This window comes from Burkholderia puraquae, assembly GCF_002099195.1.
Taxonomy (GTDB): Bacteria; Pseudomonadota; Gammaproteobacteria; order Burkholderiales; family Burkholderiaceae; genus Burkholderia; species Burkholderia puraquae.
Genome location: NZ_NBYX01000020.1, coordinates 55,641 through 142,761, shown reverse-complemented (window position 1 = coordinate 142,761; position 87,121 = coordinate 55,641). Strand labels below are relative to the sequence as shown.

76 protein-coding genes, 1 tRNA gene and 1 rRNA gene (1 of these 78 running past the window's edge) are annotated in these 87,121 nt (G+C 65.2%); 53 read left to right on the top strand and 25 right to left on the bottom strand.

Going from position 1 to position 87,121, the window contains the following annotated elements:
• The first annotated feature begins 107 nt into the window (after positions 1-107).
• The 3 genes from rrf (at position 108) to B7G54_RS29920 (ending at position 4,661) form a co-directional block, all read left to right on the top strand.
• Positions 108-220: ribosomal RNA gene (gene rrf / locus B7G54_RS29930) — 5S ribosomal RNA — on the top strand.
• A 555-nt stretch (positions 221-775) separates the two neighbouring features.
• Positions 776-2,851 carry a molybdopterin-containing oxidoreductase family protein gene (locus B7G54_RS29925; RefSeq protein WP_085042303.1) on the top strand — a complete coding sequence of 692 codons (2,076 nt, stop codon included), beginning with the start codon at positions 776-778 and terminating at the stop codon, positions 2,849-2,851.
• A gap of 136 nt (positions 2,852-2,987) precedes the next feature.
• A complete protein-coding gene (locus B7G54_RS29920; RefSeq protein ID WP_085042302.1) occupies positions 2,988-4,661 on the top strand; it encodes a long-chain fatty acid--CoA ligase in 1,674 nt (557 codons plus the stop codon).
• 270 nt (positions 4,662-4,931) lie between these two features.
• On the opposite strand, the gene B7G54_RS29915 is transcribed toward B7G54_RS29920, so the two are convergent.
• Complete coding sequence (locus B7G54_RS29915; protein ID WP_085042301.1) at positions 4,932-6,089, bottom strand: porin; 1,158 nt, start codon at positions 6,087-6,089, stop codon at positions 4,932-4,934.
• 276 nt (positions 6,090-6,365) lie between these two features.
• On the opposite strand from B7G54_RS29915, the gene coq7 reads away from it, so the two are divergent.
• From coq7 to lpxC, 18 genes are all read left to right on the top strand, one after another.
• Positions 6,366-6,992 (top strand): 2-polyprenyl-3-methyl-6-methoxy-1,4-benzoquinone monooxygenase, encoded by a 627-nt coding sequence (gene coq7 / locus B7G54_RS29910; protein WP_085042300.1) that lies wholly within the window; start codon positions 6,366-6,368, stop codon positions 6,990-6,992.
• A gap of 386 nt (positions 6,993-7,378) precedes the next feature.
• Positions 7,379-7,807 (top strand): division/cell wall cluster transcriptional repressor MraZ, encoded by a 429-nt coding sequence (gene mraZ / locus B7G54_RS29905; protein WP_006487094.1) that lies wholly within the window; start codon positions 7,379-7,381, stop codon positions 7,805-7,807.
• A 23-nt stretch (positions 7,808-7,830) separates the two neighbouring features.
• The gene (gene rsmH / locus B7G54_RS29900; protein WP_085042312.1) at positions 7,831-8,772 is read left to right on the top strand and encodes a 16S rRNA (cytosine(1402)-N(4))-methyltransferase RsmH; all 942 of its coding nucleotides are present in this window, start codon (positions 7,831-7,833) and stop codon (positions 8,770-8,772) included.
• Positions 8,769-9,110: a cell division protein FtsL gene (gene ftsL, locus B7G54_RS29895; protein ID WP_085042299.1), complete on the top strand. Its 342-nt coding sequence runs from the start codon at positions 8,769-8,771 to the stop codon at positions 9,108-9,110. The genes rsmH and ftsL overlap by 4 nt, the downstream gene beginning before the upstream one ends.
• On the top strand, positions 9,107-10,954 hold the full coding sequence (locus tag B7G54_RS29890; protein WP_085042298.1) for a peptidoglycan D,D-transpeptidase FtsI family protein: 1,848 nt from the start codon (positions 9,107-9,109) through the stop codon (positions 10,952-10,954). The genes ftsL and B7G54_RS29890 overlap by 4 nt, the downstream gene beginning before the upstream one ends.
• On the top strand, positions 10,951-12,489 hold the full coding sequence (locus tag B7G54_RS29885; RefSeq protein ID WP_085042297.1) for a UDP-N-acetylmuramoyl-L-alanyl-D-glutamate--2,6-diaminopimelate ligase: 1,539 nt from the start codon (positions 10,951-10,953) through the stop codon (positions 12,487-12,489). The genes B7G54_RS29890 and B7G54_RS29885 overlap by 4 nt, the downstream gene beginning before the upstream one ends.
• Positions 12,486-13,892 (top strand): UDP-N-acetylmuramoyl-tripeptide--D-alanyl-D-alanine ligase, encoded by a 1,407-nt coding sequence (locus tag B7G54_RS29880; RefSeq protein ID WP_085042296.1) that lies wholly within the window; start codon positions 12,486-12,488, stop codon positions 13,890-13,892. The genes B7G54_RS29885 and B7G54_RS29880 overlap by 4 nt, the downstream gene beginning before the upstream one ends.
• A gap of 16 nt (positions 13,893-13,908) precedes the next feature.
• Positions 13,909-15,078 (top strand): phospho-N-acetylmuramoyl-pentapeptide-transferase, encoded by a 1,170-nt coding sequence (gene mraY / locus B7G54_RS29875; RefSeq protein ID WP_006477019.1) that lies wholly within the window; start codon positions 13,909-13,911, stop codon positions 15,076-15,078.
• Between the two features lie 28 nt (positions 15,079-15,106).
• The gene (gene murD / locus B7G54_RS29870; RefSeq protein WP_085042295.1) at positions 15,107-16,621 is read left to right on the top strand and encodes a UDP-N-acetylmuramoyl-L-alanine--D-glutamate ligase; all 1,515 of its coding nucleotides are present in this window, start codon (positions 15,107-15,109) and stop codon (positions 16,619-16,621) included.
• On the top strand, positions 16,618-17,901 hold the full coding sequence (gene ftsW / locus B7G54_RS29865; protein WP_085042294.1) for a putative lipid II flippase FtsW: 1,284 nt from the start codon (positions 16,618-16,620) through the stop codon (positions 17,899-17,901). The genes murD and ftsW overlap by 4 nt, the downstream gene beginning before the upstream one ends.
• Complete coding sequence (gene murG / locus B7G54_RS29860) at positions 17,898-19,001, top strand: undecaprenyldiphospho-muramoylpentapeptide beta-N-acetylglucosaminyltransferase (RefSeq protein ID WP_085042293.1); 1,104 nt, start codon at positions 17,898-17,900, stop codon at positions 18,999-19,001. The genes ftsW and murG overlap by 4 nt, the downstream gene beginning before the upstream one ends.
• The gene (murC, locus tag B7G54_RS29855) at positions 18,998-20,395 is read left to right on the top strand and encodes a UDP-N-acetylmuramate--L-alanine ligase (RefSeq protein ID WP_085042292.1); all 1,398 of its coding nucleotides are present in this window, start codon (positions 18,998-19,000) and stop codon (positions 20,393-20,395) included. The genes murG and murC overlap by 4 nt, the downstream gene beginning before the upstream one ends.
• A gap of 1 nt (position 20,396) precedes the next feature.
• Positions 20,397-21,338: a D-alanine--D-alanine ligase gene (locus B7G54_RS29850; RefSeq protein ID WP_085042291.1), complete on the top strand. Its 942-nt coding sequence runs from the start codon at positions 20,397-20,399 to the stop codon at positions 21,336-21,338.
• Between the two features lie 19 nt (positions 21,339-21,357).
• Positions 21,358-22,110 carry a cell division protein FtsQ/DivIB gene (locus B7G54_RS29845; protein WP_021159912.1) on the top strand — a complete coding sequence of 251 codons (753 nt, stop codon included), beginning with the start codon at positions 21,358-21,360 and terminating at the stop codon, positions 22,108-22,110.
• Between the two features lie 26 nt (positions 22,111-22,136).
• Complete coding sequence (ftsA, locus tag B7G54_RS29840) at positions 22,137-23,369, top strand: cell division protein FtsA (protein WP_006487138.1); 1,233 nt, start codon at positions 22,137-22,139, stop codon at positions 23,367-23,369.
• 117 nt (positions 23,370-23,486) lie between these two features.
• Positions 23,487-24,683, top strand: coding sequence for a cell division protein FtsZ (gene ftsZ, locus B7G54_RS29835; RefSeq protein ID WP_021159911.1), 1,197 nt, complete (start codon positions 23,487-23,489; stop codon positions 24,681-24,683).
• A gap of 187 nt (positions 24,684-24,870) precedes the next feature.
• The gene (locus B7G54_RS29830) at positions 24,871-25,377 is read left to right on the top strand and encodes a peroxiredoxin (protein WP_085042290.1); all 507 of its coding nucleotides are present in this window, start codon (positions 24,871-24,873) and stop codon (positions 25,375-25,377) included.
• 240 nt (positions 25,378-25,617) lie between these two features.
• Entirely contained in the window at positions 25,618-26,535 is a 918-nt protein-coding gene (gene lpxC / locus B7G54_RS29825; protein ID WP_011350845.1) for a UDP-3-O-acyl-N-acetylglucosamine deacetylase, read from the top strand.
• An 87-nt stretch (positions 26,536-26,622) separates the two neighbouring features.
• Here lpxC and B7G54_RS29820 read toward each other — a convergent pair whose 3' ends face one another.
• Positions 26,623-27,099, bottom strand: coding sequence for a DciA family protein (locus B7G54_RS29820; RefSeq protein WP_085042289.1), 477 nt, complete (start codon positions 27,097-27,099; stop codon positions 26,623-26,625).
• A 256-nt stretch (positions 27,100-27,355) separates the two neighbouring features.
• Here B7G54_RS29820 and secA point away from each other — a divergent pair, with 256 nt between their 5' ends.
• The 4 genes from secA to B7G54_RS29795 all read left to right on the top strand — a co-directional run bounded on the left by secA (position 27,356) and on the right by B7G54_RS29795 (position 32,869).
• Entirely contained in the window at positions 27,356-30,154 is a 2,799-nt protein-coding gene (gene secA, locus B7G54_RS29815; RefSeq protein WP_085042288.1) for a preprotein translocase subunit SecA, read from the top strand.
• A 144-nt stretch (positions 30,155-30,298) separates the two neighbouring features.
• Entirely contained in the window at positions 30,299-31,540 is a 1,242-nt protein-coding gene (gene argJ / locus B7G54_RS29805) for a bifunctional glutamate N-acetyltransferase/amino-acid acetyltransferase ArgJ (protein WP_085042286.1), read from the top strand.
• A 19-nt stretch (positions 31,541-31,559) separates the two neighbouring features.
• The gene (locus tag B7G54_RS29800) at positions 31,560-32,429 is read left to right on the top strand and encodes an ATP-binding protein (RefSeq protein ID WP_085042285.1); all 870 of its coding nucleotides are present in this window, start codon (positions 31,560-31,562) and stop codon (positions 32,427-32,429) included.
• Entirely contained in the window at positions 32,426-32,869 is a 444-nt protein-coding gene (locus B7G54_RS29795; RefSeq protein ID WP_085042284.1) for an NUDIX domain-containing protein, read from the top strand. Before B7G54_RS29800 ends, B7G54_RS29795 begins: the two co-directional genes overlap by 4 nt.
• Positions 32,870-32,935: 66 nt before the next feature.
• On the opposite strand, the gene B7G54_RS29790 is transcribed toward B7G54_RS29795, so the two are convergent.
• From B7G54_RS29790 to B7G54_RS29760, 7 genes are all read right to left on the bottom strand, one after another.
• Complete coding sequence (locus B7G54_RS29790) at positions 32,936-33,136, bottom strand: DNA gyrase inhibitor YacG (protein ID WP_085042283.1); 201 nt, start codon at positions 33,134-33,136, stop codon at positions 32,936-32,938.
• 25 nt (positions 33,137-33,161) lie between these two features.
• Entirely contained in the window at positions 33,162-33,917 is a 756-nt protein-coding gene (gene zapD, locus B7G54_RS29785; protein WP_085042282.1) for a cell division protein ZapD, read from the bottom strand.
• Between the two features lie 109 nt (positions 33,918-34,026).
• A complete protein-coding gene (coaE, locus tag B7G54_RS29780; protein WP_085042281.1) occupies positions 34,027-34,635 on the bottom strand; it encodes a dephospho-CoA kinase in 609 nt (202 codons plus the stop codon).
• A 1-nt stretch (position 34,636) separates the two neighbouring features.
• A complete protein-coding gene (locus tag B7G54_RS29775; RefSeq protein WP_085042280.1) occupies positions 34,637-35,548 on the bottom strand; it encodes a prepilin peptidase in 912 nt (303 codons plus the stop codon).
• A 45-nt stretch (positions 35,549-35,593) separates the two neighbouring features.
• On the bottom strand, positions 35,594-36,805 hold the full coding sequence (locus B7G54_RS29770) for a type II secretion system F family protein (RefSeq protein ID WP_085042279.1): 1,212 nt from the start codon (positions 36,803-36,805) through the stop codon (positions 35,594-35,596).
• Positions 36,802-38,079 (bottom strand): GspE/PulE family protein, encoded by a 1,278-nt coding sequence (locus tag B7G54_RS29765; RefSeq protein WP_085042278.1) that lies wholly within the window; start codon positions 38,077-38,079, stop codon positions 36,802-36,804. The genes B7G54_RS29770 and B7G54_RS29765 overlap by 4 nt, the downstream gene beginning before the upstream one ends.
• An 83-nt stretch (positions 38,080-38,162) precedes the next feature.
• Complete coding sequence (locus B7G54_RS29760; protein ID WP_175130519.1) at positions 38,163-39,455, bottom strand: HlyC/CorC family transporter; 1,293 nt, start codon at positions 39,453-39,455, stop codon at positions 38,163-38,165.
• A gap of 762 nt (positions 39,456-40,217) precedes the next feature.
• Here B7G54_RS29760 and B7G54_RS29755 point away from each other — a divergent pair.
• From B7G54_RS29755 to B7G54_RS29740, 4 genes are read left to right on the top strand one after another with little or no spacing between them, the layout of a single operon-like run.
• Complete coding sequence (locus B7G54_RS29755) at positions 40,218-42,353, top strand: type VI secretion system Vgr family protein (protein ID WP_085042276.1); 2,136 nt, start codon at positions 40,218-40,220, stop codon at positions 42,351-42,353.
• Between the two features lie 18 nt (positions 42,354-42,371).
• On the top strand, positions 42,372-42,794 hold the full coding sequence (locus B7G54_RS29750) for a DcrB-related protein (protein WP_085042275.1): 423 nt from the start codon (positions 42,372-42,374) through the stop codon (positions 42,792-42,794).
• A 12-nt stretch (positions 42,795-42,806) separates the two neighbouring features.
• Positions 42,807-47,510 carry an RHS repeat-associated core domain-containing protein gene (locus tag B7G54_RS29745; RefSeq protein ID WP_085042274.1) on the top strand — a complete coding sequence of 1,568 codons (4,704 nt, stop codon included), beginning with the start codon at positions 42,807-42,809 and terminating at the stop codon, positions 47,508-47,510.
• Positions 47,507-48,004, top strand: coding sequence for a hypothetical protein (locus B7G54_RS29740; RefSeq protein WP_133059233.1), 498 nt, complete (start codon positions 47,507-47,509; stop codon positions 48,002-48,004). Before B7G54_RS29745 ends, B7G54_RS29740 begins: the two co-directional genes overlap by 4 nt.
• A 465-nt stretch (positions 48,005-48,469) precedes the next feature.
• Here B7G54_RS29740 and B7G54_RS29735 read toward each other — a convergent pair.
• Positions 48,470-48,546 (bottom strand) — tRNA-Pro (locus B7G54_RS29735).
• A gap of 177 nt (positions 48,547-48,723) precedes the next feature.
• Positions 48,724-49,719, bottom strand: coding sequence for a polyprenyl synthetase family protein (locus B7G54_RS29730; RefSeq protein WP_085042272.1), 996 nt, complete (start codon positions 49,717-49,719; stop codon positions 48,724-48,726).
• A gap of 210 nt (positions 49,720-49,929) precedes the next feature.
• Between B7G54_RS29730 and rplU the strand changes: the two genes are divergently transcribed.
• The 4 genes from rplU (at position 49,930) to proB (ending at position 53,039) form a co-directional block, all read left to right on the top strand.
• On the top strand, positions 49,930-50,241 hold the full coding sequence (gene rplU, locus B7G54_RS29725) for a 50S ribosomal protein L21 (protein ID WP_006025184.1): 312 nt from the start codon (positions 49,930-49,932) through the stop codon (positions 50,239-50,241).
• A gap of 24 nt (positions 50,242-50,265) precedes the next feature.
• Positions 50,266-50,529, top strand: coding sequence for a 50S ribosomal protein L27 (rpmA, locus tag B7G54_RS29720; RefSeq protein ID WP_006476999.1), 264 nt, complete (start codon positions 50,266-50,268; stop codon positions 50,527-50,529).
• Between the two features lie 188 nt (positions 50,530-50,717).
• Positions 50,718-51,830 carry a GTPase ObgE gene (gene obgE, locus B7G54_RS29715; protein WP_085042271.1) on the top strand — a complete coding sequence of 371 codons (1,113 nt, stop codon included), beginning with the start codon at positions 50,718-50,720 and terminating at the stop codon, positions 51,828-51,830.
• A 90-nt stretch (positions 51,831-51,920) separates the two neighbouring features.
• Positions 51,921-53,039, top strand: a complete 1,119-nt coding sequence (proB, locus tag B7G54_RS29710; RefSeq protein ID WP_085042270.1) for a glutamate 5-kinase — start codon at positions 51,921-51,923, stop codon at positions 53,037-53,039.
• A 95-nt stretch (positions 53,040-53,134) separates the two neighbouring features.
• On the opposite strand, the gene B7G54_RS29705 is transcribed toward proB, so the two are convergent.
• Positions 53,135-53,743: a CNP1-like family protein gene (locus B7G54_RS29705; protein WP_085042269.1), complete on the bottom strand. Its 609-nt coding sequence runs from the start codon at positions 53,741-53,743 to the stop codon at positions 53,135-53,137.
• A gap of 13 nt (positions 53,744-53,756) precedes the next feature.
• The gene (locus B7G54_RS29700; protein ID WP_085042268.1) at positions 53,757-54,401 is read right to left on the bottom strand and encodes an RNA pyrophosphohydrolase; all 645 of its coding nucleotides are present in this window, start codon (positions 54,399-54,401) and stop codon (positions 53,757-53,759) included.
• A 218-nt stretch (positions 54,402-54,619) separates the two neighbouring features.
• Here B7G54_RS29700 and B7G54_RS29690 point away from each other — a divergent pair, with 218 nt between their 5' ends.
• Both B7G54_RS29690 and B7G54_RS29685 read left to right on the top strand, forming a co-directional pair.
• Positions 54,620-56,356 carry a proline--tRNA ligase gene (locus B7G54_RS29690; protein WP_085042267.1) on the top strand — a complete coding sequence of 579 codons (1,737 nt, stop codon included), beginning with the start codon at positions 54,620-54,622 and terminating at the stop codon, positions 56,354-56,356.
• A gap of 21 nt (positions 56,357-56,377) precedes the next feature.
• A complete protein-coding gene (locus tag B7G54_RS29685; protein ID WP_059697879.1) occupies positions 56,378-56,980 on the top strand; it encodes a MarC family protein in 603 nt (200 codons plus the stop codon).
• Between the two features lie 88 nt (positions 56,981-57,068).
• Here B7G54_RS29685 and B7G54_RS29680 read toward each other — a convergent pair whose 3' ends face one another.
• Both B7G54_RS29680 and ffh read right to left on the bottom strand, forming a co-directional pair.
• Complete coding sequence (locus B7G54_RS29680) at positions 57,069-57,620, bottom strand: hypoxanthine-guanine phosphoribosyltransferase (protein ID WP_021159891.1); 552 nt, start codon at positions 57,618-57,620, stop codon at positions 57,069-57,071.
• Positions 57,621-57,714: 94 nt separating this feature from the next.
• On the bottom strand, positions 57,715-59,082 hold the full coding sequence (ffh, locus tag B7G54_RS29675) for a signal recognition particle protein (RefSeq protein ID WP_085042266.1): 1,368 nt from the start codon (positions 59,080-59,082) through the stop codon (positions 57,715-57,717).
• Between the two features lie 89 nt (positions 59,083-59,171).
• Here ffh and B7G54_RS29670 point away from each other — a divergent pair, with 89 nt between their 5' ends.
• The 7 genes from B7G54_RS29670 to B7G54_RS29635 all read left to right on the top strand — a co-directional run bounded on the left by B7G54_RS29670 (position 59,172) and on the right by B7G54_RS29635 (position 67,136).
• Positions 59,172-60,065, top strand: coding sequence for a cytochrome C assembly family protein (locus B7G54_RS29670; RefSeq protein ID WP_085042265.1), 894 nt, complete (start codon positions 59,172-59,174; stop codon positions 60,063-60,065).
• Between the two features lie 13 nt (positions 60,066-60,078).
• Entirely contained in the window at positions 60,079-60,396 is a 318-nt protein-coding gene (locus tag B7G54_RS29665; protein WP_085042264.1) for a PP0621 family protein, read from the top strand.
• Positions 60,393-60,983: a 1,6-anhydro-N-acetylmuramyl-L-alanine amidase AmpD gene (ampD, locus tag B7G54_RS29660; RefSeq protein WP_085042263.1), complete on the top strand. Its 591-nt coding sequence runs from the start codon at positions 60,393-60,395 to the stop codon at positions 60,981-60,983. Before B7G54_RS29665 ends, ampD begins: the two co-directional genes overlap by 4 nt.
• A 464-nt stretch (positions 60,984-61,447) precedes the next feature.
• Entirely contained in the window at positions 61,448-64,441 is a 2,994-nt protein-coding gene (locus B7G54_RS29655; RefSeq protein ID WP_085042262.1) for a ribonucleoside-diphosphate reductase subunit alpha, read from the top strand.
• A gap of 365 nt (positions 64,442-64,806) precedes the next feature.
• Positions 64,807-66,018, top strand: coding sequence for a ribonucleotide-diphosphate reductase subunit beta (locus tag B7G54_RS29645; RefSeq protein WP_085042260.1), 1,212 nt, complete (start codon positions 64,807-64,809; stop codon positions 66,016-66,018).
• A gap of 82 nt (positions 66,019-66,100) precedes the next feature.
• Positions 66,101-66,427 carry a hypothetical protein gene (locus B7G54_RS29640; protein WP_080982133.1) on the top strand — a complete coding sequence of 109 codons (327 nt, stop codon included), beginning with the start codon at positions 66,101-66,103 and terminating at the stop codon, positions 66,425-66,427.
• A gap of 28 nt (positions 66,428-66,455) precedes the next feature.
• Positions 66,456-67,136 carry a histone H1-like DNA-binding protein gene (locus B7G54_RS29635; RefSeq protein ID WP_085042259.1) on the top strand — a complete coding sequence of 227 codons (681 nt, stop codon included), beginning with the start codon at positions 66,456-66,458 and terminating at the stop codon, positions 67,134-67,136.
• A 242-nt stretch (positions 67,137-67,378) separates the two neighbouring features.
• Here B7G54_RS29635 and B7G54_RS29630 read toward each other — a convergent pair whose 3' ends face one another.
• From B7G54_RS29630 to B7G54_RS29585, 10 genes are all read right to left on the bottom strand, one after another.
• Positions 67,379-67,852 carry an outer membrane lipoprotein gene (locus tag B7G54_RS29630; RefSeq protein ID WP_021161893.1) on the bottom strand — a complete coding sequence of 158 codons (474 nt, stop codon included), beginning with the start codon at positions 67,850-67,852 and terminating at the stop codon, positions 67,379-67,381.
• A gap of 19 nt (positions 67,853-67,871) precedes the next feature.
• Positions 67,872-68,810: a carbohydrate kinase family protein gene (locus B7G54_RS29625; protein ID WP_085042258.1), complete on the bottom strand. Its 939-nt coding sequence runs from the start codon at positions 68,808-68,810 to the stop codon at positions 67,872-67,874.
• An 85-nt stretch (positions 68,811-68,895) separates the two neighbouring features.
• Complete coding sequence (tpx, locus tag B7G54_RS29620) at positions 68,896-69,399, bottom strand: thiol peroxidase (RefSeq protein ID WP_085042257.1); 504 nt, start codon at positions 69,397-69,399, stop codon at positions 68,896-68,898.
• 73 nt (positions 69,400-69,472) lie between these two features.
• The gene (locus B7G54_RS29615) at positions 69,473-70,822 is read right to left on the bottom strand and encodes a zinc-ribbon and DUF3426 domain-containing protein (protein WP_085042256.1); all 1,350 of its coding nucleotides are present in this window, start codon (positions 70,820-70,822) and stop codon (positions 69,473-69,475) included.
• 45 nt (positions 70,823-70,867) lie between these two features.
• Complete coding sequence (gene prmA / locus B7G54_RS29610; RefSeq protein ID WP_085042255.1) at positions 70,868-71,770, bottom strand: 50S ribosomal protein L11 methyltransferase; 903 nt, start codon at positions 71,768-71,770, stop codon at positions 70,868-70,870.
• A gap of 2 nt (positions 71,771-71,772) precedes the next feature.
• Complete coding sequence (gene accC / locus B7G54_RS29605) at positions 71,773-73,140, bottom strand: acetyl-CoA carboxylase biotin carboxylase subunit (RefSeq protein WP_085042254.1); 1,368 nt, start codon at positions 73,138-73,140, stop codon at positions 71,773-71,775.
• 84 nt (positions 73,141-73,224) lie between these two features.
• Complete coding sequence (gene accB, locus B7G54_RS29600; RefSeq protein WP_085042253.1) at positions 73,225-73,698, bottom strand: acetyl-CoA carboxylase biotin carboxyl carrier protein; 474 nt, start codon at positions 73,696-73,698, stop codon at positions 73,225-73,227.
• Between the two features lie 66 nt (positions 73,699-73,764).
• Positions 73,765-74,217: a type II 3-dehydroquinate dehydratase gene (gene aroQ / locus B7G54_RS29595; RefSeq protein ID WP_072436363.1), complete on the bottom strand. Its 453-nt coding sequence runs from the start codon at positions 74,215-74,217 to the stop codon at positions 73,765-73,767.
• A 194-nt stretch (positions 74,218-74,411) separates the two neighbouring features.
• Positions 74,412-74,963 carry a TlpA family protein disulfide reductase gene (locus B7G54_RS29590; protein ID WP_085042252.1) on the bottom strand — a complete coding sequence of 184 codons (552 nt, stop codon included), beginning with the start codon at positions 74,961-74,963 and terminating at the stop codon, positions 74,412-74,414.
• 7 nt (positions 74,964-74,970) lie between these two features.
• On the bottom strand, positions 74,971-75,615 hold the full coding sequence (locus tag B7G54_RS29585) for a UDP-N-acetylmuramate--alanine ligase (RefSeq protein WP_085042251.1): 645 nt from the start codon (positions 75,613-75,615) through the stop codon (positions 74,971-74,973).
• 180 nt (positions 75,616-75,795) lie between these two features.
• Here B7G54_RS29585 and mpl point away from each other — a divergent pair, with 180 nt between their 5' ends.
• From mpl to B7G54_RS29525, 11 genes are all read left to right on the top strand, one after another.
• The gene (mpl, locus tag B7G54_RS29580; protein ID WP_244289445.1) at positions 75,796-77,247 is read left to right on the top strand and encodes a UDP-N-acetylmuramate:L-alanyl-gamma-D-glutamyl-meso-diaminopimelate ligase; all 1,452 of its coding nucleotides are present in this window, start codon (positions 75,796-75,798) and stop codon (positions 77,245-77,247) included.
• Complete coding sequence (locus B7G54_RS29575; RefSeq protein ID WP_085042249.1) at positions 77,244-77,813, top strand: YqiA/YcfP family alpha/beta fold hydrolase; 570 nt, start codon at positions 77,244-77,246, stop codon at positions 77,811-77,813. The genes mpl and B7G54_RS29575 overlap by 4 nt, the downstream gene beginning before the upstream one ends.
• 80 nt (positions 77,814-77,893) lie before the next feature.
• Positions 77,894-79,981: a ribonuclease catalytic domain-containing protein gene (locus tag B7G54_RS29570; RefSeq protein ID WP_085042248.1), complete on the top strand. Its 2,088-nt coding sequence runs from the start codon at positions 77,894-77,896 to the stop codon at positions 79,979-79,981.
• A complete protein-coding gene (gene aroE / locus B7G54_RS29565; RefSeq protein ID WP_085042247.1) occupies positions 79,978-80,844 on the top strand; it encodes a shikimate dehydrogenase in 867 nt (288 codons plus the stop codon). Before B7G54_RS29570 ends, aroE begins: the two co-directional genes overlap by 4 nt.
• A gap of 14 nt (positions 80,845-80,858) precedes the next feature.
• Positions 80,859-81,596: a monofunctional biosynthetic peptidoglycan transglycosylase gene (gene mtgA / locus B7G54_RS29560; protein ID WP_085042246.1), complete on the top strand. Its 738-nt coding sequence runs from the start codon at positions 80,859-80,861 to the stop codon at positions 81,594-81,596.
• 437 nt (positions 81,597-82,033) lie between these two features.
• A complete protein-coding gene (locus tag B7G54_RS29555; protein ID WP_085042245.1) occupies positions 82,034-83,644 on the top strand; it encodes a S10 family peptidase in 1,611 nt (536 codons plus the stop codon).
• Positions 83,645-83,724: 80 nt separating this feature from the next.
• Entirely contained in the window at positions 83,725-84,120 is a 396-nt protein-coding gene (locus B7G54_RS29550; protein WP_085042244.1) for an EF-hand domain-containing protein, read from the top strand.
• Positions 84,121-84,469: 349 nt separating this feature from the next.
• Positions 84,470-85,369 carry an IclR family transcriptional regulator gene (locus tag B7G54_RS29540; protein WP_085042243.1) on the top strand — a complete coding sequence of 300 codons (900 nt, stop codon included), beginning with the start codon at positions 84,470-84,472 and terminating at the stop codon, positions 85,367-85,369.
• Positions 85,366-86,391 (top strand): 2-dehydro-3-deoxygalactonokinase, encoded by a 1,026-nt coding sequence (locus B7G54_RS29535; RefSeq protein ID WP_085042242.1) that lies wholly within the window; start codon positions 85,366-85,368, stop codon positions 86,389-86,391. Before B7G54_RS29540 ends, B7G54_RS29535 begins: the two co-directional genes overlap by 4 nt.
• A 22-nt stretch (positions 86,392-86,413) precedes the next feature.
• Positions 86,414-87,091 (top strand): 2-dehydro-3-deoxy-6-phosphogalactonate aldolase, encoded by a 678-nt coding sequence (locus tag B7G54_RS29530; protein WP_085042311.1) that lies wholly within the window; start codon positions 86,414-86,416, stop codon positions 87,089-87,091.
• Positions 87,091-87,121, top strand: partial view of an SDR family oxidoreductase gene (locus tag B7G54_RS29525; RefSeq protein ID WP_085042310.1) — the beginning only. The gene runs 749 nt beyond the window's last position; only the first 31 of its 780 coding nucleotides appear in the window; its start codon is at positions 87,091-87,093; the stop codon falls past the right edge of the window. Before B7G54_RS29530 ends, B7G54_RS29525 begins: the two co-directional genes overlap by 1 nt.

Here is an 87,121-nt window from a genome sequence, read left to right as displayed (position 1 = left end):
CGTGTGAGCCAGGACTGGTTGGATTCTCGTGTGTGATACACACAACTCAAGATTACTGCTTCTTCCCAGATTGGTCGCGTTGCGAAGCAACGTGACAACCCTCTTTGCCTGATGACCATAGCGAGTCGGTCCCACCCCTTCCCATCCCGAACAGGACCGTGAAACGACTCTACGCCGATGATAGTGCGGATTCCCGTGTGAAAGTAGGTAATCGTCAGGCTCCCTAAGCCAGAAACCCCCGCCCGAAAGGCGGGGGTTTTTGCATTGGCGCGAAGGAAATGCACCGAGGGGCGGGGTGGGCGGCCTGGTCGCAGCTCGGGCCGGGCCGGAGTATCAATTCTCCCGGATTACCTCGATTGGATTGCCGCAAAAGGCGATCGAACCGAGCGCGCTGGCCTCGCACCGGTGACGGGGCGCTGGCTCAGCCCAACTATCCAATCTCCTCCAAAGTACAGCCAATCGCAGCCCCCGATTCCCTAATTGGTCGATATCATTCGCGATCCCTTGGTCTATTGATCGTATCTCCGGTCAAAGCTGCAATTCCTTTCTCCCGCGTGTATTGGCTGGTGCCGCCGTGCGCGATCTGTTTCAGTCGTCGACAACGAATATCGGATCGGCCATGCAAGCCCATCTGCAGAAGACGTACGGAATCACCGAAATTCCGCCGATTCCTTCATCGCCTTTCGGTCAGATGCCTCGAAATCCGCACGAAATGAACGCTTTATTCGGCGTGTCCACGTAAAATTTGCAAATCCCCATCTCAGCACTCAAAACGATGAACGCCGCCATTCAGGTAGCCCGGGCCGTTTGCCCGCATGATTGTCCGGACACGTGCGCAATGCGTGTGACTGTCGAAAACGGCAAGGCGATCAAGGTCACGGGCGATCCCGATCATCCGCCGACACAAGGCGTGTTGTGCACGAAAGTCAGTCGATACGCCGAGCGCGTTCATCACCCCGACCGCCTCACCGTCCCACTCAAGCGCATCGGCGCGAAAGGGGACGGGCATTTCGTGCCGATCAGCTGGGACGAGGCATTCGATGAGATCGGCCGCCGTCTCGGTGAAATCGCGGCGCGCGCACCGGAAGCGATCGTGCCGTACAGCTATGCGGGAACGATGGGGCTCGTGCAGGGGGAGGGCATCGCCCAGCGGTTCTTCCACAAGCTCGGCGTCTCGCGGCTCGAGCGCACGATCTGCGCAGCGGCCGGTGCAGCGGGGTTGCGTTACACCTATGGCGGCAGCCTCGGCATGCACCTCGAGCATTTCGAGGAAAGTGAGCTGATTCTGATTTGGGGGGCGAACCCGATCGCGTCGAGCCTGCACTTCTGGACGCGCGCGCAGGAAGCGAAGCGCCGAGGCGCACGCCTTGTCGCCATCGATCCGTATCGTTCGCTGACAGCAGAGAAGTGTCATCAGCATATCGCGTTGAAACCGGGCACCGACGGCGCGTTTGCACTCGGCATGATGCACGTGCTGATTACCGAAGACCTGCTCGATCACGACTACATCGCCAGCCATACGCTCGGTTTCGACGCGCTCAAGGAGCGGGCGATGTCCTATCCGCCGGAACGCGTCGCGCAGATCTGCGGTATCGACGCGTCGGAGCTGATCGACCTTGCGCGTCGTTACGGTGCTACCCGCAAGGCATCGATCCGCCTTAACTACGGCATGCAGCGCGTCCGCGGCGGTGGCAACGCCGTACGCGCGATCGCAAGTCTGCCGGCGCTGACGGGGGCTTGGCGGGATCGGGCCGGCGGGCTGTTGCTGTCATCGTCGGAATCCGCACCGGTCAACCAGGCGGCGCTGCTGCGCCCGGACTTGATGCCGGGCTGGCCGCACAAGCTGCCGCGCATCATCAACATGAACGCGATCGGCGACGCGCTGTTGCACCCGGGCGATGCAACCTTCGGGCCGAAGGTCGAAGCGGTGATCGTGTACAACTCGAATCCGGTGGCTGTCGCGCCCGACTCTTCGAAGGTCGCCGCAGGGTTCGCGCGTGACGATCTGTTCACGGTCGTTCTCGAGCATTTCAAGACAGATACTGTCGATTTCGCCGACATTGTTTTGCCGGCGACCACGCAGCTCGAGCATCTGGACATCCACAAATCGTACGGGCACACCTACGTGATGGCGAACCTGCCGTCGATACCCCCGGTGGGAGAAGCGCGGCCGAATACGGAGATCTTCCGTGGCATCGCGCGCAGCATGAGGCTCGACGAGCCCGCGCTCTATCACAGCGACGAGGAGGTCGCGCGCGCGGCGCTCCGCTGGGACGATCCTGCGCTCGACAGCGACTGGGACACGCTGAAGCGCGACGGCTGGCTGAAGCTCAAGCTGCCGGAGGCGCCGTTCGCGAATGGCGGTTTTCGTACGCCGTCCGGCAAGTGCGAGTTCTACAGCCCGCGGCTCGAGCAGATGGGCATGGAACCCGTGCCCGACTACCTGCCGCCGTTCGAATCGGCCGAGGCGGCGCCCGAGCTCGCCGCGCGCTATCCGCTCGCGATGATTTCGCCGCCGGCCCGCCACTTCCTGAACAGCACGTTCGTGAACGTCGACAGCCTGCGTCATACCGAAGGCGAGCCGCATCTCGACATCCACCCGTCCGACGCAGAGGCGCGAGGCATCGCGGAGGGCGACGTCGTTCGCATCTTCAACGACCGCGGATCAATGCAGGCGCTTGCGAGAATTACCGACCGCGCACGTGCAGGGCTCGTCGTCGGGCTGTCGATCTGGTGGAAGAAGCTGTCACCGGACGGCAGGAACGCAAACGAGGTGACGAGCCAGGCGCTCACCGATCTTGGCAATTCGGCGACGTTCTACGATTGCCTTGTGGAAGTTGAGCGCATTTGAGCGGATATCACCGTATGATCAGACGAATTTCCACGGAAGTTCGAAGTGGACATCTAACCCTGTTGTCTCGGGGCGGTCGAGCCGTTACGATGCGTTTCAGCACGACCATTCGAAAATCTGTGAGGAGACGCGCAGTATGGACAAAATTTGGCTGAAATCGTACCCCCCCGGCGTTCCAGCCGAAATTGACGCGTCTCCTTATCCCTCTGTCCCAGACCTGCTCGACGAAAGCTTCCGACAGTATCGCGACCGCACGGCGTTCGTCTGCATGGGCAAGGGCATCACGTACGGCGAACTCGACAAGCTGTCGCGCCAGTTCGGCGCCTGGCTGCAATCGCGTGGGCTTGCGCGCGGGGCGCGCGTCGCGATCATGATGCCGAACGTGCTGCAGTATCCCGTGGCGATCGCCGCGGTACTGCGCGCGGGCTACACCGTCGTCAACGTCAACCCGCTCTATACGCCGCGCGAGCTCGAACATCAGCTGAAGGACAGCGGCGCGGAGGCGATCGTCATCCTTGAGAATTTCGCGACGACGCTGCAGGCCGTCATCGCGAACACGGGCGTCAAGCACGTCGTCGTTGCATCGATGGGCGATCTGCTCGGCATCAAGGGATGGCTCGTCAACTACGTCGTGCGCAACGTGAAGAAGATGGTGCCCGCATGGCAACTGCCGTCGTTCACGCGCTTCAAGGCCGCGCTGTCGGAGGGCGCGCGGCAGGCATTCAAGGCGCAGAAGATCGGCCCAGACGACGTCGCGTTCCTGCAATACACGGGCGGTACGACCGGTGTGGCGAAGGGAGCGACGCTGCTGCATCGGAACATCGTGTCGAACGTGCTGCAGGCGGGCGCCTGGCACCATCCGGCTCATGAGAAGTTCCCGGAAGTGAAACAGTTCGTGACTGTTGTCGCGCTGCCGCTGTATCACGTGTTCGCACTGACCGTCTGCGGTTTCCTGACGCTGCGTACGGGCGGCATGGGCATCCTGATCCCGAACCCGCGCGACATCGCCGGCATGATCAAGGAACTGAAGGGCTACCAGATCTCGACGATCCCGGCGGTCAACACGCTGTACAACGCACTGCTGAACCACCCGGAATTCAATCAGCTCGACCTGTCGAAGCTCGTGATCGCGAACGGCGGCGGCATGGCGATCCAGGAGGGCGTCGCGAAACGCTGGTATGAAAAGACCCATACGGCGATCATCGAAGGATACGGGCTGTCCGAAACGTCGCCGGTGGCGACCTGCAACCCCGTGACGGCGACCGAATACAGCGGGACGATCGGCCTGCCGCTGCCGTCGACCGAAGTGGCGATTCGCGACGACGCGGGCAACGACGTCGCGCTCGGCGAACCCGGCGAGATCTGCATCCGCGGGCCGCAGGTGATGGCCGGCTACTGGAACCGGCCCGACGAGACCGCGAAGGTCATGTTCGCGGACGGCTTCTTCAAGACGGGCGACGTCGGCGTAATGGATGCACGAGGTTACGTGAAGATCGTCGACCGGAAGAAGGACATGATTCTCGTATCGGGCTTCAACGTGTATCCGAACGAAGTCGAGGACGTGGTGGCGTCGCATCCGGGCGTGTTCGAGGTGGCGGCAGTCGGCGTGCCCGACGAGCATTCCGGCGAAGCCGTGAAGCTGTTCATCGTGAAGAAGGATCCGGCGCTTACCGACAAGGACATCCTCGCCTACTGCAAGGAGCGGCTCACCGGCTACAAGCGGCCGAAGCTGGTCGAGTTCCGTACGGAGCTGCCGAAAACGAACGTCGGCAAGATCCTGCGGCGCGAACTGCGCGACGGACGCGCGTAACGGCGCGCTCGATCGAACGGAAAAGCCCGGCTTGTGCCGGGCTTTTTTGTTTGAGGCGAGGCCTCGAAGAGGCTGTTTCCGAACGAGGCTGCGTCAGGAATGGGCTTGCGGCGGCGGCCGTGTGTTTCGACGCAGCCAGACGGCACGGCACCCTCGCGACGAGCACGTCGCGGCCGGTGCAATTCGCCGCGCTCCAGCTTTTCGGATACCCGAAAAGAAAAAGGCGCCCGAAGGCGCCTTCAATGTCCAGCGGCTTGTCAAACAAGCTGATTAGAACTTGTGACGGATACCGACGCGTGCTGCGACCTGGTTGCTGGTGCTCGAACCGCTGAGACCGTTGATCGCTGCCGTCGCCTTGACGACGTTGCCTTCTGCGTCGAGCGCATTGCCCGATGCGTGCTGATACACGCCGATCACGTAGACGTCCGTGCGCTTCGACAGGAAGTAGTCGACGCCCACCGAGCCCTGGTGGTACTTGGCTGCGGAGGCGCCGTCGATCTTGCTGCCTTGCGTGTAGTCGTACGCTGCGCCGAGGATCAGCGCCGGGGTCAACTGATACTTGAAGTTGATTTCGCCGTTGTTGAACGTCGCGGTCTGGTTCACGTACGGACCAACCGAGAAGCCCTTGAACTTCGTGTTCGAGTACGTCGCGCCGATCGTCGCCGCGCCGAACGTGTACGCGCCGCCCGCGCCGATGACCTGGTACGTGTTCGCGTTGTTCGCGTACGCGCCATAGACCGGCGACGTGACCGGAGCAGCCGAAGCCGTCGAACCATTGTTGAACATGCCGCCGGCGTTGCCCGGCGTACGTGCGTTCAAGTAGCCGACGCCCAGGACCAGCGGGCCGTTGTTGTAGCCTGCGCCGAGCGACCAGACCTGGTTCTTCGCGAACTGGCCTGCGATGCCGCCGAGGCTGTACAAGCCGCCGAACGAGAAGCCGGCGTAGGTCGGGCTCGTGTACTTGATCGCGTTGTTCACGCGGTACGCGTTGTTGAAGTTGTCGAGGTCGCCCGGGTGAGCGGCGATGTAACCGCCCCACTGGTCGCCTGCCTCGAGCGGGCCGACGAAGTCGACGACGGAGTCGTATTGACGACCCAGCGTGACCGTACCGTACTGGCTCGACAGGCCGACGTAAGCCTGACGACCGAACATCAGGCCGCCCTGACCGAGCTTGCCGCTGTTCACGTCGAAACCGTTTTCGAGGGTGAAGATCGCCTTCAGGCCGCCACCGAGGTCTTCGGTGCCGCGCAGGCCGAAGCGGCTGCCTTGCATCACGCCACTGGCCATGCTGTACAGGTGCTTGCCGCCGGCGTTGTTGTTGAAGAGCAGGCCTTCATCGATGATGCCGTAAAGCGTCACGCTGCTTTGCGCATGGGCAGCGCCAGCGAACGCGCCCAGCGCGACGAGCGCGAGAAGCGACTTTTTCATTAACGGATCTCCAAAAATCACTGAATTTTTCTGGCGGGGCGGATAGTTATGTTCTGTTGACGGGCCCCATCAACTTCGCAAGAAGTCGCACGTAATGTAGCAAAACCGTTTTTTGCCACAAAGCGAAATGCCGCAGCTCAAGGTCGCCATGTTTCCTTTATGCAACAATGGTTAAAATCACGGGTTAACCGCAATTTCCGCTGAATAATCAAGTCGGTTACGCAGCGGACTCGTGCCCTTGCCGCTCGCGGCAGCACCTGCAGCCAGGAGAACAGGATGGTGTTTGATGAACTGATCAGCGAATTCGATCGCGGCCTGCGATCGCTGACCGGCATTAGCCGGATGAGCCGCCCGGTGCCCGTGCCGGCCGAGGCGCCGGCCGTCGAGCTGACGCCTGCGGAGCGCACGCATGCCGCCGGGCTGATGCGCGTGAACCATGTCGGCGAGGTCTGCGCGCAGGCGCTTTACCAGGCGCAGAAACTCACCGCGCGCACGGTGTCGGCAAAGGCGATGTTCGAAGAGGCCGCGCGCGAGGAGGAGGACCACCTCGCATGGACCGCGCACCGCCTGAAAGAGCTCGACTCGCGCCCGAGCCTGTTGAACCCCCTCTGGTATGCGGGTTCGCTCGCGATCGGCGTGGTGGCCGGTGCGCTTGGCGACAAGGTCAGTCTCGGCTTCATGGCAGAGACCGAACGGCAGGTCGAGAGTCATCTCGAAGGCCATATGTCCGAGTTGCCGGCGGCCGATACAACGTCGCGTGCGATCGTCGACCAGATGCGTATCGACGAAGTGAAGCACGGCAAGGCCGCGGCCGACGCCGGCGGGATCGAGCTGCCGCTGCCCGCGAGAATGTTGATGCGTGCGGCCTCGAAAGTCATGACGAGCACTGCATACTATCTGTGAGATTCGCACCGGGGTGACGCGTGACGTCGCCCCGGTTCCCCGCCGCTGATACCGCCCGTTTATTCCTCGTTTTCCCGCCCCCGAAAGCCCCGTCCGCTCACCCGTCTGGCCCGTCTTTCTCACGTATCACCTTCACAGTTTGCACTAGCTCATTCATTTATAACGGTTTTTGGAATGAGGGGGCGCATGAGCATGTGCGCGTAAGTCCTTGTTCTAACTAACAAAATTCGTCAAAAAAGCGGGCCGCTCCCTTGACCGTGCCACACCCTTCCTCTAAAGTGGGAGACAGTGTGAGAAAGTGTATTTTTGTGTGATTTAGCAGGCTATTCGGGCTAAATTCTCAGCATTGAGCGGGTGCTTCGGTGCCCTGAACGGGAGAGCGGAACGTGTTCCAAGGGGCGTCGGCGCTGACGCTCGATGCGAAAGGGCGGATGTCGGTGCCGGCTCGCTATCGCGAAGCGCTGCAAGGACAGGCAGAAGGACGGGTGACTGTGACCAAGCACCCGGACGGCTGCCTGTTGCTGTTTCCGCGCCCCGAATGGGAAGTATTCCGCGCCAAGATCGCCGCGCTGCCGATGGACGCGCACTGGTGGCGGCGAATTTTTCTCGGCAATGCGATGGATGTCGATCTCGACAGCGCGGGCCGGATTCTTGTATCGCCCGAGCTGCGCATGGCAGCCGGACTGGAAAAGGAAGTCATGTTGTTGGGAATGGGTAGTCACTTCGAGCTGTGGGATTCGCAAACCTACAACGCGAAGGAGCAGGCAGCGATGGCGCAGGGCATGCCCGACGCGCTGAAGAATTTCACGTTCTGATTGCGGTGACGGAGACGCCCGCGATGGGAAATGAACTGCGGCATCGGACGGTGCTGTTGGATGAGGCGGTCGAGTCGCTCGTGACGCGGCCGGACGGCGTGTATGTCGACGGCACGTTCGGGCGGGGCGGCCATAGCCGCGCGGTGCTCGAGCGGCTGGCGCCGGCCGGGCGGCTGATCGCGTTCGACAAGGATCCGAGAGCGATCGAGACGGCGCAGGGCATCGAGGATGCGCGCTTCTCGATCGTGCATGACAGCTTTGCATCGATGCGCGACGCGCTTGCGGCGCGCGGCGTCGAGAAGGTGTCGGGTGTGTTGCTTGACCTGGGCGTGTCCTCGCCGCAGGTGGACGATCCGGCGCGCGGCTTCAGCTTCCGCGCCGATGGTCCGCTGGACATGCGGATGGATCCGACGCGGGGCGAGTCGGCGGCGGAATGGCTCGCGCGGGCTTCGGTGCAGGAATTGACGGAGGTGATACGGGATTATGGGGAAGAACGGTTTGCTTTTCAGATTGCAAAGGCGCTTGTTGCTCGCCGGGCAGAGTCCGACCGTCTTGGGCCTCTCGACACCACGGGCGAGCTTGCCCAAATCGTGGGTCACGTCGTCAAAACCCGTGAGAAGGGCAAGGATCCGGCAACCCGCACCTTTCAGGCTATACGGATTCACGTCAATCAAGAGCTTGCGGACCTGCAAGTCGTACTAGACGCGGCACTGTCGTTGCTGGAGCAAGGGGGGCGGCTGGTGGTCATCAGCTTTCATTCACTCGAGGACCGGATCGTCAAGCGATTCATGCAGGCGCACGCGAGTGCGCCTGCGGTCGATCGTCGCCTGCCGATCCGCGCCGTCGACCTCCCGAGCCCGCCGCTCAAGATCATCAGCCGCCAGTTTCCGAGTGAAGCGGAAGTCGCCGCGAATCCGCGCGCCCGCTCGGCCGTGATGCGCATTGCGGAGCGCGTCACGCCATGAGCCGCTTCAATATCTTCCTGCTGATCATCGTGATGGGTTGCGCGCTGTCGGTCGTCAATTCGACGAACCAGCAGCGCCAGATCTTCATCCAGCTGCAGCGTGCGCAGTCGCAGGAGCGTCAGCTCCAGCAGGACTACGCGCAGCTTCAATATCAGCAGAGTGCGCTGTCGAAGACGTCGCGCATCGAGCAGCTTGCGAACGATTCGCTGAAGATGCAGCCGATCACGACCGGCCGCACGCAATACCTGACGCTGCCGCCGGGCGCCGCGAAGGCGATCGATGCGCCGATCCCGGCTTCGGCGGACGCGGCCGGCAAGGGCAAGGGGGGCGCGCGATGAAGCCGTCCCAGAAGCGCCAGAACGTGAAGTTCTCGTCGAGCCCCGTGCTGGGCGTGCATCTGCCGATGTGGCGCTCGAAGCTCGTCGTGTTCCTGCTGTTCATGGCGTTCGTCGCGCTGGCCGCGCGCGCGTTCTGGATCCAGGGGCCCGGCAACGCGTTCTACCAGAAGCAGGGCGAAAGCCGCTACCAGCGCACGCTCGAGCTGCCGGCGACGCGCGGCAAGATTCTCGACCGTAACGGGCTCGTGCTCGCGACGAGCCTGCCCGTGCGCGCGATCTGGGCGATTCCCGACGCGGTGCCGGACGATCTCGATGCCGACAAGGTCAACCAGCTCGGCAAGCTCCTCGGTATGACGTCGAAGGAACTGCGCGTGAAGCTGTCGGAAGACAAGGGTTTCGTCTACGTCAAGCGCCAGGTGCCGATCGACGTCGCGGACAAGGTTGCCGCGCTCGACATTCCCGGTATCTATCAGCGCAACGAATACAAGCGCTTCTATCCGGAAGGCGAGATCACCGCTCACCTGATCGGCTTCACGAACGTCGAGGACGAAGGGCAGGAGGGCGTCGAACTGGGCGACCAGAAGATGCTGTCCGGCACGTCGGGCGTGCGCCGCGTGATCAAGGACCGGATGGGGCACATCGTCGAGGACGTCGCCGAGCAGATCCCGCCGCACAACGGCACCGACGTCGACCTGTCGATCGACAGCAAGATCCAGTACATCGCGTACGCGAACCTGAAGGCCGCCGTCGAGAAGTTCAAGGCGAAGGCCGGCGCGGCGATGGTCGTCGACGTGCGTACCGGCGAGGTGCTCGCACTCGTCAACTACCCGACGTACAACCCGAACGATCGCTCGCGCATGACGGGCGAGCAGTTGCGCAACCGGATCATGACCGACGTGTTCGAGCCGGGCTCGATCATGAAGCCGTTTACGGTGTCGCTCGCGCTCGACCTGCATCGCGTGACGCCGAATACGCTCGTCGAAACGGGCAACGGGCATTTCGTGCTCGACGGCGCACCGATTACCGACGACGCGGGTTTCGGCACGCTGACGGTCGGTGGCGTGATCCAGAAGTCGAGCAACATCGGCGCGACGAAGATCGCGATGACGATGCGGCCCGAGGAAATGTGGAATATGTATACGAGCATCGGCCTCGGCCAGGCGCCGAAGGTCGGGTTCCCGGGCGCGGTGGCCGGCCGCCTGCGTCCGTGGAAGAGCTGGCGCCGCATCGAGCAGGCGACGATGTCGTACGGCTACGGCCTGTCGGTGTCGCTGTTCCAGCTCGCGCGCGCCTACACGGCGATCGCGCATGACGGCGAGTTGATGCCCGTGACCATTTTCAAGACCGACCCCAACCAGCCGGTCGTGGGCACGCAGGTGTTCAACCCGACCACCGCGCGCGAAGTGCGCGCGATGCTCGAGACGGTGGTGGCGCCGGGCGGCACGTCGCCCGATGCGGCCGTGCCGGGCTATCGCGTCGGCGGCAAGAGCGGCACCGCGTACAAGCATGAAGGTCACGGCTACACGCGCAAGTACCGCGCGTCGTTCGTCGGGATGGCGCCGATGCCGAATCCGCGCATCGTCGTCGCGGTGTCGGTCGACGAGCCGACCGCCGGCAGCCACTTCGGCGGCCAGGTGTCCGGCCCCGTATTCTCGGCGATCGCCGGCGACACGATGCGTGCGCTGAACGTGCCGCCGAACATGCCGATCAAGCAACTCGTCGTGTCTGACGATTCGCCGGCAGCACCTTCCGCAGCGGGGCCGCAAAAGCTGGCCGCGGGTAGCGGTGCGAAGCATATGATCGTGTCCAGCACGACGCGTAATTCACCAGGAGTTGTTCGATGAGCGCCGCTCGCAGTTCCCATCCGGCGCATCAGCAGATCGCAGCCGCGCTTGCGTGGCTGCGTCAGCATGTGGCCCCCGCGGCGCAACTGCATGCCGACACGCGCAGCCTCAAGGCCGGCGACGCGTTTTTTGCGTATGCGGTCGACGGGGCCGACAACCGCGCATTCATTGCCGAAGCCGTCGCGCGCGGTGCGGCCGCCGTGCTGTATCAGCCGGAAGGGCTGGACGCTGCGCCGACGGTGCCCGTCGCACTGGCCGTGCCGTCGCTCGACCAGCTCGCCGGCGAGATCGCCAGCGGCTGGTACGGCGATCCGAGCGACAGCCTGCTCGTGGTGGGCGTGACCGGCACGAACGGCAAGACCTCATGTACGCAATGGATCGCTGCCGCGCTGACGGCGCTGCACCAGCCGTGCGCGGTGATCGGCACGCTTGGCAGCGGGATGCCCGGCCACCTCGTACCGACGGGTTTCACGACCCCCGACGCGCCGCAACTGCAGCGCAGCCTCGCGCAGTTGCACGACGCGGGCGCAAAGGGCGTAGCGATGGAAGTGTCGTCGCACGCGCTGCACCAGGGGCGCGTGAACGGCACGGCCTTCGACATCGCGGTATTTACGAACCTCACTCAGGATCACCTCGACTATCACGGCACGTTCGATGCGTACGAGGCTGCGAAGGCGAAGTTGTTCGCATGGCGCGGCCTGCGCGCGGCGGTCGTCAACCGCGACGACGCAGCCGGCCAGCGCCTGCTCGAGAAACTGGCCGGCCGCGTTCGCACGATCGCATACGGGATCGGTGACGCACCGGCGCCGGATGCCGATCGTGAACTGGTCGCGCTCGATGTGCGCGCCACCGCCGCCGGCACGGCGTTCCACCTGCGTTCGTCGTGGGGCGACGCGGACGTCGAGGTCGGCACGCTCGGCACATTCAACGTCAGCAACCTGCTCGCCGTGCTCGGCTCGCTGCTCGCGGCCGACGTGCCGTTCGACGCGGCGCTCGCCGAGATCGCACGGCTCGAGTCCGTCAATGGCCGGATGCAGCGGCTCGGCGGCCGGCTGCAGAACGACGAGCCGCTCGTCGTGATCGACTACGCGCACACGCCCGACGCGCTCGAAAAGACGCTCGACGCGCTGCGCCCGATCGCCACGGCGCGCGGCGGCCGGCTCGTCTGCATGTTCGGCTGCGGCGGTGATCGCGATGCGACCAAGCGCCCGCTGATGGGCGCGATCGCGGAGCGGTTCGCCGATGAAACCGTCGTCACGAGCGACAACCCGCGCAGCGAGGATCCGCAGCGCATCATCGACCAGATCGTCGCGGGCATGACCGCACCCGATCAAGCGCGCCGTATCGAGGATCGCGCGAGCGCGATCCTGCAGGCCGTGCGCGGCGCCGCTCGCGAGGATGTCGTCGTGCTGGCCGGCAAGGGCCACGAGGCCACGCAGGAAATCATGGGCAAGAAGCGCGCGTTCTCCGACCAGGATCACGCGCGGCTCGCGCTGGCAGCGCGCGCGACGCATGGCAAGGGAGGCGCGGAATGACGATGCTCAGTCTCGGCGAAGCCGCTCGCCTGATCCCCGGCGCAACGGTCCACGGCGACGCGGGCGTGACGTTCGACCGCGTGTCGACGGACAGCCGCACGGTCGGCCCCGGCGACCTGTTCGTCGCGCTGAAAGGCGAGCGCTTCGATGCACACGACTTCCTCGGCGATGTCGCTGCGCGCGGTGCGGCCGCGGCGCTCGTCGCGCACATGCCGGCAGGCGTCACGATGCCGGCGATCGAAGGCGGTGAAACGCGTGCTGCGCTCGGCGCGCTTGCGCATGGCTGGCGCAAACGATTCGCGCTGCCGCTCGTCGCGGTGACGGGCAGCAACGGCAAGACGACCGTCAAGGAAATGATCGCGTCGATCTTCGCGGCGGCGGTCGGCGCCGACGCGCGGCTCGCGACGGCCGGCAACCTGAACAACGACGTCGGCCTGCCGCTGACGCTGCTGCGCCTGTCGGCCGCGCATCGTCTCGCGGTGATCGAGATCGGGATGAACCACCCGGGCGAGACCGAAGTCCTCGCGCGCCTCACGGCGCCGACGGTCGCGCTCGTCAACAACGCGCAGCGCGAGCACCAGGAATTCATGGCGACGGTCGAAGCCGTCGCGCTCGAACACGCGGCCGTGATTCACGCGCTGCCGCCGGACGGCGTCGCGGTGTTTCCGGCCGACGATGCATATGCAGGCATCTGGCGCGTCGCGGCGACCGGCAACCGGATCCTCGATTTCGCGCTGCACGACGCCGACCGGCAGAACGACGCGCAGGTGACGGGCCGTCTTCACGGCGGCGAACTCGCGATCGATACGCCCGCGGGCGCCGTCACGGTGCGGCTGCGGGCGCTCGGCGAGCACAACGCGCGCAACGCGCTGGCCGCGACGGCCGCGGCGCTGGGCGCCGGGGTCGCGCTGTCGGCGATCAAGCAGGGTCTCGAATCGTTCGAGCCGGTCAAGGGGCGGCTGCAGGTGAAGCAGGCGATCGCGGGCGGCCTCGCGGGTGCAACGGTTGTCGACGATACGTACAACGCGAATCCCGATTCGATGCGTGCCGCGATCGACGTGCTCGCCGCGCAACAGGCGCCGCGCGTGCTGGTGATCGGCGACATGGGCGAGGTCGGTGACGAAGGGCCGGCGTTCCATCGCGAGGTCGGCGCATACGCGCGCGAGCGCGGGATCGACGCGCTGTTCGCGCTCGGCGACGCGTCGCGCGATGCCTGCACGGCGTACGGCGACACGGCCCGCCATTTCGGCGACGTCGGCACGCTGGTCGATGCACTGCTCGCGGCGGGCTACGGTGCGCAGGCGACGCTGCTCGTGAAGGGCTCGCGGTACATGAAGATGGAGCGCGTGGTCGACGCGCTGACGAACCAACCCGCAGCGGGCACGGCGCCCGCTGCACACTGAGTCGAAGGAAGGAAGCATGCTGCTGGCGCTGGCGCAATGGCTGCAAGGAGACGCAAGCTTTTTGCGCTTGTTCACGTACCTCACGTTCCGTGCGGTGATGGCCACCATCACCGCGCTCGGGATCGGGCTCGTGTGCGGACCGTGGGTGATCCGCAAGCTGACGCAAATGAAGGTCGGTCAGGCCGTGCGCAAGGACGGCCCGCAGACGCATCTCGTCAAGTCCGGCACGCCGACGATGGGCGGCGTGCTGATCCTGATCGGCATCGCGGTCGCGACGCTGCTGTGGGGCGACCTGACGAATCGTTTCATCTGGATCGTGATGCTCGTCACGTTCGGTTTCGGCGTGATCGGCTGGGTCGACGATTACCGCAAGGTCGTCCACAAGGACCCGCGCGGGATGTCGTCGCGCGAGAAGTATTTCTGGCAATCGGTGATCGGGCTGTTCGCGGCCGTCTACCTTGCCTTCAGCGTGTCCGAGGCGAACAACGTGCGCGTGTTCGACCTGTTCATGGCGTGGGTGAGGAGCGGCCTGTCGATGGGGCTGCCAGCACGCGCCGACCTGATGCTGCCGTTCCTGAAGTCGATCAGCTATCCGCTCGGCGTGTGGGGCTTCATCGTGCTGACGTACTTCGTGATCGTCGGCGCGAGCAACGCGGTGAACCTGACCGACGGCCTCGACGGCCTCGTGATCATGCCGGTCGTACTGGTCGGCGCGTCGCTGGGTGTGTTCGCGTACGTGATGGGCAGCGCGGTCTATTCAAAATACCTGCTGTTCCCGCACATTCCGGGCGCGGGCGAACTGCTGATCTTCTGTTCCGCGATGGGCGGGGCAGGGCTCGCGTTCCTCTGGTACAACACACACCCCGCGCAGGTGTTCATGGGCGACGTCGGCGCGCTGGCGCTCGGCGGCGCGCTCGGCACGGTCGCGGTGATCGTGCGCCAGGAAATCGTGCTGTTCATCATGGGCGGCATCTTCGTCGCGGAAACGCTGTCGGTGATGTTGCAGGTTTCGTGGTTCAAGTACACGAAAAAGCGCTACGGCGAAGGGCGGCGTTTGCTGAAGATGGCGCCGCTGCATCACCATTTCGAATTGTCCGGCTGGAAGGAAACGCAGGTGGTCGTGCGTTTCTGGATCATCACGCTGATGCTGTGCCTGTTCGGTCTGACCACCCTCAAGCTGCGGTAAAGGAAAGGTAACAAGGATGTCTGGCGAGATGTTTGGAGATCGGCAACGGCCGATGGTGCTCGTACTGGGGCTCGGGGAATCGGGTCTCGCGATCGCGCGATGGTGCGCGAGGCACGGGTGCCGGCTGCGTATTGCCGATACCCGCGAGGCGCCGCCGAACCTTGCCGCGCTGCAGGCCGAAGGCATCGATGCGGAATTCGTCGGCGGGGCGTTCACGCCTGCGCTGCTCGACGGCGGCGTCGAGATCGTCGGGCTGAGCCCCGGGCTGTCGCCGCTCGAACCGGCGCTCGCTGCGCTGGTCGCGGCCGCGAACGAGCGCGGCGTTGCGGTATGGGGCGAGCTGGAGTTCTTCGCGCAGGCGCTGCGCGCGCTCGGCACGAGCGGCTACCAGCCGAAGGTGCTCGCGATTACCGGCACCAACGGCAAGACCACGACGACGAGCCTCACCGGCCTGCTGTGCCAGCGTTCGGGCAAGAAGGTCGCCGTCGCGGGCAACATCAGCCCCGCGATGCTCGACCGGCTCGCCGGCGCGATCGACGAAACCGCGCTGCCCGACGTGTGGGTGCTCGAACTGTCGAGCTTCCAGCTCGAGACCGCACGCACGTTTGCGCCCGATGCCGCCGCGATCCTCAACATCACGCAGGACCACCTCGACTGGCACGGCAGTTTCGACGCGTATGCGCAGGCAAAGGGCCGGATCTTCGGCGCAACGACCACGCGCGTGCTGAACCGCGACGATGCGGCCGTGATGAAGTTCGTGCCGGCAGCCGGCGCGGCCGACGCGCCGCGCACGGTCACGTTCGGCCTGAACGAACCGGTGCAGGACGGTGACTACGGGTTGTCGCGCGACAACGGCATCGCGTGGCTGGTGGAAGCCGTTGATCGCGATGCCCCGGATGAAGCGGCGCCGACGAGCCGCCGGCGCAAGCGCGATGCCGCGCATACACCGGATATCGCGCAGAAGCGCCTGATGCCGGCCGACGCGCTGCGGATCCGCGGGCTGCACAACGCGGCGAACGCGCTGGCCGCGTTCGCGCTCGCCCGTGCGATCGACCTGCCGGCCGCGCCGCTGCTGCACGCGCTGCGCGAATACCGCGGCGAAGCGCATCGCGTCGAAGTGATCGCGACGATCGACGACGTGGACTACGTCGACGACAGCAAGGGCACGAACGTCGGCGCGACGGTTGCCGCGCTCGACGGGCTCGCGCAGAAGATCGTGCTGATCGCGGGCGGCGACGGCAAGGGGCAGGATTTCGCACCGCTGGTCGCCCCGGTCGCGCGCTGGTGCCGCGCGGTGATGCTGATCGGCCGTGACGCACCGGTGATCCGCGACACGCTTGCCGAAACGGGCGTACCGCTCGCCGACCACGCGACGCTCGAAGGCGCGGTGCATGCGGCGGCCGACCTCGCCGAACCGGGCGATGCGGTGCTGCTGTCGCCGGCATGCGCGAGCCTCGACATGTTCAGGAACTACGCCCATCGCGCGGATGTGTTCCGCGCGGCGGTCGACGAAATCGCCATCGACAAAGGAGCGACGCCATGAGCTGGTCCGATCGCCTCGTCTCCCGTTTCAACGATCGCCGCGACACCGGCGGCAATGCCGCGGGCGGCCGCGTCGCGTCCGCCACGCGCGCTGCGACGGGCGGCCTCGCGAGCGTCGTCAACGGCGTCCGCCCGAGCCGTTCGCGGATGCTCGACTTCGACTACTCGCTGCTGTGGGTCGCGATCGCGCTGCTCGGGCTCGGCGTCGTGATGGTGTATTCGGCGTCGATCGCGATGCCCGATTCGCCGAAATACGCGTCGTATCACGACTACGCGTTCCTGATGCGCCACTGTATCTCGCTCGTCGTCGCGTTCATCGCGGCGGTGATTGCGTTCCGCGTGCCGGTGTCGACGTGGGATAAATACGCGCCGCATCTCTTCCTGATCGCGCTCGTCAGCCTCGTGATCGTGCTGATCCCGCACGTCGGCAAGGGCGTGAACGGTGCGCGCCGCTGGATTCCGCTCGGCATCACGAACATGCAGCCGTCGGAAATCATGAAGCTTGCGGTGACGATCTACGCGGCGAACTATACGGTGCGCAAGCAGGAATACATGCAGAGCTTCGCCAAGGGCTTCCTGCCGATGGCGTTCGCGGTCGGCCTGGTCGGTGCGCTGCTGCTGCTCGAGCCTGACATGGGCGCGTTCATGGTGGTCGCGGCGATCGCGATGGGCGTGCTGTTCCTCGGCGGCGTGAACGGCAAGCTGTTCGGCGGCCTCGTCGCGACGGCGGTCGGCACCTTCACGATGCTGGTGTGGCTGTCGCCGTGGCGTCGCGAGCGGATCTTCGCGTACCTCGATCCGTGGGACGAGCGTTACGCGCAGGGCAAGGCGTACCAGCTCACGCACTCGCTGATCGCATTCGGTCGCGGCGAGTGGTTCGGCGTCGGCCTCGGCGGCAGCGTCGAGAAGCTGAACTACCTGCCGGAAGCGCATACCGACTTCATCCTCGCGGTGATCGGCGAGGAACTCGGTTTCGTCGGCGTGCTGGTCGTGATCCTGCTGTTCTACTGGATCGTGCGCCGCGCGTTCGAGATCGGCCGCCAGGCGCTCGCGCTCGATCGCACGTTCGCGGGCCTGACCGCGAAGGGCATCGGCATCTGGTTCGGCGCGCAGACCTTCATCAACATGGGCGTGAACCTCGGGCTGCTGCCGACCAAGGGCTTGACGCTGCCGCTCGTGAGCTACGGCGGGTCCGGCATTCTGCTGAACTGCGTCGCGCTCGCGGTGCTGCTGCGGGTCGACTATGAAAACCGGGTGCTGATGCGCGGAGGGAAGGTATGACCGCGTCGCAACGCACGCTGATGGTGATGGCAGGCGGTACCGGGGGCCACGTGTTCCCGGGGCTCGCGGTCGCGCACCGGATGGAAGCGGCGGGCTGGCGCGTCGTATGGCTCGGCAATCCGGCCGGGATGGAGGCGACGCTCGTGCCGAAGCACGGCATTCCGATGGAGTACGTGCGGTTCGGCGGGCTGCGCGGCAAGGGCCTGAAGACCAAGCTGACGCTGCCGTTCAACCTGCTGCGCGCATGCGGGCAGAGCCTTGCCGCGCTGCGCCGCGTGCGGCCCGACGTCGTGCTCGGGATGGGCGGCTACATCACGTTCCCGGCGGGCGTGATGACCGCGCTGTCGGGGCGTCCGCTCGTATTGCATGAACAGAATTCGATCGCGGGCCTGACGAACAAGGTGCTCGCGAAATTCGCGAAGCGCGTGCTCGTCGCGTTCCCCGGCGCGCTGCCGCATGCGGAATGGACGGGTAACCCGATTCGCGCGGAACTTGCGCGCACGGAAGCGCCCGAAGCACGCTATGCGTCGCGCAGCGGCCCGCTGAACGTGCTGGTCGTCGGCGGGAGCCTCGGTGCGGCCGCGCTGAACGAAGTCGTGCCGCGCGCGCTGGCGCTGCTGACGCAGGGCGAACGCCCGCGCATCGTGCACCAGGCCGGCGCGAAGCACATCGACGCGCTGAAGGCGAATTACGAAGCGGCCGGTTTCGCGGCCGGCGAAGACGTGCGGCTCGTGCCGTTCATCGACGACATGGCGGCCGCGTATGCGGCGGCGGATCTCGTGATCTGCCGGTCGGGTGCGATGACGGTGTCGGAGATCGCGGCGGTGGGCGTGGCGGCGCTGTTCGTGCCGTTCCCGTACGCGGTCGACGATCATCAGACGAGCAACGCCGCGTTCCTCGCCGATGCGGGCGCGGCCGTGCTGGTCCAACAACGCGACCTGTCGGCGGAACTGCTCGCCGACTGGCTGCGCGGCCAGTCGCGGGCATCGCTCGCGGACATGGCGGAACGTTCGCGCTCGCTGGCGAAGCCCGAGGCCACCGACGAAGTCGCGCGCGTGTGCGCGAAGGCGGCCGGCGCGAACCTGGAAACACTGCAATGAAACACATCGTCAAACACATTCATTTCGTCGGAATCGGCGGCGCGGGCATGAGCGGCATCGCCGAAGTGCTCGTCAACCTCGGCTACGAGGTCAGCGGCTCGGACCTGTCGCGCAACGCGGTGACCGATCGTCTCCAGGCGCTCGGTGCACGGATCGCAATCGGCCATGACGCGGCGAACATCGAGGGCGCGAACGCGGTCGTCGTATCGACGGCCGTCCGCTCGGACAACCCGGAAGTGCTGGCCGCGCGCGCGAAGCGCGTGCCGATCGTGCAGCGTGCGGTGATGCTGGCGGAGCTGATGCGCCTGAAGCAGGGGATCGCGATCGCGGGCACGCACGGCAAGACCACGACGACGAGCCTCGTCGCGAGCGTGCTCGCGGCGGGCGGGCTGGACCCGACCTTCGTGATCGGCGGGCGGCTGATCAGCGCCGGCGCGAACGCGCGGCTCGGTACGGGCGATTTCATCGTCGCCGAGGCTGACGAGTCGGACGCGTCGTTCCTGAACCTGTTTCCGGTGATCGAAGTCATTACGAACATCGACGCCGACCACATGGACACCTACGGCCACGATTTCGCGCGGCTCAAGCAGGCGTTCATCGAATTCACGCAGCGCCTGCCGTTCTACGGCAGCGCGGTCGTGTGCGTCGACGATCCGAACGTGCGGCAGATCATCCCGTTCATCTCGAAGCCGGTCGTGCGTTACGGCCTGTCGCCGGACGCGCAGGTGCGCGCCGAAGACATCGACGCACGCGACGGCCGCATGCATTTCACGGTGATCCGCGAAGGGCGCGCGCCGCTCGCGGTCGTGCTGAACATGCCCGGCCTGCACAACGTGCAGAACGCGCTCGCGGCGATCGCGATCGCGACCGATCTCGGCGTGGCGGACGACGCGATCCAGCAGGCGCTGGCGGAATTCAACGGCGTCGGCCGGCGCTTCCAGCGCTACGGCGAGGTGCCGACCGCGGACGGCGGCCAGTACACGCTGATCGACGACTACGGCCACCACCCGGTCGAGATGGCCGCGACGATCGCGGCCGCGCGCGGTGCGTTCCCGGGCCGCCGCCTCGTGCTGGCGTTCCAGCCGCACCGCTACACGCGTACGCGCGACTGCTTCGACGATTTCGTCAACGTGCTGTCGACGGTCGACGCGCTGGTGCTCACCGAAGTCTACGCGGCCGGCGAGGCGGCGATTCCGACCGCCAACGGCGACGCGCTGTCGCGCGCGTTGCGCGCGGTGGGGAAGGTTGACCCGGTGTTCGTCGCGACGGTCGACGACGTGCCGGACGCATTGGCGAAGGTCGCGCAGAACGGCGACGTGGTGATCACGATGGGCGCGGGTTCGATCGGCGGCGTGCCGGCGAAGGTCGCGCAGCACACTCAACAGAAGGCATGACATGAGCGGGATTGATCCGAAACGTTTCGGCAAGGTGGCGGTGTTGTTCGGCGGCGAGTCCTCGGAGCGCGAGGTGTCGCTCACGTCGGGCCGGCTCGTGCTGCAGGGCCTGCGCGACGCGGGCATCGACGCGCACCCGTTCGACCCGGCTGAGCGGCCGCTGGCGGCGCTGAAGGACGAAGGATTCGTGCGCGCGTTCAACGCGCTGCACGGCGGCTACGGCGAGAACGGCCAGATCCAGGGCGCGCTCGATTTCTACGGGATCCGATACACGGGCAGCGGCGTGCTCGGGTCGGCGCTCGGCCTCGACAAGTTCCGCACGAAGCTCGTGTGGCAGCAGACGGGCGTGCCGACGCCGCCGTTCGAGACGGTGCTGCGCGGCGACGACCTCGCGGCGCGCGCGACGGACATCGTTGCGAAGCTCGGCCTGCCGCTGTTCGTGAAGCCGGCGAGCGAAGGCTCGAGCGTCGCGGTGCTGAAGGTGAAGACGGCCGACGCGCTGCCGGCTGCGCTCGCGGAAGCCGCGACGCACGACCCGATCGTGATCGTCGAGAAGAGTATCGAAGGCGGCGGCGAATACACCGCATGCATCGCCGGCGATCTCGACCTGCCGGTGATCAAGATCGTGCCGGCCGGCGAGTTCTACGACTATCACGCGAAGTACATCGCCGACGACACGCAATACCTGATTCCGTGCGGTCTGCCCGCCGACAAGGAAGCGGAGCTCAAGCGCGTCGCGCGCCGTGCGTTCGACGTGCTCGGCTGCACCGACTGGGGCCGCGCGGACTTCATGCTCGACGCCGATGGCAACGCGTACTTCCTGGAAGTGAACACCGCGCCGGGCATGACCGACCATTCGCTGCCGCCGAAGGCCGCGCGCGCGGTCGGCATCAGCTATTCGGAGCTGGTCGTGAAGGTGCTGTCGCTCACGCTCAACGACTGACGCAGGAACGGAACGACGTATGTGGAACAACGTTCGCCAACTCAACCTTGCCGCCAGCGCGCTGTACGCGCTGTTGCTGCTCGTGTTGGCGGCGGCCGGTTGCTACTGGCTGATCCAGCGCCCGACGTTCGCGCTGCGGGAAATCCGGATCGACGGCGACACCGAGCACATCAATTCACCGACGGTGCGCGCGGGCGTGGTCGGCCGGCTGAAGGGCAATTTCTTCACGGTCGATCTCGACGCAGCGCGCGCCGCGTTCGAGCAGATGCCATGGGTGCGCCATGCGAGCGTGCGCCGGGTATGGCCGAATGCGCTGGCTGTCACGCTCGAGGAGTACAAACCGCTCGGGACCTGGGGCAGCGACCAGCTCGTGAGTGTCGACGGCGAGCTGTTCACCGCGAACCAGGGCGAGCTGGATCAGGAACTGCCGGCGTTCGACGGCCCGGAGGGCAGTGCGAAGGAAGTCGTCACGCGGTACCGCGACTTCGGGAAATGGTTTGCGCCGCTGAAGGCGGCGCCGGAAGAAGTGACGCTGTCGGCGCGGTACGCGTGGACGGTGAAGCTGTCGAACGGCATGCAGGTCGAGCTGGGCAAGGAACGCAACAGCGAATCGCTGCATGACCGGAGCCAGCGCCTGGTCGCCGCATGGCCGGCGGTCACGGAGCGTTGGGGCAACGACATCGAGTACGCGGACCTGCGTTATCCGAACGGATTCGCGATTCGCGCGGCAGGCATGCGGTTCCTGACCGATACCGACAAGCGCAAGAAGTAACGAGAGATCACACGCAAGAGCACTTTATGAGCAAAGACTACAAGGATCTGCTGGTTTCCCTCGACATCGGCACGTCGAAGGTGGTGGCCATCGTCGCCGAGCTGAAGGGCGAAGGCCACTACGAGGTGATCGGCCTCGGCCAGAGCGAGTCGAAGGGTCTGAAGAAAGGTGTGGTGGTCAACATCGAGGCCACCGTGCAGTCGATCCAGCGCGCGCTCGAGGAAGCCGAGCTGATGGCCGACTGCAAGATCACCAACGTGTTCACGGGGATCGCAGGCAGCCACATCCGCAGCTTCAACTCGAGCGGGATGGTTGCGATCAAGGACAAGGAAGTCACGCAGACCGACGTCGCGCGCGTGATCGAGACCGCGAAGGCGATCAACATCCCGACCGACCAGCAGGTGCTGCACATCCTCACGCAGGAATTCATCATCGACGGCCAGGAAGACGTGCGCGAGCCGATCGGCATGAGCGGCATCCGGCTGGAAGTGAAGGTGCACATCGTGACGGGCGCGGTGAGTGCCGCGCAGAACATCGTCAAGTGCGTGCGCCGCTGCGGGCTCGAAGTGAACGACCTGATCCTGCAGCCGCTCGCATCGTCGCTGGCCGTGCTGACGGAAGACGAGAAGGATCTCGGCGTGGTGCTGGTCGACATCGGCGGCGGCACGACGGACATCGCGATCTTCGCCGAAGGCGCGATCCGCCACACCGCGGTGATTCCGATCGCCGGCGACCAGATCACGAGCGACATCGCGATGGCGCTGCGCACGCCGACGCCGGATGCGGAAGACATCAAGGTCGGCTACGGGATCGCGAAGCAGGCGCTCGCCGATCCGGACGAAATGGTGGAAGTGCCGGGCCTCGGCGAACGCGGCCCGCGCACGCTGTCGCGCCAGGCGCTCGCGGCCGTGATCGAGCCGCGCGTCGAGGAGCTGTTCTCGCTCGTGCAGCAGGTCGTGCGCGAATCGGGTTACGAAGAACTGCTGAGCTCCGGTGTGGTCATTACCGGCGGAGCGTCGATGATGCCCGGCATGGTCGAGCTCGGCGAAGACATTTTCCTGAAACCGGTGCGCATCGGCGCGCCGGAGTATGCAGGCGGCCTCTCCGACGTCGTGCGCAATCCGCGCTACTCGACGGCGATGGGGCTGCTCGTCGAAGGCAGTGCCCAGCGCATGCGCGGCCGCAAGGTCGCCGTGCAGTCCGGCAACGCGGGGCAAGTGTTCTCGCGGATGAAGGAATGGTTCCTGAGCAACTTCTGACGAATCGAACTGAATCGAAATTCGCGCCGGTGCCGGCGGCTGGCGCGCGACAGGGGGTTGCCCGATCTCCTGCCGAATAACGGCCGAGTAGCAGTTTTTCTCTTGACGGAGGCAACAATGGAATTCGAAATGCTGGAAACCGAAACCAACGGCACCATCATTAAGGTGGTCGGTGTTGGCGGCGCTGGCGGCAATGCCGTCCAGCACATGATCAACCGCGGTGTGCAGGGCGTCGACTTCATCGTGATGAACACGGATGCGCAGGCGCTGTCGCGTTCGCGCGCATCGTCGGTGATCCAGCTCGGCAACACGGGCCTCGGGGCCGGTGCGAAGCCGGAAATGGGCCGTGCGGCAGCGGAAGAGGCGCGCGAGCGCATCGCCGATGCACTCCGCGGCGCGCACATGGTGTTCATTACGGCCGGCATGGGCGGCGGTACGGGCACGGGCGCGGCACCGGTGGTCGCGCAGATCGCGAAGGAGATGGGCATCCTGACGGTGGGTGTCGTCAGCAAGCCGTTCGAGTTCGAAGGCGGCAAGCGCATGCGCGTCGCTGAAGCCGGCTCGCAGCAACTGGAGGATCACGTCGACTCGCTGATCGTCGTGCTGAACGACAAGCTGTTCGACGTGATGGGCGACGACGCCGAGATGGACAAGTGCTTCCAGTGCGCGGACGACGTGTTGAACAACGCGGTCGCAGGCATCGCTGAAATCATCAACGTCGATGGCCTCGTGAACGTCGACTTCGAAGACGTGAAGACGGTGATGGGCGAGCAGGGCAAGGCGATGATGGGCACGGCGACGGTCGCCGGCGTCGATCGCGCACGCCTCGCGGCGGAACAGGCCGTGGCGAGCCCGCTGCTCGAAGGCGTCGATCTGTCGGGCGCGCGCGGCGTGCTGGTCAACATCACGTCGAGCCGTTCGCTGCGCCTGTCGGAAACGCGCGAAGTGATGAACACGATCAAGAGCTACGCGGCGGAAGATGCGACGGTGATCTTCGGTGCGGTGTACGACGACGCGATGGGCGATGCGCTGCGCGTGACGGTCGTGGCGACGGGTCTGGGCCGTGCGGCGAAGAAGCAGCAATCGGCACCGATGACGCTGCTGCGCACGGGTACGGACAACCAGCCGGTCAGCGCGGTTTCGCACGGCTATGCACCGGCGCATCACGTCAGCACGGCCGACTACGGCGCGCTCGATACACCGGCGGTGTGGCGCAATTCGCGCGAAACCGCGGCATCGCACGTGCAGGCGCTGCAGGAGAAGGGTGTCGACACGTACGACATCCCGGCTTTCCTGCGCAAGCAGGCTGACTGACGCAAACACAGGCGAAGCCGCGGCGAGACTGCCGCGGTATCGCCGGCGTGACGGATGCTACGGACCACGACAGGCCGCGTCGGATGCGACGCCGGGCCGGGAAACGTGCCCTCTCCGCGCAAGCGGGGCGGGATGGGCCGTGTTGTCCGCAACACGCTGAAAACCGTATCGCTATGAGGGACCAGCCATGATTCAAGTGGGCGACGCGCTGCCCGACGCGCAATTGTTCGAGTACATCGACGACGCGCGCGATGGGTGCACGCTGGGGCCGAACGCCTGCAGCGTGCGCGACCAGGTTGCGGGAAAGCGGGTGGTGATCTTCGGATTGCCGGGCGCTTTCACGCCGACCTGCTCGGCGCAGCATGTGCCGGGCTACGTCGAACACGCCGAGCAACTGCGCGCGGCGGGTATCGACGAGATCTGGTGCGTGTCCGTCAACGACGCATTCGTGATGGGCGCATGGGGACGTGATCTGCACACCGCGGGCAAGGTGCGCATGATGGCGGACGGCAGCGCGGCTTTCACTCATGCGCTGGGGCTGACGCAGGATTTGTCCGCGCGTGGCATGGGAATTCGTTCCCTGCGCTACGCGATGGTGATTGACGGCGGTGTGGTCAAGACGCTGGCCGTCGAGGCGCCGGGCAAATTCGAAGTGAGCGATGCGGCGAGTGTTCTCGCGACGTTGACGTCCTGATCGTGCGGTGCGCCGTTGCCTTCCGGCAACGCTGCTCACCGGCCTCAGGGCAGTTGTAACACGGGCTGATGACCGGAAACGCCTCCGTTCCGGGCATCGGCCCGTCCCGTATCGGCGCGGGTAAACAGTCGAAACAGATTGATACGCAGTTTCAAACTACGCTGAATAGGGAATTACGCTATAATCTCCCCTATCGAATATAACTCCTGATTGATATCTTCAATCACGACGAAGAACATCATGCTGAAGCAGCGCACCATCAAATCCATCGTGAAGACCGTGGGTATCGGTGTCCACTCGGGCCGCAAGATCGAGCTGACGCTCCGTCCCGCCGCGCCGGGCACGGGCATCGTGTTCTCCCGCGTCGACCTTCCCACACCCGTCGACATTCCCGCCGCGGCGACGTCGATCGGCGATACGCGGCTCGCGTCGGTGCTGCAGAAGGATGGCGTGCGCGTGTCGACCGTCGAGCACCTGATGTCGGCGTGCGCCGGCCTCGGCATCGACAACCTCTATGTCGACGTGACGGCCGAGGAAATCCCGATCATGGACGGCAGCGCGGCGACCTTCGTGTTCCTGATCCAGTCCGCCGGGATCGAGGAGCAGAACGCGCCGAAGCGCTTCGTCAAGGTGAAGAAGACGGTCGAAATCCGCGACGGCGACAAGTTCGCGCGTCTCGATCCGTACTTCGGTTTCAAGCTGAAATTCTCGATCGACTTCCGTCACCCTGCCGTCGACAAGACCGGCCAGGAGCTCGAGGTCGATTTCGCGAATACGTCGTATGTGCGCGAGATCGCGCGTGCCCGCACGTTCGGCTTTGCACATGAGGCCGAGATGCTGCGCGAGATGGGCCTCGCCCGCGGCGGCAGCATGGAAAACGCGATCGTGCTCGACGAGTACCGCATCCTGAACAACGACGGGCTGCGCTACGACGACGAGTTCGTGAAGCACAAGATGCTCGACGCGATCGGCGACCTGTACGTGATCGGCCACCCGCTGCTGGCGTCGTACACGGCGTACAAGTCGGGCCACGGGCTGAACAACGCGCTGCTGCGCGAATTGCTCGCGAACGAAGATGCGTACGAGATCGTCACGTTCGACGATCCGCAAGCCGCGCCGAAGGGCTTCGCGTTCGACATGCAGACGGCCTTCGCCTGACCTGCGTTCCGCGCAAGCAATAAAAAAGCAGCCTTCGGGCTGCTTTTTTATTGGTCGGGCACCTGGCGCTGCCGGCGGCGGATGTCGTCAGCGCTGCTTCGCGCCATGCCGGGCCGCCATCCGCGCGAGCGCGGCCTGCAGCGGCGACGGTTCGAGATGGTCGGCCAGATCGCGCAACGCGGCTGCGCCGACCGACGTCATCCGCGCCTGCTTCACGTGCGGTGGCTCCGGCGCATCCTTCGGGCGCACGCGCACGCGCAGTGTCGACACCGGCCAGCCGCGTTTTTGCAGATCGCCGAGCAGCCGCGGCTCGACCTGGCGCAGCCGCGCGGCCAGCGCGTTGTGCGCAGCAAAGAGGGTCAGGGTGCCGTCCTTCACGAAGCCGGGTTCGACGTGATTCGCCAGGTAGTCGGGCAGGAGCGCGGCTAGATCGCGCTGCAGCGACGCAATCTGCTCGACGCCGGCGCGCAGCGCCGCGAACGCGTCGGTGCGGCCGAGCACTTCGGACACGGGCTGCGGGCGATATGCGGCGGACGGGCCGAAACGCTTGGAAAATCGGTTCATCGAGTCATTCTTCGGGCGCGCACGCGCGCGGACGTTGAGGCCGATTGTACCCGCGCGGGCCCGTGCACGGGCGGCTTTTGCCCCGTCGGCCCGGCCGTCGGCGCGCAGTGCCCGTCCGGCCGAGACACGGGCGCATGCTTTCCCGCGTGCTAAAATTCCTCGTTTGAGTCCACTAATTCGCTAAGCCGCCGAGGCTCGGGCGCCGGGGCGCGCAACACGCGCCGGGCGCCGGTGCTGCGACGCAGGATCCGATCCGATGACAACCGGTTTTCTCCAGAAAATTTTTGGCAGCCGCAACCAGCGGCTCGTCAAGCAATACCAAAAGACCGTCACGACGATCAATGCGCTCGAAACGCAGATCGAGAAGCTGACGGACGACCAGTTGCGCGGCAAGACGGATGAATTCCGCCAGCGGGTCGCGGCCGGCGAGTCGCTCGACAAGCTGCTGCCCGAGGCGTTCGCGGTCTGTCGCGAGGCCAGCCGTCGCGTGCTGAAGATGCGGCACTTCGACGTGCAGATGATCGGCGGCATGGTGCTCCACTACGGCAAGATCGCGGAAATGCGCACCGGCGAGGGCAAGACGCTCGTCGCGACGCTGCCCGTGTACCTGAACGCGCTGGCAGGCCGCGGCGTGCACGTGGTGACCGTCAACGATTACCTCGCGCAGCGCGACGCCGAATGGATGGCGCGCCTCTACAACTTCCTCGGTCTGTCGGTCGGCATCAACCTGTCCGGCATGGAACACGACCAGAAGCAGCAGGCCTACGCGGCGGACATCACGTACGGCACGAACAACGAATTCGGCTTCGACTACCTGCGCGACAACATGGTCTACGAGACCGACGCGCGCGTGCAGCGGGCACTGAACTTCGCGGTCGTCGACGAAGTGGACTCGATCCTGATCGACGAGGCGCGCACGCCGCTGATCATTTCGGGCCAGGCCGAGGATCACACCGAGCTGTACGTGCGGATGAACGCATTGCCGCCGCTGCTCGAGCGCCAGATCGGCGAAGAGAAAGCCGACGGCACGGGCGTCGAGAAGCCGGGCGATTACACGCTCGACGAGAAGGCTCGCCAGGTGTTCCTCACGGAATCGGGCCACGAGAAGGCCGAGCGCCTGCTCGCCGAATGGGGCCTGATCGGCGAGGGTGAGAGCCTGTACGCGCCGCAGAACATCACGCTGATGCACCACGTGTACGCGGCACTGCGCGCACACACGCTGTTCCACAAGGATCAGCACTACGTCGTGCAGAACGGCGAAGTGGTCATCGTCGACGAATTCACCGGCCGCCTGATGGCCGGCCGCCGCTGGTCCGACGGCCTGCACCAGGCCGTCGAGGCGAAGGAGCACGTGAAGATCCAGAGCGAGAACCAGACGCTCGCATCGATCACGTTCCAGAACTATTTCCGGATGTACGCGAAGCTGGCGGGCATGACGGGCACCGCGGACACCGAAGCGTACGAATTCAACGAGATCTACGGCCTCGAGACGGTCGTGATCCCGACCAACCGTCCGCCGAAGCGGATCGACAAGCAGGACCAGATCTACAAGACGGCCAAGGAGCGCTACGACGCGGTGATCCGCGACATTCGCGACTGCTACGAGCGCGGCCAGCCGGTGCTGGTCGGCACGACGTCGATCGAGAACTCGGAGCTGCTGTCGCACCTGCTGAAGCAGGCCGGGCTGCCGCACGAGGTGCTGAACGCGAAGCAGCACGAGCGCGAAGCGGCGATCGTCGCCGAGGCCGGTCGTCCGAACCGCATCACGATCGCGACCAACATGGCCGGTCGCGGTACGGACATCGTGCTCGGCGGCAACGCCGAGAAGCAGGCGGCGTTCATCGACGCCGACGATGCGATCCCGGCCGACGAAAAGGCACGCCGCATCCAGAAGCTGCACGACGAGTGGGAAACGCTGCACGAGCAGGTGAAGGCCGCGGGTGGCCTGCACATCATCGGCACCGAGCGCCACGAATCGCGCCGGATCGACAACCAGCTGCGCGGCCGTGCGGGCCGCCAGGGCGATCCGGGCTCGTCGCGCTTCTACCTGTCGCTCGACGATCCGCTGCTGCGCATCTTCGCGGGCGACCGCGTGCGCTCGATCATGGATCGCCTGAAGATGCCGGAAGGCGAGGCGATCGAGGCCGGCATCGTCACGCGGTCGATCGAATCCGCGCAGCGCAAGGTCGAAGCGCGCAACTTCGACATCCGCAAGCAGCTGCTCGAATACGATGACGTGTCGAACGACCAGCGCAAGGTCATCTACCAGCAGCGCAACGAACTGCTCGAGGCGCACGACATCACCGAGACGATCAGCGCGATGCGTCACGGCGTGATTACCGAAGTCGTTCGCCAGTTCGTGCCGGAAGGCAGCATCGAGGAGCAGTGGGACGTGCCCGAGCTCGAGGAAGCGCTGCGCAACGACTGGCAGCTCGATCTCGCGATCCAGGAAATGGTGAACGAGTCGTCGTCGATCACGGCCGAGGAAATTCTCGACGCCGTGACGACGGCCGCCGACGAGCAGTACGAAGCGAAGGTCGCGATGGTCGGCCGCGAATCGTTCAGCGCGTTCGAGCGCTCGGTGATGCTACAGACGGTCGACCGCCTGTGGCGCGAACACCTCGCGGCACTCGACCACCTGCGCCAGGGCATCCACCTGCGCGGCTATGCGCAGAAGAATCCGAAGCAGGAATACAAGCGCGAAGCGTTCGAACTGTTCGCCGCGATGCTCGAGGCGATCAAGCAGGAAGTCACGCGTGTCGTGATGAACGTGCAGATCCAGTCGCCGGAGCAGCTCGAGGAAGCGGCCGAGCAGATCGAGGAGCGCGGCGGCCATCTCGATAACGTCGAGTACCAGCACGCCGACTACGCGGAAGCCGGTGCGCCGGTGGCGAACGTCGCGGCGGCCACGGCGGCCGCGGCGACGGCCGACATGGTCGGCAGCGCGATGACGCATGGCGGCCCCGGCGGTGAAATGCCGAAGGTCGGCCGCAACGACCCGTGCCCGTGCGGCAGCGGCAAGAAGTACAAGCAATGTCACGGGAAGCTGTCATGATCGACGGCGGCGCGCGGCACGCGCGCCGCTTCGTTCGCAGCTTCGAGTGAGTAATGTGAGTTGCGGCGGCCCGCGCATGCGGCTGCCGGTTCTTCCAATCGATGCCGGCGCATGCCGGCATTTTCCATCCGGCAGGTGTGCCCCATGGCTGTCAATTTTCCGTCGATCGATCCCGCCCAACTGCATCCTGTCGCCGGCGTCACGCTCGGCTGGGCGGAAGCGAATATCCGCAAGCCGAATCGCAAGGACGTGCTGGTCATCTCCGTCGACGAAGGCGCGACGGTCGCGGGCGTGTTCACCGAAAACCGCTTCTGCGCGGCGCCCGTCACCGTCTGCCGCGAGCACCTGGCGAAGGTGCGCGCGGGCGGCGCGGGCATTCGCGCGCTCGTCGTGAATACGGGCAATGCGAACGCGGGCACCGGCGAGCCCGGCCTCGTGAACGCACGCGAAACCTGTACGGAACTTGCACGCCTCGCGGGCCTCGAGCCGGCGCAGGTGCTGCCGTTCTCGACCGGCGTGATCCTCGAGCCGCTGCCGATCGATCGCCTGAAGGCCGGGCTGCCGGCCGCGCTCGCGAACCGCAAGGCCGCGAACTGGTTCGACGCCGCGCAGGCGATCATGACGACCGACACGCTGCCGAAGGCCACGTCGCGCCAGGTGTCGATCGACGGTCACACGGTCACGCTGACGGGCATCAGCAAGGGTGCGGGCATGATCAAGCCGAACATGGCGACGATGCTTGGCTTCCTCGCGTTCGATGCGAACGTCGCGCAGCCGGTGCTCGACACGCTCGTGAAGGAAGTGGCCGACCGCTCGTTCAACTGCATCACGATCGACGGTGACACGTCGACGAACGACTCGTTCATCCTGATCGCGTCGGGCAAGAGCACGCTGCCGGCGATCACGTCGACCGGCTCGCCGGCCTATGCGGCGCTGCGCGATGCGGTGACGGAAGTCGCGCAGGTGCTGTCGCAACTGATCGTGCGCGATGGCGAAGGCGCGACGAAATTCATGACGGTGCAGGTCGAAGGCGGCAAGAATGTCGCCGAATGCCGCCAGATCGCTTACGCGATCGGCCATTCGCCGCTCGTGAAGACGGCCTTCTACGCGTCCGACCCCAACCTCGGCCGGATTCTCGCGGCGATCGGCTATGCGGGCGTCGCAGATCTCGACGTCGGCAAGATCGACCTCTATCTCGACGACGTGCTCGTCGCGAAGGCGGGTGGTCGCAACCCGGACTACCAGGAAGAGGACGGCCAGCGCGTGATGAAGCAGAGCGAAATCACGATCCGCGTGCTGCTCGGCCGCGGCGACGCGCAGGCCACGATCTGGACGTGCGACCTGTCGCACGACTACGTGAGCATCAACGCGGATTACCGCTCCTGATCGGGGGCGTTCGAACGACATGGACAAGCTTGAACAGTTTCTGACGCGCGCGGAAGCGCTGCTCGGCCGTCTCGAGGGGATGCTGCCGCCCGCGCCGGCGGCGGTCGACTGGAATGCGGCCCACGCGTTCCGCTGGCGCAAGCGCCAGGGGCGCGGCTATCTGCAGCCGGTGCCGGCCGTGTCGTCGATCACACTCGACGACCTGCACAACATCGATCGCCAGAAAGGGCTGATCGAACAGAACACGCGGCAGTTCGTGCAGCAGAAGCCGGCCAACAATGTGCTGCTGACCGGCGCGCGCGGTACCGGCAAGTCGTCGCTGATCAAGGCGTGCCTGAATGCGTATGCGAAGGACGGGCTGCGCTTGATCGAAGTCGACAAGGATGACCTGCACGATCTCGGCGATATCGTCGATTTGATCTCGCAACGTCCCGAGCGCTTCATCGTGTTCTGCGACGACCTGTCGTTCGAGGAAGGCGAGTCGGGCTACAAGGCGCTGAAGGTCGCGCTCGACGGCTCGATCGCCGCGCAGTCGGACAACGTGCTGATCTACGCGACGTCGAACCGCCGCCATCTGCTGCCCGAGTACATGAGCGACAACGCGTCGTACAAGCATCTCCCGGATGGCGAGATTCACCCCGGCGAAGTCGTCGAGGAGAAGATCTCGCTGTCGGAGCGCTTCGGCCTGTGGGTCAGCTTCTATCCGTTCAAGCAGGACGACTACCTCGACATCGTCGCGCACTGGCTGCGTCATTTCGGCTGCCCGGACACGGAGATCGAGTCCGCACGCGGCGACGCGCTCGTATGGGCGCTCGAGCGCGGTTCGCGGTCGGGGCGCGTCGCATGGCAGTTTGCACGTGACTGGTCGGGCCGCAAGGAGCAAGCATGAGCACGGATCACGCACAAGGCACCGTGCGCGCGCCCGATGGCCGCAAGGTGACGGAAGTCGCGGTCGGCGTGATGGTGCAGCCGGACGGCAGCTACCTGCTCGCGCAGCGGCTGCAAGGCAAGCCGTATGAAGGCTACTGGGAGTTTCCGGGCGGCAAGCTGGAGGCCGGCGAAAGCGTCGAGGACGCGCTTGCGCGCGAATTGCATGAGGAACTCGGCATCGAAGTCACGGCCAGCCACCGCTGGCATACGCTCGAGCACGATTATCCGCATGCCTACGTGCGGCTGTATTTCTGCAAGGTGACGGGCTGGACGGGCGAGCCGCACAGCAAGGAAGGGCAGGCGTTCGTGTGGCAGCACCTGCCGGTCGACGTCGCGCCGCTGCTGCCGGCCGCGCTGCCGGTGCTCGAACTGCTCGAGAAGGAAGCGGCGTCGCACTGACGCCGCGATGGCCTGCCGGAAAGGCGGGCCATATCACCGGCAGGTGGCGCCGGCGCCGCTCGCGGCTCAGCTGTCGCGGCGGTCGTCCGTGCCGTCTTCTTCCGACGAGGGGCCCTCGTCGGAAGATCCACCGATCCGGTACTTTTCCGCGGCCCATGCGCCGAGGTCGAGCTGCTTGCAGCGGGCCGAGCAGAACGGACGGAACTGATTTTCGGGTGTCCAGCGCACTTCGGCGCCGCACGACGGGCATTTCACAACGGTAGTCATACGAAAGCGATCCGGCACGCGGCCGTTACAGATTGCACAGTGTCAGATGGAACGGCACGTCGATGTCCACCGCGCGCGGCCGCACATCGCCGTCCTGCATGGTGAACCGTACCCACAGCATGTATTTGTTGGCGCTCGCTTCGGGAATGACGCGCAACTCAGGCGGCACGCGCACCTGCATCAACTGGTAGGTGCGGCCGGACAGCATCTGCTGGTAGCTGCCCTGCATCGCCATGACCTTCGACGCCTGGCCCGATTCGCGCGCGAGCCGCAGCACGATCGTCGCAGCGTCGCGCAGCGGCAGCATCGGCAAGATCCACTTCGCGATGTCCTGACGCCGCTGCTCGGCGGGCCACTGCTGCCACGCGTAGTACGACGGCAGGTCGAACTTGCACGTGCCGCCGGGAATCACCGCACGGCTGCGGATGCTGGCGAGCCACTCGTTGTCGACGAGGTGCTGCCCGGTCTTGCCCTGCATCTGCGCGAGATTCGCGAGCGTCTGCTCGATTTCTCCGAGCACGGCTTCGAGCGCGTTCTGCTCGATGCCCGGATTGCCGCGAAAGGGGGCGAGCGTCTGGCGTTGACGTTCGAGCTCCTTCATCAGATCCGATTTCAGGTCCGCGCGGCCCGTTACCTCGGCGATTTCGAACAGCGTCGTCAGCGCGACGTGGTGTTCACGCGGGTCCTCCTGAGCCAAAAAGAACGCAAAGCGCTCGAAGAGATCTTCGAGGCGCAGCAGCGTGCGAATTCGCTCGTTGAACGGATACTCGTAAAGAATCAAGCGCGCTCGCCTCTTGGGTAGGAGTTGAAACAATGCAGGACATTCTAATGCTCACTCTCTACCCTAGCAACGCGCCAATTTCGTACACCATCACGATCGCGTGCGACGCTCAGCGTGCAGCGGCCGCAAACCCTAGATAGCGTTGGTGCAGTGCATCGACCTGCGCGGCGAGCGCGTCGGGCGTTAGCGCGTCGTTGACGATCACGTCGTCGGCCGCCGCGAGACGGGCTTCGCGCGTCGCTTGCCGCGCGATGATCGCTTCGACCTGCTCGCGCGTGAAGCCGTTGCGCCGCATCACGCGTGCGATCTGCGTTTCGACCGGGCAATCGACGACGAGCACGCGATCGCTGCGCGCCTTCCAGTTGCCTGACTCGACGAGCAGCGGCACGACGAACATCACGTACGGGCCTTGTGCTTCGTGCGCTTCGCGATCGGTCTCGGCGCGGATCAGCGGGTGCGTGATTGCTTCGAGGCGCCGGCGCGCGGCGTCGTCGCTGAAGATCAGTGCGCGCATCTTCGCGCGGTCGAGCGAGCCGTCGGCGGCAACGAAGCCGCGGCCGAATGCCTGTTCGATCGCGGGCATCGCGAGGCCGCCCGGCGCAGTGATGCGATGGGCGATCAGATCGGTATCGACCAGCGACGCGCCTCGGGCGGCGAACAGGTCGGCGACGGTCGTCTTGCCGCTGCCGATGCCGCCGGTGAGTCCTATTGCGAACATGTCAGCCTCCGAGCGCCGAATAGAAAGGGGTGCCGAAAAACAGCGTCGCGACGCCGCCGGCCGCGAGGAACGGGCCGAACGGAATCGGCTCCTCGAAGCGCATGCGGCCGCGCCAGGTCGCAATGAGCCCGACGATCGCGCCCGTCACCGCGGCGAACAGCACGACCTGCGGCAGTGCGGCCCAGCCCATCCATGCGCCGAGCGCGGCGAGCAGCTTCAGGTCGCCGAAACCGATGCCCTCGATGCCGCGCAGCCATTTGAACAGCCAGTAGATTGTCCACAGGAACAGGTAGCCGGCCATGGCCCCGATCACGGCCGCGCGCAGCGACGCGAACGTGCCGCCGAGATTCAGCACGAGCCCGGCCCAGAGGAGCGGCAGCGTCATCGAGTCGGGCAGGTAGCCCGTCCGGATATCGATCGCGCTCATCGCGAGCAGAGCGGCGCACAGCGCGAACGCCGCCAGCGCGGCGACGGTCGGGCCGAATGCCGCGAGCGAGCCGGCGGCGAGCAGCGCGCACGCGAGCTCGACGAGCGGATAACGGATGCCGATCGCGTGGCCGCAGCTGCGGCAGCGCCCGCGCAGTATCAGGTAGCTGACGAGCGGGATGTTTTCCCATGCGCGCAGCACGTGGCCGCAATGCGGGCACGCGCTGCGCGGGCGCCATAGATCGTAGCGCGGCGGGTAGCCGTCGTCCGGCGGGGCGCTTGCGTTGTCGGTCGCTTCATCGATCTCGGCCTGCCACGCGCGCTGCATCATCACGGGCAGCCGGTGCACGACCACGTTCAGGAAGCTGCCGACGCAAAGGCCGATAACGACCGCGAACGCGTACTGTAGCGCGGGCGGCAGCATCGCCAGCGCGAGCAGCGTGCTCTCGGACGAATCGGTAACGGCGTAAAGGGGCGCTGGCGTCATGAGGCTCAAGGTTCGGACTAAAAGGCGACAGAGTCGGTTGCGATGCTACACCACGTTGCCGAGCTGAAGGATGGGCAGGTACATCGCGATCACGAGGCCGCCGACAAGTGCGCCCAGTACGATCACGATCAGTGGTTCGCCGAGCGCGGCGATTGCATCGAGACGTGCATCGAGCTGGCGTTCGCACAACGCGGCGATGTCGGCGAGCATCGTGTCGAGCGCGCCGGTCTCCTCGGCGACGGCGATCGGCTGCACGACGTCGTCCGGAAAGCAGCCGGCCGACTGCATCGCGTCCGCGAGACGCGCGCCGCGCAGCACGCGGGCCGCGATGTGCGCAGTGGCGCGCGCGAACACCGGATGGCCGGCCGTGCGCTCGAGCGTGGCGAATGCGTCGGCGAGCGGCACGCCAGCACCGAGCAGCGTCGCAAGCGAACGGCACCAGCGTGCGGCTGCGAAACGACCCAGCGCGCTACCCATGAGCGGGGCGTGCAGCAGGCGCTGCGCGACAGCGTGGCGCAGCTGTGCCGACCGCCGCAGCGCGTGATGTGCGGTGAGGCCGGCCGCCGCCGTACCGGCAACGAGCACGCCGCCCCACGCCGACAGAGCGGAGGACAGCGCGAGCAGCGCGCGGGTCGGCGCCGGCAGTGCGGCGCCGAAACCGTCGAAGATCTGCCGGAACGTCGGCACGACCCACACCATCAACGCGGCCGAGATCGCGAGCCCGAACAGGATGACGGCCGCGGGGTAGGCGAGCGCGGCCCGCAGCTTGCGCCACTGCGCGTCGGCGCGCTCGCGGTGTTCCGCGAGCCGTGTCAGTACGATGTCGAGCGAGCCGGACGCTTCGCCTACCTCGATCAGCTGGCGATACAGCGTGCCGAACTGCGATGGATAGCGTGCAAGTGCATCGGCGAAGCGCCGGCCGCCGACGATCTCACGGGCGAGACCCGCGGCGATGCGCGGCAGGCCGTCGCGCGGCCGCGTACGCGCGAGCATCTCGAGTGACGGCGCGAGCGGTAACCCGGCCTGCAGCAGGCTCGCCAGTTGGCGCGTGAAGCGCGTGACGTCCCGTGCGCCGGCCGATGGCGGCCGGGCTGGCCCGCGGACATCGAGCGACAGCACCGCGATGCCGTCGCGTGCGAGCACGGCGCGTGCCGCTTCGGCGTCGAACGCGATGACGATCCCGTGGCGCGGCGTGCCGTCGCGACGGCGGCCGCGCCACGCGAAGCGGGTTTCGCGCGGTGGTGTGCGTATGCTCATGCCGCAGGTGTCGCGGCGAGGGCTTCCGCGATACTCGTCGTGCCGTCGTGGACGCGCGCGAGCGCCGCGTCGCGCAGACTGCGCACGCCTTCGGCTACTGCACATTGCGCGAGTTCGCCGACGCTCGCCCGTGCGACGATGCGTTCTGCCAGCGCGGGCGATACCGGCATCGTCTGATGCAGGCCGACACGGCCGCGATAGCCGATGCCGTGACAAGCCGAACAGCCCTGCGCGACGAACGGCCGCCATCCGGCTGCCAGGGCAGCCGGGTCGCAGCCGGCTTCACGCAGTACCGGCACCGGTGCGCCAGAATGCACGCGGCAGGCGGTGCACAGCCGCCGGACGAGGCGCTGCGCGGTGACGAGGTGCAGCGCAGCCGCGAGGTTGTACGGTGCGACGCCGATGTCGAGCAGCCGCGCGACGGCGGCCGGCGCGTCGTTCGTGTGCAGCGTCGACAGCACGAGATGGCCGGTCTGCGCGGCCTTGATCGCGACGTCGGCCGTCTCCGCATCGCGAATCTCGCCGACCATGATGATGTCCGGATCCTGCCGCAGCAGCGCGCGCAGTGCAGTCGCGAACGTGAGCCCCGCCTTTTCGGCGACGCCGACCTGGCTGATGCCGTCGAGCTGGATTTCGGCGGGATCCTCGACCGTGCAGACGTTGTGCGCGTCGCGATCGAGCATCTGCAGCGCGCAGTAGAGCGACAGCGTCTTGCCGCTGCCGGTCGGGCCCGTGACGAGCACGAGGCCATGCGGTGCGCGTATCGCGGCCTCCATCGCGGCCGCCTGTTGCGTGTCGAAGCCGAGACGGGTGAGCGTGAGGTCGGGCGGAAGGGTTTCGAGGCGTCGCAGCACGAGCTTTTCACCGAACAACGTAGGCAGCGAGCTGACCCGGAAGTCGCCGCGCGTGCCGCCGTCGATCGCGATGCGCAGCCTGCCGTCCTGCGGGAGCCGCCGCTCGGCGATGTCCATGCGTGCGAGCACCTTGATCCGCGTGACGAGCGCATCGCGCAGGTGAAGGGGCGGCCGTGCATGTTCGTGCAGCACGCCGTCGATGCGCAGGCGGATGCGCCAGCCGGCTTCGAACGGTTCGACGTGGATGTCGGACGCGTCGCGCACGCGTGCTGCGTGAAGTGTGTCTGTCAGCAGCCGTACGGCGGGCGCATCGTCGAGCTGGGCCGCGTCGAGCGTACGCGGTGCGGTGGCCGGCGACGCATCGGAGCGGGCGGGCGGCGGCTGTGTGCGTAGCGACGCCCCGGGAGGAGGGAAATGCATGTGAGCCGGCACGCTGGCCGCCTGTTGACCGTGACCAGCAGATGGTCGCGCATCGCAGGCGGCGCCGGCAGTCAGCCGTTCGGCTAGCGCGCAGTGGCGCGTGCAGTGCGCGACGCGCGCGGCTTGAAGAGCTTGACGGTGCGCACGGCCTGGTCGTCGCTGCGCATCACCTCGAGCATCACGTCGCCGATTTTCAGGCACACGTCGTCTTCCGGAATTTCCTCGAGGATTTCGAGCACCAGTCCGTTCAGCGTCTTCGGCCCGTCGGTCGGCAGTTTCAGATGCAGCCAGCGATTCAGTTCGCGCAGCGGCATGCTCGCCGAGACGATGCATTCGCCGTTCTCGTCCCAGCCGCCTGCACGTTCGCTGCGCGGCATCGACGTCGTGAATTCGCCGATCAGCTCTTCGATGATGTCTTCGGGCGTGACGAGTCCTTCGAGCTCGCCGTACTCGTTGACGACGAGCGCGGTCCGCTGCCGCGTTTCCTGGAAAAACTGGAGCTGCTGGACTACCGGCGTGCCGGACGGCACGTAGTACGGCTCGGCGAGCAGCGTGCGCAGCGTCTCGCGGTCGAACTCCTGGTTGTGCAGCGCGGTCAGCGTCTTGCGGACGTGCAGCACGCCGAGCACCTTGTCGATGTCGCCTTCGTAGACGACGAGCCGGTTGTGATAGCAGGTTTCGAGCTGGTGCAGGACGTCGTCGAGCGGCGCGTAGAAATTGAGCGACTCGATCTGGCGGCGCGGCACCATCACGTCGTCGACCGTGATGTTCTCGAGGTCGAACAGGTTGAGCAGGATGCTGCGGTGCTTGGTCGGCATGAAGCTGCTCGACTCGAGCACGATGGCCCGCAGCTCGTCGGCCGACATCCGCTGGTCGCGACCCTTCTTGGTGTTGATGCGCAGCACCCACAGCACGCCGTTCGCGAGCGCGTTGACGAACCAGACGACCGGCTTGAACACGCGCATCAGCGGCGCGATCACGAGGCTCGCGGGCAGTGCGATGCGTTCGGGGAAGGTCGCGCCGACGATCTTCGGCGCGATTTCCGCGAACACGATGATCAGGAACGCGACGATACCGGTCGCGATCGACAGCGCGAGGTTGTTGCGGCCGAACGTGTGCAGTGCGAGCGACGTCGTCAGGACCGGGATGATCGTGTTGAACAGGTTGTTGCCGATCAGGATCACGCTGAGCAGCAGGTCAGTGCGCGTCAGCAGGCCTTGTGTGGTTTTCGCGCCGAGTGCGCCCTGGCTGGCGAGATGCTTCAGCCGATGGCGGTTGAGCGCCATCATCGCGGTCTCGGAAATGGAAAAGAAGCTGGAACAGAGGAGAAGCAGGAAGACGGCGCCGATTTGCGCCCATAAGGGAATTTGGTCCACGCGTTGGAAGGGCAGTGAAGGACAGGGATGGAGGGAATATAGCAGAGGCCGGCGACCGTGATGTGTCGGACGGGGCCGCGGGCTCAGGCACGAGCGTCGCGCACGTCAGGGCGTGATCGCGGGAAATTCGGTCGCGACAATGGCTTAGGCCTGCGCCCGGATCTCGTTGCGAAAGCTTTTCGAGTGCTCAACTTTAGTCAATTCTCGGTAATTTGTAAAAATTTTCGACAACCTTTCGCATCTATCAAGCGGGTGGGCGCAAACATCTGCGATGTCATGAATTGGGCGTACAGCACGTGCCGTGCCTTGCGGACGGGCTTTGCAGGGGATCGCGCTCTGGTGAACGCCGAGCGCTCGCGCCAGTCGAGAGCCTTGCTGGCACGGCCTCTTCCTGGCTGAACTTCGCGGCTGTTGTTTTTGGCGCCACCCACAAACAGCAAGTAAAAAATGGAGTGTGTGCGCCGCGTCCTATATCGGTTTGCGAGAGTTGATGGTAATTTTTACTTGTCTGTCGTTTCGCTTAGCCGGATTACCGTGACAAGGTGGCGCGATGAATGGCAATTCATTATTGTTCGATTCCTGAGCGGGAATGATTGTGGTGTTCGATCAGCGATATGAATGGGTCGGAAGCGGTATCGACGTCTCGAATGGCTTGAGCAGGACACCCTGCTTCGATTGTCGGAAAACGTTGGATCTTGCCCGGCACGGTGTGGTGGGCTCGTGAGTCCGGTAGGTAGAACCTGGGAAAAGAAAGGAATAACAATGAGTTTCGCGCCGATTGGCGGTTCGCAGAATAATTCGGGCGGTAGTCCGCTCAACTATCTGGCCCCTGTTTCAAGCGCACTTGGCGGGCTTTCTGGCCCGCTTGTAGCCGGTGTCGCAAGTCATCTCGGTCCGTTGGCAGGCGTCATTGGTCACGTAGAGACACTTCAGCGCGCGGCCCAGCTTGCTCAAACGGGCTTTTCGTTATTGAACAAGACGCCAGCGTCGATCGCAGATGCGATCAATGCCACGATGGATGGCGCTGCGCGGCTGACGCAGGACAATCGCTATGTCACGATCGATACGCCACTTGGACCGGACGTCCTGCTGGTGAGCGCTGCAATTATCGACGAGCATGTGAGTCGCCTGCCGGAGATTCATCTGGATCTTCTGTCTCACCGACACGATCTGCGGCCGGAAGACCTGATCGGGCAAAAGATCCAGCTTAAGCTCGACCAACAGTCGCAACAGTTTGCGTTGGAACGGATCGTTGCGATGGGCGGTGGCGACACGCCACGATATTTTGACGGCTACGTAGCGTCGTTCGATCGTGCTGGTCCGCCAGGGCGGGTGACACAGTACCAAATGACGGTGGTGCCTTGGTTCTGGTTACTGACGCGTTCAACCGACTGTCGTATTTTCCAGAACAAGACGGCGCAGGATATTCTCGTCGAGATATTCCAGGAGCTTGGTTTTGCCGACTATGCGTTCGAGATTTATGCTGCGCAGAAACCGCTCGAATACGTCGTGATGTACCAGGAGTCCTATTACAGCTTCTGCGCACGACTGATGGAGCAGGAGGGTTTGTTCTGGACGCATCGGTACACCAAGGAAAAGCATACGCTTGTCATCGGTGATTCGAATGATCTGTTTCAGCCGATCGATGGCTTGAAGACCCTGCCTTACTCACATGGTGCGTCGAGCGAATTTAACGGGATCGACAGGCTGGATGAGGGCCGGCGTTTCGGTGTCGGCAAGGTTACCTACCGCGATTTCAATCACCAGCATCCGGCGTCGCCGCTGATGCTCGTGAATGCCCCTGCGAAGAACCTTCAGCATGCCATGCTCGACGGCACCGAGCGATATGAGTACCAATCTCTATACGATCATTCGTCGGACGGCGAGCGCTATGCGAATCAGGCGATGGAAGCTGAAGAGGCGGAGGCGCACCGGTATTCAGGCAGCGGATACTCGTGGCGGTTGACGACAGCAGGCTGCGCGACGGTGACGGGGCATCCGGTCGTTGCAAATAATCAGGAATATGTATTCCTGCATGTCCGCCACGAAGTCGTGAATGATTACACGCAGCATTCGGCGAAGCAGCCCTATCGCAACACGTTCACCTGTCTGCCGCGAGCGATCCCGTATCGCGCTCAGCGCGTCACACCGAAGCCGGTGATCAACGGCACGCAGTCGGCGATCGTTGTTGGTCCGAAGGGCGAGCAGATTCATACGGACGGCAGCCGGGTCAAGGTGCATTTCATCTGGGACCGGCGCGGGAAGATGGACGGGGCGGATTCGATGTGGGTTCGTGTGTCGCAGCCGTGGGCCGGCGATGGGTGGGGAGCGGCGGCAATTCCGCGAATCGGTCAGGAGGTGACGGTTGCATTTACGCAGGGCGACCCGGACAACCCTCTCATCATCGGCCGTGTCTACAACGGTGGCCAAGGCAACCCCTACCACGGCTCGGCAGGCCAGACGATGGGAATCAAGAGCCAGACGCACAAGGGGGCCGGCTCCAACGAACTGCGAATGACCGATACGAACGGGGCGCAGGAACTCTACTTGCATGCGCAGAAGGATATGAACACGGTTGTTCAGGATGCGCAATCGACCCAGGTTTTGAAGGGGAACCGGTCGATTGCAGTCGACAAAGGCAATCACACGACGCTGGTTTCTGTCGGGAATTTGTCGGACGTCGTTTCCCAGGGCGATACGCTCCATCAGACTCCTGCCGGTACCCATCGGATTGAAGCAAAGGAGCTCTGGATCAGCATCGGCGGCAAGGATGGCACGTCGATTCACATGACGGCCGACTTCATCGAGATTCGCAAGGGCGGTTCGGTCGTGCGACTCGACGATTCGAACATCAAGGTGCAAGCAGCGCGTACCGATATCAACCCGGACAACAATTAATCAAACAGGATGCGAAGCATGTACCAAATGCAGGAAGGCACGTTCTCGTTGCCGGTCGAGTGGCAGGACAAAACGATGAATGTATTCGTGTCGGCAGCGACCGGCACGGAGGGTGTCAGTTTCGTCATTACGCGCGAGCGGTTGCCATGGGGGATGAAGTTCAGCGAATACGTCGCAAATGAAATCGGCAAATTCGCGAAGAAGGTGCCGGATTATGCCGAGGTGCTGAGCACGGATACGATGGTGTCGGGACGCCCGGCGCGCGCCCACGAGTTCACGTGGACCAATAATCAAGCATCGATTCATCAACAATTGACGATGATCGAGTACGGACAGGTTGTGCTGATGCTGACATTTACGGTACCTGGTTCGTTAAGCGAGACGCAGCGTCAGCAATTGCAGGCGCTGATGCAAACCGTGCAGTTGCGCGATCCGACCTGATCGGTGACGGTGATGCCGGATACGTCTACTCACTACGCCGAACCTGGCGGGAGCGCAGAAGAGCGCCTTCAGAATCTGCAGAGCCTCGAGGATGGCGAGGCTACAAAAGTGGCAGAGCAGCCGTTCTACGAGAACGTCAACAACATCATGCTTGGCGGGGATGTTGGCTGGGCGACGGCCAGTGTGCTCGATGCAGGGATTACCGCGGGTGCGTCGGGTTCAGCGATAGCCGGTGCAGTGGCTGTAGAGCTTGCTCCGGTCGCGATCGCGATTGGCGGCGCGTGGGCTCTCGATAAGCTGGGCGTTACCGACTGGATGTCGAGAGGCTTCGTTCATTTGGGTGACGAGCTTGGGCTGACGATCGGGCGCGGCGATCCGCATCCCGCGTGTGTCGGCGACAGTGTTGCCCATTCGATGGGGGCGCTGGGTATTTTCGGCGGCATGCTTGTCGGTGTCGCGGCCGGTGCACTTTTGGCCGCCGCAGTCGTGGCGACCGTCGCGACAGGGGGGCTTGCTGGAGCGCTGATCGTTGGGGCCTGCATGGCGGGCGGCCTGAGTCTTGGCGGTGCGCTTGCGTCGGCAAGCCAGCAGGTTGGCGGTAACTGCGGCGAGATCATGACGGGTTCCGACGACGTGCGTTTCGAAGGTCGGAAAGTCGCGCGAGTGACGGATCTCGTCAAGTGCGATCAGCACTCAAGCGTGCCCCAACCCCTCGTCGAAGGCAGCAAAACAATTTTCGTGAATGGCTTGCCGCTCGTGCGGATCGGTCACGAAACCCACTGCAGTGCCAAGGTCAATACAGGCCGCGACAGCATCTGGATCGACAGGACGACCGGACAGTATGGTCCGAAGACCCCGGAATTGTCTGCCGGTGAAGAATTTTGGGCGGGGTTGCTGGGCGGGCTAGCAGGAGGCGCAGTCGGCCGTGTTCTCGGCAAGGGATTCAAGCCGAAGTCGACGGAGTCGGCGGAACAACGGGGTGTCAAGGACGAGCAGCGTACATGTGCTGCTGACCCGGTCGATGTTGCCTCCGGCGAAGTATTGGAGTTTCGTACCGATATCGCGATTCCGGGCGTTCTGCCGCTTGAGCTTCGCCGGCGTTATCGAACACGCTCGACGGATCGCGGCCTGCTGGGCGCACGCTGGTCCGACAACTGGTCGCAACGGCTGACGCTTGAAAGCGGGCGGTTGGTCCGGTTTCACGACGGGGCAGGCCTTGAGCTCGGTTTCGATTCGCCGGACGTGGCGCTGGATGCGATCAATCTGCGCGATCCGCGCTATCGACTGGTCGGGAGTCGTCTCGAGCCGCGGCTTCTTGATCGCGAGACACGACAATTGCGCTTCTTCGCGCCACTTGCAGACGGGCAGACGTCACGTCTGGAGCGCATCGAAGATCTGGATCGAAATGCAATCGACTTTGCGTACCGTGCCGATGGCCGGCTCTCGAGTTTGGCGCATAGCGATGGCTACCGGCTCGAGCTGATTTATCAAGGCTCACATCGCGAACCTACCCGGATCGTGTTGCACGACGCGAACGGCAATATGCGCGTACTCGTCGAATACGAATATTGCCGGGGGATGCTTGTCGAGGTCGCGAGTTTCCAGTTCGGACGTTTCAGGTACGAATACGACGAACATGGCTGGATGACCCGTTGGCGCGACAGCGACCAGACGGACGTGCACTATGTCTACCGCGACGATGGTCGGGTGGTGGAGACCGGGACACGGCAGGGTTATTACAGCAGTCGCTTCGCTTACGGGGATCGCTGCACCAAGGTGACCGATGCCGACGGAGAATGGATTTACGAATACGACGACGCTGGACTTGTAACGGCCGAGACCGATCCCCTCGGTCACCGTACGCGCACGGATTGGTTGCTTGGCCGGGTCATATCCCGGACCGATCCGCTTGGCCGAAGCACGAGATACCTGTATGACGAACGGGGGCAACTCGACGCGGTTCAAAATGTCGCCGGGCAGATCATCAGTTTTGCGTACGATGACGCGCAGTCGCTTGTGGGGGTGAGATTACCTGGCGGCGGGATCATCCAGCTCGAATACGACCATTTGCGCCGGCTGATTGCGCGCACGGAGCCGGACGGCACGAAAACGGCCTACCGATATGGTCAGCGCGGTGAACTACTGCGGGTGGTGCAGGGCGATCGCGAGACTCGCCTGGACTATGACGATCGACTGCGTGCCGACGAAATCACCCTGCCGGGAGGGGCGAGATATCGCAGAACCGTCGATGTGTTGGGGCGGGTACTCGACGAAACCGATCCTTGCGGACGTGTTACCCATTACGACTGCCAAGATGGCGCGGACAATCCGCGTGGCGCGGTGCGCGCAATAAGGCAGGCCGATGGATCAATGGTGCGGGTGTATTACAACAGCGAAGGTTTGCCTGTCGAATGGGTCGATCCCCTTGGTCGGTCGGCGCGACGAACCTATGGGCCGTTCGATCTGCTGGTTTCCACGGTCGACACGGCCGGTCATGTCACCCGGTTCGAATACGACCACGCCACGCGCTTGACGAAAGTAATCAATGCGCTCGATGAAACCTACGAGTACCGCTACGATGGCGCGGGGCGACTCGTCGCGGAGATCGATTGGGGCGGACGTACGACGCGTTACGAACGGGATGCAGTCGGGCGCTTGTTGGCCACGATTCAGCCGGACGGCGAACAATGGCGTTATGCATATGATGATCAAGGGCGCGTAATCGGCGTTGATGCGAACGACGTCAGGCTTGTCTATGGCTACGATGAGCGCGGCCGTCTCGTCACGGCGGAAGTGCAAGGAGACATGCCCCATGTGACGCATTTCGCGTACGACGAGGCGGGGCGGCTGATCGGTGAAGATCAGCATGGGGACTTGCTGCGACACGCCTACGACGCAGACGGTCAGCGTAGTTTGCGGGTGACCCCGAGACGTGAAACGCAGTATGCATACAATCCGTTCGGCGCGCTCACGCAGGTTGGCGGCCTCTCGATACAGCGTGACGATCTTGGTCGCGAAATCGGCATGCAGGCAGGTCGATTCGTCGCGAGGAAGGAATACGACGTATTGGGCCGGTTCCAGAAGCAGATTGCCGGACCGGAGGCCGCCTTCGAGGCGCTGCGCAGCAATCCCCTCGGGGCCCTCGAGCAATTGACGAGACACGTGTATGCCTATGACGGAGCCGGTCGTCTGGAGCGGGTCGAGTCGGACTTCGATACCCTGACTTATCGACGGGACGAGCGCGGTCAGGTTACATCGGCTGTCGGCCTGCACCAGCCGGCCGAGCATTATCAATACAACGCGGTGATGAATCTCGCGGCCCACGGCAGGCAATCGCCGATCGATACGCATCGATATGCGCGAGGCGGTTTGCCGGAGCAGGCAGGTCATGCACGGTACAAGTATGATGCGCGCGGCCGTGCTATCGAGAAGACGATCGAGCAGCCCGGGTTCCGTCCCAAGTCGTGGCAGTACGCGTGGGACGGATTGAATCGGCTGGTAAAGGTAGTGACGCCTGAGCGCAAGGTTTGGGCTTATCGTTACGATGCATTCAACCGACGGGTTGCCAAGCAGCAGATCGGCGGCGTTGAGATCGTTCGATTCCTATGGGACGGGCCGACGCTCGCGGAGCGATGGGTCGAACGTCGGGACGGCACGACAGGTCAAGCCGTCACCTGGCACATCGACCCGGGAAGCTTCACGCCTCTTGCGCAGGAAACCGACGGTGGGCTTTATCCGATCCTGACCGATCAGATAGGGTTACCGAAAGTCGTGTTCGATTCCGACGGCAAGGCTGTCTGGCGGCCGACGTACTCAGTGTGGGGAAAGCTTTTCCCTGCCCGTCGGGCCGCGAACGACAGCGTTTGCACGGAGATTGACACGACGCTGCGTTTCCCCGGGCAATGGGCCGACGACGAATCGGGGCTGCATTACAACCTCAACCGGTATTACGATCCGGATTCAGGGCAATACCTGAGTTCGGATCCGATCGGCCTGCAGGGGGGCTTCAGAACGCAGGGGTATGTCCACGATCCGTCGCGCTACTTCGATCCGCTGGGATTGTCCGGGTGTTGCGGGGAGGGAAGAATCGATCCGACCACGGTGGAGGGGCCGTTCTCGCTCCTGAACCAGGAACTCCGCTCGGTGACATACAAGCAATTTGTTCAGCACGTCCACGATACCGGGTTGACCGAGGCATTTTCCAGGCCACTCGCCGACGTTTATGCCGACGTCTACGCGGTGCCAAAGGCGTTGCGTCCGGAGCCGTCGAATTATCTGACGGAAGAGTTCATGAAGGCGCATACGGAGAAGTTCCTTCCCGGGGCTGCGCGTGTCGATGCGACAGCTGCTTTCAACAAGCGTTATCGTGCTGACATCGAGGCCGGGTTGCCCTTTGGTCGTCCTGATGCCGTCTTTACTTCTCCGGCATCGCTGATAAACGACCTGCACGCTACCGGGAACCCCGCCGTGATGGAAAGTACGCTGGGTTTTCCGGCCGGAACCTTTGACGCTGCAGGCGGCATGACTCGGACGTATGTCTACAACCCGGAGGAATTCGGATTGCGCTTCGCGCGGGGGATCGAGGGTGGGGCCAACGACTACTGGGTTCCCGGTGGATACACGATCAATACGAAGGGCGGCGCAGGGCTGCCGGAGATGGTGACTGACCAGTTGCCGTCACCCAATGTCAATCCGAACATCAAGGTACTGCAATGAATCCGACGGAATCCGACGTTTTGACCGCCATCAGAGGAGGGCGGCTCGCGAGTGTATTGCGCGGCGAGGAGTGTGTGTTCCGCACTCCGCCCGAAATCAACGATGACATGCGACCGACCGATCATGCGGAACTGCTGGAGCGCGCTTTATATCCGCTGAGTCGAACGGAAGGTGTCGATCTCGTCCAGCGTAAACTCGAGCACGCTTTGCAAGCCGCATGCGACGACCCTTTGGGGGTCTTCTGTGCGATTCAGTGTTTTTACATGGCGCTTATGGACGAGCAGAGCGGCAGCTCGCCATTCCATCTGAATCGCGACCGGTTGCCGAAGCTTTTAGCATCGGCTTTCCTCAAAGAATCGGCAGGGCTGCATGCTCTCGCGTTGCGGCCCAACGATCATCTATACGATCGCTCGTATCGCGTGACGCTATCCCGGATGCACATTCTGGCAAAGGATTGCAGCATCGATTGGGGAGTTGCCTTGCCGCAACTATAAAATTTCGGGGTATCGGGCTGGCGATCGCGTCTTTTACTTTCTGCGAAAAGATCGGCAAGGATGGCGCGCGAAGCCTTTGACGCGTACCGGGAATGGTCGGGCGGGTCGAGTAAAAGGTTCGATTCCGGAGGTGGGGCGGAAAGTCCTGGACGGCCCGATAAATCTGGTCTTGCGAAGTGGGGCGGCCTGATCGGGGAGGTTGCTTGAGCGCTGGATCCCGTATTTCGCGAGGCAGGATGTTCTCCCTTTGGAGTCGATCCGCTCACACCAACGGTATTGGGGGATAGTTTGCTTCGCGCAAAGCGCCGGCGCCATCCGGCGTTTGCCGTCGTCTATGCCGATGTCTAGAAAGAGGGTAAAAAAAATGCCCCGTCGATTCGACAGGGCATTCTTTGTACAACCATGACAGCGTTGACTACAACATCAAGCTGAAACGGATCGGTGTTTCAATGATCCGTCGGAATCTGGTCGGGGTGAGAGGATTCGAACCTCCGGCCTCTACGTCCCGAACGTAGCGCTCTACCAGGCTAAGCTACACCCCGATTTGGACTCTTCCGATTTCGCAGTCTTCTTCAAGACCGCTGCGTCGTCGAGCAAGAACATAACTATAACGACGTTTCTTCAAAAAGGGAAGGCCTTGGAGAAGAAATTTTTCGAGACAGGCGATCTTCCCGTGTCGAACGTGCGTCGCAGCCGTGGCGGCGACGCACGACATGCACTTACGACTGCCGCGACGTCGAGTACGAGCACAACGCGAGCAGGCTCTCCTTGTAGATCGAATCGGGGAACGCTGCGATCGCCGCGGCTGCTGCCTGCGCTTCCTGGCGCGCGCATTCGAGCGTGTGATCCAGTGCGCCCGAGCGCGTGATTGCTTCGAAAATCGTGTCGAAGCGATCCGTGCCGCCCTGTTCGATCGCCTCGCGTGCCAGCGCCGATTGTTCGGGCGTGCCGCGTTCGATCAGATAGATGAGCGGCAGCGTCGGCTTGCCTTCGCGGAGGTCGTCGCCGGCATTCTTGCCCATTGCCTCGACGGTACCCGCGTAGTCGAGCCAGTCGTCCATGATCTGGAACGCAGTGCCGATCCGGCGGCCATATTCGGCGGCGGCGGCCTCGGTCGGCGCATCGGCGCCCGAGAGTACCGCGCCCAGGCGTGCCGATGCCTCGAACAGCTTGGCCGTCTTGTAGCGGATCACCTGCATGTAGCGCGTTTCGTCGACGTCTGCGTCGTGCATGTTGAGGAGCTGCAGCACCTCGCCTTCGGAAATGATCGTCGTCGCTTCGGACAGGATCTCCATCACGCGCATCTTGCCGACGCCGACCATCATCTCGAACGACCGCGAATAGAGATAGTCGCCTACCAGCACGCTCGCCGCGTTGCCGAACAACGCATTGGCGGTCTGGCGGCCGCGGCGCAGCTCGGATTCGTCGACGACGTCGTCATGCAGCAGCGTGGCCGTGTGGATGAACTCGACGACGGCGGCCAGCACGTGCCGCTGGTGCGACGTCTCGCCGAGCGCGCCGGCGACGAGCAGCAGCAATGCCGGGCGCAGCCGCTTGCCGCCCGCGCCGATGATGTACTCGGCGATCTGGTTGATCAGCAGGACGTCGGACGCGAGGCTTTGCCGGATAACGCGATTCACCTGCTCCATGTCACTGCTGATCGGAGCGAGCAGATGGGCGGCGCTGAGGGTGGGGGAGGCGGTGGACGACGACATGATGATGGAATTGGGTGATGCGGCGGATTATAAGTCGAATCCGAGATATCCCGGTCTGTCACACGTGCCGCAGCCGTGAATTTGGCCGTTCGGCCGAGGCCCGCGCGCGGCAATCGTCAATCGGTTTTGACTTCGATCCTAAGCCCATGTATAATCACGTGTTTTCCGCGCGTGGTGTGCGGAAAAATTGGATCCAGAGTGAGGTTCTCAATGTACGCGGTCATAAAAACCGGCGGCAAGCAGTACAAGGTTGCCGTTGGCGAAAAACTCAAAGTAGAACAGATACCGGCTGACATTGACGCTGAAATCACGCTCGACCAGGTTCTCGCAGTGGGCGAAGGCGAATCGATTAAGTTCGGTACGCCGCTGGTCAGTGGGGCTTCCGTCAAGGCCACCGTTGTGTCGCACGGTCGTCATGCCAAGGTCACCATCTTCAAGATGCGTCGCCGGAAGCACTACCAAAAGCACGGCGGCCACCGCCAGAACTACACTGAGCTGCGCATCGACGCGATCAACGCGTAAGCGCCTCGGTAAAGGAGCAATCAGATGGCACACAAAAAGGCAGGCGGCTCTTCCCGGAACGGCCGCGACTCCGAGTCGAAACGTCTCGGCGTGAAAGTGTACGGCGGCCAGGCAATCAATGCCGGCGGCATCATCGTGCGTCAGCGCGGTACGCGTATGCACGCAGGCGAGAACGTCGGCATGGGCAAGGATCACACCCTGTTCGCGCTGGTCGACGGTCACGTCAAGTTCGCGACGAAGGGCGCGGACAAGAAGCATCTGGTCATCGTCGTCCCGGCGGCTGCCTAAGTTCAGGCACTCACGGGCTTCGTAGCCGAAAGGCCCCGCAGTCTTCGCGGGGCCTTTTTTTATTTGGTCGCCGGGCGCATCTGCGTTCCGGCGACCATCGCGCAACCGGCGTACGATCGGCCGAACGGCAGATTGTTCAAGCGCGCCGGGGCGCGGCACAATAGCGGAAATACTGGGCGGAGTGACGAATGAAGTTCATTGACGAAGCACGAATCGAAGTCATCGCCGGCGACGGAGGCGATGGCAGCGCGTCGATGCGCCGCGAGAAGTTCGTCCCGTTCGGCGGGCCGGACGGCGGCGACGGCGGCCGGGGCGGTAGCGTGTACGCGATCGCCGACCGCAACATCAACACATTGATCGATTACCGTTACGCGAAGAAGCATCTGGCGCGCAACGGCGAAAACGGGCGCGGCTCGGATTGCTACGGCAAAGGCGGCGACGACGTCACGCTGCGCATGCCGGTCGGCACGGTCATCAGCGACATGGATACCGGCGAGCTGATCGCCGACCTGACCGAGCACGACCAGCAGGTGATGCTTGCTCAGGGCGGCTCCGGCGGGCTCGGCAACCTGCATTTCAAGTCGAGCACGAACCGTGCGCCGCGCCAGAAGACGGACGGCAAGCCGGGCGAGCGGCGCATGCTGAAGCTCGAGCTGAAGGTGCTCGCCGACGTCGGCCTGCTCGGCATGCCGAACGCAGGCAAATCGACGTTCATCTCGTCGGTGTCGAACGCGAAGCCGAAGATTGCTGACTACCCGTTCACGACGCTTGCGCCGAATCTCGGCGTGGTGCGCGTCGGCCCGAGCAAGAGCTTCGTGATTGCCGACATTCCGGGGCTGATCGAGGGCGCCGCCGAAGGCGCGGGCCTCGGCCATCAGTTCCTGCGCCACCTGCAGCGCACCGGCGTGCTGCTGCATCTTGTCGATCTTGCGCCGTTCGACGAAAGCGTCGATCCGGTCGCGGAAGCGACTGCGATCGTCGGCGAGCTGCGCAAGTACGACGAGGCGCTCTACGAGAAGCCGCGCTGGCTCGTGCTCAACAAGCTCGACATGGTGCCGGAAGACGAGCGCAAGGCGCGCGTCGCGGATTTCCTCGAGCGCTTCGAGTGGGACGGCCCCGTGTTCGAGATCTCGGCACTGACCGGCCAGGGCTGTGAAGCACTGTGCTACGCAATCTACGACTACCTCTCCGCGCATTCGGACGCGCATCGCGCGGCGGAGGCCGAAGATCTCGCGGCGGACGTGCGTTTCCGCGATGCGCCGGCCGGGAAGGGCGATGCAGTGCCGGGCGACGACGCCTGAGTTGTTCCGGAACGCGCCGGGCGTGCCGCCCGGCGTCGGCGTTCAATCGCCCCCGGCCGGGCAGGCATCAGATACAGGAGACAAGTCAGGATGCGTTCGATCATCGCGGATTCGAAGCGATTGGTGGTGAAGGTGGGTTCCAGCCTCGTGACCAACGACGGCAAGGGGCTCGATCATGCAGCAATCGGCCGCTGGGCGGCCCAGATCGCCGCGCTGCGCACCCAGGGCAAGGAAGTCGTGCTCGTCAGTTCGGGCGCGATTGCCGAAGGAATGCAGCGGCTCGGCTGGAGCAAGCGACCGCGCGAAATCGACGAGTTGCAGGCTGCTGCCGCAGTCGGCCAGATGGGGCTCGCGCAGGTCTATGAGAGCCGCTTCACCGAGCACGACATCCGCACCGCGCAGATCCTGCTGACGCATGCCGACCTGGCGGACCGCGAGCGTTATCTGAATGCGCGTTCGACGCTGCTGACGCTATTGCGGCTGGGCGTCGTGCCGATCATCAACGAGAACGACACGGTCGTCACCGACGAAATCAAGTTCGGCGACAACGACACGCTCGGCGCGCTCGTTGCAAACCTGATCGAAGGCGATGCGCTGGTCATCCTGACCGACCAGTCGGGGCTGTTCACGGCCGATCCGCGCAAGGATCCGAACGCGACGCTCGTTGCGGAAGCCAGTGCGGGCGCGCCGGAACTCGAGGCGATGGCGGGCGGTGCGGGCTCGAGCCTCGGCCGCGGCGGGATGCTGACGAAGATCCTCGCGGCGAAGCGTGCGGCGCACAGCGGCGCGAATACCGTGATCGCGAGTGGCCGGGAGACTGACGTGCTCGTGCGTCTGGCGGCTGGCGAGGCGATCGGCACCCAACTGATCGCTCGTACTGCGCGGATGGCGGCGCGCAAGCAGTGGATGGCCGACCATCTTCAGGTGCGCGGCCATGTCGTGATCGACGCGGGCGCGGTCGAGAAGCTGACGGCCGGCGGCAAGAGCCTGCTGCCGATCGGCGTGATCGACGTGCAGGGCGCGTTCGCACGCGGCGAAGTCATCGCGTGTGTCGGCCCCGACGGGCGCGAAGTGGCACGCGGGCTCACGAACTACAGCAGTGCGGAGACGAAGCTGATTCACCGCAAGCCGAGCGGCGAGATCGAATCCGTGCTCGGCTACATGCTGGAGCCCGAATTGATTCATCGCGACAACCTGGTGCTGGTGTGACCATTCGTGCCGGTTCCGGCCGTCAAATGAAAAAGCCCGCGTGATGCGGGCTTTTTTCATGCGGCGGACAGGGGTGCGGCGGGTGCCGCGCGCCGTCAGCGCAACTGGCTCATCGCGGTGCGGTGGAACCGGATGTTCTCCAGGATCTGCTGGGTGGTACCCTGCGGCATCTTGTTCGAGCAGAAGTAATCCTGATAGAGCGCCGAGTGGTAGGCATTCAGCTCGCCGTTCTCGATGCGCAGCCAGTCGTTCTCGACCGTGCGATCCCAGCCGTCGTGATCCGAATTCAGGCCGGCATACTGGCGCCATTCGTAGGTGTCGCAGCGGATGCCTTCATAGTTCACGTTGCGCGCACCGGCCGGGCTCGTGATGACGACAGCGTAGCGCACGACACCATCGGTGCCGACCGCGAGCGACTTCGCATCGACGAAGAACTTGAGCGGCGTGTTCTGCGAGACGTTGAACGGCAGCAGGTCGCCCGTTTGCGGCAGCGGTGGCAGCGAGTCAACCGCGTTTTCCTTCCAGGTGCCCTGGCGGTCCAGCAGATACACGAACTCGCTGTCATCCTTGTTGGTCGGCGTCTTCGAATTCGCGCAACCTGCCAGCGTGGCCACCGCGGCAATCGATGCGAGCGCGAGAGCAATCGCTTTCAATATGCATTCCTCGTAAAAAAAGGGCGCGACACCAAGGTCGCGCCCGGTCATGCAGTTCGATTCGTCATTTGCCGATGATCACGCGGGGCGGCATCTCGTCCAGCGTGCCCGCTTCCACTTCGATCTCCGAACAGACTACCGATGTGTCGACAATCGTCAGCGTCTGGGCCTGCGCGCCAATGACGCGCGGATAGCGCGACAGACGCGGCCCGCGCGGCTTCTCGGCTCGCTGCGCCGGGCGGCGCAGGAAGCGCGACAGTTCCGTCAGCGCCAACTGATAGACATCCCGCTTGAACTCGATCACCGCATCGAGCGGCACCCAGTACTCGTTCCAGCGCCACGCATCGAACTCCGGGTGGTCGGTCGCGCGCAAGCAAATGTCGCAATCGCGTCCAACCATCCGCAGCAGGAACCAGATCTGCTTCTGGCCGCGGTAATGACCGCGTACTTCGCGTTTAATGAACTTGTCAGGCACCTCATAACGCAACCAGTCGCGAGTGCGGCCGATTATCTTGACGTGTTCCGGGTGCAGGCCCGTCTCCTCGTGCAGTTCCCGGTACATCGCCTGCATAGGGGTCTCACCGTACTTGATCCCACCTTGAGGAAACTGCCAGGAATGCTCGCGGAGCCGCTTGCCCCAAAACACCTCGTTGCGCGCGTTCAAGAGGATGATGCCGACGTTCGGGCGAAAGCCTTCACGATCCAGCATACAACCACCTTCGAATCCTTTAAAATTGCTTTGATTATAAACAGATAACGGGCGCTGCGCACCGTGACGGAGCGAATCCGCGCGGGGCACACCGGCTGAATTGTCCCTGATTAGTCTGCTAAGTCATCTGCGCCATCGTCGTTCGTCGCGCGCAGCTTTTTCACCTTGAAACTTTTTCGGGCGCCCCGCCTGGGGGCGCCGTTTTTGGAACCGTCCGCATGAAAGCTTCCCGTTTCTTTATCGGCACCCTGAAAGAAGCACCCGCCGACGCAGAGATCGTCAGCCACAAGCTGATGGTCCGCGCCGGCATGATCCGTCGCGTCGCCGGCGGCATCTATAACTACCTGCCGGTCGGCCTGCGTTCGATTCGCAAGGTCGAGGCGATCGTGCGCGAGGAAATGAACCGGGCGGGCGCCATCGAGCTGCTGATGCCGGCCGTGCAGCCGGCCGAGCTGTGGCAGGAATCGGGTCGCTGGGAACAGTACGGCCCCGAGCTGCTGCGCTTCAAGGACCGCAAGGACAACGATTTCGTGATCGGGCCGACGCACGAGGAAGTCGTCACCGACATCGCGCGCAACCAGATCAAGAGCTACCGGCAGATGCCGGTGAACTTCTACCAGATCCAGACGAAGTTCCGCGACGAGATCCGTCCGCGCTTCGGCGTGATGCGCGGCCGCGAATTCATCATGAAGGACGCGTACTCGTTCGACAAGGATGCGGCCGGCCTGAACGAGTCGTATCGCAAGATGTACGACGCGTACGTGCGCATCTTCACGCGCCTCGGCCTCGAGTTCCGTGCGGTCGCGGCCGACAGCGGCTCGATCGGCGGCAATTTCTCGCACGAGTTCCACGTGATCGCCGATACCGGCGAGGACGCGATCGCCTACTGCCCGACGTCCGAGTTCGCGGCGAACATCGAGGCAGCCGAAGCGCTGCCGCTGACTGCCGAGCGCGCGGCGCCGGCCGAAGCGATGGAAAAAGTCGCGACGCCCGGCAAGGCGAAGTGCGAAGCCGTCGCCGAACTGCTGGCCATCCCGCTCGAGCGCACGATCAAGTCGATCGTGCTCGCGACCGACAACGAAGGCGCGGAGCCGACCATCTGGCTCGTGATGCTGCGCGGCGATCACGACCTGAACGAGATCAAGGTGTCGAAGCTGCCGGGCCTGAAGAACCACCGCTTCGCGACCGAGCAGGAAATTGTCGAGTGGTTCGGCACGCCGCCGGGCTATCTCGGCCCGGTCGGCACGAAGAAGCCGGTGAAGGTGATCGCGGACCGCACGGTCGCGAACATGAGCGACTTCGTCGTCGGCGCGAACGAGGTCGACTATCACATCGCGGGCGTGAACTGGGGCCGCGACCTGCCCGAACCGGACGTCGCCGACGTGCGCAACGTGAAGAAGGGCGACCCGTCGCCGGACGGCAAGGGCGTGATCGACATCTGCCGCGGCATCGAGGTCGGCCACGTGTTCCAGCTCGGCACCAAGTATTCGGAAGCGATGGGTGCGACGTTCCTCGACGAGTCGGGCAAGCCGCAGCCGATGCTGATGGGCTGCTACGGCGTCGGCGTCACGCGCATTCTCGGCGCGGCGATCGAGCAGAACTTCGACGACAAGGGCATCATCTGGCCCGAGTCGATCGCGCCGTTCGAAGTCGTGCTGTGCCCGATGGGCTATGACCGCAGCGAAATGGTGCGCGAGACCGCCGACAAGCTGTATGCGGAACTCGTCGCAGCCGGCATCGACGTGATCCTCGACGACCGCGGCGAGCGCCCGGGCGTGATGTTCGCCGACTGGGAGCTGATCGGCGTGCCGCATCGCCTCGTGATCGGCGAGCGCGGCCTGAAGGAAGGCAAGATCGAGTATCAGGGCCGCCGCGACGCCGAAGCGACGCTGCTGCCGGCCGACGCGGCTGCGGCGACGGTCGCGGAGAAGATCCGCGCCGCGCTCGCGCGCTAAGCGCACCGACCGGGGAACGCGGTGGAATACACCTTCCTGTCGGCCACCGTGCTCCTGGTGCTGATCACCGATCCGCTCGGCAACATCCCGCTGTTCATTTCGGCCATGCGGGATGTGCCGCGCGAGCGGCGCGTGAAGCTGATCCTGCGTGAAGTGGGGATCGCGTTCGTGATCCTGCTGTTCTTCATGCTGGTCGGCGACCGCTTCCTGCGGATGATGAGCCTCACCGATCTGTCGCTGCGACTCGGCGGCGGGATCGTGCTGTTCCTGATCGCGCTGCGGATGATCTTCCCGCATCCGGACGGCGCGCTCGGCAGCGACCCGCGCGCGGGCGGCGAGCCGTTCATCGTGCCGCTCGCGATTCCGGCGCTCGCCGGGCCGTCCGCGCTCGCGACGGTGATGCTGCTGACGTCGCAGGGGCCCGGCAAGATGCTCGAGTGGGTCGGCGCGCTGACGGTCACGATGATCGTCTGCGCGGTGACACTGGTGCTGGCCGAGCGGATCCAGCAATGGATCGGCGAGCGGACCGTCGCGGCGTTCGAGCGGCTGATGGGCCTCGTGCTCGTCGCAATTTCGGTCGAGATGATGCTGGGCGGCATCCGTGCGTTCGTGCACCAGCTCTAGGGCGGGGCGGGCGCGCGCCCACAAAAAAGCGGCGCTCCGGGAGACCGGAGCGCCGCTTTCTATTTATAGCGTGCGGAGCGGGGCGCGCTCAGACGTTCGTGGTCAGCGCGCGGATCGTCGGCAGGTTGCGCCAGTAGCCCTTCGCATCCATCCCGCAGCCGAACACGTAGCGGTCCGGCACCGCGAAGCCGCAGAAGTCGGGGTGCAGCGGCTTCGCCTTTGCGAGCGTTTTCTCGCACAGCACGGCGGACATGAAGCGCTTCGCGCCCATGTCGAGGATGCGGTCGCGGATCGCGGCCATCGTCTCGCCTTCGTCCAGGATGTCGTCGAGCACGAGCACGATCCGGTCCTTCACCGATTCGCGCGGTGCGACGCGCCAGTGCATTTCCGGGCTGCCCTGCGTCGTGTTGCGGTAGCGGGTCAGGTGGATGTAGTCGAATTCGAGCGGGAAATCGAGGTGCGGCAGCAGCATCCCGGTAAACACCGCGGCGCCGCCCATCACCGAGAGAACGAGCGGGAACGCATCGCCGATCTCGGCGCGGATCGCGTCGGCCATCCGGGAGATCGACGCATTGACGGCGTCGGCCGAGACGATCTCTTCGGAGTGGTTGAAAATGTGGAGGGCTTCTTCGCGGTTCATGTGTTCTGGCGGGCAGTCGGTATACAAATAAGAATGAAGCAGAACGGCCGGCGCGCGCTACAGCAAAAACCCGCGCGCCGGCCGATGGGCGGAATCAGCGCATGCCGGGCATCATGCCCTTCAGGCCGCGCATCATCTTCTGCATGTTGCCGCCCTTCAGCTTCTTCATCATCGTACGCATCTGGTCGTACTGGTTCAGCATCCGGTTGACTTCCTGCACCGGCACGCCCGCGCCGGCTGCAATGCGGCGCTTGCGCGTCGCCTTGATGATCTCGGGTTTCGCGCGCTCGGCAGGCGTCATCGAGCTGATGATGCCTTCCATCCGGCGGATCGACTTCTCGGCCTGGCCCATGTCCGCACCGGCCGCCGCTTGCTGGAATTGTGCAGGCAGCTTGTCCATCAGCGACGACAGGCCGCCCATGTTCTTCATCTGCGAGATCTGCGCGCGGAAATCGTTCAGGTCGAAGTCGCCGCCTTTCTTGACCTTGTCGGCGAGCTTCTGCGCGGCCTGCACGTCGACGCCGCGTTGCGCCTCCTCGACGAGCGCGAGGATGTCGCCCATGCCGAGGATCCGGTTCGCCATCCGGTCGGGGTGGAACACCTCGAGGCCGTCGAGCTTCTCGGCCACGCCGACGAACTTGATCGGCTTGCCCGTGACGTGACGCACCGACAGTGCGGCGCCGCCGCGCGAATCGCCGTCGAGCTTGGTCAGCACGACGCCGGTGAGCGGCAGCGTGTCGTTGAACGCCTTCGCGGTGTTGACCGCGTCCTGGCCGAGCATCGCGTCGACGACGAACAGCGTTTCGGCCGGCTTCAGCGTGCCGTGCAGCGCGGCGATTTCCTGCATCATCGCCTCGTCGATGCCGAGGCGGCCGGCCGTATCGACGATCAGCACATCATGGTAGTGGCGCTTCGCCCAGTCGACGGCCGCGATCGCGATGTCGACGGGCTTCTGGTCCGGCGTGGACGGGAAGAAGTCGGCGCCGACCTGTTCGCTCACCGTTTTCAGCTGCATGATTGCGGCCGGGCGATACACGTCGCACGACACGGTCAGCACCTTCTTCTTGTACTTCTCGCGCAGCAGCTTCGCGAGCTTGCCGGCGGTCGTGGTCTTGCCCGCGCCCTGCAGGCCGGCCATCAGGATCACCGCGGGCGGCGTGACCGCGAGGTTCAGCTCGACGGCCTTGCCTTCGTAGTCGCCGCCGATCACGGCGGTCAGTTCCTTCTGGACCACGCCGACCAGCGCCTGACCCGGCGACAGGCTGCTGATCACGTCTTCGCCGAGCGCCTTTTCCTTGACCTTGGCGATGAATTCGCGGACGACCGGCAGCGAAACGTCGGCCTCCAGCAGTGCGAGACGCACCTCGCGGAGCATCTCCTGCGTGTTCGCCTCGGTAAGCCGGGCCTCGCCGCGCAGCGTCTTGACGACGCGAGCCATCCGTTGAGTGAGATTGTCGAGCATGGGGAGCGATGGACAGTGGGGCCCGAAGGCGCGGCGGAACCGAACAAAGGGAGCCGTCGCGGGAAGGGGGCCTAGTGTAAACTTCGAACATGGATATTGTACTGTATGCCCTCACCGCATTCCTGTACGGCGGCCTAGCCGTCGCAGGCTGGCGCACGCACCGCCAGGGTGCGACGCCGCTCGTCGCGAGCGTGCCGGCCGTGCCGGTTCCTGCGTCCGCCGCGTCCGGGATGAGCGGGGCCGGCCGTGCGCTGCTGTTCGCCGCGCTCGTCGCGCACGGCGTGCTGCTCCACATGACGATCTTTCCGAACGACGCGATGGTGTTCGGCTTCGCGTTCGCGCTCTCCGCGATGTTCTGGCTCGGCGCCGGCATCTACTGGATCGAGAGCTTCTTCTTCCCGCTCGACAGCCTGCGCCTGCTGGTATTGCCGCTCGCATGCGGCGCGTCGTTGCTGCCGCTCGTGTTCGGCGGCGTGCGGGTGCTTCCTTATGCCGCAGCGCCGCTGTTCAAGCTGCACTTCCTGATCGCGAACATCGCATACGGCCTGTTCGCGATCGCGGCACTGCACGCGATCCTGATGCTGATGGTCGAGCGGCGCCTGCAGTCGCTGAGGAGCGGCGGGCGCGACGGTTCGACGGGATGGATCGCGAGCTGGCTCGAGACGCTGCCGCCGCTGCTCACGCTCGAGAAGCTGCTGTTCCGCCTGATCGGCGCCGGCTTCGTGCTGCTCACGCTGACGCTCGCGTCGGGCATCCTGTTCAGCGAGCAGGTCGACGCGCGCGCGCTGCGGCTCGACCACAAGACCGTATTCGCGATCCTGTCGTGGCTGATGTTCGGCGGCCTGCTGGTCGCCCGCAAGACGTCCGGCTGGCGTGGCCGAGGCGCTGCACGCTGGGTGCTCGTGTCGTTCGCCGCGCTGCTGCTCGCGTATGTCGGCAGCCGGTTCGTTTTCGAGGTGCTGCTGCACCGCTCCGTGGTTTGACCGCAGGTTTCCGATGCGACAGATTCTTCTCCTGATTCTTCTCTTCTTCGCGGGCTCGTGGATCGCACGCAAGCTGCGCCAGGCCCAGGAGCACGCGCAGGCGCGCACCGGCCGCGGCGCCGGTTACGACGGCGCGCCCGGCGCCGGCGGCGCGGGGGCGGCACGCCCGAGCGGCGACACGCGCTCGCTGCCCGAACCGATGGTGCGCTGCGCCGAATGCGGCGTGCATGCGCCGAAGGGCGACGCCGTCGCCGCGGGCGGCGAATACTTCTGCAGCGCCGACCACGCGCAGCGCCACGCCGCGCGTACGAGCGGTCACGACGCACGATGAGCGACGCGCCGCTGCTGTCGGTCGACGCGAACGGCTGGGTGCGCGACGCGCGCCATGCGCCGTCGCCGAACTTCGAGGTGCGGCCCGCGGGTGCGGTGCCGACGCTCGTGGTCGTCCACAACATCAGCCTGCCGCCCGGCGAATTCGGCGGCGACGCGATCGAGGCGCTGTTCCTGAATCGCCTCGACTGCGATGCGCACCCCTATTACCAGAGCCACCTGCGCGGCGTGCGCGTGTCCGCGCATTTCCTGATCCGCCGCGGCGGCGAGCTCGTGCAGTTCGTGTCGTGCGACGAGCGCGCGTGGCACGCAGGCTCGTCCGAGTTCTTTGGCCGGCCGCGCTGCAACGACTTCTCGATCGGCATCGAACTCGAAGGCGCGGACGACGTGCCGTTCGACGATGCGCAGTACGCGATGCTTGCCGTGCTCTCCCGTGCGCTCGCCGCACGCTACCCGATCGATGCATTCGCGGGGCACTCGGACGTCGCGCCGGGCCGCAAGACCGACCCGGGCCCGCATTTCGATTGGCAACGCTTCGCGAGCGATGCCGGTTTTTCCGCCGAATACTTTCCTTTCCGTCAGCACTGAGCGCAGGGTTTTCGAGCCCGCCAAAAAATTTTTTCCGACCAATGCCTTGTCACGTCTGCGCCTGCGCGGGGCGGGGGTGATGTCAATACCTTCAGCGCAAATTATCCGTTTTGACCTGGTCCGAATGTCCACTATACTTGGTGCCAGTTGAGTGGTTCTGTACTAGATATAGTGTGTGTCGCAGGGGAAACCCGAGCGGCACCGGCCGGCGGCCAATGCCGGCGGGCAGGGTTCTCAGGGCGGCGCGCCAGGGCCGGGCGGTCCAGGCGTCGCGATCAAGCGCAGCGAACTTCGACGGGGCAGGGTACACATGACGAAGCACACGACCGGATCGGTTGTCGCGCATCGACCGAACCGGCTTCCCCGGCGTATCGCTCGCCTCTTACCGCTCGCGCACCGCGTTGCGCAGCGTTCGTTTTAATCCGCGGTTCTCTCCGCACCATCCAACACCAGGAGCTTTGCACATGCAAACCACCGACAACGCGACGTCCCAGTACGAGAGCGCCTCGAGCCGTCCGCTCGGCGGGACCGAACAGGGCGCGAAGGCGCTCGCGCCGCAGGCCACGTTCGCCGACTACAAGGTGATCCGCCGCAACGGCAGCGTCGTATCGTTCGAACCTTCGAAGATCGCGATCGCGGTGACCAAGGCTTTCCTGGCCGTCAACGGCGGGCAGGGTGCGGCATCGGCGCGCGTGCGCGAGCAGGTCGAGCAACTGACGCACAACGTCGTGCGCGCGCTCGTGCGCAGCCGCCCGAACGGCGGTACGTTCCATATCGAAGACATTCAGGACCAGGTCGAACTCGCGCTGATGCGCGGCGGCGAGCACAACGTCGCGCGTGCATATGTGCTGTATCGCGAGAAGCGTCACCTCGAGCGCCAGCATGCGGGCGAGGAAGCAGCGGCAGCAGGCGGCGAGGCGAGCACCGGCATCAACGTCATCGACAACGGCGTCACGCGTCCGCTCGACCTGAACGCACTGCGCGCGCTGATCGTGTCGGCATGCGACGGCCTCGGCGCTGCGGTTAACCCTGACCCGATCGTCGCGGAAACGGTGAAGAACCTGTACGACGGCGTGCCGATGAGCCAGGTCTACGACTCGGCGATCCTGGCTGCGCGTACGATGATCGAGAAGGATCCGGCATACAGCCAGGTCACGGCTCGCATCCTGCTGCACACGATCCGTCGCGAGATCCTCGGCGAGGAAGTCGTGCAGGCCGAGATGTCGGCCCGCTACGCGGAATACTTCCCGCAGTTCCTGAAGCGCGGCGTCGACGCCGGCCTGCTCGACGACAAGCTGCTGCAGTTCGACCTGAAGCGCCTCGGCGAAGCGCTCGACGCGAACCGCGACCTGCAGTTCGGCTACCTCGGTCTGCAGACGCTGTACGACCGCTACTTCCTGCACGTCGAAGGCACGCGCATCGAAATGCCGCAGGCATTCTTCATGCGCGTCGCGATGGGCCTGTCGCTGAACGAGATCGACCGCGAAACGCGCGCGATCGAGTTCTACAACGTGCTGTCCAGCTTCGACTTCATGAGCTCGACGCCGACGCTGTTCAACTCGGGCACGCACCGCTCGCAGCTGTCGTCGTGCTACCTGACGACGGTCGCGGACGATCTCGACGGCATCTATGAAGCGCTGAAGGAAAACGCGCTGCTGTCGAAGTTCGCCGGCGGCCTGGGCAACGACTGGACGCGTGTGCGTGCACTCGGCTCGCATATCAAGGGCACGAACGGCAAGTCGCAAGGCGTGGTCCCGTTCCTGAAGGTCGTCAACGACACGGCTGTCGCGGTCAACCAGGGCGGCAAGCGCAAGGGCGCGGTCTGCGCGTACCTCGAATCGTGGCACCTCGACATCGAGGAGTTCCTGGAGCTGCGCAAGAACACGGGCGACGACCGCCGCCGTACGCACGACATGAACACGGCGAACTGGATTCCCGACCTGTTCATGAAGCGCGTGATGGAAGGTGCCGACTGGACGCTGTTCTCGCCGTCGACCTGCCCGGACCTGCACGACAAGTTCGGCGCGGAATTCGAGGCGGCTTACACGGCTTACGAAGACAAGGTCGCGCGCGGCGAGATCAAGCTGTTCAAGAAGATCCCGGCGGCGCAGCTGTGGCGCAAGATGCTTGGCATGCTGTTCGAGACGGGCCACCCGTGGATCACGTTCAAGGATCCGTGCAACATCCGCTCGCCGCAGCAGCACGTGGGTGTCGTCCACTCGTCGAACCTGTGCACGGAAATCACGCTGAACACGAGCGACTCCGAAATCGCGGTGTGCAACCTCGGCTCGGTGAACCTCGTCGCCCACTTGGTGAAGCAGGCCGACGGCAGCTACGCGCTCGACCACGACAAGCTGAAGCGCACGATCAGCGTCGCGATGCGCATGCTCGACAACGTGATCGACATCAACTACTACGCGGTGGCGAAGGCGCGTAACTCGAACCTGAAGCACCGCCCGGTCGGCATGGGCATCATGGGTTTCCAGGACTGCCTGCACCTGCTGCGCACGCCGTACGCGTCGGAAGCGGCGGTCGAGTTCGCCGACCGTTCGATGGAAGCGGTCTGCTACTACGCGTACCACGCGTCGACCGAGCTGGCCGAGGAGCGGGGCCGCTACTCGAGCTACCGCGGCTCGCTGTGGGATCGCGGCATCCTCCCGCAGGACACGCTGAAGCTGCTCGCCGAAGCGCGCGGCGGCTACGTCGAGGTCGACACGTCCGAATCCCTCGACTGGGCGTCGCTGCGTTCGCGGATCGCCACGCACGGCATGCGCAACTCGAACTGCGTCGCGATCGCGCCGACGGCGACGATCTCGAACATCATCGGCGTGTCGGCATGTATCGAGCCGACCTTCCAGAACCTGTACGTGAAGTCGAACCTGTCGGGCGAATTCACGGTGGTGAACGAGTTCCTCGTCCGCGACCTGAAGGAACGCGGGCTGTGGGACGAAGTGATGGTCTCCGACCTGAAGTACTTCGACGGCATGCTGTCGCGCATCGACCGCATCCCGGCCGACCTGCGCGCGATCTACGCGACCGCGTTCGAAGTCGACCCGACGTGGCTGGTCGAAGCGGCATCGCGTCGCCAGAAGTGGATCGACCAGGCGCAGTCGCTGAACATCTACATGGGCGGCGCGTCGGGCAAGAAGCTCGACGAGGTCTACAAGCTCGCATGGCTGCGCGGCCTGAAGACGACCTACTACCTCCGCACGATGGCGGCGACGCACGTCGAGAAGTCGACGGTCGCACACGGCGCGCTGAACGCAGTGCCGACGAGCGGCGGTTCGAGCAGCGGCGGCGCGCAAGGCGCGGCAGGCGGCTTCGGTGCGGCAGGCGGCGATGTGTCGTCGGGCGCGGTCAATGCAGCGCCGGCACTCGCGCCGGTCGAGGCAGATGGTCCGGTGTGCACGATGCGTCCGGGCGATCCTGGCTTCGACGAGTGCGAAGCGTGCCAGTAACGCAGCGCACCTGACCTGAGAAGAAGGTCAGCGCGGCGCACACGACGACCGATCGAGGTTGAAGTGTGCGCCGCTCTCAACTAAAAAAATGATAAGGAATCTGTAACGCGGCACCTGCGTTGCAGGCAGTGACAAGCGATCGAAACATCCCCGACGACGTCGCGTTTCGATCAGCGTTCGATGCGTCGAGCGCACCTTGCGATACACGCGCGACACACGTCGCGCTCTGCATGAACGACGATGCGTTGCTCAAAGTGTTGTATCGAGGTCGCAACGCGAATCGAAAAAAGGATTTTTCGTGAGCGAACCCTTTTATCGCTCAGGAAAAGATGGTACAAACCGTTCTAAATTGATGGTGAGAATTTATGCTCAACTGGGATGACGAGAAGACTGCCGTAACTCCCGCGAGCGGAGCGCAGCAAAATGCGCTGCGCACCTCCGCAGGAATGGCTGTCGGACTGCAGGCTGCAACGCCTGCCGCCCATCAGGTCCGCGACATTTTCGAAGGCGATCTTGCGGTGCCCCCGCAAGCATCGGCTGTTCCCGCCGGCGGTTCGGAAGCGCGGGTCAATGTCGCCGACAAGCGCATCATCAACGGCCAGACTGACGTCAATCAGCTGGTGCCGTTCAAGTACAAGTGGGCGTGGGAAAAGTATCTGGCCGGTTGCGCGAACCACTGGATGCCGCAGGAAATCAACATGTCCCGCGACATCGCTCTGTGGAAGGACCCGAACGGTCTGACCGAGGACGAGCGCCGCATCGTGAAGCGCAACCTCGGCTTCTTCGTGACGGCCGATTCGCTCGCGGCGAACAACATCGTGCTCGGCACGTACCGCCACATCACGGCGCCCGAGTGCCGGCAGTTCCTGCTGCGCCAGGCGTTCGAAGAGGCGATCCACACGCACGCGTACCAATACATTGTCGAATCGCTCGGTCTCGATGAAGGCGAAATCTTCAACGCGTACCACGAGGTCACGTCGATCCGCGCGAAGGACGAATTCCTGATCCCGTTCATCCACACGCTGACGGATCCGGCCTTCAAGACCGGCACGCTCGAAGCGGATCAGAAGCTGCTGAAGTCGCTGATCGTGTTCGCCTGCATCATGGAAGGCCTGTTCTTCTATGTCGGGTTCACGCAGATTCTCGCGCTCGGCCGCCAGAACAAGATGACGGGTGCTGCAGAGCAATATCAGTACATCCTGCGCGACGAGTCGATGCACTGCAACTTCGGCATCGACCTGATCAACCAGATCAAGCTCGAGAATCCGCATCTCTGGACCGCCGAATTCCGCGCCGAGATCCGCGAGCTGTTCAAGCAGGCTGTCGAACTCGAATACCGCTACGCCGAGGACACGATGCCGCGCGGCGTGCTGGGTTTGAACGCGTCGATGTTCAAGAGCTATCTGCGCTTCATCAGCAACCGCCGTTGCCAGCAGATCGGCCTCGATCCGCTGTACCCGAACGAGGAAAACCCGTTCCCGTGGATGAGCGAGATGATCGACCTGAAGAAGGAACGCAACTTCTTCGAGACGCGTGTGATCGAGTATCAGACGGGCGGCGCGCTGTCCTGGGAATAACCCGCAGCAGCGAACCCGTCACATGATGGAGCAGCCGGCGGCCTCTCGGCCCCGGCCCAAGGTTTAGGAGCAAGAACGCCTGATGCAAAGCATGCCCGGTGCCTTAACGGCCCAACGACACGACAGGCACTTTGCGAACCCTTCAGTGGGATGGGCAAACTTCCCTCCGGAAAAAGCGGACGGCCGTGTGGCGGTCCGCTTGATCAAGCGATTAGGGGTAGCGGCGCGAGGTGCGCCGGCTACCGACTTGATTTGGCGCGCGAGGCCGGGTGGTCACGCGCGCCATACCGTATTCATTAGCGTAAGCGCGTGGTATCCGCGTACGCCGATGAATAGCCCGCTTCGAAGCGCACGTCCTGAACAGCGTCCGCGGGAAGCGGGTTTTGACGAAGGGTGTAGTTTGAACTGACTCTCATCTGAACCTGAAGGAGAACAACATGGCTACCGCCAAGAAGAAACCGGCTGCTAAGAAGGTTGCTGCCAAGAAGACCGTTGCGAAGAAAGCCGCTGCTCCGGCGAAGAAGGCCGCTGCAGTGAAGAAGGTTGCTGCGAAGAAGGTCGCGGTGAAGAAGGTTGCCGCGAAGAAGGCAGCGCCGGCGAAGAAGGCCGCAGCGAAGAAGGTTGCTGCGAAGAAGGTCGCAACGAAGAAGGTTGCAGCCAAGAAAGTCGCAGTGAAGAAGGTTGCCGCGAAGAAGGCAGCACCGGCGAAGAAGGCCGCAGCGAAGAAGGTTGCAGCCAAGAAAGTCGCAGTGAAGAAGGTTGCTGCGAAGAAGGCCGCACCGGCCAAGAAGGCTGCTGCAAAGAAGGCCGCGCCGGCGAAGAAGGCTGCTGCGAAGAAGGCTGCGCCTGCGAAGAAGGCTGCCGCCAAGAAGGCTGCGCCTGCTGCGAAGAAGGCTGCCCCTGCGAAGAAGGCCGCTGCGCCTGCTGCGAAGAAGGCTGCCGCTCCGGCCAAGAAGGCTGCGGCTCCGAAGAAGGCTGCTGCTCCGAAGAAGGCCGTCGTGAAGAAGGCTGCGCCGGCAACGACCGCGTCGACCGCATCGGTTGCGCCGGCATCGGGCGTGAAGACTGCGCTCAACCCGGCAGCGGCATGGCCGTTCCCGACCGGCAGCCGTCCGTAATCGAGGCTGACCTGCACCACCCGGACACTCATGTGGTGTCCGTGGGTTGAGTAGCGCTACTCAATCAGTCCCGCCATCTGGCTCAGGTGGCGGGATTTTTTTCGTTCGTTTTTGTCGATGTGCTGGGCGCCCGTATGCCGGATACCCGCATGCCGGGTGCGGTGAGCACGGACGAAAAAAAACGCATGTGCAGCTTCGCACATGCGTTCGACCGCGGCTTGCGCCGCGTGCTGAGGTACCTGTTAGTGCGTGACGCGCGTGACGCCGCCGCTCGACAGCAGTCGCACCCGCTCGCCGGCGCGGAACGCTTCGCCGCTTGCTGCCTGCGTGATCGAGCGCAGATCGCCGTTGTCGAGGCGCACGGTGATTTCGACACCGTTCGCCGTGCTGAGGTTTTCGCCGACCGCGTTGCCCGCGACCGCGCCGACGAGACCGCCGGCGATCGCGGTCAGGATCGACCCCTTGCCGCCGCCGATCGCGCTGCCTGCCACCGCACCGAGTGCGCCGCCGCCGAGCGTGCCGATCGCGCTGCCGCCGCCGTCGGACTGGATGCGCACCGCACGGACGCTTTCGACCGTACCCATGCGGACCGTCTGTTCGCGCTGCGCCTGGCCGACGCTATAGACATCCGCCGAGCCAGGTGCGGTGAAGCAACCGGTGAGCGTCAGCGAGGCCGTCAGCATGGCCGCGAGCGTGAGGGTCTTTTTCGTCAACATCTTTGCTCTCCCACAATATTCATTTGAGACTGTAACCGAATGCAGTCTCGAAGCGCGCGTCGATCTCGGCGCGCGTCAGTACGTAAGTCTGGGGCCCCTGGTGGGCGATCTTGATCGAGCCCATCAGGCTCGCGAGGCGCCCCGTGGTTGCCCAGTCGAGGCCATGCTCGATGCCGTACAGCAGGCCGCCCCGGAAGGCATCACCGCAGCCGGTCGGATCGGCGATGTGCTCGGCCGGCACGACAGGAATCTGCTCCGTGCCCTGCTTGTGGCGGATGGTCGCGCCGTGCTCGCCACGCGTAATGACGAGCGCGTCGACCCGGCTGGCGATTTCATCTTCGGACCATCCCGTCTTGTCGCTCACCAGCTTGGCCTCGTAGTCGTTGACCGCTACATAGGTCGCAAGTTCAATGCTGCGGCGCAGCGTCGCACCGTCGAACAGCGGCAGGCCCTGGCCCGGATCGAACACGAACGGCACACCGGCCCTGGCGAGCTCTTCCACGTGCTGCACCATCCCGTCGAAGCCGTCAGGGCCGACGATCGCGAGCTTGATGCCCGGCGTGTCGCCCGCGTGGTTCAGGTGCGACTGCATCATCGCGCCCGGGTGGAACGCCGTGATCTGGTTGTTGTCGAGATCGGTCGTGATCATCGCCTGCGCCGTATACGTGTCAGGCAGCACGCGAACGTGGTCGCGGCGCAGGCCGAGCTGGTCGAGCCGGTCGAGATACGGCTGCGCGTCGAGCGCGCCCATCGTCCCCATGATGCGCGCATCGCCGCCGAGCAGGTGCAGCGCGTACGCGATGTTGCCCGCGCAGCCGCCGAATTCGCGGCGCATCGTCGGCACGAGGAAGCTCAGGTTGATGAGGTGCACCTGGTCGGGCAGGATGTGCTCGCGGAACCGCCCCTCGAAGGTCATGATGGAATCGTAGGCGATCGAGCCGCAAATCAACGTAGCCAAGGTGTGCGTTCCTGTAGAAATGAGGGACCCTGCGCGACAACGCCGCGCGAAAGGCGCGGCGCGGCAGGGGAAAGCGAAAGAAAGCTTACTTCAGTGCGGCGAGCGCTGCTTCGTAGTTCGGCTCGTCCTTGATTTCGCCGACGAGTTCCGCGTGGATCACCTTGTCCTGCGCGTCGAGCACGACGACCGCACGTGCGGTCAGGCCGTTCAGCGGGCCGCTCGTCACGTCGACGCCGTACGCGTTCGCGAACGCGCGGCCGGTGCGGAACGTCGAAGCCGTCACGACGTTCTCGAGGCCTTCGGTCGTGCAGAAGCGCGTTGCGGCGAACGGCAGGTCGGCGGACACGACGACTACGACCGTGTTGTCGAGCGACGATGCGGCTTCGTTGAACTTGCGGGTCGACGTCGCGCAGGTCGGCGTGTCGAGGCTCGGGACGATGTTCAGCACCTTGCGCTTGCCGGCGAAGCTGGCGAGCGACAGGTCGGCGAGGTCCTTGCCGACCAGCTTGAAATCGGCGCCTTGTGCGCCGACGGCCGGGAACGTGCCGGCGAGATCGATCGGGTTGCCACCCAGCGTAACTTTGCTCATGTTCGTGCTCCGAAATAGCGCGCCGCTCGGGCGCGCGGGTTGAGACGGGCGCGCATGTGCGCGCCGCGGCGCGTCACGGATAGAAGATCTGGACGCGGAAATTCGAGGCAGGCGTGCCGTTCGTTTCGAGGCGGACGACCATCGTCTGCGTCGTGCCGGGCGGCAGCCCGGCGTCGATCGGCGTGCCCGGGCGCACGTAGTCGCGCGGCGCAAGTACGCGGCGCACGGTGACGTGATTCGTGTCGTCGAGCAGCGTCAGCTCGAGCGACGGGTAGGCGAGTGCGACGCGGTAGCGGTTCGTCAGCGGCACCTTCAGCTCGAGCTCGCGCGGGCCGTCGAGCTGGCGCAGGTCGGTCGCGTCGAGCCGCAGGCCGTCGATCGCGCGCGGCGGTGCGACCTTGCAGCCGAGCGGCGCGCAGGCCTGCCGGAACCAGCCCTGCGTGACGGGCCAGTAAATCATCAGCGTTTCGCGTTGCCACCACGCGAGTTGCGCGACGAGCAGCACGGCCAGCACGGCGGCGACGAGGCCACCGAAAAAGCCGCCGAGCATGCCGCGCCGCTGCGGCGCGCGCGTCTCGCGCGTGACGGCGAAGTGCGGACGATCGTCGTCGGTCAGCGCAGCGGGGAACGGTGCGGCCGGCGCGCTGGCCGCCGTGGCGGGTGTCTCGTCGTGCCGTGCGGTGCCCGTGTCGGATCCGGATCCGGCTTCGGTTTCGGTTTCGGTGAGGGCCGGCGCCGGCGCGAACGCAAAACGCGGCTCGCGCGGCGCGCGTTCATCGTCCGGCACGGCGAAGTGCGCGGTGCCGACGGGTTCGGCGGTATCGCGAGCGGTATCCGTGTCCGCCGGACGGTGGGCGACGAAGCGGGGTTCACGCGGGTCGCGTTCGACGGGTGCAGCCGATGGTTCGGTATCCTGCGGCGTCTGCGTCGACGGCGATTCGGCCGGTTGCGCGACGGCAGCGGAGGTGTCCAGCTCGGCCGGGGAGGGTGCGAACGGTGCGGGCGTACCCGACAGGTGAACGACGCCGGCTTCGGTGGACGGAAGTGCAAGCGGGATCAGCGGCTCGGTGCGCACGGTCTGCACGCTGTGCTGCAGCGACGGGTCGACGCCGGCATCGAGCCACGGCGCCCACATGTCCCAGCCTTCCGGCTTGTAATCGGTGTCTGAAGGCGACCCGGCCGGCGCTTCGGCGGCGAACAGCCGAGGCGGGGCCTGATGGTGCGCGTCGCGGCCGTCCGGCGCGGCAGCCGGTTCGGTCAAGACCGGCTCGGGCTGCTGCGCGTGCTCGGGAACGAGCGACTCGGACGCGTTGAAGACTTCGTGACAATGCCCGCAGCGCACGAGCCCTTGATGCAGCGAGAGCTGTTCCTGCTGCAGCCGGAAGACGGTTTCGCAATGAGGGCAGCGCGTCGCAAGAAGCATGTCGAGCCGGGCGGCCTGCTGGCCAGAGTAAAGGACAGCGCTATTCTAATGGCTTTCGCGCCGGGTTCCGGCGAGGCATACCCAACCTTCGTGTTCGCGCCAGACCGAGATGTCGACGTAGCGTGCGTAGACGGCCGCGACTTCGTCCGCCTGGCGTGCGAGCACGCCCGACAGCGCGATGCGTCCGCCTGGCTTGACCTTCGATGCGAGCATCGACGCCATCAGCTTCAGCGGATTCGACAGGATGTTCGCGACGACGATGTCGAATTCACCGTCCGGGCATGCGTCGGGCAGACCGTATGTGACTTCCGCACGGTTGCGTTCGCTGTTCTGCCGCGCTGATTCGACTGCCTGCGGATCGATGTCGATGCCGATGACGGGGTTCGCCCCGCATTTCTTCGCGAGGATCGCGAGAATGCCCGAGCCGCAGCCATAGTCGAGCACCGACTGGCCGGGCTTCACCGACTGCTCGAGCCATTCCATGCACAGACGGGTAGTGGGGTGGCTGCCGGTGCCGAACGCAAGGCCCGGGTCGAGTTCGAGGACGAGCGCATCGGGATCGGGCGCATCGTGCCACGACGGCACGACCCAGATCCGCTCGCCGATCGGGATCGGCTCGAACTGCGATTGCGTGAGCCGCACCCAGTCCTGTTCCTCGACTTCGCGGACGGTGAAGGTCGGCGTCTCGGCGACGCCGATCTCGTTCGCGGCCGCCGCGAGCAACACGGCCGGCTCATGGTCGGCCGCGAGCAGCGCGACCACGCGCGAGTGCTGCCATGCGGTGCGGTCGGGCACGAGGCCCGGCTCGCCGAAGAGCGGCTGTTCGTCGGGCGTGTCGGCGTCGGCGTCTTCCACGGACACCGACAGCGCGCCGAGGTCGAGCAGCGCGTCGGACAGCGCCTCCGCATGCTCACGGGCCAGTTCGACGACGAGTTCGCGATAGCTCATGCTTACGCTTCTTCCGGTGCGACCTGCTGCTTCTGGGCGAGCCGGTTTTCGAGGTAGTGGATGCTGGTGCCGCCTTCGACGAACTTCGAATCGATCATCAGCTCGCGGTGCAGCGGGATGTTGGTCTGGATGCCTTCGACGACCATTTCCGACAGCGCGATGCGCATCCGGCTGATTGCCTGCTCGCGCGTCGCGCCGTAGGTGATCAGCTTGCCGATCATCGAATCATAGTTCGGCGGCACGAAATAGCCATTGTAGGCGTGCGAATCGACGCGTACGCCGGGGCCGCCCGGCGTATGCCACGACGTGATCCGGCCCGGCGACGGCGTGAACTTGAACGGATCTTCGGCGTTGATCCGGCATTCGATCGCATGTCCGCGGAACTGGATGTCGCGCTGGCGCAGCGTGAGCTTCTCGCCGGCCGCGATGCGGATCTGTTCCTGCACGATGTCGACGCCCGTGATCAGCTCCGATACCGGGTGCTCGACCTGCACGCGCGTGTTCATCTCGATGAAGTAGAACTCGCCGTTTTCGTACAGGAATTCGAACGTGCCTGCGCCGAGGTAGCCCATCTTCTTGCAGGCGTCCGCGCAGCGGTCGCCGATGCGGTCGATCAGGCGGCGCGGAATACCGGGCGCCGGCGCTTCCTCGATCACCTTCTGGTGGCGGCGCTGCATCGAGCAATCGCGCTCGCCGAGCCAGATCGCGTTCTTGTACGCGTCGGACAGCACCTGGATTTCGATGTGGCGCGGGTTCTCGAGGAACTTCTCCATGTACACCTGCGGGTTGCCGAACGCACGGCCGGCTTCCTCGCGGGTCATGTTGACCGCGTTGACGAGCGCGGCCTCGGTGTGCACGACGCGCATCCCGCGTCCGCCACCGCCGCCTGCCGCCTTGATGATGACCGGATAGCCGATCGTGCGCGCAATCTTGACGATCTCCTTCGGATCGTCCGGCAACGCGCCTTCCGAGCCCGGCACGCACGGCACGCCGGTCTTGATCATCGTCTGCTTCGCGGTGACCTTGTCACCCATCATGCGGATCGTTTCGGGGCGCGGGCCGATGAACGTGAAGCCCGACTGCTCGACGCGTTCCGCGAAATCGGCGTTCTCCGACAGGAAGCCGTAGCCGGGGTGGATCGCCTCGGCATCGGTGACTTCGGCGGCGCTGATCAGCGCCGGCATGTTCAGGTAGCTCAGGTTCGACGGGGCCGGGCCGATACAGACGGCTTCGTCCGCGAGGCGCACGTACTTGGCTTCCTTGTCGGCTTCCGAGTAGACGACCACCGTCTTGACGCCGAGCTCGCGGCACGCACGCTGGATGCGCAGCGCGATTTCACCGCGGTTGGCAATGAGGATTTTTTCAAACATAGCGAGTATTCGTCTCTTCGAGGGGCGCGCGAACGGCGCCTGGCGAGCATCGGCGGCGCGCGGCCCGCAGGCCGCGCGGCGGACTTAGCCGATCACGAAAAGCGGCTGGCCGTATTCGACGGCCTGGCCGTTCTCGACGAGGATTTCCTTGATCACGCCGGCCTTGTCCGACTCGATCTCGTTGAGCAGCTTCATCGCTTCGATGATGCAGATCGTCTGGCCTTCCTTGACCGTGTCGCCGACCTGGACGAACGGATCCGCGCCCGGCGACGGCGCGCGATAGAACGTGCCGACCATCGGCGACGTCACGACGTGGCCCTGCGGGACAGCCGGTGCGGCGGCGGCGCCTGCGGCCGGCGCGGCGGCGCCGTCGGTCGGCAGCGCGGCCGACGGAGCGGGCGCGCTGACTTGCGGGGCATACCCAGCCGTCGGCTGCACGTAGATCGGCGGCGCGTTCTTGACGATGCGCACCTTGCCTTCGCCTTCCGTCACTTCCAGCTCGGAGATGCCGGATTCGGAAACGAGGTCGATCAGAGTTTTCAGCTTACGAAGATCCATCGGGAATTCCCCTTTCAATACGTGAAAGCGCCGGTGAGGGGCCGGCGCTGAATCTAGATCGCGAAATCAGCCGCGCGACGTGCCTTGCAGCTTGTCCAGCGCGTACTCGAGCGCGTACAGATAACCTTTCCAGCCGAGCCCGCAGATCACGCCTTCGGCCTGGTCGGAAAAGTAGGAGTGGTGCCTGAACGCTTCGCGGCGATGCACGTTCGACAGGTGAACCTCGACGAACGGGATGCCAACGCCGGCGATCGCGTCCCGGATCGCGACGCTCGTGTGCGTATACGCGGCCGGATTGATCAGGATGAAATCGGTCTGTTCCTCCCGCGCGGCCTGGATGCGGTCGACCAGCGCGCCTTCATGGTTGCTCTGGAACGACGACAGTTCGGCGCCGGCTTCCCGGGCGCGTGCGGCAAGCGCCTGATCGATCTGTGTGAGCGTGACACGGCCGTACACCTCCGGTTCCCGGGTGCCGAGAAGGTTCAGGTTGGGGCCGTGCAGCACCAGCAATCGTGTCATGGTCGCTTCTATTTCTGCGGAATTGCGCGAACTTTAGCGCTATTTAGAGAAATTTGTCTAGTTTTGCCGAACGGCCGAGCGCGGCGGACCTGCAAGAATTACCGGCGCGCAAGCAAAGTATCGGCGAATTCACGCGAAATTGCGGCGATCGACAGATAAATCACCGCCAACGTGCGGGCCGCCGTTCGGGCAGCTTACAGCGCGTCGAGCGTCTTTTTCAGCTCGGCCGGTTGGATTTGTCCCAATTTTGTCTCGCGAATCTTGCCGGTTTCGTCGATGACGACCGTAAACGGCAACGCGCCGGCGGTATTTCCGAAATTGCGGGCCAGATCGGCGCCTGCATATCCGCTGACGAAGACCGGATAGTCGACCTTCACCTTCTGCAGAAAGTTCTTCACGTTCTGTTCGGAATCGACGCCGATCCCGATGAAACGGATGCCCTTCTGTTTGTACTGGTGCGACAACGCGACGAGCTCCGGCATCTCCTCGACGCACGGGCCGCACCATGACGCCCAGAAATTGACGACGACTTTCTGGCCCTTGAAGGCGGACAGCGTGGCCGGCTTGCCGTCGGTGCCCGTCAGCGAGGCCGCCCACAATTGTTCGACGGGGCTGCCCTGCGCGGCAGGCGCGGCGACGGCGACACCGTCGTCGGCGGTGCCGCGGAACCAATGGCCGGCGGCGAGCCCGCCGGCAACGGCGGCGGCCGCGACGACCGCGAGCGCCCACATGCGTTTCATCATCATCGTTGAATCATTCCGGTTCGGAAGGGGCCTTGCCTGCTTCGACGAGCGCGCGCAGCGCGGCGGCATCCGCACGGGCGACCCGGCCGCGCGCGTCGGCCTTGACCGCGCCGCGCAGGTCGTCGCTCGCATAGAGGGCGAGGTGGATGCCGATCGCGTCCACGTCGCGCCGCGGGCGCCACAGGAAACTCAGCGTCTCGACATCGGCGCGGCCCGCGAAGTGCCGCGTCTCGGATACGTCGTACTGGACGTTCTGGTTCAGCAGGTAGATCGCGACGTCCTTCGGGTTGTCGGTGAATGCCTGCAAATGGATATCCGAATGCGCGTTCGCGGTACCGTTCAGCACGGCACCCGTCACATAAGGATGGAACTCGGCGAGCCGGTGCATCCAGTCGAGCGCGACTTCGCGCAGGCGGCGCAGTTCGTCCGGCTGCGTGTCGCTCTGGAACAGGGCGAGATACTCGCGCAGTTCTTCCTCGATCTGGTCGTTATCCGGCAGCCATTCGCCGGCAACGCGCGAATCGCCCAGCAACTGGCGCGCGGCCTTGCGTTTCGCGCCGGCGTAGTCCAGGCCATCCTCCGCGATCAGGCGGGCGGCGGACTGGGCGATTTCCTCGCGGACGCGCCGCGGGTCGAGAAGGGTTTTGCGAGACATGATCCGGCAATCATACTCGATCGCCGCGGCGCCCGAGCGCGGGTGCGGCGGCCTGCCGCCCGGTGTGCCGGCGCCGTTCGCGCGCAGTGTTCGGGCCGCCGGGCACGGCAGGCCGTCAGTTACAATACTGTTCTTTGTGTCGCGGCAAAAGCCGTTGGCCGGGCGCCGGCCGCACGGCCCATCCGGCGCGCCGCACACGCATCCTTTCCGAATCGACGGCGCCCGGCGGCGCGAAAGCATTCATCTATGCACATCCACATTCTTGGCATCTGCGGCACCTTCATGGGCGGTCTCGCCGTACTCGCGCGCGAGGCGGGCCACACGGTGACGGGTTGCGACGCGGGCGTCTATCCGCCGATGAGCACGCAGCTCGAGGCGCAGGGCATCACGCTGATCGAGGGCTACGGCGCAGAGCAGATCGACCTGAAACCGGACCTGTTCGTGATCGGCAACGTCGTCACGCGCGGCAATCCGCTGATGGAGGCGATCCTGGATCGCGGCCTGCCGTACGTGTCGGGCCCGCAGTGGCTCGGCGAGCACGTACTCGCCGGCAAGTGGGTACTCGCGGTCGCGGGCACGCACGGCAAGACGACCACGTCGTCGATGCTCGCGTGGCTGCTGGAGGACTCGGGCCTGAATCCGGGCTTCCTGATCGGCGGCGTGCCGCTGAACTTCGGCGTGTCGGCGCGGCTCACCGATTCGAGCTTCTTCGTGATCGAGGCCGACGAATACGATACGGCGTTCTTCGACAAGCGCTCGAAGTTCGTCCACTACCGGCCGCGCACCGCGGTGCTGAACAATCTTGAATTCGATCACGCCGATATCTTCCCGGATCTCGCCGCGATCGAGACGCAATTCCACCATCTCGTGCGTACCGTGCCCGGTGTCGGCCGGATCGTCACCAACGGCCGCTCGGACGCGCTCGAGCGCGTGCTGGCGCGCGGCTGCTGGAGCGAGGTCGAACGGTTCGGCGTGGATGGCGGCTGGCAGGCGCTGCCGGCCGAAGACGGCGTGCCGGTCGACGAGCGCTTCGCGGTGTATTCGCACGCGGAACGTGTCGGCGAAGTCGCGTGGCAGGTGCAGGGCGATCACAACCGGATGAATGCGCTCGCCGCGATCGCGGCCGCGCGCCACGTCGGCGTGCCGCCTGCGCAGGCCGCCGCCTCCCTCGCATCGTTCCGCAACGTGAAACGCCGCATGGAAGTGCGCGGCAGCGTGGACGGCGTGACCGTCTACGACGACTTCGCACACCATCCGACCGCGATCGAAACCACGATCGCCGGCCTTCGTGCGCGCATCGGCCGCCAGAATGCCCGCATCCTCGCGGTGCTCGAGCCGCGTTCGAACACGATGAAGCTCGGCGTGATGAAGGCGCAATTGCCGGCGAGCCTCGCCGACGCCGATCTCGTGTTCGGCTACGGCGCGCCGACCGGGCGCGACGCGCTCGGCTGGAATCTGGCCGAGGCGCTGGCGCCGCTCGGCGACCGCGCGCACGCGTTCGACGATCTGCACCTGCTGGCGAAGTCCGTCGTCGCAGCCGCCCGCCCGGGCGACCACGTGCTTGTGATGAGCAACGGCGGCTTCGGCGGCGTGCACCAGAAGCTGCTCGACGCGCTCGGGAGCCGCACGTGATCCTGTATCTGCACGGCTTCCGGTCGTCGCCGGAATCGCAGAAGTCGCGCCAGCTCGCCGCGCGCATGGCCGAGCTCGGCCGTACCGACGAGTGGCGGTGCCCGTCGCTGTCGGTGTCGCCGCTCGAAGCGATCGCGGTCGCGGAAGCCGAGGTGGCCGGTGCGCGCGACGTGACCGTCATCGGCAGCTCGCTCGGCGGCTATTACGCCACCTGGCTGGCCGAAAAGCACGGCTGGAAGGCCGTGCTGCTGAATCCGGCCATCGTGCCGCAGCGCGATCTCGAGCAGCATCTGGGCGAGCAGCCGCTGTGGCACGGCGGCGGCACGATTGTCGTCGAGCGCCGTCACCTGCATGAACTCGATGCGCTGCGCGTGCCGGCAATCACGCGTGCCGAACGCTACTATCTGTTCGCGGCGACCGGTGACGAAGTGCTCGATTACCGCGAGATGCTGGCGCATTACCCGGGCGCGAAAACGCGCGTGATCGAAGGCAGCGATCACGGGATCAGCGAATTTGCCGACTACGTCGACGACGTTCTCGCCTTTTGCGACGGAAAGACGTCTTAAACCGGCCCTGTGCCGATCGAATTCCCATCATCATGCGGCGCCGCTGACGCGGCGCCCGGCAGTCTGAACGAGAGTACTGAGTGAACGTTTTCTTCGAGGAATCGGGCAGTTTCAAGGCGGGCAGCGTGCTGTCGCGCCAGGGCGACGCATTTCAGGTCGAGTTGCCCGGCGGGCGGCGTGCGAAGGTGCGCGCGAAAGACGTGCTGATCGAATTCGACAAGCCGGCCGCCGGCGAACTGATGCAGGAGGCCGACACGGCCGCGCAGCAGATCGATCTGGATTTCCTGTGGGAATGCGCGCCGACCGACGAGTTCGCGTATACGGCGCTCGCCGCGGAATACTTCGGCGCGACGTACGGCCCGGTCGAGCGTGCGGCGCTCGTGTTGCGACTGCACGGCTCGCCCGTCTACTTCCGCCGCAAGGGGCGCGGCCAGTACCAGCGTGCGCCGGAAGAGCAGCTCAAGATGGCGCTCGCGTCGCTCGAGCGCAAGCGCCAGCAGGCGCTCGTCCAGGCGCAGTACGAAGAGGAGCTGAAGGCCGGCAAGCTGCCGGACGCGTTTGCGGGCAAGGTGCTCGGGCTGCTGACCCGGCCGGACAAGAACGCGATCGAATACAAGGCGATGGAAGCCGCGGCCGGTGCGCGCGGCGTGTCGCCGGCGCGGCTGATGCTCGACTGCGGCGGCATCGCATCGCCGCGTGCGCTGCATGAGGCGCGCTTCCTCGCGGAGTTCTTCCCGCATGGCACGGGCTTTCCGGCCGTCACGGTCGGCGCGCTGCCGGACGACCTGCCGCGCGCGGACGTCGAGGCGTTCTCGATCGACGACATCACGACGACCGAAATCGACGACGCGTTTTCGGTCGAGCACCTGTCCGACGGCCGTGTGCGCATCGGCGTGCACATCGCGGCGCCGGCGCTCGGCATCGTGCGCGGCGACGCGGTCGACGCGATCGCGCGCACGCGCCTGTCGACCGTCTACATGCCGGGCGACAAGATCACGATGCTGCCGGACGACGTCGTCGACGTGTTCACGCTGAAAGAGGGTGACTACCGCCCGGCGCTGTCGCTGTACATCATCGTCAACCGCGAAACGCAGGAGATCGTCGCGAACGAGACGCGCGCCGAGCTCGTGTTCGTGAAGAACAACCTGCGGCACAACCACCTCGACGAACTGGTCAACGAAGAGACGCTCGCGGCCGGCACCGGCGACTATCCGCACAAGGACGACATCGCCGTGCTGTGGCCGCTCGCGCAGGCGCTGTTCGAGAAGCGCCAGGTTGCGCGCGCGGGCTACGGCCTGAAGCGCGAGGTGCAGCGCAACACCGACTACAACTTCTACGTCGACGGCGAGCACGTGTCGATCACGCCGCGCCGCCGCGGGTCCCCGCTCGACCTGATCGTGTCGGAGCTCGCGATCCTCGCGAACTCGACCTGGGGCGCATTCCTGCACGATCACACGGTGCCGGGCATCTACCGCTCGCAGCGCGGCTTCGGCGCGCCGGGCCCGAAGCGCACGCGGATGCAGACGACGGCCGCGCCGCACGAAGGCCTCGGCGTGGCGCAATACGCGTGGAGCACGTCGCCGCTGCGACGCTACGTCGACCTCGTGAACCAGTGGCAACTGCTCGCGTGCGTGCAGCATGGCGTCACCGCGAAGCTCGCCGCACCGTTCAAGCCGAAGGACGCCGATCTCTACGCAGTCGTGCAGGGCTTCGACGACACCTACACGGCCTACGCCGACTACCAGCGCCGGATGGAGTACTTCTGGTGCCTGCGCTGGCTCGCGCAGGAGCAGAAGAAGCAGGTCGTCGCGAGCGTCGTGAAGGGCGATCTCGTGCGCCTCGAGGAAATTCCGCTGCTGCTGCACGTCCCGGGGCTCGGCGTGCATGCGCGCGGCACGCGCGTGCTGCTCGACGTGATGTCGCTCGACGAACTGACGATCGAGGCGTCGGTGCGGTTGCTGAACGTGCTCGATGCGCCGACCGTGTCGAGCGGCGATGCGGCCGAGGAAGAGGATGACGCCGAAGGCGGCGACGACACGCTGATCGACACCGAAGACGCGACGGCCGAAACCGAAGCCGAAGCGCTGGCGGAAGCGGACGGCGCGGTGGACTGTGAAGGCGGCGAAGCCGAGAGCGGCAACGCCGGCGAAGAGGGGCGCGCATCATGACCGCGGTTGCGTCGACGAGCGGCGCCGACCGCTATGTGGTGTTCGGCAACCCGGTGGCGCACAGCAAGTCGCCGTTCATCCACGCGCAGTTCGCTGCGCAGACCGGCGAGCCGGTCGAATACACGCACCGGCTCGCACCGGTCGACGGTTTCGAGGCGGCCGTGCGGGCGTTCGTCGCCGAAGGCGGTCGCGGCGCGAACGTGACGGTGCCGTTCAAGCTCGAAGCGCACGCGCTCGCCGACACGCTGTCGTCGCGCGCGGCGGCGGCGGGCGCGGTGAATACGCTGCGCATCGACGCAGACGGCCGCATCCATGGCGACAACACGGATGGCGTCGGCCTCGTGCGCGACATCGAAGCGAATCTTGGCGTGTCGCTGGCGGGTGCGCGCATCCTGCTGCTCGGCGCGGGTGGCGCGGCGCGCGGTGTCGTGCTGCCGCTGCTGGATCGTGCGCCGCTGTCGATCACGATCGTGAACCGTACCGCGAGCAAGGCCGAGGCACTCGTCGGCCAGTTCATGCAGGCCGCGCACGATGCGGGCTGCACGCTCGCGGGCGGCGGCCCCGACGTGGTGCGCGCGGAGCCGTACGACGTGGTGATCAATGCGACGGCCGGCAGCCTCGATGCCGCGCTGCCGGAGTGCGACGCGGCTGCATTCGGCGCGGGCACGCTCGCGTACGACATGATGTACGGCGCGCAGCCGACGGTGTTCATGCAGCATGCGGCGTCGCTCGGCGCGCGCACGGCCGACGGGCTCGGGATGCTCGTCGAGCAGGCGGCCGAATCGTTCTACATCTGGCGCGGCGTGCGGCCGGACGGCGCGCCGGTGCTGGCCGCGCTGCGCCAGGCGCTCGCGGCGAGCTGAACGGAGCGCGGCACGTGGTGGCGGTGAGCGGCACGCAGCATACGCGGACGGTGAGCCCGACCCGCTGGATCGTCTATGCGGGATCGGTGTTCGCGGGTGCATGGCTCGCGACGCAGCTGTTCTATCTCGCGCAGATCGCGCTGTGGTCGTTCATCAATCCCGGTTCGACGGCGTTCATGCGCACCGACGCGTGGTGGTTGTCGCGCGACAAGCCACCCGCGCAGATCCAGCACCAGTGGGTGCCGTACGACCAGATCTCGCGCAACCTGAAGCGCGCGCTGATCGCGTCGGAAGACTCGACCTTCGCGACCAACAACGGCTACGACGTCGACGCGATCCTGCAGGCATGGGAGAAGAACAAGGCGCGCGGCCGGATCGTCGCGGGCGGCTCGACGATCACGCAGCAGCTTGCGCGCAACCTGTTCCTGTCACGCGAGAAGAGCTACATCCGCAAGGGGCAGGAGCTCATCATCACGTGGATGCTCGAAACGGTGCTCGACAAGGAGCGGATCTTCGAGATCTACCTGAATTCCGTCGAATGGGGACGCGGCGTGTACGGTGCCGAAGCGGCCGCACGCTATTACTACAGGATTCCCGCGAGCCGGCTCGGCGCGTGGCAGTCGGCGCGTCTCGCGGTGATGCTGCCCAAGCCGCGCTGGTTCGACGCGCACCGTGGCTCGGCCTACCAGGCGCAGCGCGCGGCAGTCATTGCCCGCCGGATGGGTGCGGCCGAGCTGCCGCAATCGGAGTGAACGGCGCGCTCGCGCCGTTGCATTGACCGTTTCACCGCCCATGCGCCGCTCGCGGGTCGTTTGTGCGCTGCAGCGCATTCGTGTCGCGCGCATTTCGGGCCACATCCTTTAGACGAATTCGTCTATTTCGTTTTGCTGAGCAATCCCGCGCGTCGTCTGATTTTGTTAGCCGATATGGCACGAAATTCAGGAATTTTTAGTATTCCCGGGTAAACGCGAAAGTCCGTGAAAGGCACGTGAAATGCAACGTTTCACGATTCGAAGCATTCCTGAAAGGTGTGCGCCGCACCCTCCGCCAGCCAAATATTTCAAAATTTTTCAAAGCTGACGGGCTCGCGTATATTGGCCAGCGCCTCGGCTTATCGGCCGCGATCGAGGCGGGGGGCGGCTTATCCGGCTGCTCGACACAAAAAACATCCGAGAGAAGGAAAGCAACGATGCCAGCGAGCAAAGCGAAGCTGTTGTTGGGAGTGGTGTTTTCTTCGCTGATTCTGACGGCCTGCAACGACGACGTGACATCGTCCGCTGCTGCCAGCGCCGACAATTCAGCCGATCCCGCCAGCCAGGTGGACAGGGCGTACAACGATCCGAACAGTTATTCGTCGAGCGCGAACGCGTCGCTCGACGCCTCCGCCGCGGTTGAAAAGGCCGCTGTCACGCATCACCAGATCACACTCAACGGCAAGACGATCCGTTACACGGCCACGGCCGGCCACCTCGTCGCGCGCAATCCGCAGACCGGCGCGCTCGAAGCATCGTTCTTCTATGTCGCCTATACGGCCGACAACCAGCCCGCAGCGAAGCGGCCCGTCACGTTCCTGTACAACGGCGGCCCCGGTTCGGCATCGGTGTGGCTGCACCTCGGCTCGTTCGGCCCGCGGCGGATCCAGACGGGCGACCCGAACGCGAATGCATCGACGTTCCCGTTCGTCGACAACCAGGAAAGCCTGCTCGACACGACCGACCTCGTGTTCGTCGACGCGATCGGCACCGGCTTCTCCGAAGCGATCGCGCCGAACACGAACCAGACGTTCTGGGGCGTCGACCAGGACGGCGGCGCGTTCCGCGATTTCGTCACGCGCTACCTGGCCGTGAACCAGCGCAGCGCTTCGCCGAAATACCTGTTCGGCGAATCGTACGGCACGCCGCGCACCGACGTGCTCGCAAACCTGCTCGAGACGGCCGGCGTGAAGCTCGACGGCATCGTGCTGCAGTCGTCGATCCTGAACTACAACACGAACTGCGACATGGCGAGCGACTACATCGGCAACTCGAACAACGGGTCGAGCCCGGTGAGTTGCGCGGGCTTCGTGCCGTCCTATGGCACCGTCGGCGCGTACTACCAGCTCGACAACCCGAACCCGTCGAGCCTGCCGCAGTACGCGGACCAGATGCGCCTGCTGACGGCCGGCAGCTATGCGCCTGCCGTGAATGCATACCTGGCGAGCCATACGCCGCCGCCGCCGAGCCTCGTCACGACGATGGTGAATTCGACCGGCGTGAAGCAGTCGCTGTGGAATGCGGATTTCAACGTGATCCCGACCTTCTTCGACAACAGCTTCCAGCTGTCGCTGATCCCGGGCACGCTGATCGGCCGCTACGACGCGCGCGTGAACGTGCCCGTGTCGAGCCCGCTTGCGGCGGATGGCGATCCGTCGAGCTCGTTCATCACGAAGCCGTTCACCGACACGATCGGCAGCTATTTGCCGAACGAGCTGAAGTACACCGCGCAGTCGGCGTATTCATTGAGCAGCAATGCGATCAACACGTGGGACTGGACGCACGACGGCCTCGCGATGCCCGACACGATTCCCGATCTGGCCGCGGCGCTGTCGCTGAATCCGCAGCTGAAGGTGCTGTCGCTGAACGGGTATCACGATATCGCGACGCCGTTCTACCAGACCGAGCTCGACCTCGCACGGCTCGGGACGCAACCGAACCTGACGATCAAGGACTATCAGGGCGGACACATGGTCTACCTCGACGATACGTCGCGTCCGCAGGAGAAAGCCGACCTCGTGACCTTCTACAACGCGGCCGCGCACTGATGCTGCGCCAGGCCGGCGGCGCGCGCCCGCGGTGGCGCCTCGCCGGCCGTCGACGACCTCATTCCAGACTGGAGCCTGATATGAAGAATCGTTTCATCGTCGTTGCCGCGGCGCTCGCCTGTGTCGGCGCCGCAGCATCCGTATCCGCGTTCGCGCAGGCGAGCGACGCCGCACCGGCGCGTGCGCGCCAGGCGCAGCTCGGCGATCCGTACGTGCCGCCGGCCGCGCGCAAGCCGACCGCCGGCACGCAGACGACGGGCGCCGCGTTGCATGCGCAGGTAGTGCGCAAGCTTGCGCGCCAGTTCAGCGCGGCCGACGCGCAGAACACGGGTTCGATTACCGAGTCGCAGGCCCGCGCGGCCGGCCTCGGCTATGTCGCGAACCACTTCCGGCAGATCGATTCGGGCGGCAACGGCCGCGTGTCGTTCGCGGACGTACAGCGCTACATGCAGGCACGCAGCACGAGCCAGCAGTAAGCGCGGCGCGCGGTGAGCAAACGGGGGCGGAACCTGCGACACGGCGGGTTCCGCCCCCGTGCACATGGCGACGTCGTTACGTCGCGCCCGCGGCGGATTCTTGCCGAATTCTCATTATCTGGACAACGCATTCAAATATTGGAGACGAGTGCGTGCGCTCCTACAATCCGAAGCACATCGACAGCTTCGGACCCACGCATCGCGCGGCGCCCGACGCACACGGAGACACCTTCCATGAAGTTCGCCGGGCGCTTTACACGGTGCATCGACCGCCGCCTCGTCGCGATGCCGGACGCAGTTCCGGCACCGCGCGAACGGCTTCACCGGTTCCGTTGAAGAAGCCCGCCCCATGACCAAGATGCCCGACTCCCTTGCCCTCGACGCCCGGCGCGCGACGCCGGTCGAAGCGTCGCTGACCGACAGCATCGGCGCGACCAGCACGCCGCTCGATCTCGCTGCGCAGCAGGCCGGTACGCAGACGCTGCTGCGCGGCCTTGCGATCCTCGAGGCGATCGCGAACGGCGCGCGCGACATGCGCGCGATCGGCGCCGCGCTCGGCACGACGCGCAGCACCACGCACCGACTCGTCAGCAGCCTCGTGCAGGCGCGCTACCTGCGCCAGGTGCAGGGCGGCTACCTGCTCGGCCCGAAGCTGATCGAGCTCGGCACGATTGCGCTCGAGCAGATGCCGCTCACCGCGGTGGCGCGCCCGCATCTCGAGGCGCTCGCGGAAGCGACGCTCGACACGATCCATCTCGGCGTGCGCGACGGCGACGACGTGCTGTACATCGACAAGATTCCCGGTACGCGCGGCCTCGAGATGCGCTCGCGCGTCGGCCACCGGATGCCGCTCGCGTCGACCGGCATCGGCAAGGCGATGATGCTCGACACCGATCCCGACACGTGGCGCTCGCTGTTCGAGGCCGCCCGGCGTGCGCTCGCCGGCGTCAATTTCAAGCCGGACAACCGGCCCGAGACGAGCGCGTTCCTGCAGCGCATGGCGCATTACGCGGCCGGCGGCTATACGTTCGATCTCGAGGAAAACGAGGCGTCGATCCGCTGCGTGGCCGCACCGATCCGCGACGCATCGGGCGCGATCGTCGCGGCCGTGTCGGTCGCGAGCACGATTCCGTACATGTCGCACGATCGGATGGACGAACTGATTCCGCTCGTGCAGCGCGAAGCACGAGCCATTTCCGCGGAACTGGGCTGGAGCCCGCCGCAGGGTACCCGCAGGATCAAACGATGACGACTTCGACCCGGCCCGTTCCGGATGCCAGTTCCGCTACCCCGTCGCTGATCGCGCTCGACTGGGGCACGACGTCGCTGCGCGCGTATCTGTACGACGCGCACGGCGCGCTCATCGACACGCGCAGCCGCGCGGCGGGCGTCATGCAGGTGCCCGGTGGCGGCGCGCGCGCGTTCGACGCGGTGTTCGAGGAAGCGTGCGGCGACTGGCTCGACCGCACGCCGGGCCTGCCGGTGCTCGCCGCCGGGATGGTCGGCAGCGCGCAGGGCTGGCGCGAGGCGCCGTACGTCGCGGTGCCGGCCGGCGCCGACGCGCTCGTCGCGGGCCTCATCACGGTGACGACGTCGCGCGGCACGACGATCTCGATCGTGCCTGGCGTCATCGCCACGGGCGAATTGCCCGACGTGATGCGCGGTGAAGAAACGCAGATATTCGGTGCACTCGCGAGCGATCCCATGCTTGGCGCCGATCGTTCAGGGGTACTGATCGGCCTGCCGGGCACCCATGCGAAATGGGCGTGGGTGAGGGACGGGCTGATCGAGCGCTTCCAGACCTTCATGACGGGCGAGCTGTTCGCGGTGCTGCGCGACCACACGATTCTCGGCCGAACGATGCGTGCCGGCGCGTCGCCCGATCGCGCGGCGTTCGTACGCGGCGTATCGGTCGCGCGCGGTGCGCAACACACGGGGCTGCTCGCGACGATCTTCAGCACACGCACGCTCGGCCTGACCGACCGGCTTGCGCCCGACGCGCAGGGCGACTACCTGTCCGGCCTGTTGATCGGCCATGAGCTCAACGCGCTCGACGCGATGCTCGCGGAGCGCGGCATCGCGCTCGCGGACCAGCCGCTGCTGCTGATTGGCGACGACGGCCTGTGTGCGCGCTATGCCGATGCGCTCCAGGAATTCGGCCATCCGCACGCGCGCGTCGTCGCGCATGCGACCGAGCGCGGCCTGTGGGGGATCGCGTCGCGCGCCGGGCTCGTGCGCGCGGATGGCGAGCCTGTCTGCGCCGACCAATGAACTGTTTGCAGAGGAATCTTCGATGCCGTCCGACCTGACATTGCCCGCACCGTACGCGCCCCACGCCGCGCTGATGCGCGCGTTCGACGCGTGCCCGCTGATCGCGATCATGCGCGGGATCACGCCCGACGAAGCGGCCGACCACGGCCATGCGCTTTACGAAGCCGGTTTCCGGATCGTCGAGGTGCCGCTCAACTCGCCGGATCCGTTCGACAGCATCACGGCGCTGCGGCGAGCGCTGCCCGACGACGCGGTCGTCGGTGCGGGTACCGTGCTGCGCGCCGAGTATGTCGACCGCGTGCAGGACGCGGGCGGCACGCTGATCGTGATGCCGCACAGCGACACGGCCGTGATTCGGCGCGCGCGAGAGCGCGGCCTCGCGAGCGCCCCGGGCGTCGCGACACCGACCGAAGCATTTGCAGCGCTCGCGAACGGCGCCGACGTGCTGAAGATGTTTCCGGCCGAGCAGCTCGGCGTGCCGGTCGTGAAGGCGTGGCGCGCGGTGATCGACCGTGCGGTGCCGCTGATCCCGGTCGGCGGTATCTCGCCCGACAACATGGCACCGTTCCTCAACGCCGGCGCGAACGGTTTCGGGCTTGGCTCGGCCCTGTACCGCCCCGGCCAGTCGGCCGACGCGACCGCGGCAAACGCGCGCGCGTTCCTGGCCGGCTTGCGCGTCGCGCGCGGCGGAGCCGCATGATGGGCCGCCTCGCGGACAAGGTCGCGATGG

What these genes read in the sequence shown, in the direction of transcription:
- B7G54_RS29925 (WP_085042303.1), top strand. Translation starts at nt 776, where the DNA reads ATGAACGCCGCCATTCAGGTAGCCCGGGCCGTTTGCCCGCATGATTGT.
- B7G54_RS29920 (WP_085042302.1), top strand. Translation starts at nt 2,988, where the DNA reads ATGGACAAAATTTGGCTGAAATCGTACCCCCCCGGCGTTCCAGCCGAA.
- B7G54_RS29915 (WP_085042301.1), bottom strand. Translation starts at nt 6,089, where the DNA reads ATGAAAAAGTCGCTTCTCGCGCTCGTCGCGCTGGGCGCGTTCGCTGGC.
- coq7 (WP_085042300.1), top strand. Translation starts at nt 6,366, where the DNA reads ATGGTGTTTGATGAACTGATCAGCGAATTCGATCGCGGCCTGCGATCG.
- rsmH (WP_085042312.1), top strand. Translation starts at nt 7,831, where the DNA reads ATGGGAAATGAACTGCGGCATCGGACGGTGCTGTTGGATGAGGCGGTC.
- ftsL (WP_085042299.1), top strand. Translation starts at nt 8,769, where the DNA reads ATGAGCCGCTTCAATATCTTCCTGCTGATCATCGTGATGGGTTGCGCG.
- B7G54_RS29890 (WP_085042298.1), top strand. Translation starts at nt 9,107, where the DNA reads ATGAAGCCGTCCCAGAAGCGCCAGAACGTGAAGTTCTCGTCGAGCCCC.
- B7G54_RS29885 (WP_085042297.1), top strand. Translation starts at nt 10,951, where the DNA reads ATGAGCGCCGCTCGCAGTTCCCATCCGGCGCATCAGCAGATCGCAGCC.
- B7G54_RS29880 (WP_085042296.1), top strand. Translation starts at nt 12,486, where the DNA reads ATGACGATGCTCAGTCTCGGCGAAGCCGCTCGCCTGATCCCCGGCGCA.
- mraY (WP_006477019.1), top strand. Translation starts at nt 13,909, where the DNA reads ATGCTGCTGGCGCTGGCGCAATGGCTGCAAGGAGACGCAAGCTTTTTG.
- murD (WP_085042295.1), top strand. Translation starts at nt 15,107, where the DNA reads ATGTTTGGAGATCGGCAACGGCCGATGGTGCTCGTACTGGGGCTCGGG.
- ftsW (WP_085042294.1), top strand. Translation starts at nt 16,618, where the DNA reads ATGAGCTGGTCCGATCGCCTCGTCTCCCGTTTCAACGATCGCCGCGAC.
- murG (WP_085042293.1), top strand. Translation starts at nt 17,898, where the DNA reads ATGACCGCGTCGCAACGCACGCTGATGGTGATGGCAGGCGGTACCGGG.
- murC (WP_085042292.1), top strand. Translation starts at nt 18,998, where the DNA reads ATGAAACACATCGTCAAACACATTCATTTCGTCGGAATCGGCGGCGCG.
- B7G54_RS29850 (WP_085042291.1), top strand. Translation starts at nt 20,397, where the DNA reads ATGAGCGGGATTGATCCGAAACGTTTCGGCAAGGTGGCGGTGTTGTTC.
- B7G54_RS29845 (WP_021159912.1), top strand. Translation starts at nt 21,358, where the DNA reads ATGTGGAACAACGTTCGCCAACTCAACCTTGCCGCCAGCGCGCTGTAC.
- ftsA (WP_006487138.1), top strand. Translation starts at nt 22,137, where the DNA reads ATGAGCAAAGACTACAAGGATCTGCTGGTTTCCCTCGACATCGGCACG.
- ftsZ (WP_021159911.1), top strand. Translation starts at nt 23,487, where the DNA reads ATGGAATTCGAAATGCTGGAAACCGAAACCAACGGCACCATCATTAAG.
- B7G54_RS29830 (WP_085042290.1), top strand. Translation starts at nt 24,871, where the DNA reads ATGATTCAAGTGGGCGACGCGCTGCCCGACGCGCAATTGTTCGAGTAC.
- lpxC (WP_011350845.1), top strand. Translation starts at nt 25,618, where the DNA reads ATGCTGAAGCAGCGCACCATCAAATCCATCGTGAAGACCGTGGGTATC.
- B7G54_RS29820 (WP_085042289.1), bottom strand. Translation starts at nt 27,099, where the DNA reads ATGAACCGATTTTCCAAGCGTTTCGGCCCGTCCGCCGCATATCGCCCG.
- secA (WP_085042288.1), top strand. Translation starts at nt 27,356, where the DNA reads ATGACAACCGGTTTTCTCCAGAAAATTTTTGGCAGCCGCAACCAGCGG.
- argJ (WP_085042286.1), top strand. Translation starts at nt 30,299, where the DNA reads ATGGCTGTCAATTTTCCGTCGATCGATCCCGCCCAACTGCATCCTGTC.
- B7G54_RS29800 (WP_085042285.1), top strand. Translation starts at nt 31,560, where the DNA reads ATGGACAAGCTTGAACAGTTTCTGACGCGCGCGGAAGCGCTGCTCGGC.
- B7G54_RS29795 (WP_085042284.1), top strand. Translation starts at nt 32,426, where the DNA reads ATGAGCACGGATCACGCACAAGGCACCGTGCGCGCGCCCGATGGCCGC.
- B7G54_RS29790 (WP_085042283.1), bottom strand. Translation starts at nt 33,136, where the DNA reads ATGACTACCGTTGTGAAATGCCCGTCGTGCGGCGCCGAAGTGCGCTGG.
- coaE (WP_085042281.1), bottom strand. Translation starts at nt 34,635, where the DNA reads ATGTTCGCAATAGGACTCACCGGCGGCATCGGCAGCGGCAAGACGACC.
- B7G54_RS29775 (WP_085042280.1), bottom strand. Translation starts at nt 35,548, where the DNA reads ATGACGCCAGCGCCCCTTTACGCCGTTACCGATTCGTCCGAGAGCACG.
- B7G54_RS29770 (WP_085042279.1), bottom strand. Translation starts at nt 36,805, where the DNA reads ATGAGCATACGCACACCACCGCGCGAAACCCGCTTCGCGTGGCGCGGC.
- B7G54_RS29765 (WP_085042278.1), bottom strand. Translation starts at nt 38,079, where the DNA reads ATGCATTTCCCTCCTCCCGGGGCGTCGCTACGCACACAGCCGCCGCCC.
- B7G54_RS29755 (WP_085042276.1), top strand. Translation starts at nt 40,218, where the DNA reads ATGAGTTTCGCGCCGATTGGCGGTTCGCAGAATAATTCGGGCGGTAGT.
- B7G54_RS29750 (WP_085042275.1), top strand. Translation starts at nt 42,372, where the DNA reads ATGTACCAAATGCAGGAAGGCACGTTCTCGTTGCCGGTCGAGTGGCAG.
- B7G54_RS29745 (WP_085042274.1), top strand. Translation starts at nt 42,807, where the DNA reads ATGCCGGATACGTCTACTCACTACGCCGAACCTGGCGGGAGCGCAGAA.
- B7G54_RS29740 (WP_133059233.1), top strand. Translation starts at nt 47,507, where the DNA reads ATGAATCCGACGGAATCCGACGTTTTGACCGCCATCAGAGGAGGGCGG.
- B7G54_RS29730 (WP_085042272.1), bottom strand. Translation starts at nt 49,719, where the DNA reads ATGTCGTCGTCCACCGCCTCCCCCACCCTCAGCGCCGCCCATCTGCTC.
- rplU (WP_006025184.1), top strand. Translation starts at nt 49,930, where the DNA reads ATGTACGCGGTCATAAAAACCGGCGGCAAGCAGTACAAGGTTGCCGTT.
- rpmA (WP_006476999.1), top strand. Translation starts at nt 50,266, where the DNA reads ATGGCACACAAAAAGGCAGGCGGCTCTTCCCGGAACGGCCGCGACTCC.
- obgE (WP_085042271.1), top strand. Translation starts at nt 50,718, where the DNA reads ATGAAGTTCATTGACGAAGCACGAATCGAAGTCATCGCCGGCGACGGA.
- proB (WP_085042270.1), top strand. Translation starts at nt 51,921, where the DNA reads ATGCGTTCGATCATCGCGGATTCGAAGCGATTGGTGGTGAAGGTGGGT.
- B7G54_RS29705 (WP_085042269.1), bottom strand. Translation starts at nt 53,743, where the DNA reads ATGACCGGGCGCGACCTTGGTGTCGCGCCCTTTTTTTACGAGGAATGC.
- B7G54_RS29700 (WP_085042268.1), bottom strand. Translation starts at nt 54,401, where the DNA reads ATGCTGGATCGTGAAGGCTTTCGCCCGAACGTCGGCATCATCCTCTTG.
- B7G54_RS29690 (WP_085042267.1), top strand. Translation starts at nt 54,620, where the DNA reads ATGAAAGCTTCCCGTTTCTTTATCGGCACCCTGAAAGAAGCACCCGCC.
- B7G54_RS29680 (WP_021159891.1), bottom strand. Translation starts at nt 57,620, where the DNA reads ATGAACCGCGAAGAAGCCCTCCACATTTTCAACCACTCCGAAGAGATC.
- ffh (WP_085042266.1), bottom strand. Translation starts at nt 59,082, where the DNA reads ATGCTCGACAATCTCACTCAACGGATGGCTCGCGTCGTCAAGACGCTG.
- B7G54_RS29670 (WP_085042265.1), top strand. Translation starts at nt 59,172, where the DNA reads ATGGATATTGTACTGTATGCCCTCACCGCATTCCTGTACGGCGGCCTA.
- B7G54_RS29665 (WP_085042264.1), top strand. Translation starts at nt 60,079, where the DNA reads ATGCGACAGATTCTTCTCCTGATTCTTCTCTTCTTCGCGGGCTCGTGG.
- ampD (WP_085042263.1), top strand. Translation starts at nt 60,393, where the DNA reads ATGAGCGACGCGCCGCTGCTGTCGGTCGACGCGAACGGCTGGGTGCGC.
- B7G54_RS29655 (WP_085042262.1), top strand. Translation starts at nt 61,448, where the DNA reads ATGCAAACCACCGACAACGCGACGTCCCAGTACGAGAGCGCCTCGAGC.
- B7G54_RS29645 (WP_085042260.1), top strand. Translation starts at nt 64,807, where the DNA reads ATGCTCAACTGGGATGACGAGAAGACTGCCGTAACTCCCGCGAGCGGA.
- B7G54_RS29640 (WP_080982133.1), top strand. Translation starts at nt 66,101, where the DNA reads ATGCAAAGCATGCCCGGTGCCTTAACGGCCCAACGACACGACAGGCAC.
- B7G54_RS29635 (WP_085042259.1), top strand. Translation starts at nt 66,456, where the DNA reads ATGGCTACCGCCAAGAAGAAACCGGCTGCTAAGAAGGTTGCTGCCAAG.
- B7G54_RS29630 (WP_021161893.1), bottom strand. Translation starts at nt 67,852, where the DNA reads ATGTTGACGAAAAAGACCCTCACGCTCGCGGCCATGCTGACGGCCTCG.
- tpx (WP_085042257.1), bottom strand. Translation starts at nt 69,399, where the DNA reads ATGAGCAAAGTTACGCTGGGTGGCAACCCGATCGATCTCGCCGGCACG.
- B7G54_RS29615 (WP_085042256.1), bottom strand. Translation starts at nt 70,822, where the DNA reads ATGCTTCTTGCGACGCGCTGCCCTCATTGCGAAACCGTCTTCCGGCTG.
- prmA (WP_085042255.1), bottom strand. Translation starts at nt 71,770, where the DNA reads ATGAGCTATCGCGAACTCGTCGTCGAACTGGCCCGTGAGCATGCGGAG.
- accC (WP_085042254.1), bottom strand. Translation starts at nt 73,140, where the DNA reads ATGTTTGAAAAAATCCTCATTGCCAACCGCGGTGAAATCGCGCTGCGC.
- accB (WP_085042253.1), bottom strand. Translation starts at nt 73,698, where the DNA reads ATGGATCTTCGTAAGCTGAAAACTCTGATCGACCTCGTTTCCGAATCC.
- aroQ (WP_072436363.1), bottom strand. Translation starts at nt 74,217, where the DNA reads ATGACACGATTGCTGGTGCTGCACGGCCCCAACCTGAACCTTCTCGGC.
- B7G54_RS29590 (WP_085042252.1), bottom strand. Translation starts at nt 74,963, where the DNA reads ATGATGATGAAACGCATGTGGGCGCTCGCGGTCGTCGCGGCCGCCGCC.
- B7G54_RS29585 (WP_085042251.1), bottom strand. Translation starts at nt 75,615, where the DNA reads ATGTCTCGCAAAACCCTTCTCGACCCGCGGCGCGTCCGCGAGGAAATC.
- aroE (WP_085042247.1), top strand. Translation starts at nt 79,978, where the DNA reads ATGACCGCGGTTGCGTCGACGAGCGGCGCCGACCGCTATGTGGTGTTC.
- B7G54_RS29555 (WP_085042245.1), top strand. Translation starts at nt 82,034, where the DNA reads ATGCCAGCGAGCAAAGCGAAGCTGTTGTTGGGAGTGGTGTTTTCTTCG.
- B7G54_RS29550 (WP_085042244.1), top strand. Translation starts at nt 83,725, where the DNA reads ATGAAGAATCGTTTCATCGTCGTTGCCGCGGCGCTCGCCTGTGTCGGC.
- B7G54_RS29540 (WP_085042243.1), top strand. Translation starts at nt 84,470, where the DNA reads ATGACCAAGATGCCCGACTCCCTTGCCCTCGACGCCCGGCGCGCGACG.
- B7G54_RS29535 (WP_085042242.1), top strand. Translation starts at nt 85,366, where the DNA reads ATGACGACTTCGACCCGGCCCGTTCCGGATGCCAGTTCCGCTACCCCG.
- B7G54_RS29530 (WP_085042311.1), top strand. Translation starts at nt 86,414, where the DNA reads ATGCCGTCCGACCTGACATTGCCCGCACCGTACGCGCCCCACGCCGCG.